At 71.3% G+C, this 112,301-nt stretch carries 112 protein-coding genes and 1 tRNA gene (2 of these 113 running past the window's edge); 77 read left to right on the top strand and 36 right to left on the bottom strand.

What is annotated here, in order from left to right:
• Positions 1-749, bottom strand: partial view of a DNA polymerase III subunit beta gene (gene dnaN / locus QZL85_RS08780; RefSeq protein ID WP_295576125.1) — the 5' portion only. It extends 394 nt beyond the left edge of the window; the window shows 749 of its 1,143 coding nt (coding positions 1-749); its start codon is at positions 747-749; its stop codon lies off the left edge, out of view.
• Positions 750-1,191: 442 nt separating this feature from the next.
• The gene (gene dnaA, locus QZL85_RS08775) at positions 1,192-2,607 is read right to left on the bottom strand and encodes a chromosomal replication initiator protein DnaA (protein ID WP_295576123.1); all 1,416 of its coding nucleotides are present in this window, start codon (positions 2,605-2,607) and stop codon (positions 1,192-1,194) included.
• A gap of 307 nt (positions 2,608-2,914) precedes the next feature.
• Between dnaA and rpmH the strand changes: the two genes are divergently transcribed.
• The 9 genes from rpmH (at position 2,915) to QZL85_RS08730 (ending at position 8,819) form a co-directional block, all read left to right on the top strand.
• Positions 2,915-3,052: a 50S ribosomal protein L34 gene (gene rpmH, locus QZL85_RS08770; RefSeq protein ID WP_295576121.1), complete on the top strand. Its 138-nt coding sequence runs from the start codon at positions 2,915-2,917 to the stop codon at positions 3,050-3,052.
• 9 nt (positions 3,053-3,061) lie between these two features.
• Positions 3,062-3,400 carry a ribonuclease P protein component gene (rnpA, locus tag QZL85_RS08765; RefSeq protein WP_295576120.1) on the top strand — a complete coding sequence of 113 codons (339 nt, stop codon included), beginning with the start codon at positions 3,062-3,064 and terminating at the stop codon, positions 3,398-3,400.
• Complete coding sequence (yidD, locus tag QZL85_RS08760; RefSeq protein ID WP_295576118.1) at positions 3,397-3,753, top strand: membrane protein insertion efficiency factor YidD; 357 nt, start codon at positions 3,397-3,399, stop codon at positions 3,751-3,753. The genes rnpA and yidD overlap by 4 nt, the downstream gene beginning before the upstream one ends.
• A 6-nt stretch (positions 3,754-3,759) precedes the next feature.
• Positions 3,760-4,863 carry a membrane protein insertase YidC gene (gene yidC, locus QZL85_RS08755; RefSeq protein WP_295576366.1) on the top strand — a complete coding sequence of 368 codons (1,104 nt, stop codon included), beginning with the start codon at positions 3,760-3,762 and terminating at the stop codon, positions 4,861-4,863.
• A 19-nt stretch (positions 4,864-4,882) separates the two neighbouring features.
• The gene (locus tag QZL85_RS08750) at positions 4,883-5,386 is read left to right on the top strand and encodes a R3H domain-containing nucleic acid-binding protein (RefSeq protein ID WP_295576116.1); all 504 of its coding nucleotides are present in this window, start codon (positions 4,883-4,885) and stop codon (positions 5,384-5,386) included.
• 19 nt (positions 5,387-5,405) lie between these two features.
• Entirely contained in the window at positions 5,406-6,035 is a 630-nt protein-coding gene (gene rsmG, locus QZL85_RS08745; protein WP_295576365.1) for a 16S rRNA (guanine(527)-N(7))-methyltransferase RsmG, read from the top strand.
• Between the two features lie 510 nt (positions 6,036-6,545).
• Positions 6,546-7,478 carry a ParA family protein gene (locus QZL85_RS08740; protein ID WP_295576113.1) on the top strand — a complete coding sequence of 311 codons (933 nt, stop codon included), beginning with the start codon at positions 6,546-6,548 and terminating at the stop codon, positions 7,476-7,478.
• A complete protein-coding gene (locus QZL85_RS08735; protein WP_295576111.1) occupies positions 7,478-8,443 on the top strand; it encodes a ParB/RepB/Spo0J family partition protein in 966 nt (321 codons plus the stop codon). Before QZL85_RS08740 ends, QZL85_RS08735 begins: the two co-directional genes overlap by 1 nt.
• 34 nt (positions 8,444-8,477) lie before the next feature.
• A complete protein-coding gene (locus QZL85_RS08730) occupies positions 8,478-8,819 on the top strand; it encodes a tryptophan synthase subunit alpha (protein ID WP_295576109.1) in 342 nt (113 codons plus the stop codon).
• A gap of 80 nt (positions 8,820-8,899) precedes the next feature.
• Here QZL85_RS08730 and trxA read toward each other — a convergent pair whose 3' ends face one another.
• From trxA to QZL85_RS08710, 4 genes are all read right to left on the bottom strand, one after another.
• On the bottom strand, positions 8,900-9,223 hold the full coding sequence (gene trxA / locus QZL85_RS08725) for a thioredoxin (RefSeq protein ID WP_295576108.1): 324 nt from the start codon (positions 9,221-9,223) through the stop codon (positions 8,900-8,902).
• Positions 9,224-9,297: 74 nt separating this feature from the next.
• Positions 9,298-10,284 (bottom strand): thioredoxin-disulfide reductase, encoded by a 987-nt coding sequence (gene trxB / locus QZL85_RS08720; RefSeq protein ID WP_295576105.1) that lies wholly within the window; start codon positions 10,282-10,284, stop codon positions 9,298-9,300.
• Positions 10,285-10,380: 96 nt separating this feature from the next.
• Entirely contained in the window at positions 10,381-11,979 is a 1,599-nt protein-coding gene (gene murJ / locus QZL85_RS08715; RefSeq protein WP_295576103.1) for a murein biosynthesis integral membrane protein MurJ, read from the bottom strand.
• Complete coding sequence (locus tag QZL85_RS08710) at positions 11,972-14,116, bottom strand: DUF6049 family protein (RefSeq protein ID WP_295576101.1); 2,145 nt, start codon at positions 14,114-14,116, stop codon at positions 11,972-11,974. The genes murJ and QZL85_RS08710 overlap by 8 nt, the downstream gene beginning before the upstream one ends.
• Before the next feature lie 112 nt (positions 14,117-14,228).
• Between QZL85_RS08710 and QZL85_RS08705 the strand changes: the two genes are divergently transcribed.
• From QZL85_RS08705 to QZL85_RS08635, 15 genes are all read left to right on the top strand, one after another.
• On the top strand, positions 14,229-15,749 hold the full coding sequence (locus tag QZL85_RS08705; RefSeq protein WP_295576099.1) for a methyltransferase: 1,521 nt from the start codon (positions 14,229-14,231) through the stop codon (positions 15,747-15,749).
• A gap of 26 nt (positions 15,750-15,775) precedes the next feature.
• A complete protein-coding gene (locus QZL85_RS08700) occupies positions 15,776-17,203 on the top strand; it encodes a CCA tRNA nucleotidyltransferase (RefSeq protein WP_295576098.1) in 1,428 nt (475 codons plus the stop codon).
• 63 nt (positions 17,204-17,266) lie between these two features.
• On the top strand, positions 17,267-18,574 hold the full coding sequence (locus QZL85_RS08695) for a GAF domain-containing protein (protein WP_295576095.1): 1,308 nt from the start codon (positions 17,267-17,269) through the stop codon (positions 18,572-18,574).
• A 43-nt stretch (positions 18,575-18,617) separates the two neighbouring features.
• Positions 18,618-20,777 (top strand): 4-alpha-glucanotransferase, encoded by a 2,160-nt coding sequence (malQ, locus tag QZL85_RS08690; RefSeq protein WP_295576093.1) that lies wholly within the window; start codon positions 18,618-18,620, stop codon positions 20,775-20,777.
• Between the two features lie 96 nt (positions 20,778-20,873).
• The gene (locus QZL85_RS08685; RefSeq protein WP_295576091.1) at positions 20,874-22,421 is read left to right on the top strand and encodes an aldehyde dehydrogenase family protein; all 1,548 of its coding nucleotides are present in this window, start codon (positions 20,874-20,876) and stop codon (positions 22,419-22,421) included.
• A gap of 17 nt (positions 22,422-22,438) precedes the next feature.
• Entirely contained in the window at positions 22,439-22,834 is a 396-nt protein-coding gene (locus QZL85_RS08680; protein ID WP_295576089.1) for a DUF779 domain-containing protein, read from the top strand.
• 59 nt (positions 22,835-22,893) lie between these two features.
• Positions 22,894-23,871: a glycosyltransferase family 2 protein gene (locus tag QZL85_RS08675; RefSeq protein ID WP_295576087.1), complete on the top strand. Its 978-nt coding sequence runs from the start codon at positions 22,894-22,896 to the stop codon at positions 23,869-23,871.
• Complete coding sequence (locus QZL85_RS08670; RefSeq protein ID WP_295576085.1) at positions 23,868-25,235, top strand: polysialyltransferase family glycosyltransferase; 1,368 nt, start codon at positions 23,868-23,870, stop codon at positions 25,233-25,235. The genes QZL85_RS08675 and QZL85_RS08670 overlap by 4 nt, the downstream gene beginning before the upstream one ends.
• Positions 25,232-26,377 carry an acylneuraminate cytidylyltransferase gene (locus QZL85_RS08665; protein ID WP_295576083.1) on the top strand — a complete coding sequence of 382 codons (1,146 nt, stop codon included), beginning with the start codon at positions 25,232-25,234 and terminating at the stop codon, positions 26,375-26,377. The genes QZL85_RS08670 and QZL85_RS08665 overlap by 4 nt, the downstream gene beginning before the upstream one ends.
• A 95-nt stretch (positions 26,378-26,472) precedes the next feature.
• Positions 26,473-27,345, top strand: a complete 873-nt coding sequence (locus QZL85_RS08660) for an N-acetylneuraminate synthase family protein (protein WP_295576081.1) — start codon at positions 26,473-26,475, stop codon at positions 27,343-27,345.
• On the top strand, positions 27,342-28,685 hold the full coding sequence (locus QZL85_RS08655; RefSeq protein WP_295576080.1) for a DUF6716 putative glycosyltransferase: 1,344 nt from the start codon (positions 27,342-27,344) through the stop codon (positions 28,683-28,685). Before QZL85_RS08660 ends, QZL85_RS08655 begins: the two co-directional genes overlap by 4 nt.
• Positions 28,686-28,853: 168 nt before the next feature.
• Positions 28,854-30,488 (top strand): ABC transporter substrate-binding protein, encoded by a 1,635-nt coding sequence (locus QZL85_RS08650; protein ID WP_295576078.1) that lies wholly within the window; start codon positions 28,854-28,856, stop codon positions 30,486-30,488.
• Between the two features lie 101 nt (positions 30,489-30,589).
• Entirely contained in the window at positions 30,590-31,678 is a 1,089-nt protein-coding gene (locus QZL85_RS08645) for an ABC transporter permease (protein ID WP_295576077.1), read from the top strand.
• 2 nt (positions 31,679-31,680) lie between these two features.
• A complete protein-coding gene (locus tag QZL85_RS08640) occupies positions 31,681-32,679 on the top strand; it encodes an ABC transporter permease (RefSeq protein WP_295576074.1) in 999 nt (332 codons plus the stop codon).
• Positions 32,679-34,337: an ABC transporter ATP-binding protein gene (locus tag QZL85_RS08635; protein WP_295576072.1), complete on the top strand. Its 1,659-nt coding sequence runs from the start codon at positions 32,679-32,681 to the stop codon at positions 34,335-34,337. Before QZL85_RS08640 ends, QZL85_RS08635 begins: the two co-directional genes overlap by 1 nt.
• Positions 34,338-34,352: 15 nt before the next feature.
• Here QZL85_RS08635 and QZL85_RS08630 read toward each other — a convergent pair whose 3' ends face one another.
• Complete coding sequence (locus QZL85_RS08630; protein WP_295576071.1) at positions 34,353-35,555, bottom strand: hypothetical protein; 1,203 nt, start codon at positions 35,553-35,555, stop codon at positions 34,353-34,355.
• The gene (locus QZL85_RS08625) at positions 35,552-36,547 is read right to left on the bottom strand and encodes a hypothetical protein (RefSeq protein WP_295576070.1); all 996 of its coding nucleotides are present in this window, start codon (positions 36,545-36,547) and stop codon (positions 35,552-35,554) included. Before QZL85_RS08625 ends, QZL85_RS08630 begins: the two co-directional genes overlap by 4 nt.
• Positions 36,548-36,753: 206 nt before the next feature.
• On the opposite strand from QZL85_RS08625, the gene rpsF reads away from it, so the two are divergent.
• From rpsF to QZL85_RS08570, 11 genes are all read left to right on the top strand, one after another.
• Positions 36,754-37,092, top strand: coding sequence for a 30S ribosomal protein S6 (gene rpsF, locus QZL85_RS08620; RefSeq protein WP_295576363.1), 339 nt, complete (start codon positions 36,754-36,756; stop codon positions 37,090-37,092).
• A 5-nt stretch (positions 37,093-37,097) separates the two neighbouring features.
• A complete protein-coding gene (locus tag QZL85_RS08615) occupies positions 37,098-37,613 on the top strand; it encodes a single-stranded DNA-binding protein (RefSeq protein ID WP_295576068.1) in 516 nt (171 codons plus the stop codon).
• 50 nt (positions 37,614-37,663) lie between these two features.
• Entirely contained in the window at positions 37,664-37,918 is a 255-nt protein-coding gene (rpsR, locus tag QZL85_RS08610) for a 30S ribosomal protein S18 (RefSeq protein WP_005054609.1), read from the top strand.
• Positions 37,919-37,929: 11 nt separating this feature from the next.
• The gene (rplI, locus tag QZL85_RS08605; protein WP_295576067.1) at positions 37,930-38,382 is read left to right on the top strand and encodes a 50S ribosomal protein L9; all 453 of its coding nucleotides are present in this window, start codon (positions 37,930-37,932) and stop codon (positions 38,380-38,382) included.
• A 375-nt stretch (positions 38,383-38,757) separates the two neighbouring features.
• The gene (gene dnaB / locus QZL85_RS08600; RefSeq protein ID WP_295576066.1) at positions 38,758-40,128 is read left to right on the top strand and encodes a replicative DNA helicase; all 1,371 of its coding nucleotides are present in this window, start codon (positions 38,758-38,760) and stop codon (positions 40,126-40,128) included.
• A gap of 47 nt (positions 40,129-40,175) precedes the next feature.
• Positions 40,176-41,048 (top strand): 3-methyladenine DNA glycosylase, encoded by an 873-nt coding sequence (locus QZL85_RS08595; RefSeq protein WP_295576064.1) that lies wholly within the window; start codon positions 40,176-40,178, stop codon positions 41,046-41,048.
• A 19-nt stretch (positions 41,049-41,067) separates the two neighbouring features.
• Complete coding sequence (locus tag QZL85_RS08590) at positions 41,068-41,472, top strand: hypothetical protein (protein ID WP_295576062.1); 405 nt, start codon at positions 41,068-41,070, stop codon at positions 41,470-41,472.
• 35 nt (positions 41,473-41,507) lie between these two features.
• Positions 41,508-42,230 carry a cation diffusion facilitator family transporter gene (locus QZL85_RS08585; protein ID WP_295576060.1) on the top strand — a complete coding sequence of 241 codons (723 nt, stop codon included), beginning with the start codon at positions 41,508-41,510 and terminating at the stop codon, positions 42,228-42,230.
• Between the two features lie 108 nt (positions 42,231-42,338).
• A complete protein-coding gene (locus QZL85_RS08580) occupies positions 42,339-43,766 on the top strand; it encodes a ferredoxin reductase family protein (RefSeq protein ID WP_295576059.1) in 1,428 nt (475 codons plus the stop codon).
• A gap of 31 nt (positions 43,767-43,797) precedes the next feature.
• On the top strand, positions 43,798-44,313 hold the full coding sequence (locus QZL85_RS08575) for an FMN-binding protein (protein WP_295576057.1): 516 nt from the start codon (positions 43,798-43,800) through the stop codon (positions 44,311-44,313).
• Positions 44,310-45,134, top strand: coding sequence for an FAD:protein FMN transferase (locus QZL85_RS08570; RefSeq protein ID WP_295576055.1), 825 nt, complete (start codon positions 44,310-44,312; stop codon positions 45,132-45,134). Before QZL85_RS08575 ends, QZL85_RS08570 begins: the two co-directional genes overlap by 4 nt.
• Before the next feature lie 22 nt (positions 45,135-45,156).
• Here QZL85_RS08570 and QZL85_RS08565 read toward each other — a convergent pair whose 3' ends face one another.
• Positions 45,157-46,047: a helix-turn-helix transcriptional regulator gene (locus QZL85_RS08565; protein WP_295576054.1), complete on the bottom strand. Its 891-nt coding sequence runs from the start codon at positions 46,045-46,047 to the stop codon at positions 45,157-45,159.
• A gap of 101 nt (positions 46,048-46,148) precedes the next feature.
• Between QZL85_RS08565 and QZL85_RS08560 the strand changes: the two genes are divergently transcribed.
• Positions 46,149-47,393 (top strand): multidrug effflux MFS transporter, encoded by a 1,245-nt coding sequence (locus QZL85_RS08560; RefSeq protein ID WP_295576053.1) that lies wholly within the window; start codon positions 46,149-46,151, stop codon positions 47,391-47,393.
• A 29-nt stretch (positions 47,394-47,422) separates the two neighbouring features.
• Positions 47,423-48,442, top strand: a complete 1,020-nt coding sequence (locus tag QZL85_RS08555) for a zinc-dependent alcohol dehydrogenase family protein (protein ID WP_295576362.1) — start codon at positions 47,423-47,425, stop codon at positions 48,440-48,442.
• A gap of 24 nt (positions 48,443-48,466) precedes the next feature.
• Here the strand turns inward: QZL85_RS08555 and QZL85_RS08550 are convergent, their stop codons facing one another.
• From QZL85_RS08550 to QZL85_RS08540, 3 genes are all read right to left on the bottom strand, one after another.
• On the bottom strand, positions 48,467-49,315 hold the full coding sequence (locus QZL85_RS08550) for an aldo/keto reductase (protein ID WP_295576051.1): 849 nt from the start codon (positions 49,313-49,315) through the stop codon (positions 48,467-48,469).
• Positions 49,316-49,398: 83 nt separating this feature from the next.
• A complete protein-coding gene (locus QZL85_RS08545) occupies positions 49,399-50,280 on the bottom strand; it encodes a helix-turn-helix transcriptional regulator (protein ID WP_295576050.1) in 882 nt (293 codons plus the stop codon).
• A 74-nt stretch (positions 50,281-50,354) separates the two neighbouring features.
• The gene (locus QZL85_RS08540; RefSeq protein WP_295576049.1) at positions 50,355-51,710 is read right to left on the bottom strand and encodes an HNH endonuclease signature motif containing protein; all 1,356 of its coding nucleotides are present in this window, start codon (positions 51,708-51,710) and stop codon (positions 50,355-50,357) included.
• A 222-nt stretch (positions 51,711-51,932) separates the two neighbouring features.
• Between QZL85_RS08540 and QZL85_RS08535 the strand changes: the two genes are divergently transcribed.
• A complete protein-coding gene (locus tag QZL85_RS08535; protein ID WP_295576048.1) occupies positions 51,933-53,462 on the top strand; it encodes an MATE family efflux transporter in 1,530 nt (509 codons plus the stop codon).
• Between the two features lie 21 nt (positions 53,463-53,483).
• On the top strand, positions 53,484-54,287 hold the full coding sequence (locus tag QZL85_RS08530) for an alpha/beta fold hydrolase (protein WP_295576046.1): 804 nt from the start codon (positions 53,484-53,486) through the stop codon (positions 54,285-54,287).
• Positions 54,288-54,315: 28 nt separating this feature from the next.
• Here the strand turns inward: QZL85_RS08530 and QZL85_RS08525 are convergent, their stop codons facing one another.
• The gene (locus QZL85_RS08525) at positions 54,316-54,606 is read right to left on the bottom strand and encodes a DUF4287 domain-containing protein (protein WP_295576044.1); all 291 of its coding nucleotides are present in this window, start codon (positions 54,604-54,606) and stop codon (positions 54,316-54,318) included.
• Positions 54,607-54,668: 62 nt separating this feature from the next.
• Positions 54,669-55,592: an NADP-dependent oxidoreductase gene (locus tag QZL85_RS08520; RefSeq protein ID WP_295576042.1), complete on the bottom strand. Its 924-nt coding sequence runs from the start codon at positions 55,590-55,592 to the stop codon at positions 54,669-54,671.
• A 76-nt stretch (positions 55,593-55,668) separates the two neighbouring features.
• On the opposite strand from QZL85_RS08520, the gene QZL85_RS08515 reads away from it, so the two are divergent.
• From QZL85_RS08515 to QZL85_RS08500, 4 genes are read left to right on the top strand one after another with little or no spacing between them, the layout of a single operon-like run.
• A complete protein-coding gene (locus QZL85_RS08515; RefSeq protein WP_295576040.1) occupies positions 55,669-56,112 on the top strand; it encodes a helix-turn-helix transcriptional regulator in 444 nt (147 codons plus the stop codon).
• A gap of 5 nt (positions 56,113-56,117) precedes the next feature.
• A complete protein-coding gene (locus QZL85_RS08510; protein ID WP_295576038.1) occupies positions 56,118-56,549 on the top strand; it encodes a VOC family protein in 432 nt (143 codons plus the stop codon).
• Positions 56,542-56,988, top strand: a complete 447-nt coding sequence (locus QZL85_RS08505) for a hypothetical protein (protein WP_295576036.1) — start codon at positions 56,542-56,544, stop codon at positions 56,986-56,988. The genes QZL85_RS08510 and QZL85_RS08505 overlap by 8 nt, the downstream gene beginning before the upstream one ends.
• Before the next feature lie 8 nt (positions 56,989-56,996).
• Entirely contained in the window at positions 56,997-57,950 is a 954-nt protein-coding gene (locus QZL85_RS08500) for a Gfo/Idh/MocA family protein (protein WP_295576034.1), read from the top strand.
• Position 57,951: 1 nt separating this feature from the next.
• On the opposite strand, the gene QZL85_RS08495 is transcribed toward QZL85_RS08500, so the two are convergent.
• Entirely contained in the window at positions 57,952-58,905 is a 954-nt protein-coding gene (locus QZL85_RS08495; RefSeq protein WP_295576033.1) for a sorbosone dehydrogenase family protein, read from the bottom strand.
• A gap of 250 nt (positions 58,906-59,155) precedes the next feature.
• Here QZL85_RS08495 and QZL85_RS08490 point away from each other — a divergent pair, with 250 nt between their 5' ends.
• The 3 genes from QZL85_RS08490 (at position 59,156) to QZL85_RS08480 (ending at position 61,103) form a co-directional block, all read left to right on the top strand.
• Positions 59,156-60,040, top strand: coding sequence for a VOC family protein (locus tag QZL85_RS08490; protein WP_295576032.1), 885 nt, complete (start codon positions 59,156-59,158; stop codon positions 60,038-60,040).
• A gap of 104 nt (positions 60,041-60,144) precedes the next feature.
• On the top strand, positions 60,145-60,783 hold the full coding sequence (locus QZL85_RS08485; protein WP_295576030.1) for an acyl-CoA synthetase: 639 nt from the start codon (positions 60,145-60,147) through the stop codon (positions 60,781-60,783).
• Positions 60,780-61,103 (top strand): amino acid transporter, encoded by a 324-nt coding sequence (locus tag QZL85_RS08480; protein WP_295576027.1) that lies wholly within the window; start codon positions 60,780-60,782, stop codon positions 61,101-61,103. Before QZL85_RS08485 ends, QZL85_RS08480 begins: the two co-directional genes overlap by 4 nt.
• 209 nt (positions 61,104-61,312) lie before the next feature.
• On the opposite strand, the gene purB is transcribed toward QZL85_RS08480, so the two are convergent.
• Positions 61,313-62,695 (bottom strand): adenylosuccinate lyase, encoded by a 1,383-nt coding sequence (gene purB / locus QZL85_RS08475; protein ID WP_295576025.1) that lies wholly within the window; start codon positions 62,693-62,695, stop codon positions 61,313-61,315.
• Between the two features lie 27 nt (positions 62,696-62,722).
• The gene (locus QZL85_RS08470; protein WP_295576023.1) at positions 62,723-63,229 is read right to left on the bottom strand and encodes a low molecular weight protein-tyrosine-phosphatase; all 507 of its coding nucleotides are present in this window, start codon (positions 63,227-63,229) and stop codon (positions 62,723-62,725) included.
• A 114-nt stretch (positions 63,230-63,343) separates the two neighbouring features.
• Between QZL85_RS08470 and QZL85_RS08465 the strand changes: the two genes are divergently transcribed.
• Together QZL85_RS08465 and QZL85_RS08460 are read left to right on the top strand one after the other, a co-directional pair.
• Positions 63,344-63,595 (top strand): hypothetical protein, encoded by a 252-nt coding sequence (locus QZL85_RS08465; RefSeq protein ID WP_295576021.1) that lies wholly within the window; start codon positions 63,344-63,346, stop codon positions 63,593-63,595.
• Complete coding sequence (locus QZL85_RS08460) at positions 63,592-64,923, top strand: hypothetical protein (protein WP_295576019.1); 1,332 nt, start codon at positions 63,592-63,594, stop codon at positions 64,921-64,923. Before QZL85_RS08465 ends, QZL85_RS08460 begins: the two co-directional genes overlap by 4 nt.
• Here QZL85_RS08460 and QZL85_RS08455 read toward each other — a convergent pair.
• Positions 64,892-65,287: a phage holin family protein gene (locus QZL85_RS08455; RefSeq protein ID WP_295576017.1), complete on the bottom strand. Its 396-nt coding sequence runs from the start codon at positions 65,285-65,287 to the stop codon at positions 64,892-64,894. The two genes, QZL85_RS08460 and QZL85_RS08455, sit on opposite strands and share 32 nt — an antisense overlap.
• A gap of 72 nt (positions 65,288-65,359) precedes the next feature.
• Here QZL85_RS08455 and QZL85_RS08450 point away from each other — a divergent pair, with 72 nt between their 5' ends.
• The 16 genes from QZL85_RS08450 (at position 65,360) to rpsN (ending at position 79,485) form a co-directional block, all read left to right on the top strand.
• Entirely contained in the window at positions 65,360-66,430 is a 1,071-nt protein-coding gene (locus QZL85_RS08450; protein ID WP_295576014.1) for a histidinol-phosphate transaminase, read from the top strand.
• A 47-nt stretch (positions 66,431-66,477) separates the two neighbouring features.
• Positions 66,478-68,043 (top strand): alpha-amylase family glycosyl hydrolase, encoded by a 1,566-nt coding sequence (locus QZL85_RS08445; protein WP_295576012.1) that lies wholly within the window; start codon positions 66,478-66,480, stop codon positions 68,041-68,043.
• 106 nt (positions 68,044-68,149) lie between these two features.
• Positions 68,150-69,295, top strand: coding sequence for a thiamine pyrophosphate-dependent dehydrogenase E1 component subunit alpha (locus QZL85_RS08440; RefSeq protein ID WP_295576010.1), 1,146 nt, complete (start codon positions 68,150-68,152; stop codon positions 69,293-69,295).
• Positions 69,292-70,275 (top strand): alpha-ketoacid dehydrogenase subunit beta, encoded by a 984-nt coding sequence (locus tag QZL85_RS08435; RefSeq protein ID WP_295576008.1) that lies wholly within the window; start codon positions 69,292-69,294, stop codon positions 70,273-70,275. Before QZL85_RS08440 ends, QZL85_RS08435 begins: the two co-directional genes overlap by 4 nt.
• A gap of 22 nt (positions 70,276-70,297) precedes the next feature.
• Complete coding sequence (locus QZL85_RS08430) at positions 70,298-71,650, top strand: dihydrolipoamide acetyltransferase family protein (RefSeq protein WP_295576006.1); 1,353 nt, start codon at positions 70,298-70,300, stop codon at positions 71,648-71,650.
• A gap of 72 nt (positions 71,651-71,722) precedes the next feature.
• Positions 71,723-72,679 (top strand): metal ABC transporter solute-binding protein, Zn/Mn family, encoded by a 957-nt coding sequence (locus QZL85_RS08425; RefSeq protein WP_295576003.1) that lies wholly within the window; start codon positions 71,723-71,725, stop codon positions 72,677-72,679.
• Complete coding sequence (locus QZL85_RS08420; RefSeq protein ID WP_295576001.1) at positions 72,676-73,506, top strand: metal ABC transporter ATP-binding protein; 831 nt, start codon at positions 72,676-72,678, stop codon at positions 73,504-73,506. Before QZL85_RS08425 ends, QZL85_RS08420 begins: the two co-directional genes overlap by 4 nt.
• Complete coding sequence (locus QZL85_RS08415) at positions 73,503-74,363, top strand: metal ABC transporter permease (protein WP_295575999.1); 861 nt, start codon at positions 73,503-73,505, stop codon at positions 74,361-74,363. The genes QZL85_RS08420 and QZL85_RS08415 overlap by 4 nt, the downstream gene beginning before the upstream one ends.
• Positions 74,364-74,410: 47 nt before the next feature.
• Positions 74,411-74,806: a Fur family transcriptional regulator gene (locus tag QZL85_RS08410; protein WP_295575998.1), complete on the top strand. Its 396-nt coding sequence runs from the start codon at positions 74,411-74,413 to the stop codon at positions 74,804-74,806.
• Entirely contained in the window at positions 74,803-75,807 is a 1,005-nt protein-coding gene (locus tag QZL85_RS08405; protein ID WP_295576361.1) for a permease, read from the top strand. Before QZL85_RS08410 ends, QZL85_RS08405 begins: the two co-directional genes overlap by 4 nt.
• A 25-nt stretch (positions 75,808-75,832) precedes the next feature.
• Positions 75,833-76,552 (top strand): TIGR03943 family putative permease subunit, encoded by a 720-nt coding sequence (locus tag QZL85_RS08400; protein WP_295575996.1) that lies wholly within the window; start codon positions 75,833-75,835, stop codon positions 76,550-76,552.
• Positions 76,542-77,972, top strand: coding sequence for a hypothetical protein (locus tag QZL85_RS08395; protein ID WP_295575994.1), 1,431 nt, complete (start codon positions 76,542-76,544; stop codon positions 77,970-77,972). Before QZL85_RS08400 ends, QZL85_RS08395 begins: the two co-directional genes overlap by 11 nt.
• A complete protein-coding gene (locus QZL85_RS08390; RefSeq protein ID WP_295575992.1) occupies positions 77,948-78,628 on the top strand; it encodes a DNA-3-methyladenine glycosylase in 681 nt (226 codons plus the stop codon). Before QZL85_RS08395 ends, QZL85_RS08390 begins: the two co-directional genes overlap by 25 nt.
• 140 nt (positions 78,629-78,768) lie before the next feature.
• On the top strand, positions 78,769-79,005 hold the full coding sequence (rpmB, locus tag QZL85_RS08385; RefSeq protein ID WP_295575989.1) for a 50S ribosomal protein L28: 237 nt from the start codon (positions 78,769-78,771) through the stop codon (positions 79,003-79,005).
• Positions 79,005-79,175 (top strand): 50S ribosomal protein L33, encoded by a 171-nt coding sequence (gene rpmG / locus QZL85_RS08380; protein ID WP_005051772.1) that lies wholly within the window; start codon positions 79,005-79,007, stop codon positions 79,173-79,175. The genes rpmB and rpmG overlap by 1 nt, the downstream gene beginning before the upstream one ends.
• 4 nt (positions 79,176-79,179) lie before the next feature.
• Positions 79,180-79,485: a 30S ribosomal protein S14 gene (gene rpsN / locus QZL85_RS08375; protein ID WP_028496288.1), complete on the top strand. Its 306-nt coding sequence runs from the start codon at positions 79,180-79,182 to the stop codon at positions 79,483-79,485.
• Between the two features lie 64 nt (positions 79,486-79,549).
• Here rpsN and QZL85_RS08370 read toward each other — a convergent pair whose 3' ends face one another.
• Complete coding sequence (locus QZL85_RS08370; protein ID WP_295575987.1) at positions 79,550-80,374, bottom strand: alpha/beta hydrolase; 825 nt, start codon at positions 80,372-80,374, stop codon at positions 79,550-79,552.
• A gap of 111 nt (positions 80,375-80,485) precedes the next feature.
• Between QZL85_RS08370 and QZL85_RS08365 the strand changes: the two genes are divergently transcribed.
• From QZL85_RS08365 to QZL85_RS08355, 3 genes are all read left to right on the top strand, one after another.
• A complete protein-coding gene (locus QZL85_RS08365) occupies positions 80,486-81,073 on the top strand; it encodes a TetR/AcrR family transcriptional regulator (protein WP_295575985.1) in 588 nt (195 codons plus the stop codon).
• A gap of 222 nt (positions 81,074-81,295) precedes the next feature.
• Positions 81,296-81,574, top strand: coding sequence for an HU family DNA-binding protein (locus tag QZL85_RS08360; RefSeq protein WP_028496289.1), 279 nt, complete (start codon positions 81,296-81,298; stop codon positions 81,572-81,574).
• Between the two features lie 85 nt (positions 81,575-81,659).
• Entirely contained in the window at positions 81,660-83,636 is a 1,977-nt protein-coding gene (locus QZL85_RS08355) for a cytochrome c oxidase assembly protein (RefSeq protein WP_295575983.1), read from the top strand.
• A gap of 6 nt (positions 83,637-83,642) precedes the next feature.
• On the opposite strand, the gene QZL85_RS08350 is transcribed toward QZL85_RS08355, so the two are convergent.
• Entirely contained in the window at positions 83,643-84,791 is a 1,149-nt protein-coding gene (locus tag QZL85_RS08350) for a hypothetical protein (protein WP_366208650.1), read from the bottom strand.
• A gap of 44 nt (positions 84,792-84,835) precedes the next feature.
• Between QZL85_RS08350 and QZL85_RS08345 the strand changes: the two genes are divergently transcribed.
• On the top strand, positions 84,836-86,212 hold the full coding sequence (locus QZL85_RS08345; protein WP_295575981.1) for an ATP-dependent RecD-like DNA helicase: 1,377 nt from the start codon (positions 84,836-84,838) through the stop codon (positions 86,210-86,212).
• Between the two features lie 12 nt (positions 86,213-86,224).
• Here QZL85_RS08345 and QZL85_RS08340 read toward each other — a convergent pair whose 3' ends face one another.
• On the bottom strand, positions 86,225-86,878 hold the full coding sequence (locus QZL85_RS08340) for a heme oxygenase (biliverdin-producing) (protein ID WP_295575977.1): 654 nt from the start codon (positions 86,876-86,878) through the stop codon (positions 86,225-86,227).
• Positions 86,879-86,919: 41 nt separating this feature from the next.
• A complete protein-coding gene (locus QZL85_RS08335; protein WP_295575975.1) occupies positions 86,920-87,231 on the bottom strand; it encodes a DUF2470 domain-containing protein in 312 nt (103 codons plus the stop codon).
• 89 nt (positions 87,232-87,320) lie between these two features.
• Here QZL85_RS08335 and QZL85_RS08330 point away from each other — a divergent pair, with 89 nt between their 5' ends.
• Both QZL85_RS08330 and QZL85_RS08325 read left to right on the top strand, forming a co-directional pair.
• The gene (locus QZL85_RS08330; protein ID WP_295575973.1) at positions 87,321-88,580 is read left to right on the top strand and encodes a serine hydrolase; all 1,260 of its coding nucleotides are present in this window, start codon (positions 87,321-87,323) and stop codon (positions 88,578-88,580) included.
• On the top strand, positions 88,577-89,452 hold the full coding sequence (locus QZL85_RS08325) for a DMT family transporter (protein WP_295575971.1): 876 nt from the start codon (positions 88,577-88,579) through the stop codon (positions 89,450-89,452). The genes QZL85_RS08330 and QZL85_RS08325 overlap by 4 nt, the downstream gene beginning before the upstream one ends.
• A 13-nt stretch (positions 89,453-89,465) precedes the next feature.
• Here QZL85_RS08325 and QZL85_RS08320 read toward each other — a convergent pair whose 3' ends face one another.
• The 4 genes from QZL85_RS08320 to QZL85_RS08305 all read right to left on the bottom strand — a co-directional run bounded on the left by QZL85_RS08320 (position 89,466) and on the right by QZL85_RS08305 (position 96,459).
• Positions 89,466-90,839 (bottom strand): NAD(P)-binding protein, encoded by a 1,374-nt coding sequence (locus tag QZL85_RS08320; protein ID WP_295575970.1) that lies wholly within the window; start codon positions 90,837-90,839, stop codon positions 89,466-89,468.
• A gap of 75 nt (positions 90,840-90,914) precedes the next feature.
• A complete protein-coding gene (locus tag QZL85_RS08315; RefSeq protein WP_295575969.1) occupies positions 90,915-92,633 on the bottom strand; it encodes a long-chain-fatty-acid--CoA ligase in 1,719 nt (572 codons plus the stop codon).
• Positions 92,634-92,665: 32 nt separating this feature from the next.
• Complete coding sequence (leuS, locus tag QZL85_RS08310; protein WP_295575967.1) at positions 92,666-95,554, bottom strand: leucine--tRNA ligase; 2,889 nt, start codon at positions 95,552-95,554, stop codon at positions 92,666-92,668.
• 53 nt (positions 95,555-95,607) lie between these two features.
• A complete protein-coding gene (locus QZL85_RS08305; protein WP_295575966.1) occupies positions 95,608-96,459 on the bottom strand; it encodes a hypothetical protein in 852 nt (283 codons plus the stop codon).
• A 335-nt stretch (positions 96,460-96,794) separates the two neighbouring features.
• Here QZL85_RS08305 and QZL85_RS08300 point away from each other — a divergent pair, with 335 nt between their 5' ends.
• Positions 96,795-99,689, top strand: coding sequence for an esterase-like activity of phytase family protein (locus QZL85_RS08300; protein ID WP_295575965.1), 2,895 nt, complete (start codon positions 96,795-96,797; stop codon positions 99,687-99,689).
• Positions 99,690-99,746: 57 nt separating this feature from the next.
• Here QZL85_RS08300 and QZL85_RS08295 read toward each other — a convergent pair whose 3' ends face one another.
• On the bottom strand, positions 99,747-100,388 hold the full coding sequence (locus tag QZL85_RS08295; RefSeq protein ID WP_295575964.1) for a hypothetical protein: 642 nt from the start codon (positions 100,386-100,388) through the stop codon (positions 99,747-99,749).
• Positions 100,389-100,462: 74 nt separating this feature from the next.
• Here QZL85_RS08295 and QZL85_RS08290 point away from each other — a divergent pair, with 74 nt between their 5' ends.
• Positions 100,463-100,690, top strand: coding sequence for an RNA-binding S4 domain-containing protein (locus QZL85_RS08290; protein ID WP_295575963.1), 228 nt, complete (start codon positions 100,463-100,465; stop codon positions 100,688-100,690).
• Positions 100,691-100,783: 93 nt separating this feature from the next.
• On the opposite strand, the gene QZL85_RS08285 is transcribed toward QZL85_RS08290, so the two are convergent.
• Entirely contained in the window at positions 100,784-102,298 is a 1,515-nt protein-coding gene (locus tag QZL85_RS08285) for a hypothetical protein (protein ID WP_295575961.1), read from the bottom strand.
• 80 nt (positions 102,299-102,378) lie between these two features.
• A tRNA-Gly gene (locus QZL85_RS08280) sits at positions 102,379-102,449 on the bottom strand.
• Between the two features lie 63 nt (positions 102,450-102,512).
• Here QZL85_RS08280 and dcd point away from each other — a divergent pair.
• Positions 102,513-103,118, top strand: coding sequence for a dCTP deaminase (dcd, locus tag QZL85_RS08275; RefSeq protein WP_295575960.1), 606 nt, complete (start codon positions 102,513-102,515; stop codon positions 103,116-103,118).
• Positions 103,119-103,283: 165 nt separating this feature from the next.
• Here the strand turns inward: dcd and QZL85_RS08270 are convergent, their stop codons facing one another.
• The gene (locus tag QZL85_RS08270) at positions 103,284-104,027 is read right to left on the bottom strand and encodes a MarR family winged helix-turn-helix transcriptional regulator (protein ID WP_295575958.1); all 744 of its coding nucleotides are present in this window, start codon (positions 104,025-104,027) and stop codon (positions 103,284-103,286) included.
• Positions 104,028-104,142: 115 nt separating this feature from the next.
• Here QZL85_RS08270 and QZL85_RS08265 point away from each other — a divergent pair, with 115 nt between their 5' ends.
• Genes QZL85_RS08265 through QZL85_RS08255 form a run of 3 tightly spaced genes read left to right on the top strand, consistent with a single transcriptional unit; the run spans position 104,143 to position 106,905 of the window.
• Complete coding sequence (locus QZL85_RS08265) at positions 104,143-104,736, top strand: MarR family winged helix-turn-helix transcriptional regulator (protein WP_295575956.1); 594 nt, start codon at positions 104,143-104,145, stop codon at positions 104,734-104,736.
• A gap of 40 nt (positions 104,737-104,776) precedes the next feature.
• On the top strand, positions 104,777-106,450 hold the full coding sequence (locus tag QZL85_RS08260; protein ID WP_295575954.1) for a BCCT family transporter: 1,674 nt from the start codon (positions 104,777-104,779) through the stop codon (positions 106,448-106,450).
• Positions 106,447-106,905: a GNAT family N-acetyltransferase gene (locus QZL85_RS08255; protein ID WP_295575952.1), complete on the top strand. Its 459-nt coding sequence runs from the start codon at positions 106,447-106,449 to the stop codon at positions 106,903-106,905. Before QZL85_RS08260 ends, QZL85_RS08255 begins: the two co-directional genes overlap by 4 nt.
• Positions 106,906-106,943: 38 nt before the next feature.
• On the opposite strand, the gene QZL85_RS08250 is transcribed toward QZL85_RS08255, so the two are convergent.
• The 6 genes from QZL85_RS08250 to QZL85_RS08225 all read right to left on the bottom strand — a co-directional run bounded on the left by QZL85_RS08250 (position 106,944) and on the right by QZL85_RS08225 (position 111,831).
• Positions 106,944-108,353, bottom strand: coding sequence for an MFS transporter (locus QZL85_RS08250; protein WP_295576359.1), 1,410 nt, complete (start codon positions 108,351-108,353; stop codon positions 106,944-106,946).
• A gap of 63 nt (positions 108,354-108,416) precedes the next feature.
• Positions 108,417-108,980, bottom strand: a complete 564-nt coding sequence (locus QZL85_RS08245) for a GNAT family N-acetyltransferase (protein ID WP_295575949.1) — start codon at positions 108,978-108,980, stop codon at positions 108,417-108,419.
• Between the two features lie 57 nt (positions 108,981-109,037).
• The gene (locus QZL85_RS08240) at positions 109,038-109,703 is read right to left on the bottom strand and encodes a signal peptidase I (RefSeq protein ID WP_295575947.1); all 666 of its coding nucleotides are present in this window, start codon (positions 109,701-109,703) and stop codon (positions 109,038-109,040) included.
• On the bottom strand, positions 109,700-110,614 hold the full coding sequence (locus tag QZL85_RS08235) for a hypothetical protein (RefSeq protein WP_295575946.1): 915 nt from the start codon (positions 110,612-110,614) through the stop codon (positions 109,700-109,702). Before QZL85_RS08235 ends, QZL85_RS08240 begins: the two co-directional genes overlap by 4 nt.
• Positions 110,611-111,192: a hypothetical protein gene (locus tag QZL85_RS08230; RefSeq protein ID WP_295575945.1), complete on the bottom strand. Its 582-nt coding sequence runs from the start codon at positions 111,190-111,192 to the stop codon at positions 110,611-110,613. The genes QZL85_RS08235 and QZL85_RS08230 overlap by 4 nt, the downstream gene beginning before the upstream one ends.
• A gap of 63 nt (positions 111,193-111,255) precedes the next feature.
• On the bottom strand, positions 111,256-111,831 hold the full coding sequence (locus tag QZL85_RS08225) for an alternate-type signal peptide domain-containing protein (RefSeq protein WP_295575943.1): 576 nt from the start codon (positions 111,829-111,831) through the stop codon (positions 111,256-111,258).
• A 415-nt stretch (positions 111,832-112,246) separates the two neighbouring features.
• Between QZL85_RS08225 and dnaK the strand changes: the two genes are divergently transcribed.
• Positions 112,247-112,301, top strand: partial view of a molecular chaperone DnaK gene (gene dnaK, locus QZL85_RS08220; protein ID WP_295575940.1) — the 5' end (the start) only. It continues 1,823 nt past the right edge of the window; 55 of the gene's 1,878 nt are visible here — the first part of the coding sequence; it begins with the start codon at positions 112,247-112,249; the stop codon falls past the right edge of the window.

The following is a 112,301-nucleotide window of genomic DNA, read 5'->3' as shown; positions in this document are numbered from 1 at the left end:
CGCACCGGCGGGAAGTTGCCCTTGATCAGCAGCGACGTGACCGTCTTGTTGCCGGCCGTGAACGCGATGATCTCGCGGTCGCCGGAGCCGGAAAAGGACACCTTGATGTCGCCGGAGTGCGCGAAGGTCTTGCCGACCTCGGTGAGGGTGCGGGCCGGGACGAGCGCGGTCGTGGAGTCGCCGTCGCCGACGGTGCCGCCGTCCCACGGGATCTCGCGCAGTGCGACGCGGTAGCGGTCGGTCGCGACGAGGCTGAGCTGCGTGCCGGCGACCTCGAGCTGGACACCGGTCAGGACCGGGGTGACATCGTCGCGCGAGGCGGCGAAGGCGACCTGGGCGATCGCCGTCGCGAAGTCCTCGGCGGGGACGAGTCCGGAATCGCCGGACACCTCGGGGATCGCGGGGTATTCCTGCACCGGCATCGAGGCGAGGGTGAAGCGTGCGGAGCCGCACGAGAGCACGATGCCGCCGTCCTCTGCCACGGCGATCTCGATCGGCGCGTTCGGCAGCCGGCTCGCGATCTCGGAGAGGAGTCGGCCGTGGACGAGGATCGTGCCCGGCTCGTCGACCGTCGCTTCGATCGTCGTGCGGGCGGACGCCTCGTAGTCGAACGCGGCGAGCGACAGGCCGGCTTCCGATGCCTCGATCAGCACACCGGCGAGGATCGGCTGGGGATTGCGCTGCGGAAGGAGCTTCACAACGAACGACACGGCCTCGCTGAACACATCGCGATTCACGTGGAACTTCACTGGCGCTCCCTTGACGTCGAGTAGGGCTTTCCCATGCTAGTGCCCTTGCTCACGGCGTTGTGTGCCACGACGTCCCCCGACGTCTTCCCGTCGCTTCCCCCCTTGGGGTGATCGGATCGGGATTTGAAGAAGGAGAGAGATGTCATGGTGTTAACCGCTGTGGAAACTGTGGATAACTCGGACGATCCCGCTGAACGAGCCGAAACCACATCCGTGTAACTTGTGGGCTGGGTGCGCATTCCGCTCGTTCAGCGGTGGAGCCGCCGTGCGGCCGCAGCGGGTGCCATCCACAGGGAGACGCGATCCGCTCACAATCATCCGGATTCGACGACGAGTTATCCACAGGCTTTCCACACTGTGCAGAACGTCATGATCAGCATCCGTGCGACGGGTGTCAAGCACGGATGAAGGAATATATCGGCCGGTGACGGGCCGAGGCGGGTCAGCGGCCGACGCGACCGAGCTGCGTCGTGATCTCCGACACCTGGTTGTAGATCGAGCGGCGCTCTTTCATGAGCTCGCTGATCTTCTTGTACGCGTACATGACGGTGGTGTGGTCGCGGTTGCCGAAGAGCTGCCCGATCTTCGGCAGGGACAGGCTCGTGCGCTCACGGCACAGGTACATCGCGATCTGACGGGCCGTGGCGACGGCCTGCGACCGGCTCGACCCGTACAGGTCGTCGACCGAGAGACGGAAGTACTGCGCCGTCGCGGTGATGATGTCGGTCGGGGAGATCACGTTGGCGTCGTCGTGGTCGACGATGTCGCGGAGCACGGTCTGCGCCAGCGAGATGTCGAGCGAGGAGCGGTTGAGGCTCGCGAACGCCGACACCCGGATGAGGGCGCCCTCGAGTTCGCGGATGTTGGAGGACACCTTCGTCGCGATGTACTCGAGCACCTCGTCCGGCACGAGGAGCCGCTCGCTCTGCGCCTTCTTGCGGAGGATCGCGATGCGCGTCTCGAGGTCGGGCGCCTGCACGTCGGTGATGAGGCCCCATTCGAAGCGGCTCCGCATGCGGTCCTCGAAGCCGGTGAGCTGCCGCGGCGGGACATCGCTCGTGATCACGACCTGCTTGTCGTGGTCGTGCAGCGTGTTGAACGTGTGGAAGAACGCCTCCTGCGTCTCCTGACGACCCTGCAGGAACTGGATGTCGTCGATGAGGAGGATGTCGACGTCGCGATAGCGGGCCTGGAAGGCGGAGCCGCGGTTGTTCGCGATCGAGTTGATGAAGTCGTTCGTGAACTCTTCGCTGGAGACGTAGCGGACGCGGATGCCGGTGTAGAGGCTCAGCGCGTAGTCGCCGATGGCGTGCAGGAGGTGGGTCTTGCCGAGGCCGGAGTCGCCGTAGATGAACAGCGGGTTGTACGCCTTCGCCGGCGCTTCGGCCACGGCGACCGCGGCGGCGTGCGCGAACCGGTTGGACTGGCCGATGACGAAGTTGTCGAAGGTGTACTTCGGGTTCAGGCGTGTGTCGTTGCGGGTCGCCGGCGCGGCCTGTTCGGCGTAGTCCTCGGCGGCGGGCCGGGGGATCACCGGCTGTGTCGCGGATTGCACCGGCACGGGGGCCGTCAGATGCGCATCGGCCAGCTCGGGGTTGACCACGACACGGAAGGTGGATGCCGACGGCTCGGCGTGCACGTGGGCCAGCGCCTCCATGATGGGCGCGCGAAGGCGCTTGTTCAGCTGCGCGGCCGTGAGGTCGTTCGGCACATCCAGGTAGAGGGTGCCGCTCATGACGCCCTGCGCGACGGCGAGGTTCAGGAATCCCTGCAGCTGCGGCGTGACGCGGTCGTCATCGGCGAGCACATCCAGCACAGCCGTCCAGACCGGGACGTCCGGAAGATCGTGCGGAGACATGTCCCCCCAAGGGTAGAAGCGCGGGTGACAGGCGATCGGATACGCTGTCCACACCTGTGGATAAGTGCCCGAGCCACGCTAGTCATCGCGTCGTGCGGAGCAAAATCCACTGTAGAACCGCTCCGCGTGTCGTCGCCAGGTTGTCTGGGAGCCCGGTGGATAATGACACGCTTCCGAGGGTCCGGTTTGGGTAATCGGAGATGTCGACGTATTCTTAGTCGGTTGACTTATGCCCTCGCGGGCAGTCCCCTGTACCTGTGTCCCCGGTCTAGAGCGTTCGGGTGACGAGCCGATCCGGAGTGATCTCATGACCAAGCGCACGTTCCAGCCCAACAACCGCCGCCGCGCCAAGAAGCACGGCTTCCGTGCCCGCATGCACACGCGTGCCGGCCGTTCGATCCTCTCGGCTCGTCGCGCCAAGGGGCGCACCGAGCTTTCGGCCTGACCTGACCCGGTGCTGGCGCGCGGGAACCGCATCACCCGCGGGGCGGAGTACAAGGCCGTCGTCCGCAGGGGTGCCCGCTGTGCCGCCGTGCACACCGTGACCTACGTGGCCACCACCTCGGAGCCGCGCTCGGCGCGCTTCGGCTTCATCGTCAGCAAGCAGGTCGGCTCTGCCGTCGTCCGCAACACCGTGCGCCGGCGGCTCAAGGCCGTCTGCGCGGAGGCGCTGGGCGATGTCCGCGCAGGCACCGACGTCGTCATCCGTGCACTTCCCGGTGCGGCGACCGCCGACTACGCCGAGCTGCGCGACGAAGTGAGCCGCTGCCTGAGCCGGAAGGCCGCAGCGTGACATCCGCGACACTGCCGGCATCGGCGACCGGCGACGCGCACCTCTCCGCCGCGGGCATCCTGCCGGCCGTCCCCCTCCTTCCGCGCAACGCGGTCCTCGCGATCCTGCACGCCTATCGCGCGACGGTCTCGCACGCGTACGGCGACGTCTGCAAGTACTACCCCTCCTGCTCCGCCTATGCCGTCGGCGCGGTCCAGCAGCACGGTGCCGTGAAGGGCGCCGCGCTGGCCGCCGCCCGCATCGCGCGCTGCCACCCTTGGGCACAGGGCGGCATCGACGACGTGCGGCCCCGCGAGGGATTCCGACACCACCTGACTCCGCACGGATTCGTCGTGCCCCCCAGAAAGGACTGATCCGTGCTGGATCTTCTCTTCGCCGCCTCGGCCACCCCGACGCCTGCCGCGTCCGCGGGCGGCTTCGACCTGTTCAGTACGATCCTCTGGCCGCTCAAGTGGCTCGTCGAACTGATCCTCGTCGCGTGGCACGCGATCTTCACCTTCTTCGGCCTCGCACCCGATGACGGCATCACCTGGGTGCTGTCGATCGTCGGCCTCGTCCTCGTCGTCCGCTCGGCACTGATCCCGCTGTTCGTCAAGCAGATCAAGAGCCAGCGCAAGATGATGGAAATCGCCCCTGAACTGCGAAAAGTTCAGGACAAGTATCGCGGCAAGAAGGATCAGCTCTCGCGAGAGGCGATGAGCCGCGAGACGATGGCGCTGTACAAGAAGCACGGCACGACCCCCGTTTCGGGGTGTCTCCCCCTGCTCGTGCAGATGCCGATCTTCCTCTCGCTCTTCTACACGCTCAGCGACGTCAAGAAGCACGCGGAGGCCGGACTCGGCGGTGTGGGTCTCCTGAACCCCGAGCTCACACGGGAGTTCTACGACGCGAAGCTCTTCGGCGTCGCCCCGCTGCACACGAGCCTCATGGAAGCCGCCCAGCAGCAGCCCTCCGGCTGGGAGGCGACCGTCACGATCCTCGTGATCCTGGTCGTCCTGATGATCGCGTCGCAGTTCATGACCCAGCTGCAGATCATCTCGAAGAACCTGTCCCCCGAGGCCAAGACCGGCCAGGCGTACCAGATGCAGAAGATCATGCTCTACGTCCTGCCGCTGGCGTTCATCTTCTCCGGTGTCTTCTTCCCGCTCGGCGTCGTCATCTACTGGTTCATCTCGAACCTCTGGACCATGGGCCAGCAGTTCCTCGTCATCCGGAACATGCCGACCCCCGGCTCCGAGGCCGCCAAGGCGCGCGAAGAGCGGCTCGCACGCAAGGGCAAGGCGCTGGACTCCCAGGGACGCATCGTCCCCATGGAGAAGTACGAGGCCGAGCAGCAGCGCCTCTACGAAGAGGCCCAGCGCGCCAAGGAGCAGGCGCCCAAGCGTCAGCAGCCCGTCGGCAAGCAGCGCGCCAAGAAGCAGGGCAACAAGAGCAAGCCGCAGAACCCGCCCGTCGACAACTGACTTCGATCAAGGACCGTCAATGACCACCTCTCCCGAATCGACCGAGCAGCGCCACAGCACGAGCGTCGAACAGCTCGAGCAGGAAGGCGACATCGCCGCCGACTACCTCGAGGCCCTGCTCGACATCGCCGACATCGACGGTGACCTGGCCCTGGACGTCCGCGGCGACCGCGCGTACGTCTCGGTGGAGAACGAGGTCGAGGGCTCACTCGACCTCCTCTCCGACCCCGACACCGTGCAGGCGCTGCAGGAGCTGACCCGGATCGCCGTGCAGACGAAGACGGGGCGCTTCTCGCGCCTCATCCTCGACATCGGAGGCTCGCGCGACACGCGCCAGAAGCAGCTCGAGAAGCTCGTCGACCGTGCCATCGCGCGTCTGGACGACGGTGCCTCGCAGGCGTCGCTGCCCGCCATGTCGAGCTACGAGCGCAAGCTCGTGCACGACATCGTCGCGGACCGCGGCTTCGTGTCGGAGTCCTACGGCGAGTCCGCCGACCGGCACACCGTCATCCGCCGCGCGTGATGTTTCACGTGAAACGGTGATGATCGAGCTCGAGGCGGAACCCGCCGGCGTCGATGCCCTGTTCGGGGCGAGAGCCGATCTGGCGCGCCGTTTCACCGCGGCGCTGGGCGCCCACGGCGAGGAGCGCGGGCTGATCGGGCCTCTGGAGCCTCCCAGACTGTGGTCGCGGCACATCCTCAACAGCGCCGTCGCCGCACCGTTGTTCACGGCCGGTTCGCGTGTCGGTGACATCGGCTCGGGTGCGGGACTACCGGGACTCGTCCTCGCGATCGCGCGCCCGGACGTGCGTTGGGTGCTCATCGAGCCGATGGAGCGCCGTGTGACCTGGCTCGCAGAGCAGGTCGAGGCGCTCGGGCTCGACAACGTGGAGATCGTGCGGGCACGCGGCGAGGACTGGCGCGAGGGTCCTGTGCTCGACGCCGTCACGGCACGGGCCGTCAGCGCGCTCCGGACGCTCATCCCCCTCACGGCTCCCCTCGTCAGGGACGGCGGCGAACTCATCCTCCTCAAGGGCGCCAACGCCGCGAACGAGATCACCGCAGCCGACAAGCAGATCCGCCGGTACAAGCTGTCCGACGTCCGCGTCGAGCCCGTCGGCGAGGGTGTCGTCGACGAGCCGACTCGCGTCATCCGCGCCACCGTGCGCTGAGAGACTCCGTCGTACTGTTTCACGTGAAACATCGCGCTGGTCCTCCGGTCCGGCGGTGACGAGCGCCGCACGAGCACACGTCGGCTTGCCGCAACATGCCCGCCGGCGTCCACATCCGACATGTTTCACGTGAAACCTCTCGGGTCGCGGCAGTTCATGACCCCTCCGCGGCCGTTCGTATCGCCCGGCGACCGTGTGGCGGACGTCGCCTCCCGCGGGATGGCGCGCAGCGCGCTCCTCGAGCCAAGTGAGGCGTTGCGGTTAAGCACCACGAACCGGCGTTTCACGTGAAGCCCCCCGCAATACCCGTTTCACCTGCCCCCGATCTGCCCGGGACGCGGCCAATCGGGTCACGTGAACGAATCCGCGACGCCCGTTTCACGTGAAACATCGCCGCCACCCGCCGGCATCCCGTTTCACGTGAAACATCGACGCGCTGCCGCCCGGCGATGAAGCTGTCCGCGCGCTCGACTACAGTGGGATGAGCCCCCGGTACGACAGGAGTTGCAGGTGCAGGAATCGGAGAACGCGACCTCTCCCGCACCCTTCTCCCTCGGCGACACGCCCCTGGCCCGCGAGATCGCAGATCTCTCGTCTCGGCGCCGGGCGCTGGAGAAGGTCACTCTCGAGTTCGGTGGTCCGACGCGCGTCGTGACGGTCTCGAATCAGAAGGGCGGCGTCGGGAAGACCACGACGACCGTCAACATCGCCTCCGCACTAGCGATGGTGGGCGCTCGCGTCCTGGTCATCGACCTCGATCCGCAGGGGAACGCCTCGACGGCCCTCGGTGTGCCGCACACGGCCGACGTCCCGAGCGTCTACGACGTCCTCATCGACGAGTTCCCGCTGGCGGAGATCGTGCAGACGAGCCCCGAATCCCCGCTGCTGCTCTGCGCGCCGAGCACGATCCACCTTGCGGGGGCCGAGATCGAGCTGGTGTCACAGGTCGCCCGCGAACATCGGCTGCGCACAGCGCTCGAGGACTACCTCGCGGCCGCGCCCGAGCATGTCGACTTCGTGCTGATCGACTGCCCGCCGTCGCTGGGACTTCTCACGATCAACGCCTTCACGGCCGCGAACGAGGTCATGATCCCGATCCAGTGCGAGTACTACGCCCTGGAGGGTCTCAGCCAGCTGCTCGGCAGCGTGCGCATGATCCAGAAGCACCTGAACCCGACCCTGCACCTCTCCACCATCCTCCTGACGATGTACGACGGCCGGACCCGGCTCGCGCAGCAGGTCGCCGAGGAGGTGCGCAGCCATTTCCCCGCGGAAGTGCTCCGCGCCGTGATCCCGCGCTCCGTGCGGGTATCGGAGGCACCGAGCTTCGGCCAGACGGTGATCGCCTACGACGGCCAGTCGGCCGGCGCGATCGCCTACCGGGAGGCTGCGGTGGAGATCGCACGACGAGGACACGCGCACGACGACGAGGAGAACAACTGATGGCGAAGCGAACCGGACTGGGGCGCGGCATCGGCGCGCTCATCCCGACCTCCGAGGCGAATGAGGCCGGAGCCACACGTCCCGTCGACGTCTTCTTCCCGGGTGCCTCGCTCGAGCAGGCCTCGCCGCAGGATGACACCACCGAGCTCCTCGCGATCCCCGGCACGTCGTTCGTCGAGGTCGACCCGCACGACATCGTGCCGAACCCCCGGCAGCCGCGCACGCACTTCGACGCCGACGACCTCGCCGAGCTGGTGCACAGCGTCCGCGAGTTCGGCGTCCTGCAGCCGGTCGTCGTCCGGACGAACGAGGACGGCAAGTACGAGCTGATCATGGGCGAGCGCCGCACCCGCGCCGCACGCGAGGCCGGGCTCACCTCCATCCCGGCGATCGTCCGCGACACGTCGGACGAGCACCTGCTCCGCGACGCGCTCCTGGAGAACCTGCATCGCTCGCAGCTCAACCCGCTCGAAGAAGCATCGGCCTACCAGCAGCTGCTCGAGGACTTCGGGATCACGCAGGAGGAGCTCGCCGGCCGCATCGGGCGCTCACGGCCGCAGATCAGCAACACGATCCGCCTGCTGAAGCTGCCGATCCCGGTCCAGCAGCGGGTTGCGGCGGGCGTGCTGAGCGCCGGTCACGCCCGGGCCATCCTGTCCCTCGAGGACGAGACGGCGATGAGCCGCCTGGCCGACAAGATCGTCAACGAGGACCTCTCCGTCCGCGCCGCGGAGGCGGCCGCGAAGCTTCCGGATGCCGGTTCGACGCGCCGCGTGCCGCCGAAGGCGGGGGCCCGTCGTGCGCACCTCGACGAGGTCGCCGAGCGGCTCGGTGACCGCCTGAACACGAAGGTCAAGATCAACTTGACGTCCAGAAAAGGCCAGGTCATCATAGATTTCGCGACGATTCAGGATCTCAACCGGATTCTGTCCGAGATCGGCGACGACGGATTCGGCGCGCTCTGATCCACCCCCCGGATCGTCGTCGTAGGCTGGATGGGTGACCGATCGCCTCAACCTCCCGCGGCGGGCGAGCCTCGAGGTTCTGCGCGCGGAATCCGCGGACGAGTTGGCGGTTCTCATCGAGGAGCGCGTCCGCGGCGGCGAGGATCCCTGGGACTTCATGGAGGACCTCCCGACGGTCGATGAGCTCGTCGTGCTGACGCTGCGTGCGGAGAACATCGCCGCGGACGGAGGCAACCGTCCGAGCGCTGCGCGCAACTACCGCGTCCTCCGCCAGATCGCGCTGGACTACCCCGCGCTGACGCGCGCGGTCTGGCGCCTCCTCGGCAGCGAGCCGCACCGGACGTGGGATGCGTCGGTGCGCGCCGAGGCGTACTGAACCGCATCCGTGTATAGGAAAACCCCGGTCAGAAGTGATTTCCGACCGGGGGTTCCCGGTGTCTTGCGGCAGATCTCGCGTCAGGCGATGTACGCGGCGAGATCCTGCTCGAGCGCGAACTTCGGCTTGGCGCCGATGATCGTCTTCTCGACCTCACCCTTGCTGAAGACCTTCATCGCGGGGATCGAGGTGATCTGGTACTCCATCGCGAGGTTGGGGTTCTCGTCGACGTTGAGCTTGAGGACGGTGATCTTCTGCGGGTGCTCGGTGGCGATCTCGTCGAGGATCGGGCCGACCATGCGACAGGGTCCGCACCAGGCGGCCCAGAAGTCCACGAGGACCGGGCCCTCGGCGTCGATGACGTCCTGCTGCCAGGTGCTCTCGCTCGTGGCCTTGGCGGTCATATGTCTGTCTCCTTCTGAATAGACACGCGGTGTGTCATGAGGGTGGAACGTGCGGGGCGCGCGCTTTGTTCCGCTCAGGCCACGCCGACGTCCGCGAGGCCGTCGATCTCCGCGACGTCGGAGGCCGGAAGCCCCGCGTCGCCGCGCGCGGCGAGGTAGTGCTCGACGTCGAGAGCGGCGACGGTCCCGCTGCCGGCGGCCGTGACGGCCTGACGGTAGGTCGGGTCGATGACGTCGCCCGCCGCGAAGACGCCGGGGACCGACGTGCGGGACGTGCGGCCGTCCACCCAGACGGTGCCGTGCTCGGTGAGGTCGAGGCTCTTGTGCACGAGGTGCGTGCGGGGGTCGTAGCCGATCGCGACGAAGACACCCTGCAGCGGCAGTTCGCGCGTCGATCCGTCGACGGTGTCCTCCAGGACGACGCCGGTCACGGCATCCTCACCGAGGATGTCGACGACTTCGCTGTTCCAGATGAACTCGATCTTCTCGTTCGCCATCGCGCGGTCCTGCATGATCTTGGAGGCGCGCAGCTCGCCGCGGCGGTGGATGACGTAGACCTTCGAGGCGAACTTCGTGAGGAAGGTCGCCTCCTCCATCGCCGAGTCGCCGCCGCCCACGACCGCGATGACGCGCTCGCGGAAGAAGAAGCCGTCGCACGTGGCGCAGTACGAGACGCCGCGCCCCGACAGGCGCGACTCGCCCTCGATGCCGATCTTGCGCGGCGCGGAGCCGGTCGCGAAGACCAGGGACTCCGCCTCGTGGGTGGCGCCGCTGCCGAGGGTGATCTTCTTGATGTCGCCGGCGATGTCGAGCTCGACGACGTCGTCGTAGAGCACCGTGGCACCGAACCGCTCGGCCTGCTCCTGCATCTTCGCCATGAGGTCGGGACCCATGATGCCCTCGGGGAATCCGGGGAAGTTCTCCACCTCGGTGGTGTTCATGAGTTCCCCGCCGGCCTCGACCGAGCTGGCGATCACGAGCGGCTCGAGGTTCGCGCGCGCCGCGTAGATGGCAGCGGTGTAGCCCGCCGGTCCCGAGCCGATGATGATGACCTGCCGCACGGCGTCGCCCCTCTCAGATGCGGGGCACCAACCGCCCCAGCGCATTCAACCCATGGTAAGCGCGGGACATTCCCGTCGCCGCCACGACAGGCATCCTCAGCGACCCGGGAGGAAGCGTCGGGCCGCGTCGACGGCGGTCCGCAGCTCGGGGGCGCGCAGGAGGCCCAGAGCGGCGAGGTACACGAGCAGGGCGACCGCCGCGATCACGATCGTCGCGAGGACCGCGGGGCCCTTGTCCGAGGTCGCCCAGCCGTCGATCCCGCCCAGCAGGAGGAAGGTGAGCCATCCCGCCGCGGCGGCGGGGACCGCGGCGGCGAGGAAGCGCAGGTACGACACCGCGGCGGGGCGGAGGGCCAGCGGGCCGATCTTCCGCCGCAGCAGCCAGACGGCGAGGCACAGCTGGACGATGTTCGCGATGGATTGGCCGAGCGCGATCCCGAACCCCAGCAGGGGCAGCGGCAGCAGGAGATAGGCCGCGATCGCCGTGAGGATGACGAGGACGGCCTGCACGGCGGTGAACACGAACGGCGTGCGGGTGTCGTGGTGGGCGTAGAACGTGCGCTGGATGCCGAACTGAATCGACAGCGGGAGCAGTGCGACGAGGTAGGCGCCGAGCACGAGTGCGAACTGCACGGCGCCGCTCGGGCCGTCGGTGAAGATGCGCGAGACGGGGAGGATGGCCGCGACGATCGCGGCCAGCGCGCCCACCATGAAGACGCCGATGATGCGGATGGAGGCGTCGAGGTCGGTGCGGATCGCTTCGTGCCGACCGGCCGCGACGTGTTCGCTCAGTCGTGTGAAGTACGGGGTGCCGATCGAGAGCACGATGACCGAGAACGGCAGCATGAACACGAGCCACGCGTACTGCAGCGCCGCGACGGAGGCGCCCTCACCGGACGCGCTGCCGACGAGGTTGGTCTGCACGAGGCCGGCGAGCTGTCCGACCACCACCATGAGGAACGTCCACCCGGCCAGCCGGGCGATGTGCCGGAGGCCGATTCCCCGCCAGGCGAAGTCGGGGCGGACGTGCAGCCCCGCGCGGCGCCAGAACAGCAGGAGGACGAGCGCCTGCGCGACGATCCCGAGGGTCGCCGTGCCGCCCATCAGCGCGACCATCTCGGGCGTCCAGCCCGTCGCGTCGCGGTGCAGCCCGAAGACCCAGATGAACGCGGCGAAGCCGGCGATCGAGACGACGTTGTTGATGATCGGCGACCACGCGAACGGACCGAACACCCGCCGCGCGTTGAGGATCTCGCCGAGGAGCGCGTACAGGCCGTAGAAGAGCAGCTGCGGAAGGCACCAGTAGGCGAATGCGAGGGTGAGTGCCGCGCTCTCCGGACTGAGCCGAGAGCCGTACAGCTGGACGAGGAGGGGCGCCGCCACCACGGCGACGACGGTCGTGGCCGCCAGGGCGACGATGCCGAGCGTCAGCAGCTTGGAGACGAACGCGTTGCCGCCGTCCCTGTGCGCGGCGGCCTTGACGATCTGGGGCACGATCACGCCCGCGAGCAGGCCAGAGGAGATGATCGCGTAGATGTTGTTCGGCAGCTGATTGGCGATCGCGAACGCGTCGGCGGCGCGCGTGCCGATCGTGCCGAGGGCGGCCGCGAGCACGATGTTGCGGAGGAGCCCCGTGATGCGGGAGACGAGCGTGCCGGCCGCGACGGTCGCGCTGGCGCGGGACAGGCTAGACATCGGCGACCTCCGGCGTCTCCTCGCCGGGCGTCACGGCGGGCGACGCGCCGGGGGTCTCGCGCCGTCGCCGCATGCGCCGCACCGTGCGGATGACGCCGAGGACCAGGAGACCCACGACCAGGACGCCCATGACGATGACGCCCACCGACTCCCACTCGGCCTGCACGTTCACGCCGACCGAGACCGGACCGCCGATCGCGACCATCGAGGGGCTCCGCAGCTGCAGATCGATCGTGGACTCGCCCGAGCCCACGCGGGCCTCGACGGGCACCTCGGCGCGGGTGTTCTGCGCGGCTTCGGCTTCGACGGGCGTGGTCCGCTGGACGACGAGTCGCGGGTCGTTCGGCGAGGCGATGAGCACGAGGGAGACGGGCCAGCGCAGGTCGTTGCGGATCGAGAATCGCATCGGCGCGGCCGACCCCAGCAGCGTCTTGTCGCCGGCGGGGACGATCGCGACGGCGCCGAGGGTGGCCCGGCTCTGCGCGCGATGCTCCGCCACGGCGTCGCCCCACTGCTCGAGCTCGCCCCGCCAGCCGTTGCCGAGCAGCTGCAGGACCGCGGCGCGCTCCGAGCCGGTGAGCAGCGTGGCATCCTCGAGGATCGTCGCGAAGGCGGTCAGCTCGGTCTCGTCGTCCTGGAACGCGCGGAGCGCGGCGACGCGCGCGACATCGGGCTCCACCGACCGCAGCTCGACGGCCGCGGGGGCGTCGTCGAGGACCTCGCGCAGGGTGACCGGCGCACGCCCCGGCAGGTCCGTCGCCGTCGTGACGGCGTCGTGCAGGGCGGCGCGCGATCGGTCGACGCCGCGGTCGACCGTCACGAGCAGCGTGGCACCGGGGTTCTCCCGGCCGGCGGTCTGCGCGTAGGCGACCGCGGCGGCCTGCGCGGCGGCGCGCGGGACGGCATCCTCCGCCGCCGCGGCGGTGCGGAGGGCTGCCGAGACGGCCGCGTCGTAGACGAGCAGCTGCGCGTCGCCCGCGGCGGCCCGCGCCGGGACGGCACCCGTCGCCGTCGTCGCATCGGAGGAGACGAGGGTGACCGATGCCGCGTCGTCCACGACCACCTCACCCAGTGCCGCAACGGTCTCCGCGCCCGCCGTGCCGGTCGCGGGCCAGAGGATCGTGCCGGCGGAGGTCCCGAGGTCGGTGAGCTCCTCGAGGTCGGGCAGCGACGGGTCGCCGCCGGGCGTCGGACTCGGCTCGGGGGTCTCGGCGTCGCTCTCGGTGAAGTTCGCGGGATCCAGGTAGGACGTGAGCGGCAGCGGCGAGAGCGGGCGGCTGAGGCCGGCGGCGACCTGGGCTGCGAGGTCGGCGTCGCCGAACTGCAGCGCGAACCGCGGGTTGGGGAAGGCCAGCAGGTCATCGAGCCAGGTGACCGCCGACGGCGGTGCCGACTGGCCGAGGACGCGGATCGCCGCCGGGAGGGCGGGGTCGACCGCGAGGATCGCGGCCGTGCCGGCGACGGCGTCGAGCTGGTCGCGGAGGGTGCCCCCGTCGGCGGTGAGTTCGCTGAGCTGCTCGGCCGTGAGCAGCCCGTCGCTGAGGCCCCCCGCCGTGATCGGGACGACGACGGCGACGTCGGCGGCCGCGGCATCCTCGTCCGGGATCGTGACGACACTCGCGGACGTGAGGTCGCCCTGGGCCGACGAGTACGTCGCCAGCAGGGGGTACACCCCCGGCGCCAGATCATCGATCCCGGAGTCGGCCGGTTCGATGGCGCTCGTCGTCGTGCGCACGCCGTGCGCCGCGAGTGCGTCGATCCTCGTCGTGGCGATCGGGGTGAGCCGGAGCGACGGACGGTCGCCGCCGAGCCACGCGTCCAGCGATGTGCGCGTGCGCAGCGCGTCGCGCCCGATCGCGATCGTGACGTCGCCGGCGGCGACCGTCGAGTCGGTGGGGTTCCCCGCCGTGAGCGAGACGATGAGACTCTGGCCGTCGACCGGGATGCCGTCGCCCCGCGGCGCCATCGCGAAGGTGAGCGGCCGGCTGGGCGGCGGGCCGGCCGCCACGGCCGCCACGGGGGTCAGGACGAGGGCCAAGATCGCCGCCACGGCGGCGGCGAGCCGCACACGCGGTGCGCGCGGCGCACGACGCGGGCGCGCGGCGCGCGGGCCCGGCGAGGGCGATGTCATGGTCATGGCGGGGATTCACTCCTGTGCGATCCATGGCCGCACGATCAGGTGCGATTCTATGGGCCCGCCCCTGAGGGGTCCCCGTGACCGGCCGTGCGGGGCACGATTGAATGGACCGGTGACCTCTGCACCGAATCCCGACCCCACCCTCGCCGCCGCGCTCCGCGCGGACCTGACGGCCGCGGGGTACACGGCCGACGCCGTCCGCGACGCGTGGGGGCCGCTCGCCGACGAGGCGGTCGGCCACGGGCTGCGCGGCCCCGCGCTCGCCGCGCTCGGCGAACGCGGCGACGCGCTCGCGGTGCTGTGCCGCGTGCTGTTCCTCGGCGTCGCGGTCCCGGTCGCCGCCCTCGACGCCGCGCTGCCCGCGCTCGGCGGCGACGGTCTGTGCGCGCTGGGTCTCGCCGCGCGGGACGGCGACGCTGTGCGGGCGACGGCCCTCGTGCGCCCGCAGGACTTCGCCGACGCGAGCGGCAGCGGACAGTGGTGGATCGCGAGCGACCTCGACGAGGCCGCTCTCGGCGGGGCGCTGCCGACCGACCACGTGCTCGGTGTCGGCGGAGCGTCCCTCACGCTCGCGGGTCTGCAGCTGCCCGGCCATGCCGTGGCCGCGCTCGACGTCGGCACGGGCTGCGGCATCCAGGCACTGCGGGCGCGACGCACGGTGGATCGCGTCGTCGCGACGGACGTGTCCGCGCGCGCCCTGTGGTTCGCGGCCCTCAACGCCCTCCTCAACGACGTCGACGGCATCGAGGTGCGCCTCGGCAGCCTCTTCGAGCCGGTCGCCGGCGAGCTGTTCGACCGCGTCGTCTCCAATCCGCCGTTCGTCATCACGCCGCGCGTCGAGGGCGTCCCGGAGTACGAGTACCGCGACGGCGGGATGGCAGGGGACGACCTCGTCGCGGCGTTCGTGAGCGGCGTCGGTTCGGTGCTCGCCCCCGGCGGCACCGCCCAGCTCCTCGGCAACTGGGAGTACCGCGCCGGTGCGGAGGGCCTTGACCGCGTGCGGGAGTGGGTCGCCGCCTCGCCCGTGCCGCTGGATGCCTGGGTCATCGAGCGGGAGCTCCTCGACCCGCTCGCCTACGCCGAGCTGTGGGTGCGGGACGGCGGAACGGCGCCGGGCTCGCCCGCGCACGGACGGCTCGTCGAGGCCTGGCTGCGGGACTTCGCGGGGCGTGAGGTCACGGCCGTCGGGTTCGGCTACCTGCTGCTGCGCCGGGCCGAGGGAGCGCCGACCCTCGCGCGGTACGAGCGGATCACGCAGGGCGTCGGGGATTCCCTCGGCATCCATCTCGGTGCGGCGCTGTCCGCGTGGGACCGGCTGGCCGTCACCGACGACGACGCGCTGCGTCGCGCCGTGCTCACCGTCGCGGACGACGTCACCGAGGCGCGGCATCACCTGCCGGGCGCCGAGGCGCCGAGTGTCATCGAGCTGCGGCAGGGCGGCGGCTTCGCCCGCACCCTCCAGGTCGACCCGGCGCTCGCGGCGCTCGTGGGCGCGTGCGACGGCGACCTGCCGGTCGGTGCGCTGATCTCGGCGATCGCCGACCTCCTCGACGTGGATGCCGGGGAGCTGTCCGCCGATCTGCTGCCGCGTGTGCGGGAGCTCCTGTTCACCAGGTTCCTCGCCTGGGGGTGAGGCCGCCCGCGGGTAGGCTCGAACCCATGCTCAACATGGCCGAGGGAGTCGCGCGCCTGGGCGCCCTCGCCGCTTCGCCGGTCGTGGCGAGCCTCGGTGAGGCCTTCGCGGCGGCGGGATTCGAGCTCTCCGTCGTGGGCGGACCGGTGCGCGACGCGCTGCTCGGCCGCGTGACGAACGACCTCGACTTCACGACGAACGCCCGGCCGGATGACATCCTGCGGATCGTGAAGCCGCTCGCGAGCGCGCACTGGGACATCGGCCGCGCCTTCGGCACCATCGGTGCCCGCGTGCGCGGCGAGCAGGTCGAGATCACGACGTACCGGGCGGACAGCTACGACGGCGTGACCCGCAAGCCCACCGTCGAATTCGGCGACACGCTCGAGGACGACCTGCGGCGCCGGGACTTCACCGTCAACGCGATGGCGCTCCGGGTGCCGGGCCCCGCGCTCGTCGATCCGGCCGGCGGCGTCGAGGACCTCGTCGCGGGGGCGCTGCGGACGCCCGTCGACCCCGCCGTGAGCTTCGGCGACGATCCGCTCCGCATGCTCCGCGCCGCCCGCTTCGCCGCGCAGCTCGGGTTCGACCCGTCGCCGGAGGTGCTGGACGCGATCGAGCGGTTGCGCGAGACGCTCGCGATCGTCAGTCCGGAGCGCATCCAGGGCGAGCTCGTCAAGCTCCTGCAGACCGACGCGCCGGTTCGCGGCATCCGGATCCTCGTCGAGACCGGCCTCATCGAGCAGTTCCTCCCCGAAGTGCCCGCGCTGCGGCTCGAGGTCGACGAGCACCACCACCACAAGGACGTCTACGAGCACTCCCTTACGGTCCTGAGCCAGGCCATCGACCTCGAGCGGGAGCGGCACCCGGATGCCGCCCCGGACGTGACCCTGCGGCTCGCCGCGCTCCTGCACGACATCGGCAAGCCCGCGACGCGGAAGCTCGAACCGGAAGGCGGCGTGAGCTTCCACCATCACGATGTGAAGGGTGCGCGGATGGCGCGCAAGCGCCTGCAGGCTCTCCGCTTCGACGGCGACACGATCTCGTCGGTGGCGCAGCTCATCGAGCAGCACCTGCGGTTCTTCGGCTATGCCGAGGGAGCGTGGACCGACTCGGCGGTCCGGCGGTACGTGCGCGACGCCGGCTCCGAGCTCGAGCGCCTGCACATCCTCACCCGTGCGGACGTCACGACGCGCAATCGCCGGAAGGCCGCACGGCTCAAGTCGGCGTACGACGACATCGAGCGCCGGATCGCGGAGCTCGCCGAGCAGGAGGAGCTCGAGGCCATGCGTCCCGAGCTCGACGGCAACCGCATCCAGGAGGTGCTCGGCATCCGCCCGGGGCCCGAGGTGGGCCAGGCGTACCGGTTCCTGCTCGACCTCCGCCTGGACGAGGGCATCCTGGGGCCGGATGCCGCGGAGCAGCGCCTGCGGCAGTGGTGGGCGGACCGCGCCTGACCGACGGCATCCGCGTCCGCTTACACTGGGCGCACGCTCCTTCACCGTCGATCGGAGTCGCCCGTGCCCTCGTCGTGGTCGCCACGGCGCGAGGTCTCCCCGGAGAACTCCCGCCTGCTGATCGAGCGCGCGCACGAGGAGCTCGTCGGGGGCAACACGGCCGATCCGAGGCTCGGTGACATCCGCCCGCTCGTCCGGGACTCGTGGCGTCGATCGCTCGCGCTGCTCGTCGGCGCGGAGGGGCTCCCGCCGCTCGAGCTGACCGCCGAGGAGCTCGAGGCGTACCGCAGCGCGCATCCGCTGGCCGGGGCCATGGACATGGTGCGCGCCCTGCTGCTGCCGGAGGCCGACTCGGGCGTGGTCGTCGCGGTCGGCGACGCGGCGGGCCGACTGCTGTGGGTCGAGGGCGACCGCGGCGTCCGGACCCTCACCGGCGACATGGGCTTCGTCGCCGGCGCGAACTGGTCGGAGGAGGCGGTCGGCACATCCGCCCCCGGAACGGCGCTCACCCTCGACCGGTCGGTGCAGATCCACGGCGCCGAGCACTACAACCGTCTCGTGCAGTCCTGGTCGTGCACCGCGGCGCCCGTCCACGACCCCGAGACGCGCCGCCTGATCGGCGTGATCGACGTCACGGGCGGCAGCGAGGCCGTCACCCCGCAGGCGCAGCTGCTCGTGGACGCCACGGCCCGCGCCATCGAGGGCGAGCTCCTCGTCGCCCGGCTCCGGGCGCGCGCCGCCCCGACCCGCCGACGCCCCGTCGCGGTCCGAGCCCCCGACACCACGACCCTGCGCGTCCTCGGCCGCGACCGCGCCCTGCTCGAAGTCGCGGGGCCCGACGGCGAGACGGTGACCGAGTTGACGGCGCGGCACGCCGAGATCCTCCTCATGCTCGCGGTGCACCGGCAGGGCCTGTCCGCCGAGCGGCTCGGCGAGCTCGTGTACGGCGACGACGCCGTCGACACGCTGCGCCCCGAGCTCGTCCGGCTGCGTCGCGCGCTGGAGGCCGTCGCCCCGCACCTCGTGCCGGCCTCCCGTCCGTACCGGCTGCCGGTCAAGCTCGAGACCGACGCGCACCACGTCGTGTCGCTGCTCGACCGCGGAGCCCACCGCGTCGCGCTCGCCGCCTACCGCGGCCCCGTGCTCCCCGATTCGGTCGCGCCCGGCGTCGAGGAGTTCCGTGCGACCGTGCGGGGCGCGCTGCGCGAGGCGCTCCTGGCCGAGGCGTCGGTGGACGTGCTCCTCGCGTACGCCGATACGGCCGAGGGGACGGATGACCGCGAGGCGCTGGGTCTCGCGCTGCGGATGCTGCCCGCCCGGTCGCCGAAGCGCGCGGGGCTCGTCGCGCGGATCGCCGCCCTGGAGGGGTGAGGCGCGGGGCACTGGCAGGATGAACGCAGAGGAAGGGACGACGATGAGCGAGATTCCGGCATCCGACGATCGACCCGGCCCCGCCCTCGCGGCGCTCGCCGAGGCGCACGGCGTCGCGACGCACTACTGGTCCTTCTTCGGCGAGGACGTCCACGTCCCCGCCGCGACCCTCCGCGCGGTGCTGCGGGCGATGGGGGTCGACCCGCAGACCGACGCGGATGTCGCCGTCGCACTGGCCGCCGTGCTCGAGGAGCCGTGGCGCGAGTTGCTCCCGCCCTCCGTCGTCCTGCGGCAGCGGCCGGGGAGCCTGTTCGCCCATGTGGCCGACCGCCACGACGTGTCGCTCAGCATCGCCCTCGAGGACGGATCGTGGCGCGACCTCGCGATCCCCGACCAGCGTCCGGAGGCGCGCGAGGTCGACGGCGTCCTCGTCTGGCGGGTGCACGTGCCTCTGCCGGCCGACCTCCCGCTCGGCTGGCACACGCTGCACGCCTGGCAGCGTCCGTACGGCTCGGCCGAGGCCGACCGCACGGCGCAGTCCACGCTCGTGGTCACCCCCGACCGGCTCCCCGAGCCGCCGAGCAGGCCCGGTCGGCACGGCCGCGCCTGGGGTCTCATGGCGCAGCTGTACTCCGTCCGGTCGCAGGACTCGTGGGGCATGGGCGACTTCGCCGACCTCGCCGACCTCGCGACCGTCGCGGGTGCCCGCGGGGCGGACTTCCTCCTCGTGAACCCGATCCACGCCGCCGAGGTGACGGTGCCCATCGAGCCGTCGCCGTACCTCCCCGCGACCCGCCGCTTCCTCGCGCCGCTGTACGTGCGTCCCGAAGACATCCGCGAGGTCGCCTACTTGCCGCCCGCCGAGCGCGCGCTCGTCGAGGAAGCGCGCGCCGTCGTCGCTCCGAGCGACACCGACCCCTCCCGCATCGACCGGGACGCGGTGTGGACCGCCAAGCGCGCGGCTCTCGAGCTCATCCATGCCGCGCCGCGATCCACCGCCCGCCAGGCCGAGCTCGACGCCTTCCTGCAGCGCGAAGGGCAGCCGCTGCAGGACTTCGCGCTGTGGTGCGCTCTCGAAGAGCACTACGCGGATGCCGAGCGGCCCGCCGAGGCCGCCGACATCGCCTCCGCGCTCGTCACCGGGCTCCGCGCCCAGCTCGCCGACCGCGTCGACTTCCACGTGTGGCTGCAGTGGATCGCCGACCAGCAGGTCGAGATCGCCCAGGCGGCGGCGACGGCATCCGGCATGCGCATCGGCGTCATGCACGACCTCGCGGTCGGCGTGCACACGCAGGGCTCGGACGCGTGGTCGCTCCGCGGCATGTACGCGCAGGGGATCACGGTCGGTGCGCCCCCGGACATGTACAACCAGCAGGGCCAGAACTGGAACCAGCCGCCGTGGCTGCCGCGCGCGCTCGCCGAGGCGGGCTACGCGCCGCTGCGCGACATGATCCGCACCCTCCTCCGCCATGCCGGGGCGCTGCGCATCGACCATGTCATCGGCCTGTTCCGGCTGTGGTGGATCCCGACGGGCCTCGGCGCGGGCGCCGGCACCTACGTGCGCTACGACCACGAGGCCATGATCGGGGTGCTCGCCCTCGAGGCGCAGCGCGCCGGCGCCGTGCTGATCGGCGAGGACCTCGGCAACGTCGAGCCCTGGGTGCGCGACTACCTCTCCGGACGCGGCATCCTCGGCACGTCGGTGCTCTGGTTCGAGCAGGAGGAGGACGGTCCGCGCCCGCCGGAGCGCTGGCGCCGGGAGCTGCTCGCGACCGTCAACACGCATGACCTGCCGCCGACGGCCGGCTACCTCGCCGACGAGCACGTCGCACTGCGGGCCCGGCTGGGCCTGCTCGAGCAGTCCGTCGACGAGGCGCTCGCCGACGCGGCGGCCGAGCGCGACGCGATGCTGCGGCTCCTCCGCGACCGCGGCCTCATCGGCGCGCAGGCGACGGAGGAGGAGGTCATCGAGGCGCTCAACGTGCTCATCACGGCGTCGCCGTCGCTGCTGATCGGCCTCGCGCTCGTGGATGCCATCGGCGAGCGGCGCGTGCAGAACCAGCCGGGGACCGACAAGGAGTACCCGAACTGGCAGATCCCGCTCGCGGGCCCCGACGGCGCCGCGGTGCTCGTCGAGGATCTCGCCGGCAACACGCGGTTCCTCTCCCTGACAGCCGCCGTCGACGAGGCGCTGCGCGGCTGAACCTCCCCGGGTGCAACGGGATGCAACGTTGCGCCGTCTAGCTTCGACGACATCCCGAACGCGGCAGCGGAGCCGCGTCCTGTCGAAGGAGACAACATGACCATCGTGGAAGAGGGCGTCTCGAGCGTCTACGCGGCACCCGGCCAGCGCGGCGCGGTCGCCGAGTACCGGGCGCGCTACGGCCACTACATCGGCGGCGAGTTCGTCGACCCCGTCAAGGGCCAGTACTTCGAGAACATCACGCCGGTCACCGGCAAGCCGTTCTGCGAGGTCGGGCGGGGGACGGTCGAGGACATCGACCGCGCCGTCGACGTCGCGTGGAAGGCGTTCGAGTCGTGGAAGCGCACGACCCCGGCCGACCGCGCCAACATCCTCAACAAGATCGCCGACCGCATCGAGGAGAACCTCGAGCGCATCGCCGTCGCCGAGACCTGGGAGAACGGCAAGCCGGTGCGCGAGACACTCGCCGCCGACATCCCGCTCGCCGTCGACCACTTCCGCTACTTCGCCGGCGTCCTGCGCGCGCAGGAGGGCTCGCTCAGCCAGATCGACGAGGACACCGTCGCGTACCACTTCCACGAGCCGCTGGGCGTGGTCGGGCAGATCATCCCGTGGAACTTCCCGATCCTCATGGCGACCTGGAAGCTCGCCCCCGCCCTCGCCGCCGGCAACTGCGTCGTGCTCAAGCCTGCCGAGCAGACGCCCGCGTCGATCCTCTTCCTGTTCGAGATCATCGGCGACCTGCTGCCGGCCGGCGTCGTCAACATCGTCAACGGCTTCGGGATCGAAGCCGGCGCGCCCCTCGCGCAGCACAAGCGCATCCGCAAGGTCGCCTTCACGGGCGAGACCACGACGGGGCGCCTCATCATGCAGTACGCGTCGCAGAACCTCATCCCCGTCACGCTGGAGCTCGGCGGCAAGAGCGCGAACGTCTTCTTCGAGGACGTCGCACGCAATCGCGACGACTACTACGACAAGGCGCTGGAGGGCTTCTCGTTCTTCGCCCTCAACCAGGGCGAGGTGTGCACCTGCCCGTCGCGCGCTCTCATCCAGCGCTCGATCTACGACCAGTTCCTCGGCGACGGACTGGACCGCGTCGGCAAGATCGTGCAGGGCAACCCGCTCGACCCGGCCACCATGATCGGCGCGCAGGCCTCCAACGACCAGCTCGAGAAGATCCTGAGCTACATCGACATCGGCAAGGCCGGCGGCGCGAAGCTGCTCACCGGCGGCGAGCGGGTCGACCTCGGCGGAGAGCTGTCCGGCGGCTACTACGTCGCGCCGACGGTGTTCGAAGGCACGAACGACATGCGGATCTTCCAGGAGGAGATCTTCGGTCCCGTCGTCTCGGTGACGAGCTTCGACGACTTCGACGACGCGATCGGGATCGCCAATGACACCCTCTACGGTCTCGGAGCCGGTGTCTGGAGCCGTTCCGGTGACACCGCGTACCGCGCGGGACGGGCGATCGAGGCCGGACGCGTGTGGACGAACACGTATCACCAGTACCCGGCGCACGCTGCGTTCGGCGGATACAAGCAGTCCGGGATCGGCCGCGAGAACCACCTGAAGATGCTGGACCACTACCAGCAGACGAAGAACCTCCTCGTGTCCTACGCCGAAGGGGCCATGGGGTTCTTCTGAACCGTGACCACGCAGCCATGACGACAGACACGTTCAGCAGGGTCGCCGTGACGGAAGCCGCGGCGGCCCTGCTGCGCACCCTCACCGCGCAGCACGGACCGCTCATGTTCCATCAGTCCGGCGGCTGCTGCGACGGCAGCGCACCGATGTGCTTCCCGATCGGCATGTTCCTCATCGGCCCGAGCGACGAGAAGCTCGGCGACCTCGACGTCGGCCTCGAGCAGAGGATCGAGGTGTTCATGTCGGAGTCGCAGTTCGAATACTGGAAGTACACGCACCTCACGATCGACGTCGTTCCGGGCCGCGGGGCCGGCTTCAGCGTGGAGGGACCGACGGGCATGCGATTCCTCATCCGCTCGCGGATGCTCGATGAGCCGGAGCTCGTGCACTTCGGGCTCGACGGCGGGGGGTAGCCCCCGGGTGTTCACCCGCCCGCCACCACCGCGTCACGGAGGCTTGCGAGCATCACGGCGTGCCGAAGCCTTTCGTGACCGTCATCCTGCCCGCGAAGGACGCCGGGGCGTACATCGGGACGACCCTGACCACCCTCGCCCGGCAGTTCGACGATCCCTCGCTCCTCAAGCTCGTCGCGATCGACGACGGGTCGCGCGATGACACCGGGACGCAGATGCGGCACTTCGCGGAGCGCCTCGAGCACGTCGAGGTCCTGCGCAATCCCGAACCCGTCGGCTTGGCGTCAGCGCGCAACCAGGGTCTCGCGCACCTGGAGGGCGAGTACTTCTGCTTCGTGGACGGCGACGACTGGATGCAGCCGCAGCGGCTGCAGACGCTCGTCGACGCCATGCGCACCCTCGCTTGCGACTTCGTCCGCACCGACCACGTGACCGTCACCGAGGGGCGCCGACAGCTCGTGCGGGCGCCGTTCGCGTGGCGCGGCACGGCGGTGCCGCCGCGGGAGGCGATCCTCCCGGCCGACGAGAACACAATGGTGGACTACCCGTATGCCTGGGCGGGCATGTTCCATCGCCGTGTGCACGACGACGGCCTCGCCGCCTTCCCCGAGGGGCTCTTCACGGCCGAGGACCGTCCCTGGATCTGGGGCCTCCACCTCGACGCGGCGTCGTTCGCCGTCGTCGACGCGCCGACCCTGCTCTACCGGCGGGGCGTCTCGAACTCGCTCACCCAGGTCGTCGACCGGCGCCAGCTCGACTTCATCCCGGCGTTCGGGCAGGCCCTGGCCCGCGTCGAAGCCGACGCCGAGGCGACCCGCTTCCTCCCGAAGATCGTCGCGACGACGCTCGCCGTGTGCGCGCACCACCTCTCCCGCTCGAGGGCCATGTCGCCGTCGACCCGCGCCGACCTACGGGCCGGGGTGCGTGATCTGCTGCGCCCCGTGCCCGCCGACATCCTCGACCGGTCGCTCGCGGGGATGTCGGACCGACGGCGACGGCTGCTGGCCCCGCGCATCCGGGAGGTGCGCGCCTCGTGACGCAGATCTTCGTCCTCAACTCCGCCTACGGACTCATGACGGCGGCCGCGGCCCTCGACGCCGGGCTGCTCCCGGCGCCGACGGGCCCGCGGATCCTCCTCGCGGTCAACGCCGCGCGCGTGCCGGAGACCAGCACGGGGATCGACGAGTCCGCACACCTGCACGGCCTCCTCGGCCGGTTCGACCGCGTCGAGTCGCTCAACGCCCTGGTCGCGCCGGCGCCCCCTGTGCAGTGGAGTCCCGCCGCGGACGATCTGCCCACGCTCGAACGGCTCCTGCGCCGGGCGTGGGGTGCAGGCGACGGGCCCGTCGAGCTCTACCTGCAGAGCCCGCAGGTGCCCCCATCCCGCACGCTCGCGATGCTCTTCCCCGGCGCACCGATCACGATCATCGGCGACGGGCTGATGACCTACTCCCCGATCCGCGATCGGATGCCGGCAGCGCTCACCGGCCGCATCCGCGAGGTGGCGTACGCCGACGTCCTGCCCGGCGTCGAGCCGCTGCTGTTCGCCGAGACCGGCGCACGGCGGCTTCCGGTGCCGCTGGAGCGGTTCCGCTCGATCGTGGAGGAGGTCGCCGCCACGGCGGACGATCCGGAGCTGGACGCCCTCGCCGCGTCCGCGGCGCCGACCGTGCTGATCCTCGGGCAGTACCTCGCCGACCTCGGCCTCGTGTCGAGCGCGGAGGAGAGCGCGATGCAGGAGGAGATGGTCGACCGGGCCCTGGCCTGGTCGCCGCGCCGGATCGTGTTCAAGCCGCATCCCTCCGCGGCGCCCTCGATCGCGGCCGCCGTCGTGGAGCGCGCTCGCCGGCACGGCGTCGAGATCGAGGTCTACGACGGCGACGTCCCCGCGGAGATCGTCGCCGCGCGCCTCCGGACCGTCGGCGTCGTGGCGGGGTTCTCCACCGCACTGCCGACCGTGCACGCGCTCTTCGGCACGCCGATCGCATCGGCCGGCAACGAGCTGCTCCTGCGGAGACTGCGACCGTACGAGAACGGCAACCGCATCCCCGTCACGATCGTCGACGCGCTCACCCGCGACGACACCCCCTACGCCTCGCCCACGCGGCTGCAGCACCTGATCGAGACGGTGGGCTACGCGATGCAGCCGAGGATCGCCGCGCATCTGAGGCCGAGGGCCGAGGCCTTCCTCGCCGACCTCGCTCCGGCCGAGCGTGCGCACTACGTCCCGGAGCGCCGGCTGACCGAGCTGGGGCTGCCGGGCGGCCGCCCGCCCGGCCCCGTCGCACGTCTGCTCGCCCGCGGCGGCGTCGCCGGTCGCCTGGAGGAGCTGCGTCTGACGTTCCGCGGTGCCGGGCGCCGGGCCGCCCGCGCGTGGAGAGCGCTCGAGGGACGACGATGAGCGTCGTGGCCGTCATCCCCGCCCGCGGTGGGTCGAAGGGCGTCCCGCGGAAGAACGTCCGGCGGGTCGGCGGCGTGCCGCTCATCGTCCGCGCCGTCCGCGCCGCGCAGGCCGCGACGCGCGTGGACCTCGTCGTCGTCTCCACCGACGACCCGGAGATCGCGGAGGCCGCTGCCGCCGCGGGCGCGCGGATCGTCGCGCGACCCGTCGAGCTCGCCGGTGACACCGCGTCCTCGGAGAGCGCCGTCCTGCACGCGCTGGACGCCCTGGAGCGGGACGGCATCCGCCCCGGCACCGTCGTCTTCCTGCAGGCCACCTCGCCCTTCATCCCGAGCGACGGGATCGACCGTGCCGTCGACGCCGTGCAGAGCGGCGGGTACGACAGCGCCTTCTCCGCGTACGCCACCTACGGCTTCCTCTGGGAACGCGCGCCGGACGGCGCCGCGCACGGTGTCAACCATGACCCCGCTCACCGCCCGCGCCGGCAGGATCGCACGCCGCACCACCTCGAGACGGGGGCGTTCTACGCCTTCGGCGCCGCCGGCTTCCGCGCCGCACGGCATCGCTTCTTCGGTCGCACGGCGATCATCGAGGTCCCCGAGGCGAGTGCGATCGAGATCGACGACACGGAGCAGCTCGCCGTCGCGGCGGCGATCGCCGCGCTCCTCGATGCGCCGGAGGCCATCGACGTCGATGCCGTCGTCACCGACTTCGACGGCGTGCACACCGACGACACCGCGTGGGTGGATGCCCACGGCGGGGAGCACGTCCGCGTCAGCCGCTCCGACGGAATGGGGGTCGCGCTGCTGCGCCGCGCCGGCATCCCGGTCCTGATCCTGTCGACCGAGACCCACCCGGTCGTGCGCGCCCGCGGCGAGAAGCTCCGCGTGCCGGTGCTGCACGGCGTCGCGGACAAGGCTGCCGCGCTCGCCGCCTGGGCCGCCGAGAATGAGATCGCGCCGGCGCGCATCGCGTACCTCGGCAACGACGTGAACGACCTCGCCGTCATGGCGCTCGTCGGGTGGCCCGTCGCGGTCGCCGACGCGCACCCCGAGGTCCGCGCCGCGGCGCGCCTTGTCCTTCACCGCACCGGCGGACAGGGCGCCGTGCGGGAGCTCGCCGAGCGCCTGTTGCGCGCCTGACAGCCGCCCGCCCGCCGGTCGCCACCCGGGGTTCACACGCCGTTCATGCCCTCCGCGGACGCTGGTCGTGCAGTCACCGACGAGAGGAAACGGACATGACCGTCAGCATCGGATCGCACGTTCTGGGCGGCGGGAACCCCGTCTACGTGATCGCCGAGATCGGCCTGAACCACAACGGCGACGTCGAGCTCGCCAAGCAGCTCATCGACGTCGCCGCGCGGTCCGGCGCGAACGCCGTGAAGTTCCAGAAGCGGACGCCGGACATCGCCACCCCCGAGCACATGCGCGACACGCTGCGCGAGACGCCGTGGGGGACGATGACCTACCTGCAGTACCGGCACCGGGTCGAGTTCGGCGAGGCCGAGTACGTCGAGATCGGCGACTACGCCACGATGTCCGGCCTCGACTGGTTCGCCTCGCCGTGGGACGTGCCGAGCGTCGCCTTCCTCGAGGGACTCAACGTCGTCGCGCACAAGGTGGCCTCCGCGAGCCTCACCGACACGGCCCTCCTCGAGGCGCTGCGCGAGACCGGCAAGCCGGTGATCCTGTCCACCGGGATGTCGACGATCGAGCAGATCGACCGGGCGCTCGGCGTCCTCGGCACCGACCGCGTCGTCCTCATGCACGCCACCTCCACCTATCCGATGGAGCCGGAGGAGGCCAACCTCAAGGTCATCGCGACCCTCCGCGACCGGTACGCGGGCATCCCCATCGGCTACTCCGGCCACGAGCGCGGCCTGCAGATCTCCCTCGCGGCCGTCGCGCTCGGCGCCGTCGCCGTCGAGCGGCACATCACGCTCGACCGCACGATGTGGGGTTCGGACCACGCCGCCTCCTTGGAGCCCGCGGGCCTCGAGCACCTCGTGCGCGACATCCGCGTCATCGAGACGGCGCTCGGCGACGGCGTCAAGCGGATCTACCCCGGCGAGCTCGCCCCGATGGCGAAGCTCCGGCGCGTCCCGGCATGAGCGGCCGCGCCGACCGCCGACCGCGGCTGCGGGTCGTGGCGATCGCCGATGCCGACTCGTTCGTGAAGTGGGCGGCGGCGCTCATCGCTGCCGTCCCGGCGGTCAATCCGCACCTCGTCCTCGTGCGGACGCCGCTCATCGTGAGCGCCGAGCAGGAGCGGGCGGCGCTGGCCGGCACCGACCTGACCGGCGCCGACGTGACCCGGCTCGACCACGACGGCCTGGCACCGTGGCTCGCGTCGGACCGGCCCGATGCGGTCGTCGTGGCCGGGCGCGGACCGTTCGTGCGCCTCGTGCTGCGGCAGGTGGACCGGCTGCCGGTGCGGCCCGTCGTCGTCTCGGGTCTTCCCGGCATGTCGATCCCCGCGCAGCGGGGGGCGGCGCTGTACCGCCGCCACACCGACCTCATGGTCGTGCACTCGCACCGCGAGGTGCGCGCCTTCCGCGACCTGGCGACGCGGCTCGGCGCACCGCTCGAGCTGGGACTGGCGACCCTGCCGTACACGAGAACTGCACCCTCCGACGGCCGCGGCACCGACCTCGTGTTCGCGGCGCAGGCCATCGTGCCGCGGGAGCGCGCCGAGCGCGCGGCCCTCGCCGACATCCTCCGCCGCGCCGCCTCGGCGGACCCGACGCGACGCGTGGTCGTCAAGCTCCGCTCCCGGGCCGAGCTCGGCGAGCACGAGACCCACTTCGAGCGCGCCGCGTACCAGGAGCTGCTGCGCGAGCGTCCGGCCAACCTCGTCTTCTCGCACGAGCCGATGGCCGTCGCGCTGTCCCGTGCGGAAGGCCTCGTCACGGTGAGCTCCACGGCGGCCGTCGAGGCCATCGCGATGGGCGTGCCGGTGATCGCGCTGGACACGTTCGGCGTGTCCAAGCTCCACCTCAACACCGTCTTCGTCGGCAGCGGCCTGTTCGGGGACGCGGATGACGTCGTCGCGCGCCGGTTCCGGCATCCGGACCCCGCCTGGCTGGATGAGAACTATTTCCACGATCCCGCGGCGTCGACCTGGTGGGCGCGCGTCGAGGAACTCGTGACCCAGCGCCGACGCGGCGAGCTGCCGGCCCGCCGCGTCCCGGCGCCGCGCGGCGGCGCGCTGCATGCCGCCTGGCATCGCAAGGCCGTGCTCGGCGCGGAGGACCGCACGGCGTCGGGCGCCGTCGCCCTCGCGCTCGGCACGCCGCTGGTGCGCGCCATCCTCGCGATCCGCCGCCTCCGCGGCCGGCGCGGCGAGGGGACGTGGTTCGACGACACGAGCGACATCACGGTCACGCCCGCCCGGTACCAGGACCCGATCCGCCGCCGCGGTCGGGCGCTCGCGCTCACCGCCGTCGACTGACGCGTCGGCCCGCGAGGCGTGGCGACCGGGGCATCCGGTGTCGCCCGCGCCGGGTTTCAGTCTCGTTACGAATTGCGTGCCGGGGGCGATTCCTCGCCGGGTCGGGTGAAAGATAGCGAGTTGGACCCGTCTGCCGACGGGACCGTCACCGACACAGCAGAGGTACACATGTCACTGCACCACAGCACGCGCGGCCGAGCCGGCCTCGCCATCGGGGCGCTCGGCGTCTCGGCGCTCCTCCTTGCCGGCTGCGCCGGCGGCGGGGCCCAGAACAACGGCGACGACGCTCCGTCGGACGAGCCCATCATCGTCGGCACCACCGACAAGGTCACGACCCTCGACCCGGCCGGTTCGTACGACAACGGCTCGCTGGCCGTGCAGACCCAGGTCTTCCCGTACCTGGTCAACACCGACTACAACAGCACCGAGGTCGTCCCCGACCTCGCCGAATCGGCCGAGTTCACCTCGCCGACCGAGTACACCGTCACGCTGCCGGCCGGTCTGAAGTGGGCCAACGGCAACGACCTCACCTCGGCCGACGTCAAGTTCTCCTTCGACCGCAACATCGCGATCGCCGACCCGAACGGCGCCTCGAGCCTGCTCTACAACCTGGACAGCGTCGAGACCCCGGACGACACCACCGTCGTCTTCAAGCTCAAGACCGAGAACGACCAGGTCTTCCCGTTCATCCTGACGAGCTTCCCGGGCGCCATCGTCGACGACGAGGTCTTCGCGGCCGACGCGCTGACCCCCGACGCCGACATCGTCGATGCCGAGGCCTTCGGCGGTCCGTACACGATCACCTCGTGGGACTTCAACAAGACCGTCGAGTTCACCCCGAACGAGGCGTACCAGGGTCTGCTGGACGAGCCGGTCAACGGCGGCGTCATCCTCACGTACTACACGGAGTCGTCGAACCTGAAGCTCGCCGTGCAGGAGGGCGACATCGACGTGGCGTACCGCAGCCTCTCGGCCACGGACGTCGCCGACCTCAAGGAGCGCGACACCGTCAAGGTCGTCGACGGCCCCGGCGGCGAGATCCGCTACATCGTCTTCAACTTCGACACGCAGCCGTTCGGCGCGACCACGGGTGAGGCCGACGCCGCCAAGGCGCTCGCCGTCCGCCAGGCCGTGGCCGACCTCGTCGACCGCGAGGCGATCTCGGAGCAGGTGTACAAGGGCACCTACACCCCGCTGTACTCGTACGTCCCGGAGGGCTTCGCCGGCGCGACCGACGCGCTGAAGGGCCTGTACGGCGACGGCGAGGGCGGACCGGATGCCGCCAAGGCGAAGGCCACCCTCGAGGCGGCCGGCGTGACCACCCCGGTCAAGCTCAGCCTGCAGTACAGCCCGGACCACTACGGTCCGTCCTCGGGTGACGAGTACGCGCTCGTGAAGTCGCAGCTCGAGGCCGACGGCCTGTTCGAGGTCGACCTGAAGTCGACCGAGTGGGTCCAGTACTCCAAGGACCGCACGGCCGACGTGTACCCGTCGTACCAGCTCGGCTGGTTCCCGGACTACTCGGACGCGGACAACTACCTGGCGCCGTTCTTCCTGAAGGAGAACTTCCTGGGCAACCACTACGACAACCCCGAGGTCAACCAGCTGATCCTCGATCAGGCCGTGGAGCCGGACGTCGACACCCGCACCGGGATGATCGAGCAGATCCAGGAGCTCGTCGCCGGTGACCTGTCCACCGTCCCGCTGCTGCAGGGCGCGCAGGTCGCGGTGACCGGAGCCGACGTCGAGGGTGTCATCCTCGACGCCTCGTTCAAGCTCCGCTTCGCCCCGATCACGAAGTAAGGGATGGAAGCACCGGTGGGGCGGTCCGCACGTCGGGCCGCCCCACCGGCATTCCGTCCCACCCCCGGGCGCCGACCCGGACCCACAGATAGGCTCACCCCATGACGAGCGACCTCGCCGCGGCACCGGTCGACCAACCGCCCGCCGCCCTCGCCGCATCCCGGAAGAGCGGCGGCTCCTTCGGCCGCTACGTGCTGGTGCGGTTCCTCCTGATGATCCCGACGGTGTTCATCCTGGTCACGCTCGTCTTCTTCCTGCTGCGCCTGACCGGCGATCCGATCACGGCGGCCCTCGGCGGACGCCTCCCCGCCGATCAGCTGGCCGAGCGCATCGCCGAGGCCGGCTACGACCGCCCGATCATCGTCCAGTACCTCGAATACCTGGGTCAGATCTTCACCGGCAACTTCGGCACGACGATCACAGACAACCGACCCGTCGCCGAGGTGCTCGTGACCTACGGCACCGCGACGTTCGAGCTCGTCGTGTACGCACTCGTCGTGGCGCTCATCGTCGGCATCCCGCTCGGCATGGTCGCCGCTGCGCTGCGCGACCGCTGGCCGGACGCCGTGCTGCGCGTCGCCGCCATCCTCTTCTACGCGACGCCGGTGTTCTTCTCGGGCCTCGTCGCCAAGCTCGTCTTCTCGGTGTGGCTCGGCTGGCTGCCGGTCAGCGGCCGCGCCGACGCCCGCACCGGCATCGCCCTCAACCGCGGCGACGGCACCGGCATCTACCTCATCGACGCGATCGCCACGGGCAACGGCGCCTACGTGCAGGACGTCATCGAGCACGCCGTCCTCCCGTCGCTCACGCTCGGTCTGCTCACCGCCGGCATCTTCCTGCGCCTCGTCCGCACGAACGTCATCGGCACCTACAACATGCCGTTCGTGGACGCCGCGCGCTCGCGCGGCGTCGGCGAGTTCCGCCTCGTCCGCAAGCACGCCTACAAGCCGGCGCTGATCCCGATCATCACCGTCATCGGCATGCAGGTCGCCCTCCTGCTCGGCGGCGCCGTGCTGACCGAGACGACGTTCGAGTGGAACGGGCTCGGCTCGCAGCTGACCTATTACCTCGCGGCCCGCGACTACGTGGCGGTGCAGGGCATCGTCGCCATGATCGCGATCATCGTGGCCGTCACCAACTTCCTCGTCGACATCGTCGCGGCGTTCATCGACCCGAGGGTGAGGTTCTGACGATGGCCAAGCGCACACTCCTGGACCGCCTCCCGGTGGTCCACCAGCTGCGGCAGAGCGTCGGCCTGCAGCGCGGCATGCTCATCGCGGGGCTCATCATGACCGCCGTGTTCCTCGTCTGCGCCGCACTGGCGCCGTGGATCGCCCCCTACAGCTTCAGTCAGCTCCGTGGAGCCGACGGCGTGAACTTCGGCGCGCAGCAGGCGCCCAGTGCCGACCACCTCCTCGGCACGACGGTCGGCGGCTTCGACGTCTTCTCCCGGGTGATCTGGGGATCGCAGACCGCGCTGCTGGTCGTCGTCGTCGCCGTCATCCTGTCGGTCTTCATCGGGATCATCCTGGGTCTCGTCTCCGGCTACCTCGGCGGCTGGGTCGACCGCGTCCTCGTCGTGGTCGCCGACGCGATCTACGCCTTCCCCACCCTGCTGCTCGCGATCGTCGTCGCAATCGCCATCAGCGGCGGCCAGTCCGACCTGTGGTCGGGCGTCATGGCGGCGGCGGTGTCGATCACGGTCGTGTTCATCCCGCAGTACTTCCGCGTCGTCCGCGCCGAGGTCGTGCGGGTGAAGGCGGAGGCGTTCGTCGAGTCGGCGAAGGTCATCGGCGCCTCGACCGGTCGGATCATGTTCCGCCACGTGCTGCGCAACGCGACACGGACGCTGCCGCTCGTCGTGACGCTGAACGCCTCCGAGGCGATCTCGACCCTGGCCGCCCTCGGCTTCCTCGGGTTCGGCATCGAGCCCACCCAGGCGGCCGAATGGGGCTTCGACCTGAACAAGTCGATCAGCGACGTCGCCGCCGGCATCTGGTGGACCTCGATCCCGCCCGGACTTGCGATCGTGTTCACCGTGCTCGGGGTCACGCTCATCGGCGAGAGCCTCAACGACCTCGCCGACCCGCGGCTGCGGGCACGCCGCCGCGCGGGGAAGACCCTGACCCCGGCCGACGCCGTCGCAGCCACGCAGCCGACGTCTCGTGAAGAGCTCGGGGAGGTGCAGTGATGACCATCGCAGACCCGTCAGACCTCGTCGTGGAGATCCGCGACCTCGACGTGACGTTCTCCACCGACGGCGGCGACGTCTTCGCCGTCCGCGACGTCTCGCTCGAGGTGCGCCGCGGCGAGGTGCTCGCGATCGTCGGCGAGTCCGGCAGCGGCAAGACCGTGACGGCGCGCTCGATCCTGGGGCTCCTGCCGGAGACCGCCACCGCCAGCGGCGCCGTCATCCTCGACGGTGTCGACATCGTCAGCATGGGCCGCGACGAGCTGCGCCAGGTGCGCGGCACCAAGGCGGCCATGATCTTCCAGGAGCCGTCCACCGCGCTAAACCCCGTGTTCACCGTGGGCTGGCAGCTGGCGGAGGGCCTGCGCGCGCACCAGAAGATCTCGAAGAAGGCGGCGCGCGCCCGTGCCGTGGAGATGCTGCGACTGGTCGGCATCCCGGATGCCGAGCACCGCGTCAACCACTATCCGCACCAGTTCTCCGGCGGCCAGAAGCAGCGCATCGTCATCGCGATGGCGCTCGCGCTCGAGCCCGCCGTCATCCTCGCCGACGAGCCCACCACCGCCCTCGATGTCACGGTGCAGGCGGAGATCCTCGAGCTGCTGCGACGCCTCCGCGACGACTTCGGCACCGCCATCGTGCTGATCACGCACAACATGGGCGTCGTCGCCGACCTCGCCGACCGCGTCGCCGTCATGCTCAACGGCGAAGTCGTCGAGAGTGCACCCGCCCGCGAGCTCTTCGCGGCGCCGCAGCACGAGTACACGAAGCGGCTGCTGGCCGCCGTGCCGCGCCTGGAGATCGTCGACCGGACGCCGCCGGCAGGCGTCGCGGACGAGGCGGTCGTGCAGGCCGAGGGACTCATCATCGAGTACCCGGGGCGCCTCGGCACCCCCACCTTCCGCGCCGTCGACGGGGTGAACTTCCGGATCGGGCCCGGTGAGGTGCTGGGCCTCGTGGGTGAGAGCGGATCGGGCAAGACCACGATCGGGCGCGCGATCGCGGGTCTCGCGCCCGTCTCGGGCGGGTCGCTGCGCGTCCTCGGCGCCGAGATGAACGGCGTCAAGGAACGCGAGTTCCGCAAGCTCCGCAAGGACCTCGGGTTCGTGTTCCAGGACCCGGCCACGAGCTTCAACCCGCTCCTCACGGTCGCCGAGTGCGTCGCGGAGCCGCTCGTCGTCCACGGCGCGGCGCGGCGCGCATCCGACGCGCGGGACAAGGTCGACGAGCTCCTCGAGGCCGTGCAGCTGCCGAAGGCGTTCGGCGACCGCTACCCGCACGAGCTGTCCGGCGGGCAGCGGCAGCGCGCGTCGCTCGCGCGCGCGCTCGCCCTCGACCCGAAGCTGCTGATCGCCGACGAGCCGACGAGCGCCCTGGACGTGTCGGTGCAGGCGCGCGTCCTCGACCTGTTCGGAGAGCTGCAGGAGCGCTTCGGGTTCGCGACGCTGTTCATCACGCACGACCTCGCGGTCGTCGACCTGCTCGCGCACCGCGTCGTCGTCCTGCACCGCGGCCGCATCGCGGAGGAGGGCCCGACGGCGCAGGTACTCGGCGACCCCCAGGACGACTACACGAAGCGACTCATCGCCTCGCTGCCGGTGCCCGACCCCGTCGAACAGGCCGCGCGCCGCGCCGCCTCGCACCTCGAGGGCTTCTGAGCCGCCGGCGTCCGGTCAGCGGGAGAACAGCGACGACAGGATGCCGCCGAGCAGCCCCGACTGCATGAGCAGCCAGAACAGGACGAAGCCCGCGAAGACGACGATCGTGCCCCACGGCACACGACGCGTCAGGCGGCGACCCTGCGGCGCGACGCCGGGCGGCGGCCGGAGCGTCGCCGTCGGCGCGGCGAACGGCAGCGCGGCCGCGGCCGCGCCGGCCTCCCCACCGACGGACCCGGCGAGCGGCGCCGCCGCCGCGGCGCCGGCGAGGCGGTCGTCGCGCCAGCGCTCCCACTGGGCGAACTTGTCCAGCAGCGCCGCGACGGCGGCGAAGAGCCACGCCCACGTCGCAGGGTCGAGCGTGGAGAAGTCGCGCTTGGCGTAGAGGAAGAGCCAGTCGTCGACGATCTCGACGTCCAGCGCCGCCGCGTTGTCGATGAAGCGCGCCATGATGTCGGGCGTGAACAGGTACAGCGCATCGCTCTCATAGCCCCGCGGGCAGTACAGCGAGAAGAACCGGTCGAAATCACCCTCGAGGCTGAGGTGCTGCTCTTTGTCGAAGGATGCCGGGAGATTCGAGCCGAAGAGCGCGTTGTTGCCGAGCGCATCCAGGACGATGTGCGGCAGCGGGGTCGAGAGGTGCACCGCGACGTATCCCCACTGGTGCGTGGTCTGGTTCTTCCCCGAGCCCGTCGTGTAGCGGTAGTTCGCGAACTCCACGAAGCGCGGATCGCTCCCGCGCAGCACGTCGCTCGCGCGCCGGCTGTGGCCCAGCCCGAAGATCATGCCGGGCAGGGGCGGCGCGAGCGCCTCGGCGTGCCACGTCATCCCGTTCGCCTGCGCGAACCGGTCGAGCCGGTACCAGCGTTCGCCGCTCCCGCCGCGGAAGAGCCGGATCGCGAGGAACACCACGAAGCCCGCGATCACGGCCACGAAGAGGATCGGGACGAGGGTGAACAGGAAACCGGCCGGTGATCCGCCGATCCCGTTCTGCGAGAGCTGCCAGAACGCGCCGATCACGCCGACGACGACGTTGCCGAACAGGACGAGGAAGATCACGCCGATCACGGTCGCCATCACGGCGATGGCCGCGCCGGAGGTCTTCGGCGCGCGGCCGGTCTCGCGCAGGCGCTGCACATAGGCGCGCACCACGTTCCGGTCGACCGGCTCGACGAGCGGGCGCGCGTCGAACGGCAGGGAGGACAGGGGTGTCGTCATCGGTTCACCTCGTCGGAGTCGTAGGTCAGCACGGTGCCTTCGGCGATCTCCAGCGCTTCCAGGCGGGGATCGGCGCACAGTGCCGCCACGAGGTCCGCGCTCCCGCCGACGATCGTCGAGTCGAAGTCCACCTCGCTGACGAGCACCCACGCCCGGTCCTCCGGCCAGAGGAGGCTCGGGGACTGCGCGCTCGGCGGGAAACCGTGCTCCTCCGACACGCGGTCGCGCCACGGGACGCGGAGCACCCAGTCCGGCTCCGTCAGCTCGGCGAGGCCGCCGCGGAAGAGGACCTGGTCACGTCCGGGCAGGTGCAGGCGCGCACCCTCCGAGACCTCCCGCGACAGGATGCCGTCCTGCCAGGTGGGCCTGCGGAAGACGCTGTTCAAGCGGTCCTTGACGGACCTGCCGAGCATCTCGTCGTGGCGGGCCTGCACGATGCCGTCGTCGCCGTCGATCCAGCCGTAGAAGCCGCGCGACGGCCCCTGACCGAGGAACCCGACGAGTCCGCCGAAACCCTCCCAGAGCGACGCGCACCCGTCATCCGGTGTCGTCGTATGGCCCGCGAGCACGTCCGCGACGGACGCGAGCGTGTCGGCGGGCATCCCGCCCTGCTCGGGGTCGCCGTAGCGCCAGCCGTCCGCGTCGCGCGGACCGTCCTCGTTCTCCACGATCCGCCCCGGCGCCACGAGCGCGCTCCACTGCGCGCGCGGATGCATCGTGGTGCCCATGGCCTTCGCGGTCACAGCCCACGTGACGCGCTCGTCGACGATGTCCGGGTTCCGCTGCTGGAAGGCGTCCCACTCGGCGGAGTACCGGCCGTAGGGCAGCCCCGGCCACGGCTCCCCGACGGGCCGATCGCGCCATGCGGGGTGGAAGATCCGCGCGTACGCCGGGAAGCCACGGGGCACGACGTCGTGCATCGTGTACCGCCACGGATCGTCGATGCGCTCGAGGATCCACGCACCGGCCGCGACGTCCGAGGTCCACTCCATGCCCGCCACGCTACCCGGCGGCCCTCGCCAGCCGGTGATTGGGCCGCTGACCGGGCATCCGCTAGACTGTGGAGGTTGTCCGGCATCGGCCCAGTCCGAAGAAGCCCGTGACACGTGCACACACCCTCCTGCTGCCGGGAAATGCCCGGCAGCCGTTCTAGTCCGAAGGAGGTGGGTTAGTGACGCACACGCATCAGTACGAGCTCATGGTCATCCTCGACCCCGAAATCGATGAGCGTCAGGTTGGCACCAACCTCGACAAGTTCCTCAAGGTCATCACCAACGAGGGCGGCAGCATCGAGAACATCGACATCTGGGGCCGTCGCCGCCTGGCGTACGAGATCCAGAAGAAGAACGAGGGCATCTACGCCGTCGTCAACTTCACCGCCACGAGCGAGGCCACGCAGGAGCTCGACCGTCAGCTGAAGCTGAACGAGCAGATCATGCGCACCAAGGTCCTCCGTGCCGAGGAGGCAATGGCGATGGTCGCTGCCGAGAAGGAGCGCTCCGACGCCAAGGCCGCCCGCAAGGCAGCGAAGGCGTAACGACGATGGCCGGCGAGACCGTCATCACCGTCGTGGGCAACCTCACGGCAGACCCCGAGCTGCGTTACACGCAGAACGGCCTGCCCGTCGCGAACTTCACGATCGCGTCGACGCCGCGCACCTTCGACCGTCAGGCCAACGAGTGGAAGGACGGCGAAGCGCTGTTCCTCCGCGCATCGGTGTGGCGCGAGTTCGCCGAGCACGTGGCCGGATCGCTCACGAAGGGTTCCCGCGTGATCGCCACCGGTCGCCTCAAGCAGCGCTCCTACCAGGACCGCGAAGGCAACAACCGGACGTCGATCGAGCTGGAGGTCGACGAGATCGGCCCCTCGCTGCGGTACGCGACAGCCCAGGTCACCCGCGCCGCCTCCGGCGGCAGCGGCTCCGGCGGTTCCGGCGGTGGCGGCGGCCAGGCGCGTCCCCAGGTCCAGCAGGACGAGCCGTGGTCCACGCCCGGCTCGGCTGCCCCGGACGCGTGGAGCGCCCCCGGCACGTCGTACGGCGACGACACCCCGTTCTGATTCAGACTCCGGATGCCATCGGCATCCGATCACACTCGTAAGGAAAACACATGGCTGGAAAGGCTACCGGCGATCGCCGTAAGCCGCGGAAGGGCGCCAAGAACGCCGCTCCCGCGAAGGCGATCCGCGTCGGCGTCATCGACTACAAGGACGTCGCAACTCTTCGCAAGTTCATCTCGGAGCGTGGGAAGATCCGCGCCCGTCGTATCACCGGTGTCTCGGTTCAGGAGCAGCGTCTGATCGCCAAGGCGATCAAGAACGCGCGCGAAATGGCGCTCCTGCCCTACGCCGGCGCTGGCCGCTAAGGAGCACCGACATGGCAAAGCTGATTCTCACGAACGAGGTTGCCGGGCTCGGAAGCGCCGGCGACGTCATCGAGGTCAAGAACGGGTACGCCCGCAACTACCTCATCCCCCAGGGCTTCGCAGTGGCCTGGAGCCGCGGTGGCGAGAAGCAGGTGGCGTCCATCCGCGCCGCCCGCGAGTCGCGCGCGATCCACGACCACGAAGAGGCTGTGGCGCTCAGGGACGCCCTCGAGGCTGCCACCGTCAAGCTGACCGTCAAGGCCGGCAAGGAAGGCCGCCTGTTCGGCTCGGTGAAGACCGGCGACGTCGCAGACGCCGTCAAGGCTGCCGGCCTCGGTGAGCTCGACAAGCGCAAGATCCACATCACCTCCCCGATCAAGGCCGTGGGCGACCACGAGGCGACCGTTCGCCTCCGTGACGACCTCACCGCAGTGATCAACCTGCAGGTGGTCGCCGCCAAGTAAGGCGTCGACGACGAAGAAGCCCCGGACCACGTGGTCCGGGGCTTCTTCGCGCGTGCGCGGCGGTGTTTTCGCACTTGACAAACGCGGATCCATCCCCAGCTGTCCGCGCCGGAGGCAACCTTCAAGCCAGACTTCAACCACATTCCCCCTCCACAGCCTGTGGAATCAGAAACCCCTGATCAGAGGGTGAAAGAATCTCCGGCTTGTGCCACACCTCGGGCGTTTTGCACAGGCGTTGTGCACAGGCATGGCGGCGTTTCTCGCACATTGTCCACACAGTTATCCACAGGCAGGTTTGCGGGCGTCGGACCCCATGCCTAACGTTGCGTGTGGCCCGCCCCCGAGGGCCCGACAATGCGTGCAGAAAGGTGCCGTATGTCTATTGCGGACATCTCGCAGGAGCGTCTCGGCGCGCCCCGTGAGCACGAGCGGACACCCCCGCACGACCTGCTCGCCGAGCAGAGCGCCCTGGGCGGCATGCTCCTGTCGAAGGATGCCGTCGCCGACGTCATCGAGACCCTCCGCGGCACCGACTTCTACGTCCCCAAGCACGAGCTGATCTTCGAAGCGATCCTCACGCTCTACTCGCACGGCGAGCCCACCGACGTCGTCGCGGTCACCGACGAGCTCATCAAGAGCGGCGAACTGCAGCGCGCCGGCGGCGCGGACTACCTGCACTCCCTGACCTCGATCGTCCCGACGGCGGCGAATGCCGGCTACTACGCGTCGATCGTCAACGAGCGCGCACTGCTGCGCCGCCTCGTCGAGGCCGGCACGCGCATCGTGCAGATGGGCTACAACGGCCAGGGCGAGGCGCTCGACCTCGTCAACAACGCCCAGGCCGAGATCTACTCCGTCACCGGCACCGAGGCCGCCGAAGACTACGTCCCGCTCGAGGTCGCCGTCGGCGCCGCGATCGAGGAGATCGAGGCCGCGCGTGGGCGCGACGGCCAGATGACCGGCATCCCGACGGGCTTCGGCGGTCTCGACCAGCTCACCAACGGTCTGCACCCCGGCCAGATGATCATCATCGCCGCCCGTCCCGCGATGGGTAAGTCGACGCTCGCGCTCGACTTCGCGCGCGCCGCCGCGATCAAGCACAACTACCCGACGATCTTCTTCTCGCTCGAAATGGGCAAGAGCGAGATCGCGATGCGCCTCATGAGCGCCGAGGGCGCCGTGCCGCTGCAGAGCATGCGCAAGGGCACGCTCGACTCGCGCGACTGGACGACGATCGCCGCGACGCGCGGCCGCATCAACGACGCACCCCTCTACATCGACGACAGCCCGAACATGACGCTCGTCGAGATCCGCGCGAAGTGCCGCCGCCTCAAGCAGCGCGTCGGACTGAAGATGGTCGTCATCGACTACCTCCAGCTCATGACGAGCGGCAAGCGCGTCGAGTCGCGCCAGCAGGAGGTCTCGGAGTTCTCGCGTGCCCTCAAGCTCCTCGCGAAGGAGCTGCAGGTCCCGGTCATCGCGCTGTCGCAGCTGAACCGTGGTCCCGAGCAGCGCGCCGACAAGAAGCCGGCGCTGTCCGACCTCCGTGAGTCGGGCTCGATCGAGCAGGACGCCGACATGGTCGTGCTCCTGCACCGCGAGGCGGCCTACGAGCGCGACAGCCCGCGCGCCGGCGAGGCCGACCTCATCGTCGCCAAGCACCGCAACGGCCCGACCGACACGATCACCGTCGCCTTCCAAGGCCACTTCTCGCGGTTCACCGACATGGCCGTCGGGATGGACTGAGGGTCCGCGATCGCTGCGCACGGTGACCGTACGCGTATCCTCGTGGCGTGAATGACGTCGCCACCGCGCTCGCCGCCCCGGAGTGGGCGGCGTCGGCGCGCGAGCACGCAGAGCGCGCCGACGCGCTGACGGCGGGCCGGCGGGCACGGGCGGCCGTGGGCGAGACGCATCCCGTCGACGACTTCCTCTTCACGTACTACAGCTACAAGCCCGCACTGCTGCGACGCTGGCATCCCGGCCTGGGCGTGCTCCTGCAGGATGCCGGCGAGGCGCGTGGCAGCTGGCGCTGGTACCTCGTCGAAGGCCGGGATGCGATCGTCGACCATGAAAGAATCGCCCGGGAGCGGCACCTCCTCCTCACGGGCGTGGGTCGCATCCTGCGGGGCGCCCGCTCACGGCGCGCGCAGTTCGGCTGTTTCGGGCTGCACGAATGGGCCATGGTCTACCGCCAGCCGGAGCACCGCCATCCGGCGCCGCTGCGCCTGGGGCAGACCGACACCGACGCCGTCGTCGACGCGCATCCCTTGGGCTGCACGCACTTTGACGCCTTCCGCTTCTTCACGCCCGACGCCGTGCCGCGGAACCGTCTGGCGCTCACCCGCGAGCAGCAGTCGGCGACGGAGCAGCCGGGCTGCCTGCACGCGAACATGGATCTCTACAAGTGGGCGGTGAAGCTCGGCCCGGTGGTGCCCGGCCGGCTGCTGCTGGACTGCTTCGAGCTGGCACGCGACATCCGCGAACTCGACATGCGCGCCTCGCCCTACGACCTCACCGAGTGGGGATACGCGCCCGTGGCCATCGAATCGGCCGAGGGAAAAGCGGAGTACGTCGGCAGCCAGCGGGCCTTCGCCGAACGCGCCGAGCCGCTCCGCGAAGAGCTGATCGCGGTGACCGACCGCGTGGCCGTCGGGATGGACTGAGGCTCGGTACACTCGCCCCGTGCGGATCCGCCCGATCGATCTGGTCGACGTCCTCGTCTATCTCGTCGTCCTCGGCCTGTTCACCCAGCTGTTCCCGGCCGTCATCTCCGAAACGTTCGTCCTGGCCCTGCTGACCGCGATCCTGCTCAAAGTGGTCCTCGAAGCCGTGCTCTGGATCAAGAAGCGGGTGCTGGCGCGCATCCGAGCGGCCGAGACCCCCGCGGTGCGAATCGTCAACCTCATCGCGCTCCTGCTGATCCTCCCGGGGAGCAAATTCCTCGTGCTCGAACTCGTCGCGTGGGCATTCGGCGACAGCGTGCGGCTCGGGGGCTTCTTCCAGGTCACCCTGCTGATCGTCGTCCTGATGCTCGCCCGCGGCGGCGTGCGTCGCCTCCTCGACGACAGGACGGCTCCCGCAGTCTGAGCCGGTGACACGTCGGCGTGGGTATCGTCGTCGACATGCCGCACATCGGATCGGAGGACCGCGGGAGCGTCGCCGCGCGCGCCGTCCCGCGCGATCGGAGGGCGATCCTCCAGCGCCGGATCCGCTGGATCGTCGCGGCGACGATCACGTACAACATCGTCGAGGCGATCGTCGCGATCACGGCGGGGTCGATCGCGTCCTCGGCCGCGCTGATCGCGTTCGGGCTGGACTCGACCATCGAAGTGCTCTCCGCGGCTGCGGTCGCATGGCAGTTCACCCGTCGCGAGCCGGAGCGGTGGGAGCGCGGCACTCTGCGGGTCATCGCGGTGGCGTTCTTCGCGCTCGCCGCCTACGTGACGGCGAGCTCCGTGATCGCGCTCGTCACGGGCCCCGACATCCAGCCGTCACCGCTCGGCATCGCGATCACGGCGCTCAGCGTCGTCGTCATGCCGTTCCTCTCGTTCGCCGAGCGGCGTGCGGGGCGGGAGCTCGGGTCGGCCACGGCGGTCGCCGACTCGATGCAGACCCTCATCTGCACCTACTTGTCGGCCGCAGTGCTGGTCGGGCTCGTCCTCAACAGCCTCCTCGGCTGGTGGTGGGCGGATTCGCTCGCGGGCCTCGTCATCGCCGGGTTCGCGATCCGCGAGGGCGTCGAGGCATGGCGCGGCGACGCGTGTGCGACCTCGGTCGGCATGCTCCTCGACGCCGACGGTCACGACCATGGCGCTCACGACGAGGACGACCGCCACCCCGCGTGAGGAGCATCACCCGGCCCCGGCAATGAGCCGCCGATGAATCGCCTATGACGCGGCCCGTTCATGCGTCGTTCTGGGTGTCGCCATAGACTCCGCGCCCACCATGGGCGCATGACAGCCACCCTCCTCACGACGACCGGCCCCGCGGCCGTGGCCACGGCGCCCGTGCGCCGGACGCGGCGACGCTCGACCCGGAGGGTCTGGAACGCCGCGGCCGTCACCGTCATCTGGGCGACGAGCCTCGTCGTGGTGGCGCTCTGGGTCTCGGGCGGCGGCGTGCAGTCGGTGCTGGCCGGCGGCGCCGAGACGCTCAACACCCTCGGCCGGATCACCGGTCTCGTATCGGCGAACCTCCTGCTGTACCAGGTGCTGCTCATGGCGCGGGTGCCGCTCTTCGAACGTGGCTTCGGCCGCGACGCGATCACCCGCATGCACCGCGTCGTCGGATTCTGGTCGTTCTGGCTCCTCCTCGTCCACATCGCCCTGCTCGTGGTCGGCTACGCCGTGCAGGCGGGCATCGACCCGCTCACGCAGCTGTGGCAGTTCGTCTGGGACTACCCCGGGATGCTGCTGGCCACGGCCGGCACGCTCCTCCTGGTGCTCGTCGTCGTGACCTCGATCCGCCGCGCGCGGCGCCGGCTCCGCTACGAGAGCTGGCACCTGCTCCACCTCTACGGCTACCTCGGGGTGGGTCTCGCCGTCCCGCACATGCTGTGGACCGGCGCCGACTTCGTGGCATCCCCCCTCGCCACCGTCTACTGGTGGACGCTCTGGGCGGTCACGGCCGCGAGCGTCGTGGTCTTCCGGATCGGCGTGCCGGCGTTCCGGTCGCTGCGGCACGACATGCGCGTCTCATCGGTGGAGCCCGACGGCGACCGCGGCGTCACCGTCCGACTGCGCGGTCGCGCACTCTCGGCACTCCGGGCCCGCCCGGGTCAGTTCTTCGTCTGGCGGTTCCTGGACGGTGCCGGGTGGATGCGGGGACACCCGTTCTCGCTCGCGGCGGCGCCGACCGGCGACGCACTGACCATCTCGGCGCGTATCGTCGGCGACGGCACGCGGCGCCTGACCACTCTGGCGCCCGGCACGCGTGTCGTGTTCGAGGGACCCTACGGCGGCATGACCGGCGAGCTGCGCGGCGGGACCAAGCTCCTGATGATCGGCGCGGGCGCGGGTGTCGCACCCCTCGTCGCGCTGCTCGAGTCCGAGGCGTACGCGCCCGGCGCCGCCACCCTCCTCGTCCGCGACCACGCCGACGGCGATGCGCTCCTGCGCGGACCGATCGCACGCCTCGCCGCAACGCGGGGCGTCGCCCACTACACGCTCCACGGGCCGCGCGCTCAGGGCGGGTCGGCCTGGCTGCCCGCGAGCCACGCGGCCTGGCGGGGCGCCGACCTGCTCCGCCACCTCGCACCCCGCCCCGCGGAGTACGACGTGTTCCTGTGCGGACCGGGCCCCTGGATGGACGCGCTCCGCGCCGACCTCCATGCCGCGGGGTTCGCCCCCGACCGCATCCACGCGGAAGCGTTCACCGTCTAGTCGCCCCGGCGACCCGTCCTTCGGAGGAATCGTGAAGAAGATCGTCTACGGCGTCCTCGCCACCCTGAGCGGCCTCGTGCTGCTGTTCAGCTACCGCACCTCGCTCGGTGAGGAGATCACCCCGGCCGCGGCGGATGAGGCCGCATCCGTCAGCGACACGACCTCCACGACGACCGTCCCGCAGGTCGCGACCCCCACCCAGACCCCGACTCCGACGACGACCGAGGAGGATGCCGCGGCCGGCACCGCGACGACCGCGTCAGGGCTCGTGGACGGCACGTACACCGGGCAGTCCGCGAGCACGCGCTTCGGGCCGGTCCAGGTCGCCCTGACGGCATCGGGGGGCCAGATCACGGCTGTCGACGTCGTGGACTACCCGGATTCGAACTCCCGCGACCGCCAGATCAACGAGCGGGCGATTCCGCAGCTCGTCTCGGAGACGCTCGAGGCGCAGAGCGCGGACATCGACATGGTGTCGGGAGCGACGTACACGAGCGACGGGTACCTGCAGTCGCTGCAGAGCGCGATCGACCAGGCGCAGTCATGAGCCACGTCGGCCGCACGCACCGCCGGATCTGGACGGAGCAGATCATGGGCACCGTCGTCAGCATCCATGTCATCACCCGCGCCGGTGCTCCGTCCTGGGGCGAGGCCGAGGCCGAGGCGTCCTTCGCCGCGCTGCGCGACCTGGACCGGGTCTTCTCGACCTACCGCGACGACTCCGACATCTCGCGCCTCCGGCGGGGAGACGGAAGGACCCCGGCGCTCGACCCGCGCGTCGCCGCGGTGGCCGATGCGTGCGCCCACTGGGAAGCCGCGACCGGAGGACGGTTCAGCGCGGACTGGCGCGGCTGGTTCGACCCCACCGGGTACGTGAAGGGGTGGGCGGTCGAGACCGCCGCGCGCGCGCACCTCGCACCCCTTCTCGAGCGCGACGAGGTGATCGCGGCGGGGATCAACGCCGGCGGCGACCTCCAGCTGTTCACGGCACCGGGCGCGGACTGGTCCTGGCGCATCGGCATCGCCGACCCCGCCCACCCGGGCGCCGTGATCGCGACCATCGACGTCGTGAACGGCGCCGTCGCCACCTCGGGGCTCGCCGAGCGGGGCGCGCACATCATCGATCCGCGGTCGGGGTCTCCGGCGCGGGGCGTCGCCAGCGCCACCGTGATCGCGGACGGTCTGGCCGCCGCCGACGTGTGGGCGACCTCCGCCGTGGTCGCCGGCATGGACGACCTGTCCTGGATCGCGGACGCCGGAACCCGCACCGGCATCCTGGTCGGCGACGACGGTCGGGTGCGACGCTGGATCCGCTCGACCGAGGTCTCGGTCGCGGCGCCCTCTCCCGCGCTCCCGCAGGTCGCGTGATCGAGCGGACCTCAGCGGACGGTCACTCGGTGGCGAGCGGGGTGGGCGAGGTGCGGTGCTGCTCGGCACCCCACGACGCGAGGAGACGCAGTCGCTCCGCAGAAGGCGACCCGGGTTCGGCGGTGTAGACGAGCATGACGGTTCCGGGGTCGGCGGTGAGCGCGAACTCCTCGTACGCGAGCGTCACCTCCCCGACCACGGGATGCCGGAAGCGCTTGACCCCGGCGCCGTGGGTGCGCACATCGTGTGCGGCCCACAGTCGCCGGAAGACGTCGCTGCGCGTCGACAGCTCGCCGACCAGGTCCTGCAGCGCCTTGTCGTGCGGGTCGCGGCCGGCCTCCGCCCGCATGATCGCGACGCACATCTCCGCGAAGAGATCCCAGTCGGGGTAGAAGTCGCGTGCCGCGGGGTCGAGGAACTGGAAGCGCGCGAGGTTCGGCATCCGCCCGCCGTCGCCGATCACCGGCGAGTAGAACGCCCTGCCCAGTTCGTTGACCGCGAGAAGGTTCTGGTGCGTGTCGCGCACGAAGGCGATGCCGTCGGTGATCGAGGAGAGAGCCCACTGCAGGCTCGGCCGCAGCACGGCGGTCTTGCCGGCGGCGCGTCGGCGGGGACGCCCCGAGGTGGGGATCCCATCGGCCGCGCGGGCGAGGTCGAAGAGGTGGGCGCGCTCCGCGTCGTCGAGCTGCAGAGCCCGGGAGACGGCCTCGAGGACCGCGGCGGACGCGCCCGAGATCGCGCCGCGCTCGAGCTTGGCGTAGTACTCGACGCTCACGCCGGCGAGGCTCGCGACTTCGCTGCGCCGCAGGCCCGCGACGCGACGGTTCGCTCCCGCGGTGAGCCCCGCCGCCTCCGGCGTCACGCGCGCGCGGCGCGTCATGAGGAACTCGCGCACCTCGGTCCGGTTGTCCATACCGGCCAGGCTACGTCCGCGGCGCCCGCGGAGGGGTGCCCTGTCAGTACGCGTCACACCAGGAACTCCCGCGCGGATCAGAGGGTGGCGAGACTCGACGCATGCCCTTCTCCGACGCCCCGATCGTGCGCCGGCTGCTGCCTGTGCTCCTCCTGCTGCTGACCGTGTTCGGGCCGATCTCGATGGACCTCTACCTGCCGGCCCTTCCCGCCCTCACCGCCGAGTTCGCCGCGGCGACCTCGGTCGCACAGCTCACGATCACCGCGTGCCTCGTGGGGCTCGCCCTCGGGCAGCTCATCGCGGGGCCCCTGTCCGACCGGTTCGGCCGACGCGGCATCCTGATCGTCGGGATCACGGCGTACGTCGTGACCTCGGTGCTCTGCGCCGTCAGCCCGTCCGTCGAGCTGCTCATCGGCGCGCGACTCGTGCAGGGGCTCGCCGGGGGCGTCGGCATCGTCATCGCGCAGGCCGCCGGGCGCGATGTGTACAGCGGCGTCGCGCTCATCCGCTTCTACGGCCGGCTCACCGTCGTCGGGGGTTTCGCCGCGATCGTCGGGCCGCTCCTGGGAGGCGTGCTCAACACGGTCACGGACTGGCGCGGGCTCTTCCTCTTCCTCGCCGCCGTCGGCGCCGTCCTGCTCCTCGTCGTCGCTCTGGCGCTGCCCGAGACGCTGCCCCACGATCGCCGGACGCGCGGCGGGATCAGCCAGACCGCCCGTGACCTCCGCACGCTCGTGGCGGATCGGGTGTTCGTCGGCGCCGTCCTGAATCAGGGGTTCCTGTACGCCGCGCTCTTCGCCTACCTCGCCGGTGCAACCTACGTCCTGCAGGACATCTACGGCCTCTCGCCGCTCGGGTACGCGCTCGCGTTCGGTCTCAACTCCGCCGGCTTCATGACGTGCGGCTTCCTGTCCGGCCGTGCGGCCGCGCGCTGGAGCATCCGCGGCACCCTCGTCGTCGGCATCCTCGTCGCCGGGGTCGGCGCGGCGGGACTTCTCGTCGCCGGCCTGACGCCCCAGCCCCTCGGGGTCGTCGTCGTGGCGCTGCTCCTGCTGGCGAGCGGCGTCGCGATCACCTCCCCGCCCGCCACCACCCTCGCGCTGGCCGAGTACCCGCAGATGGCGGGGACGGCATCCTCGCTGCTCGGGATGCTGCGCTTCGGGTTCGGCGGGGTCGCGGCGCCCCTCGTCGGCGTCGCCGGCGCGACCAGCATCCTGCCGCTCGGCGTGGTGACCCTCTCCGGCGTGATCCTCGCCGCCGGCGCCGCGCTGCTGCTGCGCCGCCCCACCGTTTCCCGTCCCCCGACCACGATGCCGCCCGTGCCCGCGGACGCCGTCCACCTGTGAACACCTCACCGAAGGAGAACCCCACCATCATGCGCGGAGTCATCATGCACGCCCCCGGCGACGTCCGGGTCGAAGATCGCGAGAACCCGACCATCGTCGAGCCGACCGACGCCATCATCCGGCTGTCCGCGTCCTGCATCTGCGGATCCGACCTGTGGCCCTACCGCGGCGCCGAGGACGTCGACCACCAGGCCATGGGTCATGAGTACGTCGGCGTCGTCACCGAGATCGGCGACGACGTGAAGACCGTGAAGGTGGGCGACTTCGTCGTCGGCTCGTTCTTCGCCTCCGACAACACGTGCGAGATCTGCCTGGCCGGCTACCAGACGCACTGCGTCCACCGTCAGCCCGGCGCCCCGACCGGCGCCCAGTCGGAGTACGCCCGGATCCCCCTCGCCGACGGGACCCTCGTCGCGACGCCCGGGCAGCCCGACGCCGACCTCATCCCCTCCCTGCTCGCGGCATCCGACGTCCTCGGCACCGGCTGGTTCGCCGCCGTCGCCGCCGAGGCCGGTCCGGGCAAGACGGTCGCGGTCGTCGGTGACGGCGCCGTGGGCCTCCTCGGCATCCTCGCCGCCCACCGGCTCGGTGCCGAGCGCATCATCGCCATGTCGCGGCACGCCGACCGGCAGGCCCTCGCCCGCGAGTTCGGCGCGACCGACATCGTCGAGGAGCGCGGCGACGCGGGCGTCGAGCGGATCAAGGAGCTCACCGGCGGGCTCGGTGCGCACAGCGTGATCGAGGCCGTCGGCACGCAGGAGTCGATGATGCAGGCGATCCGCGCGACCCGCGCCGGCGGCCACGTCGGCTACGTCGGCGTCTCGCACGGCGTCGCGCTGGACGGCGTCGAGCTGTTCTTCTCCGGCGTCCACCTGCACGGCGGACCCGCGCCCGTGCGCCGCTTCCTGCCGGAGCTCATCCAGCTGATCTGGGATCGCGAGATCGACCCGGGCAAGGTCTTCGACCTCACGCTGCCGCTCGAGCAGGCCGCCGAGGGCTACCGGGCCATGGACGAGCGCCGCGCCATCAAGGTGCTGCTGACGACGTGACCCCGGCGGGGGCCCGACGGGCGCTCAGTCCAGGCGCCGCGCGCTGAGCCAGCGCACCATCTCCGGGTCGCGGTGGTCGAAGAACTGGGACGAGCCCTCGTCGAGCGACCCGATCGTGGTCATCTCGGCATCCGTCAGGGCGAAGTCGAACACGTCGAGGTTCTGCGCCATGCGCTCCGCGCTGACGGTCTTGGGGATGGCCACGACGCCGCGCTGGACGAGCCAGCGGAGCACGACCTGCGCGACCGACTTCCCGTGGGCGCCGCCGATCTCGGACAGCGCCGGATTCGTGAACAGTCCGTTGCGACCTTCCGCGAACGGACCCCACGACTCGATCTGGACCCCTTCCGCCTTCAGCACCTCGTGGGCCGCGGTCTGCTGGTGGAACGGGTTCGTCTCGATCTGGTTGACGGCAGGGACGATCTCGTTGTTGAGGACGAGATCGAGCAGCCGGTCGGGGGCGAAGTTCGACACCCCGATGGCGCGGGCGCGGCCCTCCCGGTGGATCTTCTCCATCGCGCGCCACTGACCGTAATAGTCGCCGAACGGCTGGTGGATGAGGTACAGGTCGAGGTAGTCCAGACCGAGCTTGCGGACCGAGTCATCGAACGCACGCGCCGTGTTCTCCTCGGCGGGTGCGTCCTGGATCCACAGCTTGGTCGTGATGAACAGCTCGTCCCGCGGAACGCCGGATGCGGCGATCGCCGCGCCGACGGCTTCCTCGTTGCGGTAGGCGGCCGCCGTGTCGATGAGGCGATAGCCGGCGGCGATGGCCGCCGCGACGGCAGCCTCGGTCTCGTCGGGTCCGACCTGGTAGACGCCGAATCCGAGGATCGGCATCTCCACGCCGTTGTTGAGGGTCACGGTCTCCATGATGAGAGCCTTTCGTGAGGGGTGGGTCGTCGTAGGGGCTGGTGGACAGCGTTCGCCTCATGCGCCGATGCGGCGGCGGGCGCTCAGGATTCGGCCGGCACGTCGGTGCGCGCGGTCGGAGTGTCGGTGGTGGCGGACCAGCTGGAGAGCAGCTTGAGCGCGTCCTCGGACGCCGAGCCGGGTTCGGCGGTGTAGGTCGACAGGGTCAGTCCCGGGTCGGCCGGCAGCTCGAACGCTTCGTAGACGAGTTCGATCTCGCCGATGACCGGATGGCGGAGCCGCTTGACGCCGGTGCGGTGATAGCGCACGTTGTGCGCCGCCCACAGCGTGCGGAACCGCTCCGACCGCGTCGACAGCTCGCCGACCAGGTCGCTCAGGCGCTTGTCGTACGGGTTGCGCCCGGCTTCGCCGCGCATCGTGGCGACGAGCTCCTGGGTGTTCTTCTCCCAATCGACGTAGAACTCCGGCGCCGCCGGGTCGAGGAAGGCGAAGCGGGCGCTGTTCGGTGCCGGGGAGGCGAACAGCGGGGCGTAGAGGGCGCGGCCGAGCCGGTTCGCGCCGAGATAGTCGAAGTAGTTGTCGCGGACGAGCGCCGGGACCTCCGTCAGCCCGTCCACGACGCGCTGGATGCTCGGACGGATCCCGGTGGTCCGCTTGCGGGGCTTGCGGGCGACGGGGGACGCATTGGCCACCCGGGCCAGGTCGAACAGGTGCGCCGTCTCGGCGTCGTCGAGCTGCAGCGCGCGGGCCAGGGCGTCGAGGACACCCTCGGACGCCCCCGAGAGGTCTCCCCGTTCGAGACGCGTGTAGTAATCGACGCTCACGCCGGCGAGCATCGCGACCTCCTCGCGGCGGAGACCCGGGACCCGTCTGTTGCCGCCGTAAGCGGGGAGGCCTGCCTGGTCGGGGGTCAGGCGGTCCCGACGCGTCGACAGGAACTGTCGAACTTCGCTGCGGTGATCCATGCGGTCGACGCTACGCCCCGCCGACGTGGGCTGGGAGGCCTTGCCAGTACCTGGAACGACGGGCACCCCGCCGATCAGAACGGTGCGTCGCGGGACCCGAGCGGATCGTGGACGGGCAGGAGCCAGGGTTCCCGCAGCCGCGTCCGCACACTGAGCACCTCGGCCTCCGGGACGAAGCGCACCGTCGGTTCCGGTCGATCGGTATGGCGGCGGCCGCTGGGACTCGTCCAGACGAGCACACCCGGCGACGTCTGTTCGACGGTCCAGGCGCTCGCGTGTTTGAGGGTGTGGTGCCGTCGGCACAGATGGGCGAGGTTCTCGGGACGGGTGGTGCCGCCGCGTGCGGCATCGTGCGTGTGGTCGACGTCGCAGCGCCACACCGGCTTCCGGCATCCCGGGAAGCGGCAGTGCTCGTCGCGCGCCCGGAGGAAGCGCTGCAGTCCCGCCGTCACCCGGTACCGGTCGACGGCGAGGACGTCCCCGGTGAGGGGCGACGTCATCACGCGCTCCCAGCCGGTGGCGCCCGCGGCGAGGGCCCGCGCGGTGTCGCCGTCGATGGGTCCATAGCCGGCGAGCAGCGCCGGCTCGTCGCTGCGCCCGGTCATCGTGAGGACCGGGACCGTGACCTGCACGATGGCGCGGATCGCGCCGAGACCCTCCCCGCCGAGGCACGCGTCGGGCGCGCCGGTGAGCAGGAGGTCGGTGAAGACGTCGGCGCGCACCTGGTCGATCGTGCGTCCGTCGCCGTCGCCGTCGCCGTCGCCGCCGTCGCCGTCGCCTCGTGCCTCCACGACGGATCGGGCCTGCCGACTGAGACGGTCGTGGATGCCGTGCGCGAGAGTCGCGGGGAGCGTCGCGACGAGCTCGGCCATCCCGTCGGGAAGATCGCACAGCTCGACGCGGCGGCACGCATGTGCGTCCCGGGCGCGCTCGTCGAGGGTGCGGTCCAGGAACCGCTCCGCGTGGGTGCGCACGAGCGGCGCGAGGCGCCCGGGCGACGTCGTGCGCGCCCGCTCGAGGGCGAACGCCAGGTATGCCGCGCGGTCCGCGTCATCGTGGATCGCGGCCCCGGCCTCCTGGATCACGACGAGATGCCGCCGTGTGATCTCGCCGCGCTCGAGCGCCGCGACGCCGACCCCGAACCGCTCGCAGAGATCGGCGCACTGCCCCATCTGCCGGGACACCGACCACTCGCTCCTCCGCGTCGCGATGGCGAGTTCGGCGACGAGCGACCGCTGCGCGATCTCCCGCCGCGATCCCCGCTCACCGGCGTCCTTCACGAGGGCGGCCGCGCGGGCGAGGGTGCGGATCTCCTCGGCGTCGAGTGCGGCCTGCCGGCGCTGGACGTCGGCGAACGCGTCGACCACCTGATCCGTGCGGCGCAGGATCGCCACGGGCGACTCGTCGGCCGCCGGGATGACAGAGGACATGAGGGCTCACTCGGGACGGGGGCACCTGTATGTTCGAATCTGTGATGCGATTCTACCACCCAGCCTCCGACATCTCTACACTTTCCCGCGAGTAACCCCGCGCTTCTTCGGTGAAACCGTCGCGGACGGCATCCATCATGCGGGACAATGGATGCACGCCATCCGAATCGATTCGAGATCGGCGGCCCCGCTTCCACCTCTTCACCTCGAGAGCCTTCCCGCATGTCCACTTCCCTGACGACCGGCAGCCCCTGGCGCGTCATCCTCCTCTTCTCGGTCCCGCTGCTCCTCGGCAACGTCGTCCAGCAGCTCTACCAGTTCGCGGATGCCATCGTCGTCGGGCGGCATCTCGGCGTCGGCGCCCTGGCTGCCGTGGGAGCGACCGGAGGCCTCTTCTTCTTCCTCCTGGGGTTCGTCTGGGGTCTGACGACCGGCTTCGCGATCCCGACGGCGCAGGCCTTCGGCGCAAGCGACAGGGCTGCCGTGCGCCGATCGGTCGCCGCCGGGACGCTGCTCACCGCCGTCGCGACCGTGCTGCTCACCGGGGCCGGCGCGGTCTTCGCCGAGCCGCTGCTGCTCCTGCTGCGGACACCGTCCGAGCTCATGGCCGACGCGACCGTGTTCGCGCAGATCAGCTTCCTCGGCTCGGGGACGATGCTGTTCTTCAACTACCTGTCCGCGATCATCCGCGCGATCGGCGACTCGCGCACGCCGCTCGTCTTCCTCACGGTGGCGTGCGGGCTCAACGTCGTCCTGGTCATCCTCATGGTGGGACCGCTGGGGTGGGGGGTCGGCGGCGCCGCGCTGGCGACCGTGGCGTCGCAGGGAGTGTCGGTCCTGCTGTGCGTGGAGTACGTGCGCCGCCGCGTCCCCGTCCTGCGCCTCCGCCGCGCGGACTGGCGTGTGGCGCGCGCCGACCTCGTGCAGCACCTCCGCATCGGCCTGCCGATGGGCTTCCAGGCATCGATCATCGCGATCGGGGCGCTCGCGGTGCAGGTGCGCCTCAACGAGCTGGGTCCCGACGCCGTCGCCGCCTATACGACGGCCTCCCGTGTCGACAGCCTCGCGGTCGCGCTGCTGCAGTCCCTGGGGCTCGCCGTGTCGATGTTCGTCGCGCAGAACTTCGGCGGCGGTCGGCCCGACCGCATCCGCCGCGGTGTCGTGCAGGCGACGTGGATGGCGCTCGGCGGCGCCGTGATCGTCGGTGTCGTGCTCGTCGCCTTCGGCAGCCACATGGTGCGCCTCTTCGTCGGCGAGGGAGCGGACGGCGTCGTCGACCTCGCCGCGCTCATGCTCGTCATCAACGGCGCGAGCTACAGCGCCCTCGCCGTGCTGTTCGTCCTCCGCGGCGCCCTTCAGGGTCTCGGCCACACGCTGATCCCGACCGTCACGGGCGTCATCGAGCTCTTCATGCGGGTGGGCGCCGCCGTCGTCCTCGGGGGCATCGTCGGCTTCGTCGGCGTGGTCTGGAGCAATCCCCTCGCGTGGATCGGCGCCGTCGTCCTGCTGGCACCGGCCTATCTCCGCGCCCATCGCGAGCTCGCCGGGATGCCGATCGCGACCGGTGACCACATCTCCCCGGCCACGACGCCGATCGCCGTCGTGGGCCCGACCGACGGCTCGATGAGCGTCGATGCGGTCGTCACGCGACCGGTGCCGCTGCCCGAGTTCACCTCCGACGGTCGGTCTCGCCGGCGCCTCACGCGCCTCCGCCGACGACGCGCCGAGCGGACGGCGGAGCGGGCCGACTGATCGGAGGAGGACAATCGGGGGGTGACCACCGCGCTCCCCGACCTCACCCAGATGCCCGACCCGCAGTTCGTGATGGTCGGCGACGGCTACCGGATCGCGACGTACTCCTGGGGCGAGGACACCGCGCCGACCGTCGTCGTCGTGCACGGATTCGCCTCCAGTACGCGGGACAACTGGGTCAGCACCGGCTGGGTGCGTGATCTGCAGCGCGCCGGCTACCGCGTGCTGGGTCTCGACCAGCGCGGGCACGGGGCCAGCGACAAGCCGCACCTCCCCGGCGACTACGACCTCCGCACGCTGGCGGGCGACGTGGAGGCCGTGCTCGACACCTACCTCGTCGGGACGGCGTTCTACATCGGCTACTCGCTCGGCGCGCGCGTCGGGTGGGAGGTCGCGCAGGACCTCCCCGACCGCATCGAGCGCGTCGTGCTGGGCGGCGTCCCCGACGGCATCCCGCTCGGCCGCCTCGACATCGACCAGGCGACCGCGTACGTCGAGAACGGGACGCCGGTCGAAGATCGCGTCACCCAGAACTACATCGCCCTCACCGAGCGCGTCCCCGGCAACGATCTGCGCGCGCTCCTCGCGATCGCCGGCGGCATGCGCCGATCGGGGACGGTCGACCCGGATCCGACGCACGCGCCGACGCAGCCCATCCTGTTCGCGACGGGTTCGCAGGATGCCATCATCGAAGGCTCGAAGGCGCTCGCGGCCGCGTGCCCGCAGGGGCACTTCGTCGAGATCCCCGACCGGCACCACTTCAACGCGCCCGGCTCGCGGGTGTTCCGCGCCGCCGCGCTCGAGTTCCTCACCGCGACGGACTGAGCGCGGTCGGCGGACTCAGCCGGCGGACTCAGCCCGCCGGGTTGGTCGCCTTGCCGTCGAGCCAGAGCGTGTCCGTGGGGTCGGAGTGCACGCCGCCGCTGTCGACGTGCGTGGCGCTGATCTTCGGACCCTTCGTGATGACGTGGACGAGCGCCATCGCGTGGCCGCGGCCGAGACCGTAGTCCTCCGCCAGCCACTGCACGATGGGCGTCGCCTTCGTCGAGGAGTCGAAGCCGCGCTCGCGCGCGAGGTCGATGAACTGCCGGGGCGTCAGCCCCGTCTTCTCCTCGATGTTGTCGAGATAGGCCTGGAACGACATGCTCTCCTCCAGCGGTGGGTGCGGATGCGCCCTCATCCTGCCACGGAGCCCCTGCACCTGCTTTACACCGTGACGACGATCTTCCCCCGCACGTGCCCGGTCTCCAGCTCGCGGTACGCCTCGACCGCGTCGGCCAGCGGGTAGGTCGCCGCGCGCTCGACGCGCAGCGACCCGTCGGCGGCCAGCTGGGCGAGCGCGGCGAGCTGCGCGGCATCCGGTCGCACCCACGCGTACACCCCGCCGAACTCGTCGCGAGCACGCGGGTCGGCGATCGAGACGACGAAGCCGCCGTCGCGCAGCAGCTGCGACGTCGAGTCCAGCGCATCGCCCCCGGCGTAGTCCAGGACCACATCGATGCCGTCCGGCGCCAGGGCGCGCACCTGGTCGACGAGCGGGGCGCCGTACTCGACGGGCTCCGCGCCGAGCGAGCGGACGAAATCGTGCTTGCCGGCCGATGCCGTCCCGATCACGCGGGCTCCGCGGTGCCGCGCGAGCTGCACGGCGAACGAGCCGACGCCCCCCGCGGCGTTGTGCACGAGGACGGTGTCGCCCTCGGTGAGTCCGGAGCGCTCCACGCTCTGGAGGGCCGAGAGACCCGCGAGCGGCAGCGCCGCGGCATCCTCGAACGACAGCCCTTCGGGCAGCGGCGCGGCCGTCCGGACGGGCACGGGCATGAGCTCGGCGAGCGATCCGTGCTGCACGACATCGGCGCGCGCGTAGGCCAGGATGCGGTCGCCGACGGCGAACTCGGGGGTGTCCAGGCCGACCTTCTCCACGACCCCCGCGACGTCCCAGCCCGGCACCACGGGGAACTGCGTGTCGATGAGCCCCCGCAGGTAGCCCTCGCGGACCTTGTAGTCGACCGGGTTCAGGCCCGCCGCGACCACGCGGACGACGAGCGTGTCGGGGCCGATGTGCGGCTCCGCCACCTCCGCGAGCTCGAACCGGTCGGCGCCGCCGAATTCCTTGTACACGAGTGCCTTCATGCAGGTAGCCAACACCACAGCCGCCGGGGCATTCCACTCCCTGGCAGGGCAGGGGCCCGCGTGGCATCATCGGCAGGTGACCGATCGGCAGCCCCAGGACCTGCAGACGCTGATCCTGCTGCGCCGCGTGCGGGATCGGATGGACCGGGAGTACGCCAAGCCGCTCGACGTCGAATCGCTCGCGCGCGATGTGCACATCTCCGCCGGACACCTCAGCCGTCAGTTCAAGCGGGCCTACGGCGAGTCGCCGTACTCGTACCTGATGACGCGCCGCATCGAGCGGGCCATGACACTGCTCCGCCGAGGCGATCTGACCGTCACGGAGGTCTGCTTCGCCGTCGGCTCGTCCTCGCTCGGCACCTTCAGCACGCGGTTCACCGAGCTGGTGGGGGTGCCGCCGAGCGTCTATCGGGAGCGGGGCGCGGATTATGTGCCCGGCATGCTGCCCTGCATCGCGAAGCAGATCACGAAACCGGTCAGGAATCGAGAAGCGCCGGGGTCCCGGGTCCTCGTACCGTGAGAGCCATGGACATCACGATTCATTCGAGCTTCCTGCCGCACACCGATCCCGACGCATCCCTCGCGTTCTACCGCGACGTCCTCGGCTTCGAGGTCCGGCTGGACGTCGGCTACGCGAATATGCGCTGGATCACCGTGGGCCCGCCCGATCAGCCGGACACGGCGATCGTGCTGCACCCGCCGGGGGTCGGCAACGACATCTCCGACGAGGAGCGTGAGACGCTTCTCGAGCTCATCGCGAAGGGCAGCTACTTCGGGGTGAACCTCGCCACGGACGACCTCGACGGCACCTTCGCGAAGCTCGAGGGTGCCGGCGCGGACATCGTCCAGGAGCCCATCGAACAGGACTACGGGGTGCGGGACGCGGCGTTCCGCGATCCCGCGGGAAACCTCATCCGCATCCAGGAGGAGAACAAAGGGAGCAGGAACCATGGCTGACCAGCGGAGCACGGCAGACGGCTTCAGCGCGGAGGAGCGCGCTGCGATGAAACAGCGCGCCGACGAACTGCGCGCATCCAAGGGGCTGAAGGGCGCCGCGAAGCTCGCGAAGGAGCTCGAGGCCTGCGTCGCCGCGATCGACGGCCTGGACGGCGTCGACCGGCAGGTGGCCACCCTCCTCCACGGCATCGTGACCGATGAGGCGCCCGATCTCGACCCGAAGACCTTCTACGGCTTCCCCGCCTACGCGCGGGACGGGAAGGTCGTCGTCTTCTACCAGCCCGCCTCGAAGTTCAAGACGCGGTACGGGACGGTCTCCTTCGACGACCCGGCGAACCTCGACGACGGTCCCATGTGGGCGGTGTCCTACGCGGTGGTCGAGGTGACGGAAGCCGTGGAGAAGAAGGTCCGCGAACTCGTCAAGAAGGCCGCGAGCTGATCCCCCCGATGAGCGTCATCCGCATCGCCACCATCGGCACGAGCATGATCACCGGCCGCTTCCTGGATGCCGTCCGTCAGACCGACGGCATCCAGGCGACGGTCGTCTACTCCCGCGACGACGAGCGGGCCGCCGCGTACGCCGACGAGCAGGGGATCGGCGCGACCTCGTCGGACCTCGACGAGCTGCTGGCCTCGGGCGATGTCGACGCCGTGTACGTCGGCTCACCCAACGGGCGGCACGTCGCGCAGGCGCGCGCCGCCCTGCGCGCCGGGCGGCACGTGTTCGTCGAGAAGCCGGCCGCCCCCACGGCGGCCGAGTTCGAGGCCCTCGTCGAGGAGGCCCAGGAGGCCGGCGTGATCGTGTTCGAGGGGATGCGCAACGCCTACGATCCGGGCATGGACGAGATCCGCGCGCTCCTGCCGCGGCTCGGGACGATCCGGCGTGCCGCGTTCACCTACTGCCAGCGCTCCGCGCGGTACGACCGCGTGCTCGCGGGCGAGCGCGTGAACATCTTCGACCCGGCTCTCGCCGGTGGCGCCCTGCTCGACCTTGGCGTCTACTGCGTGAGCCCGATGGTCGACCTGTTCGGCGAGCCGGAGGCGGTGCGCGCCGTCTCGGTCACGATCGCGGGCGGCGCCGACGGCACCGGCTCGGCGCTGCTGACCTATCCCGGCTTCGTGGGCGAGGTGGCCTACTCGAAGATCACGGTGAGCGCGCGCCCGAGCGAGATCCAGGGGGAGCTCGCGACGCTCGAGATCGACCGGATCGCCGAGCCCTCCGTCCTGCGACTGCACGGCATCGACGGGTCCATCGAGGAGATCGAGCTGAACCCGCCGGAGAACAACATGCTCTTCGAGGTGCAGCGATTCGTCGATCTCGTCCGCGGAGGCGACCCCGCCCCGGACAACGCCCGGACGCTCGGCACCCTCCGCGTCGTCGAGGCGATCGTCGCCGGCTAGCTCAGTCGAGCAGGGCCGGCGGGATGGCGATGATCCGGTCGTCGCCGTCCCGTGGGTCGCCCCGGCCGTCGGTGTTGTTCGTCAGGACCCACACCGACCCGCCGGGGCCGGCGAACACGTCGCGGAGACGTCCGAACGCGCCGGCGTAGAAATCCTCCGACGAGCCGAGGTCGGCGAGCGGGACGGCGCGCAGCACCTCGCCGCGCAGGTTCGCGATCAGGATGCGGTCGCCGATCACCGCGATCCCGCTCGGGCTCGCGTCCCCCGTCGCCCACGCCTGCAGGGGATCGACGAACCCCTCGTCCTCTCCGCCCTCTCCCTCCACGACGGGCCAGCCGTAGTTGCCGCCGGGCATGATCTCGTTGAGCTCGTCCCACGTGTCCTGCCCGAACTCGCTCGCGAACAGCCGCCCATCCTCCGCCCACGCGAGACCCTGCACATTGCGGTGGCCCAGGCTGTACACCGGCGACCCCGGCGTGGGGTTGTCGGCGGGGACCGCGCCGTCCGGCTCGAGGCGCAGGATCTTGCCGTTCAGCGCGGACGGGTCCTGCGCCGCGTCCCGGTCGCCGGCATCCCCGACCGGGATGTACAGCAGGCCGTCGGGACCGAACGCGATCCTCCCGGCGTTGTGGTTGCCGGCGCGGGGCAGCGCGTCGACGATGATCCGCGGATCGGTGAGCCGGAGAGCGCCGGGCGCGCCCTCCAGGGCGTAGCGCTCCACACGGTTGCCGTCCGCCGCCGTCGAGTAGACGTAGAGGCCGTCGTCCCCGTCGAACGCGAGCCCGAGCAGGCCGCCCTCGCCGCCGTGCGCGATGCCCTCGACGGTGACGACGTCACGCAGGGCGCCGCCGGCCGTCAGCTCGCGGATGCGGCCCGTGTCGCGCTCGCTGATCAGCACCGACGTGGCGACCTGGACGAGCGACCACGGCGCCTCGAGGTCGGCGACGACGGTCACCGGCTCCCCCGGCGGGCGGGTGGCGGACGGGGACGCGGCGGGCGGCGGGGGCGGTGGCGATGGCTCCGGGCCGGCGAAGGCGCACGCAGTGAACAGGGCCACGGCCGCGAGAGCGACCGCCGCGGCGGCCGTGCGCCGCGACCCCGATCCTGCGGGCCGTCCCCGGGGCGACATGCTCACACGGTACCCGGACGCCGGTGATCGCGCCGCCCCCCTTGCGAGCTTCCCGGGTGCGGCGCATCCTGACCCCATGCAGAAGATCGTGCCCAACCTGTGGTTCGCCGATGCCGCCGCGGGCGGCCAGTTCTATGCCGAGGCCTTCCCGGGCTCCCGCGTGAGGACCTCCTCCTTCTATCCGGAGGAGGGGCTGCTCGACTTCCAGAAGGACTATGCCGGGAAGCCGCTCACCGTCGACGTCGAGATCGAGGGCTACCGGCTGATGCTCATCAACGCGGGCGACATGTTCCGGCCGAACCCGTCCATCTCGTTCACCCTCAGCTTCGCGGCAGCCGACACCGACCGCCTCGACGCGCTCTGGACCGCCCTCGCCGATGGCGGGCGCGTGCTCATGCCCCTTCAGGAATATCCGTACAGCGAACGGTACGGCTGGGTGGAGGACCGCTTCGGGGTCAGCTGGCAGCTGACCGTCGCGGGGGACCAGCAGCGGCCGCCGGTCATGCCGACCCTCCTGTTCAGCGGCCCGGCGCAGAACCGCGCCCGCGCGGCGATCGAGGAGTACACGGCGCTCTTCCCCGACGCCGACCTCGGCGCGATGGTGGAGTACCCGGAGCAGACCGGGCCGGCGGATGCCGGTGCCGTCATGTACGCCGACTTCACGCTCGCGGGTCAGTGGTTCACCGCGATGGACTCGGCCGCTGAGGAGTCGCATCCGTTCACGGAAGGGGTCTCGCTCCAGGTGGAGTGCGCGGACCAGGCCGAGATCGACCGCTACTGGGCGGTGCTGTCACACGTGCCGGATGCCGAGCAGTGCGGCTGGTGCAAGGACCGGTTCGGCGTCAGCTGGCAGATCGTCCCGGGCGGCATGGACGACCTCATCACGTCGCCGGCCGCCTACGCGGCGATGATGGAGATGCACAAGATCGACATCGCGGCGCTGCGGGCCGCCGCATCCTGACCCGGCGGGTCCCTGCGCACCGCGGCATCCCTACCGGCGGGTCCTCCGGCGGCGGCGACCTAGACTGGAGGGGTCCGATCCCGCCCACCCGGAGGAGTTCCGCCGTGTCCGAGTCCGCCGCCACCCGCACCTTCGAGGTGCGGCATGTGCAGCTCGCGCGCGCGCTCTTCGCGGCCCTCGCGGCGGTCATGATCACCTTCACGCCGGATCACTCGGCGTCCGTCGGACTCTCGGTGTTCAGTGGCTTCGCGATGGCGACCGGCCTCGTCCTGCTGCTCGCCGCCTGGCTCGTGCACCCGGGCGGACGGCGCGCGCCGTCGGTCGTGCTCGGGGTGCTGACCATCCTCGCCGGCATGGTCGGGGGCCTCGGCGGGCTCCGCACCGTCACCCTCTTCTTCGTCCTGGTGATCGCCTGGGCGCTCCTCGCGGGCGTCGTCGAGCTCGTCGTCGGGCTCCGCGCCCGTCACCGCGGGGACGCGGCGGCGCGCGACGCGATCTTCGTCGGTGCGCTCACGATCCTCCTCGCCGTCGGGCTGCTGCTGGTCAACCCCGCCTACAGCCTCGAGTACTTCATCAAGGAGGCCGGGGCCACGTTCGAGCTGACCGGCATCAGCATCGGCGTGGGCGTCTTCGGCGTCTACGCCGCGATCGTCGCCGTCTTCCTCGGGATCGCCGGCTTCAGCCCGCGCCCCGCGGGCGCGACCGCAGACGACCTGACTGCCTCGGCAGGAGAGAGCGCATGACCGACCCACAGCCCACCCGCCGCGACCTGCTCAAGCCGGTGCAGCTGCTCGGCCTCGCCTTCGCCGCAGCCGCCTTCGCGGGCGTCATCACCCTCGTCACGATGGGCTTCTTCCAGTCGCTGGACGGCGACCAGCGCGCGCACGTCATCGTCGTCTCGCTCATCGTCGCGGGCATCGCGTTCATCGTGACCCTGGTCGGCATCGCGCTGCTCATCCTCGCCGTCGATCCGGCCGAGATGACCAAGCCCGTCGACCGCCCCGTGCTGATGCCCGAGGACGACGCACCCGCCGACCCCGAGCCCGGCGCGCCCCGCCCCTGACCCGACGCGCACTCCGGCCCGTCCGAACCCGCGCCCTGCGGCCCGTCCGAACCCGCGCCCTGCGGCCCGGTCTCGCAGCAATCTGCAGGACCGGGTGTGACGCGTGTGGCGGGTGAGGCTCACGGGCCACCGGGGCCACAGGTCATCCTGCGGTTTGCCGCGCGCCGCGCGCCGGGCGCCGGGCGACGGGCGCCAGGCACGAGCCGGGGTCAGCCCAGTTCGTCGACGAGCGCGTCGGCGAGGCCGACGTAGCCCGCGGGCGTCAGCGCCACGAGGCGCGCCTTCGCGGCGTCGCCGATGTCGAGGCCCCGCACGAACTCCGCGAGCTCGGGTCCGCCGACGCGGCGGCCTCGGGTGAGGTCCTTGAGCAGCGCGTACGGGTCGGTGACCTGCGAGCGCCCGGCGACGATCTCCGCGCGGACGACCGTCTGGATGGCCTCGGCGAGGACCTCCCAGTTCGCGTCGAGGTCGGCCAGCAACACGTGTCGCGACAGCGAGATCTCGGTGAGGCCGCGCTGCAGGTTGTCCAGCGCCAGCAGCGAGTGCCCGAACGCGACGCCGATGTTGCGCTGCGTCGTGGAGTCGGTGAGGTCGCGCTGCATGCGGCTGGTCACGAGCGTCGAGGCGAGCGTCGCGAAGAGGCCGCCGGAGATCTCCAGGTTCGCCTCGGCGTTCTCGAAGCGGATCGGGTTGATCTTGTGCGGCATCGTGGACGAACCGGTCGCGCCGGCGACGGGGATCTGGGCGAAGAAGCCCATCGAGATGTAGGTCCAGATGTCGGTGGCGAGGTTGTGCAGGATGCCGCCGGCGTGCCGGACGCGGTCGTAGAGCTCGACCTGCCAGTCGTGCGACTCGATCTGCGTCGTCAGCACGTTGAATCCGATCCCGAGGCCCTCGATGAAGCCGCGGGACAGCTCCGGCCAGTCGACGTCCGGGGCGGCCGCGAGGTGCGCCGACCATGTGCCGGTCGCGCCGGAGAACTTCGCGAGGTAGTCGCCGCCCTCGATCTGCGCCGCGACCCGGTCGAGGCGCCACGCGAAGACCGCGAGCTCCTTGCCCATCGTCGACGGGGTCGCCGGCTGCCCGTGCGTGCGGGAGAGCATCGCGGCATCCCGGTGCTCGCGTGCCAGGTCGGCCAGCGCCGTGGACACGGCGCGCAGCTTCGGGAGCCAGACGCTCTCGACCGCGCGCTTGACCGTCAGGGCGTACGAGGCCGAGTTGACGTCTTCGCTCGTGCACGCGAAGTGCGTCAGCTCCGCGACGGCATCCAGTCCCAGCGTCGAGAGCCGATCGCGGACGAGGTATTCGACGGCCTTGACGTCATGCCGCGTGACGGCTTCCTTCTCGGCGAGCCAGTCGATCTCGTTCTGCCCGAAGTCGGTGTACAGCGCGCGCAGCGCGGCCTTGTCGGCCTCGGACAGGGGCGACGAGTCGAACAGCGACCGGTCGGTCAGGGCGATGATCCACTCGACCTCCACCTCGACGCGCGCGCGGTTCAGGCCCGCTTCGGAGAGGTAGTCGGCGAGGCCCGTGACCGCGGAGCGGTAGCGGCCGTCGAGCGGGCTGAGGGGCTGGGGAGGCAGAGAGGTCACGAGGCTCCGATCGGTGAAAACGGGCGCTCAGGACGTCGGACGGATGGCGGGTTCGAGCTGCCGGAAGAGCGCCCGGCTCGCACTCTCGATCATACCGAGCACCTCATCGAACATGACGGGCCCCGCGTAGTAGGGGTCGGGCACATCGAGGATGCCGTCCGGCCGCGGGTCGAAGGTGAGGAGGAGGGAGAGCTTGTCGGTGTCGGCCGGGGTCGGGGCCCAGCTGGCGAGGATCCGCTCGTGGGAGCGATCCAGGGCGACCACGAGGTCACTGCGATGGAAGTCCTCGAGCGTGAACTGACGCGCGCGATGCTTCGAACCGTCGTACCCGCGACGCTGCAGGGCGTCGAGCGTGCGCACGTCGGCGCGCTCACCGACGTGCCAGTCCCCCGTGCCCGCGCTGCTGGAGTGGATCCGGTCCCCGAGCCCCGCCTGCTCCGCGAACCACCGGAACACGACCTCCGCCATCGGCGACCGGCAGATGTTCCCGGTGCACACGAAGAGCACGCGGAAGGGCTCGGACGCAGGGGGCACGCTCCATATTGTGTCCAACTCCGCGCCTTCTGCACAGGATGCGGTTTCCCGCCGCGCCGCACGACGGCCACGTGACGGCTCCTCGGCATCCCGCTCGGGGGTCAGGATCGGGCCATGGACGTGCACCCTGCGGCGGCTCTCGCGTTCGCCCGCGACCGCCTCTCGCACGCCGCGGCGGACGTCGACGACATCCGCGCGCGTGCCCGCGCGCTCACCGCCGCGACGGCGTGGGACGCACGCGCGGCCGACGCGTACCGCGCCGCGCTCGAGGAGTGGGCCGAGCGGCTCGACGGGCTCGCGGTCGACATCGGCCTGTGCGACGGCGAGCTCGCGGGCGCGCAGGCGCGGACGGCGGACGCGGGGTGAGTGGCGGGCTGGAGATCCGCAGCGGCGGCGTGATCGCCGTCGACACGGCCGAGCTGCGCCACGCGGCGGCGCGGCTGACGTCGCTGGCGGCAGACGGCGACCGGGTGCACGCGTCCCTCATCGGCGTGGCGCACCTCCTAGAACTGCACGGGATCGTCGCCTCCGTGCCGTGCGTCCTCGCGGCGGAGACCGCGGGCCGGTCCGCGGCGCTCGCCGCCGACCTGCGCGCGCTCGCCCTCGTGTACGAGATGGTGGAGCTGGAGGCAGAGCGCGCCGCGGCGGAGGCCGGCGGCGACCCGGCGCGCGCGGCGCGACTGGGCCGCGCTCTCGCGGTGCTGCAGGCGGAGGCCGGCGACGCGGGCACCGAGGCCAGGCGGCTCCTGGACGACCGGCGCGGCGATGCGCACGCCGAGCTGGAGCGCCAGATCGCGCAGGCACTGCAGCCCTTCGGACCGCCGGGCTGGGGCGCGGCCATCGCGCTGCCGCTGCTCCTCGCCCGCGTGCGCACCCTCGGCCGCGGGCTCGTGCCGCGGAACGCGCGCCTGCGAGGCGATCCGCAGCCGGTGACCGTGCCGGTCCTCCGCCGCGGATCCACGGCGGCACCGCGCGCGCTGGCGGACATCGCCGGACGGATGCCGGGCCACGGCGACAGCCGGATCCGCGTGGAGCGGTACGTCATGCCGGACGGGTCGCGGGAGTTCGCGGCCTACATCGCGGGCACGCAGAGCGCCCTGTCGGTGTCGGAGCCCTTCGACATGTCCTCGAACCTCGCCCTGTACGACGGGGTCCGTGCCGCCTCGTACGACGCCGCCGTCGCGGCGTTGCGCGCGTCCGGTGCGCGGGACGGCGATGTCGTGCACCTGGCGGGGCACTCGCAGGGCGGGATGATCGCCGAGCGACTCGCCCTCGACGCGCAGTTCCGCGTCGCGACGGTCGTCTCCTTCGGCTCCCCCGTGCAGGCCGACGTCCGCGCCGATACCCTGCAGATCACACTCCGGCACACCGATGACCCGGTCGCGGCACTCGCGGCCGGCGGCGCCCCGCAGGGAGCGGGCGCTCCCGGCAGCTTCGTCGCCGAGCGCATCGTCCACCTCACCGGATCGGTGTCCGACCTCGCCTTCGGCGCTCACCAGCTGGATGCCTATGCCGAAACCGCACGGCTCGTGGACGCGTCGGCCGATCCGCGCGTGGATGCCGTGCGCGAGCACCTCGCGCAGCTCGGCACCGCGACATCGGTGGCGGTCACGGTCTACGGCGCGGAACGCGGCTGGGTGCGGGCGCCCGGCCGCGCCGACGTCACTTCTTCTTCAGCTGCGGACGCAGGATGATCCCGAGGATCCAGTTGATCAGCGAGATCACGATCGCGGCGACGACGCCGAGCCAGAACTCCTCGACGCGCAGACCCCAGCCCCACCACAGCGTCAGCCAGGCGGTGAGCCACAGGAGGAAGCCGTTGATGAGGACCGAGATGAGCCCGAGCGTCAGGATGTACAGCGGGAACGCGACGATCTTGATCACGGTCCCGATGACCGTGTTGACGATCGCGAACACCGCGGCCACGGCGAGGAGCGTCAGCACGAGCTGCAGGGTCTCGCCGGGCGCGAACGGCAGGACGTCGACCTTGAGCGGATCGATGAGGGTGACGACCCAGATCGCGAAGGCGTTGATGACGACGCGGATGACGAAGCGCATAGTGCGCTCAGTCTGGCACGCCGCGGGTCCCGAGGGCACGGGTCGCGACGCCCGCGTCAATAGACTCGTCGCGTGACCGACATCCCCGTCCGCATCCGTCCCGAGATCGCCGCCCTCCCGCCGTACCGGCAGGGCAAGCAGGCCGGCGAGGGCGCCTTCAAGCTGTCCAGCAACGAGAACCCGTTCGGGCCGCTGCCGGGGGTCGTCGCGGCCGTCGCCCGCGCCCAGGCGTTCAACCGGTATCCGGATGCCTCGTCGCCGCGCCTGCGCGCACGCATCGCCGACCGGTACGGGGTCGCCCCCGAGTCGGTGCACATCGGCGCCGGCTCGGTGTCGATCCTCTTCCAGCTCGCCCAGGCCACCTCCGGCCCCGCCGAGGACATCGTCTTCTCCTGGCGCTCGTTCGAGGCCTACCCGAGCCTCGCGACGGTCGCCGGCGCCACGGCCACCACCGTGCCGAACACGCCGGACGGGCGCCACGACCTCTTCGCAATGGCCGCCGCCGTCACCGAGCGCACCGGCATGGTGCTCGTGTGCAGCCCCAACAACCCGACCGGCCCGATCGTGACGCAGGACGAGTTCGACACGTTCCTGGCCGCGGTCCCGGCCACCGTCCTGGTCGTCCTCGACGAGGCGTACGCCGAGTTCGTCACCGACCCCGCCGCCGTCGACGGCCGCCGCGTCCTGGCCGCCGGTCACGAGAACGTCGTGGTCCTCCGGACCTTCTCCAAGGCGTACGGCCTCGCGGGCCTGCGCGTCGGCTACGCCGTCGGCCACCCCCGCATCCTCGACGCCGCCCGCTCCACCGGCATCCCGCTCTCGGTCACGGCCGCGGCGGAGGAGGCCGCCCTCGCGAGCCTGGACGCCGAGGACGAGCTGATGGAGCGCGTCCGCGTGATCGCCGACCGCCGCGACCGCCTCGTGGCGCGCCTCCGCGACGCCGGGTGGGACGTTCCCGCCGCGCAGGGCAACTTCGTGTGGCTGCCCGCGGGAGACCGGGCGCTGGAGGTCGCCGCGGTGTTCGAAGCCGCCGACCTCATCGTCCGGCCGTTCGCCGGCGACGGGGTGCGGATCACGGTCGGCGAGGAGGAGTCGCTGGACCGCGTTGTCGACGCGGCCCGACGCACCGTCACGTCGGAGTGAACCCCGGGCGCCACCGCGCGCCCTCGTCGAAGTCATCGGGAGCGTCGATGAAGAACCGCACACCCCTCGCCGATCGGCTCGACCGCATCGTCCTGTACCAGGCCTATCCGCAGAGCTTCGCGGACGGCGACGGTGACGGGATGGGCGACCTCGACGGCCTCGCCGAGCGCCTCGAGCACCTCGCCTGGCTCGGCGTGGACGCCGTGTGGATCAACCCGTGCTTCGTCTCCCCGTTCCGCGACGCCGGGTACGACGTCGCGGACTTCCTGCACATCGCGCCCCGCTACGGCGGCGATGCCGCGATGGAGCGCCTCGTCGCGGAGGCCGACCGGCGCGGGATCGCGCTCGTGCTCGACCTCGTCGCAGGGCACACCTCCGACGTGCACCCGTGGTTCCAGAGCGCCGTCGACGACCCGGAGGACCACCGGTACGTCTGGAGCCCCGAGCCCGCGCCGGGCTTCGTCCCGGGTCCCGGTGCGCGCGGCCAGTACTACCGCCCGAACTTCTTCGAGTTCCAGCCGGCCCTGAACTTCGGCTACGCCCGGCCCGATGAGACCGAGCCGTGGCGCCAGGGCGTCGACGCCCCCGGCCCGCGACGCAACCGCGACGCGCTCGTCGAGATCATCGAGCACTGGTACGACCGCGGTGTCCAGGGATTCCGCGTCGACATGGCGGCATCGCTCGTGAAGGACGACCCCGGGCACGCCTTGACGCGCCGCCTGTGGGCCGAGGTGCGCGGACGCCTCGACCGCCGGCATCCGGGCAACATCCTCATCTCCGAGTGGGGCGACCCCGCCCGCGCCGTGCCGGCGGGCTTCCACGCCGACTTCTTCCTCCAGTTCGGCGGCGACTTCGACGGGCGTCCGCTGAAGTCGCTCTTCAACAACGGGTCCGGCACCGTGCACGAGGCGTGGGCCCCAGAGACGGTGTGGGCGGATGCCGCCGGCACGGGAGACGCCGACGTCTTCGTCGCCGCGTGGCGCGAGGCCGCCGACGCGATCGCCGAATCGGGGAGCCTCGGCGTCGTCGGACTGCCGACCGCCAACCACGACTTCACGCGCCTCGTCAGCGGTGCGCGCGACGCCGAGCAGGCGCGGAGCGCCCTGCTACTGGTGCTCACCTGGCCCGCGCTCCCCTCGATCTACTACGGCGACGAGATCGGCATGCGCTACATCCCGCGCCTGCCCCCGCTCGAGGGGTCCTCGCTCGGCCCCGCCTACGAGCGCGCCGGCTCGCGCACCCCCATGCAGTGGGGCGACGGGCACGGCGAGTCGCGCTACCTCCCGCAGGACCCGGATCCGGACCGGCCCACCGTGGCCGCCCAGCGGGACGACCCGTCCTCGCTGCTGTGCTTCGTCCGGTCGGCCATCGCCCTGCGCCGGAGCGACCCGCGTCTGTCCGCCCGCGCGAGCGTCGAGGTCGAGAGCACCGGGTATCCCTTCGTCTACCGTCGCGGCACCCTCCTGGTGGCCCTGAATCCGTCCGGCGCGGCCCGCGAGGTCGCGCTGCCGGACACGGGACCCCTGCTCCTCGGTCACCGCGCCGTCGTCGGGGGCCGAGTCCTCCGGCTGGAGGCCTTCGGGTGCGCCGTCGTGGACCTCGCCGCCTCCTGATCCACCTGGCACCTGCCGGGCACCTGTCGACTCGGCACCGTGATTCCCGGCATCCGTTGTCGATGTCCTGCAGAAGGCGCACCGGGGGGCACGTTAGCGTAGGACCGTGACCCCCTCTTTCGAGGCCCAGGCCGATGACCCCGCCCTCGTCCGCGTCCTCGCGGCCGACGGCACGTTCGCGCCCACCCCGGAGGCCGAGCGCCTCCTCCCGCTCATCGACGCGCTGAGCGACGACGACCTCCGCGGGCTGTACCGCGACATGGTCGTGGTGCGTGCGTTCGACCGGCAGGCGACGAACCTGCAGCGTCAGGGCCAGCTGGCGCTGTGGCCGCCGTCGTTCGGGCAGGAGGCCGCGCAAGTGGGTTCCGCGCGCGCCGCCCGTCCGCAGGACCACCTCTTCCCGTCGTACCGCGAGCACGTCGTGTCCACGATCCGCGGCGTCGACCCCATCGACATCGTCCGGCTCATGCGCGGCCTCACGCACGGCGGATGGGACCCGACAGACCCGAAGAACGGCAACACGCACATCTACACGCTCGTCCTCGGTGCGCAGACCCTGCACGCGACGGGCCTCGGCATGGGGATGGTCTTCGACGGACGGTGCGGCACGGGCGACCCCGAGAAGGACGCCGCCGTCATGGTCTACTACGGCGACGGCGCTTCCAGCCAGGGCGACGTGCACGAGGCCATGGTCTTCGCGAACACGTACCGCACTCCGCAGGTGTTCTTCCTGCAGAACAACCACTGGGCGATCTCGGTGCCCGTCTCCACGCAGGCCCGCGCCCCGCTGTACCGGCGCGGTGAAGGCTACGGGATGCCGTCCCTGCGCGTGGACGGCAACGACGTGCTCGCCAGCTACGCCGTCACGAAGCTCGCGCTCGACGAAGCGCGCGCCGGCGAGGGTCCGCGCGCGATCGAGGCGCTCACGTACCGCATGGGCGCCCACACGACGAGCGACGACCCCACGAAGTACCGCACCTCCGACGAGGAGGCGTCGTGGGCCCGCCGCGACCCCATCGAGCGGATGCGCGCGTACCTCGAGGGCCGCGGTGCCGCGTCGTCGCTCTTCACCGAGGTGGATGCCGAAGCGCAGGCCTACGCGGACGACGTCCGGGTGCGCACGAACGCGCTGGGCGACATCGAGGCCGCCTCGATGTTCGCGCACGTGTACAGCGACCCGCATCCGCTCATCGACGCGCAGCGCGCGTGGCTCGCCGACTACGAGTCCGCGTTCGGGGAGGCCCAGGCATGAGCGACGTCCAGAACCTCCCGTTCGCGAAGGCCCTCAACGCGGGTCTGCGCGCAGCGATGGCCGCCGACGACCACGTCCTCCTCATGGGCGAGGACATCGGCCGCCTCGGCGGCGTCTTCCGCGTCACCGAGGGCCTGCAGGCCGAGTTCGGCGACCGCCGCGTCCTCGACACCCCGCTGGCCGAGTCCGGCATCGTCGGCACGGCCATCGGCCTGGCGATGGCGGGCTTCCGGCCCGTCTGCGAGATCCAGTTCGACGGCTTCGTCTTCCCCGCCTTCGATCAGATCACCTCGCAGCTCGCGAAGATCACCAACCGGCACGAGGGCGCCTACCGGATGCCGGTCGTCATCCGCATCCCGTACGGCGGGCACATCGGCGCCGTCGAGCATCACCAGGAGAGCCCCGAGGCCTACTTCGCGCACACGCCGGGCCTGCGGGTGGTGTCGCCCTCGACGCCCAACGACGCGTACTGGATGATCCAGGACGCCATCACCTCGCCCGATCCCGTGGTCTTCCTCGAGCCGAAGGCGAAGTACTGGGTCAAGGGCGAGGTCGACACCGCCGACAGGGCCCTGCCGCTGCACGCATCACGGGTCGTCCGCCGCGGCACCGACATCACGCTCGTCGGTCACGGCGCGATGGTCACGACGCTCCTGCAGGCCGCGGCGCTCGCCGAGTCCGAGGGCACGAGCTGCGAGGTCATCGACCTGCGCTCCCTCTCGCCCGTCGACTACGGCCCGATCCTGGACTCGGTGCGCCGCACCGGCCGCATGGTCTACGCGCAGGAGGCGCCCGGCTTCACGTCGGTCGGGTCGGAGGTCGCCGCGACCGTCATGGAGCGGGCCTTCTTCGCGCTGGAGTCCCCTGTCCTGCGCGTCTCCGGGTTCGACGTGCCCTTCCCGCCCGCGAAGCTCGAGGGCACCTACCTGCCCGACCCCGACCGCATCCTCGAAGCCGTCGACCGCGCGCTGGCCTACTGACGCAGACTGATTTGGAGCACCGATGAGCACGCAGACCTTCCATCTGCCGGATGTCGGCGAAGGCCTCACAGAGGCCGAGATCGTGCAGTGGCGCGTCGGCCCCGGCGACGCCGTCGCCGTCAACGACGTCCTGGTCGAGATCGAGACCGCGAAGTCGCTCGTGGAGCTGCCGTCGCCGTTCTCCGGGACGGTCGGCGACCTGCTGGCAGCGGAGGGCGACACCGTGACGGTCGGCGCCGCGATCATCACCATCACGGGCGGCGCTGCCGAGCCGGACGCGTCCGCCGGCCTGTCCGAGCACGGCGAGAAGGCCACCGAGCCCGAGGACGGCGGCGCGGTCCTCGTCGGCTACGGCACCGGCGGCCAGGTGCAGTCGCGGCGCCGCAAGCCCGCCGAACGCCCCGTCCAGGCATCCGTCGGCGTCGTCGCGAAACCCCCCATCCGCAAGCTCGCCCGCGACCTCGACGTCGACCTGACCCAGGTCGTGCCGTCCGGGCCCGCCGGGGAGGTCACCCGCGACGACGTCGTGAAGCACGCCTCGCAGGCCTCGGTGTTCCGCAACATCGCGACACCCGGGGTGCCCGAAGTGCGGGAGCAGTCGATCCCCGTCGCCGCGCAGGCCGCGTCCCGCCCCGCTCCGACGCTCGCGCCGCCGCCGGCGGCGGACCCGGAGCGCGAAGAGGCCATCCCCGTCAAGGGCGTCCGCAAGGCCATCGCGAGCGGGATGGTGCGCTCCGCCTACACGGCGCCGCACGTCTCGGTCTGGACCGACGTCGACGCCACGCGCACGATGGAGCTCGTCAAGCGGCTGAAGACCTCGCCGGACTTCGCGGACATCAAGGTCTCGCCCCTCCTGATCATGGCGCGCGCCGTCATCTGGGCGGTGCGTCGCACCCCCATGGTCAACGCCGCCTGGATCGACAACGAGGACGGCTCCGCGGAGATCCGCGTCCGCAATTACGTCAACCTCGGCATCGCGGCCGCCACTCCTCGCGGCCTGCTGGTCCCGAACATCAAGGACGCGCAGGACCTCAACATGCGCGAGCTCGCCCGTGCGCTCGAGAAGCTCACGCTCACGGCGCGCGAAGGCAAGTCCACCCCCGCAGACCAGCAGGGCGGCACGATCACGATCACCAACATCGGCGTCTTCGGGATGGATGCCGGCACGCCGATCATCAACCCCGGCGAGTCCGGCATCATCGCGATGGGCACCATCCGGCAGAAGCCGTGGGTCGTCGACGGCGAGGTGCGTCCCCGCTTCGTCACGACGGTGTCGGGGTCGTTCGACCACCGCGTCATCGACGGCGACGGCGTGAGCCGGTTCGTGGCCGATATCGCGTCGATCCTCGAGGAGCCCGCGCTGCTGCTGGACTGAGCCGCACACCGCTCGATCTGCGCGATCCCGCTCGATTTGAGAATGGTTATCAATAAGACGTAGGCTGGTGTCATGCACCGCACCCTCTCCGCGCTCTCGCTCGCCACCGTCGCCGGGCTGCTCCTCGCCGGCTGCTCCTCCGCAGGGGCCGATGGCGACGGGATCCGGGTCGTCGCGTCGACGAACGTGTACGGGCAGATCGCCGAGGCGATCGGCGGCGACCTGGTCGAGGTGACCTCGCTCATCTCCTCGGTCGCCCAGGATCCGCACGCCTACGAGGCATCGGCGCGCGACCAGCTGACGATCTCCCGCGCCGATCTCATCGTGCGCAACGGCGGCGGCTACGACGCCTTCGTCGACGGGCTCATCGAGGCCAGCGACGCGGATGCCGTCGTGCTGACGGCCGTCGAGTTCTCGCACGCGTACCCCGGCAACGAGGGCCACGCGACCGAGACCGAGGCCGACCACGACCACGACAGCGACGCCCCCCACGACCACATCGAGGGCTTCAACGAGCACGTCTGGTACGACCCGCACACCGTCGCGCACGTCGCCGAGGACATCGCCCACGAGCTGAGCGAGATCGACGCGGCGCACGCCGCCGACTTCGCGGACAACCTCGCCGACTTCCAGGCCGGCATCGAGGAGCTCGAGGGCGACCTCGCCGCCGTCGCGGCCGCGCACGCCGGCGACCGTGTGTTCGTCACCGAGCCCGTCCCGGTGTACCTGCTCGAGGCGGCCGGCCTCGTGGACGCCGCCCCCGCGGCCTTCAGCGAAGCCGTCGAAGAGGGGCAGGACGTCCCTCCGTCGACCCTGCTCGAGGCGCGCGACATCCTCGGCGCCGGCGACGTGCGCGCCGTGCTGTCCAACGCGCAGACCGGCGGAGCCGAGACGGGCGAGGTCCTGCGCTGGGCCGCCGCCGACGGCATCCCGGTCCTGGAGTTCACCGAGCTCGTCCCCGAGGGCGAGACCTACCTCGGCTGGATGCGGGCGAACGTCGCCGATCTCGCCGGTACGCTGACCCGGTGACCTCGCCCGCCGCCCCGCAGACGCCGCCGCAGCTCCCCCTGCGGATCCGCGGCGCCGCGCTCCGTCGCGGCGACCGGGAGCTGTGGAGCGGGCTCGACCTCGACGTCGCGCCCGGCGAGCTCATCGCCGTGCTCGGGCCCAGCGGGTCGGGCAAGACCACGCTGCTGCGCGCCATCCTCGGTCTCGAACCCCTCAGCGAGGGCACGATCGAGGCGCTCGGCGAACCGGTGAGCCGGCGGGGGAACCGCCGCATCGGCTACCTGCCGCAGGCGCGGCCGCTGCCGCGTGAGACCTCCATCCGGGGGCGCGAGCTCGTCGCCCTGGGCGTCGACGGGCACCGCTTCGGCCTCCCGCTGCGCCGCCGCGGCGACCGGGCCCGCGTCGACGCGCTCATCGACGCCGTGGGCGCGACCGAGTTCGCCGACGAGCCGGTGGGCGTGCTCTCCGGCGGCGAGCAGCAGCGCCTGCGCGTCGGGCAGGCGCTCGCCGACGACCCCCGGCTGCTGCTGTGCGACGAGCCGCTCACGAGCCTCGACCTCGCGAACCAGCAGGCCGTGGTCCGGCTCATCGACGCGCACCGCAAGACCGGCGCCGGCGTGCTGCTGGTCACCCACGACATCAATCCGGTCCTCGGCAAGGTCGACCGCATCCTCTACCTCGCGAACGGCCGCTTCACGCTCGGCAAGCCGAAGGACGTCCTGACCTCGCCGGTCCTCTCCGACCTCTACGGGGCGCCGGTCTTCGTGCTGCGCGCGGGCGACCGGCTCGTCGTGGTGGGGGCGCCCGACGCGGAGGAGTCGCACCACCACCACGAGGGCCACGAGTGAACGCGGCGGACGTCTGGGAGGCCATGTTCGGCGGCCTCGCCGACTACGGCGACATCCTCGCGCTCGTGTCGAACTCGGTGTGGGCGGGGGCGATCCTGGGGCTCGTCGGCGGCCTCATGGGCGTCTTCGTCATCCAGCGCGACATGGCCTTCGCGGTGCACGGCATCAGCGAGCTCTCGTTCGCCGGCGCCGCGGCGGCCCTCCTGATCGGGGCGGACGTCGTGACGGGCTCGATCATCGGCTCGCTCGTGGCGGCGGGCCTGATCGGATGGCTCGGCGCGCGGGCGCGGGAGCGCAACTCCATCGTCGGCGTCCTGATGTCGTTCGGCCTGGGCCTCGGCATCCTGTTCCTCTCGCTCTACGACGGGCGCAGCGCCAACCGGTTCAGCCTGCTCACGGGGCAGATCGTGTCGGTGCAGTCCGCCCAGCTCGGCTGGCTCATCGGGATCTCCGCGTTCGTGCTGATCGCGCTGCTGCTCATCTGGAGGCCGCTGCGGTTCGACTCCCTCGATCCGCAGTCCGCCGCCGCGCGGGGCGTGCCGACGGTCGCCGTGTCGCTCGGCTTCATGCTGCTGCTGGGCCTCGCCGTCGCCGTCGCGGTGCACATCATCGGCGCGCTCCTCGTGATGGCGCTCGTCGTCACGCCGGCGGCGGCCGCCGTGCGGGTGGCCTCCGGAGCCATCGCGGTGCCTGTGCTGTCCGCCCTCTTCGGCATCGTCGCGGCCGTCGGCGGGATCCTGCTCGCCGTCATGGGGACGCTGCCGGTCAGCCCCTACATCACCACGATCTCCTTCGTGATCTACCTCGTCTGCCGCGTCGTCGGCGCGCGGCGCGGGCGGGTCACGGCGGCCCGGTGAGCGCCCGCACACCGGGTGCTCAGAAGGCCCGCGGGTAGACTCCGGCCATGGTCCAGCGCAACACCTGGCAGCGCGATCGCGTGCGCGCGGCGCTCGGCGACGCCCGCGGATTCGTGTCCGCGCAGGACCTGCACGCCTCCCTGCGCGACGACAACACCGGCATCGGCCTCGCGACGGTGTACCGCACGCTCGCCTCCCTCGCCGCCAGCGGCGAGGCCGATCAGCTGCAGAGCCCGGAGGGCGAGGCGATCTACCGGGCCTGCTCGAGCGAAGGCCACCATCACCATCTGATCTGCCGCGGCTGCGGGACGACCGTGGAGATCCAGGCGACCGACGTGGAGACGTGGGCGCAGCGGACCGCCGCGGCGCACGGCTTCACCCGCGCGGAGCACGTCGTGGACATCTTCGGCCTGTGCGCATCCTGCTCGGAAGCGGCTCGGTGACGAGCACGCGCACGCGCACCTCGCACGCGCGCCTCTCGCCGTGGGTCGCGCTCGTCGGAGGTGTCGCCGTCATCGGCGGGCTGGTCGCCCTCGCGCTGATCTCGCCCGCGCCGCTGCTCCCGACCCGCGCGCAGGACGCCCTGACCCTGTCCCTCAGCGTGCTCATCGAGTCGCTGCCGTTCGTCCTGCTCGGCGTCATCCTCTCGATCGTCGTGCAGGTGTGGGTGCCGCCGGATGTCATCGAACGATGGATGCCGCGGCGGGCATGGGCCCGTCGCGCCGTGCTGTCGCTCCTCGGCATGCTCATCCCGGTCTGCGAGTGCGGCAACGTCCCGTTCGCGCGGGGACTCATGATGCGCGGATTCTCGGTCCCCGAGACGCTGACCTTCCTCATCGCGGCGCCGATCGTCAATCCCATCGTGATCATCACGACCCACCAGGCGTTCGGGTTCGACGACGGCATCCTCATCGCGCGGCTGCTCGGCGGCTACGCCGTAGCGAACCTCATCGGCTGGCTGTACAGCCGGCATCCCGATCCCGACGGGCTCGTCACCGACCGCTTCCGTGCGACGTGCGAGATCGTCGAGACCGAGTCCGGCGGTCGTGGGCGGCGGAGCCTCGCACAGTTCGTCGTCGAGCTGCGCGCCGTCATGCCGGCGCTCGTCATCGGCTCGGCGCTCGCCGGTGCCGTGCAGGTGCTCGTCCCGCGCGACATGCTCCTCGCGATCGGGTCCAATCCGGCGCTGTCGATCCTCGCCATGATCGCCCTCGCGATGGTGGTGTCGATCTGCTCGAACGTCGACGCGTTCTTCGCGCTGTCGTTCGCCTCGACGTTCACCCCGGGCTCGATCGTCGCCTTCCTGCTGGTCGGGCCGCTCGTGGACGTCAAGATGCTCGCGCTCCTGCGGACGACATTCCGCACCCGGGTGCTCGCGGGTCTCGTCGTCGTCGTCGTGCTGAGCGCCATCGCGCTCGGCGGGGTGGTGAACCTCCTTGCCTAGGCATCTCGGGACCCGACTGCTCGGCGTGGGGCTCACCGCCGCTCTGGCCGCCGTGACGCTCACGCTCGCGCTCACCGACCGGCTCGGGCTCTACATCAACCCGGACTCGACGTGGTTCGCGGTCGCGATGGCCGTCCTCGCGCTCGCCGGCGCCGTGCTGAGCTTCTCCCTCCCGCTCGGCGAGGAGGCCGACCACGGGCACAACCATGACCACGGGCACGACGAGGACCATGGGCACGCGTCGGGCGGCGTCACCGCGGGCGGGGTCGCCGCGCTCACCGGCGGCATCCTCGCGACCGGCATCGTCGGCGCCATCGTGCTCATCCCCCCCGCGACGCTCTCGGCCGAGCTCGCGATGTCCCGCGACACCGGCACGGCGCCGCTCTTCCAGGGGGCCGACAACGTCGCCCTCGCGGCGACCGGGGACACGGCGGCGTTCGGCGTCGGGGAGTGGGCGAGCGTCTTCGCGACCGCCACCAACCCGGACGCCTTCGACGGCGACGAGATCACCCTCACGGGCTTCGTCACGCCGGGCGACGACGGCTTCGACCTCACGCGCCTCGTCATCACGCACTGCGTCATCGACGCGCAGCCGGCCCGCGTCCCGATCAGCGCGCCGGACGCGCCGGACACCGGGGAGTGGGTCACCGTGACCGGCACCATCCGGGATGTCGACGGGCGCCTGCAGGTGCAGGCCACCTCGGTCGACGTCATCGCGGAGCCCGAGGACCCGTATGAGTACTGACCGACCGACGCGGCGCACGCACGCGCGGCGGCGGCGCGGACGCGCGTTCGCGACGAGCTTCGCCATCGTCGTCGGCGTGCTCGCCGCCGTCGGTCTCGGCGGTGCCGCGCTCACCACCGCGCAGGGTCCGCGGGTCACGGACGTCCAGATCGACACGGCCGCCGCCGTCGCGGCATCCGGCTCCCGCGTGCTGTTCACGACCACGCAGTCGCTCGCGGAGGTGTCGCCGGAGCAGGTCACCGTCTCGCCGGCCGCCGACTTCACGGTCGACACCGTCGGGCGCACCGTCGGGGTGCGCTTCGCCCTGCCGCTGTGGGATGCCACGGATTACACGGTCACGATCTCCGGGGTCACGGGCATCGGCGGCGGGCAGTCCGCGACGATCACGGAGGACTTCACCACTCCGGCGCTGGAGGTGTACCTCCTCCAGCGCGGCGAGGGGAAGGACACCGTCTTCCGCACCGAGCTGGCCGGCGACGCCGCCGTCCCGGTGTTCACCGCGCCGCACATCGAGGACTTCCGCGCCACGTCCGGGCACCTCGTCGTCGCGACGCGCGACGATGCCGACCTCTCCGAGCTCATCGTGACGGAGCGGGACGGCTCGGACCCGCGCACGCTGCCGCTGCCCGGCGACGGCATGGTCACGAACCTGCAGAGCGCCGACCGCGGCGACCTCATCGGGTACACGTTCACGGATGCCGACATCGGCCCCGCGGGCGGCCGCGAGAGCGTGCTGCACACGGCATCCCTCGGTGCCGGCCGGGTGGACGACGAGCCGACGCCGATCACGATCGACGGCGGCGACTCCCGCGTCGAGGACTGGCGGTTCGTGCCCGGCACCGACAGCGTGCTCCTCCTCACTTTCGACGGCGCGCTCACCCTCGCCTCCGCGGCAGGGGGCGAGCCGGTCGCCCTCGGCAACGCCGTCGGCATCCACGGGATCGCGCGCGGATCGACCGAGGCGGTGGTGGAGCGGGTCGACGGTCTCGCGCGGATCGACCTCGCGACCGCCGACGAGGAGAAGCTGCCCGGCACCGCGCCAGGACTCGGGCAGCCGGGGGCCGTGACGCCCCTGCCCGGCTCGACCGGCGCGACGCTGCGCGTGCTCGCCCACCTCGAGGGCTTCACGCTGCTCTCCACCGACGTCGCGGTGGTGGATGCCGAGGGCGCCGCCCGCACCGTGTTCACCGTCGCGCCGGAGGACACGCTGCTGCAGTCCTGCATCTCGCCGAGCGGGCGGTACGCCGCGCTGCTGCTGGCCCCCGACACGGTGGACAACCCCTACGACGGCTACGCGCTGCCGCTGCCGACGCGGCTCGAGACCCACGTCATCGCCCTGGACGGCGAGGTCCCGGACAACGAGGTCGTGGCACTCGCCGGCTTCGACATCTCGTGGTGCCAGAACGCGACGCGCGGATGATCCCGGCCACCCGCGACGCCCTGGCGGCACTTCCGCTCGAGGTGGCGCCACGGCTTCTCGGCGGCATCCTGCGCGTCACGGTGGACGACGTCCCGGTCGCCGTGCGGCTGACCGAGGTCGAGGCGTATCACGGCCTCGGCACCGGGGAGGTGGCCGACCCGGGCTCCCACGCCCGCAGCGGCCCCACCGCACGGAACGCGACGATGTGGGGCGAGCCCGGGCATCTCTACGTCTACCTCAGCCACGGCATCCACTCCTGCGTCAACGTCGTGTGCGGACCGGCGGGGCAGGCGGGCGGAATCCTGCTGCGCGGCGGCGAGGTGATCGAGGGGGTGGATGCCGCGTTCGCGCGGCGCCCGGCGGCGCGCACGGCGCGTGACCTCGCGCGCGGCCCGGGCCGGCTCGGCGACGCGATCGGCCTCCGGCATCCGCGTCACGACGGCATCGACGCCGTCACGGCCACCCCGCTGGCGGGCGCGACCGCGCACCTGCTCCTGCCCGAGGAGACCGCACCGGCGATCGAGACCGGTCCTCGCGTCGGGGTGGCGGGCGTCGCCGGCACGGCGGCGTTCCCCTGGCGGTTCTGGCTGCCCGGCGAGCCGACGGTCTCGTCGTTCCGGTGGGGTCGGGGCGCCGGTCCCATCGTGCTAGACTGACTCTTTGTCTGCGCGCACTCCAGCACGCAGTTTCGTATCCCCCTCCTGAACCCGGCCACCCGGCCGTGCGCGGGCGTGGGGTGCAGACAAGGGATCTTGGGTGGCACCGTCCGGTGTCACGGTACTAAGGAGAAATCACTATGGCAGCAGTGTGCCAGGTGACCGGAGCAGTTCCCGGCTTCGGTCACGCCATCTCGCACTCGCACCGCCGGACGAAGCGTCGCTTCGACCCGAACGTGCAGAAGAAGACCTACTTCGTCCCCTCGCTCGGTCGCAAGATCACGATCAACGTGTCGGCTAAGGGTATGAAGGTCATCGACGTCCGCGGCATCGAGTCCGTCGTCAAGGACATGCTCGCGAAGGGTGTGAAGCTCTAATGGCGAAGAAGGCCCAGGACGTCCGTCCGATCATCAAGCTGCGGTCGACCGCCGGCACGGGGTACACCTACGTGACGCGCAAGAACCGCCGCAACAACCCCGACCGCATCGTGCTGAAGAAGTACGACCCGGTGATCCGCAAGCACGTCGAATTCCGAGAGGAGCGCTGATCTCATGGCCAAGAAGAGCAAGATCGCGCGCAACCACCAGCGCGAAGAGGTCGTCGCCCGCTACGCCGAGAAGCGTGCCGAGCTGAAGAAGACCCTCGTGGACCCGAACGCGACCGACGAGGCCCGCGAGGCCGCCCGCGTCGGCCTGCAGAAGCTGCCGCGCAACGCGTCGCCCGTGCGTCTGCGCAACCGCGACGCCATCGACGGCCGCCCGCGCGGCCACCTGTCGAAGTTCGGCATCTCGCGTGTCCGCTTCCGCGACATGGCGCACCGTGGCGAGCTGCCCGGCGTGACCAAGTCGAGCTGGTAAGCACCCATCGCACCGAAGGCCCGGATCCCCGCAGGGGGTCCGGGCCTTCTGCTGTGCTCGGGGGTCAGGCGTCGACGCGGGCGTGCGAGGTCGCCCACGCGAGGGCGTATTCGGCCACGTCCTCCCAGCCGTCCTGGCTGACGATGCGGTGCGTGCGGCCCGGCCACTCCTTGTAGTCCACGACCGCCGGGCTGCCGGTCGCGCGGTACTTCTTCACGATGGCGCGGCCGATGGCCGGGGGCACCACATGGTCGATCTCGCCGGTCATGATCAGCAGCGGCGCGCGATCGGTGCGGCCGTAGTCGACGTGCGAGGCCCCGCCCTTCTCGTTGAAGGCCGCCGCGACACCCTCGAAGAAGACCCGGTTGTACGAGTTGACGGCCTGCTCCTCCCAGATGCGGTCGGACTCGGCGCGGGTCAGGTCGTTGCCGAAGGTGAAGTGGAAGTGGCGCTTGCTCAGCGGCTTGGCGCCGTTGCGGCCGAACGGGTTGGACAGGATCGGTGTCCCGGTCCACAGGGTCGCGAGGGGGAGTGTCGAGATGCCCGCGGGCTGGCCGGGCGTGACGCCCACGTAGGCGACGCCGAGCCCGCGGTCGGCGAGCATCTGCGTGAAGAGGCCGCCGAAGGAGTGCCCCATGATGATCGGCTTGGTCGGCAGCGCGCGGATGATGCGGTCGTAGTGGTCGACGATCTGGCGGATGCCGATCCCCTTCAGTGCCTCGGGGTTCGAGCGGATGTCGGCGACGGAGCGGTCGTCGATGCCGGGCCAGCCCGGCACGATGACCTCGTGGCCGGCGGCGCGGAAGCGCTCCGCCCAGGTGTCCCAGCTCTTCGGGGTCATCCACAGTCCGTGGACGAGGACGATGGGGCTCTTCTCGGTGGTGGTCATGTCGATCTCCTGTGGGTTCGGTGTGGCGGTGGTGTCGGTGGGAATGCTCGAATAGTAGACCGAACGTTCTATCTATGCAAGACTATTCCCGAGAGAGAAGAGAATGTGAGCATGAGCACCACCGCCCCGCCGATCGTCGGTTCCGCCCTGTCCGCCCGCGACCGGCTGCTGGCCGCCGCGCAGCTGCTGTTCTACGGCGAGGGCATCCACTCCGTCGGGGTCGATCGCATCATCCAGACCGCGGGGGTCACGCGCGCGACGATGTACAAGCAGTTCGACGGGAAGGAAGGCCTCGTCCTCGCCTACCTCGAGGGGGAGGACGCCCAGCTGCGCGCGCTGTTCGCGGCCGCCGCGGCGGCATCCGATGACCCGCAGGTGCTCCTCGACCTCGTCGTCGAGGGGATCGCGGCCGACATCCGCGAGCGGCACACCCGCGGCTGCCCGTTCATCAACGCCGCCGCCGAGTATCCGGATGCCGGCCCCGTGCGGGACCTCATCGCCGCGCACCGCGAGTGGTTCCGCGGGATGCTCGTGCAGATCGCGTCCGCAGCGCACCTGACCGAGCCCGAGGAGGTCGCCGCGGCCCTCGTCCTGCTCCGCGACGCCGCGCTCGTCGGCGGCTACCTGGACGGCCAGGAGCGCGTCGCGCCGGCGTTCGCGCGCACGGCGCGCGGTGTGATCGCCGCGCACCGCGCCTGACCTGCCGGCACGGCGCGGGTCCACGCCCTCGACGCCTCATCCGCCCCATTCGTCCCATCCGTCACGCGACACGCCGGTGAAACCGCCCGGAGAGCGCCGGAAATCCGCGGAATGTCGCGGTTCGTGGGTATATTCGGGACCGGTCCATCCGACCAACCCGGGCGCGAGCCGTCCGGTCCGTAGTAATCAAGGCGGCATCGCCGCCTTCTGGAGGACAACCCCATGGCCATCACCAAGACCGAGCTCGTTGCCAGCATTGCCAGCGCGACGGGCCAGAGCCAGTCCGCTGTCTCGGGCGTGCTCGACGCTCTGTTCTCGACCGTCTCCGACGCCGTCGCCAAGGGCGACAAGGTCACGATCCCCGGCTGGATCGCCTTCGAGCGCGTCGACACCGCCGCCCGCACGGGCCGCAACCCCCAGACGGGCGAGGAGATCAAGATCGCCGCGGGCAAGCGCGTCAAGGTCACCGCGGGCTCGAAGCTCAAGGCTGCCGTCAAGTAAGACGGTCGTCTGACGAAGGGGGATGCCGAACGGCATCCCCCTTCTGCGTGTCCGGGGCCCGGAGGCCCGCGCGTAGGCTGGGACGGTGAACTCCCGCGCGCTCCGCTACGCCGGGCCGGCGATCCTTGCGGGGTCCGCGCTCGTGGCGCTCGTCGCCGGACTCACTTTCGGCGGCGGCGCAGCCCCGCTGCTCCTCGCCGACCCGGGGCCCGTCGTGCGCTGGGGGCTCCCCATCGCGACGCTCGTCGTGAACCTCTCCGCCGCCGGGGTGGTCGGCTCGCTCGTCCTCGCGCTCTTCGCTCTGCGGTCGGGCGACCGCCCCTTCGACACGGCGCTCGACGTCGCATCCGTCGCGTCGGCCGGCTTCACCGTCGCCGCCGGTGTCACCGCCTTCTTCACCTTCCTCAGCATCTTCAACGCGACCCCGGCCGCGGACGCGCAGTTCGGCGCGCAGCTCGGCCGCTTCCTCGTCGACACCGAGACCGGCCGCGCGTGGTCGCTGACGACCCTCGGCGGCGCCGTGCTGACGGTGCTCACCTTCGCGGTCCGCGGCTGGACGTCCACGGCTCTCGTCACCCTCCTCGCCGTCGCGACGCTCGTCCCCATGGCCACGCAGGGGCACTCCGGCGACGAGGCCAACCACAACACCGCGGTCGTCGCGCTCGCGCTGCACATCATCGGGGCCGCGGTCTGGCTCGGCGGGCTCGTGCTCCTCGTGATCCTCCGCCCGCGGATGCCGCGCGCGAGCCTCACCGACGTGCTGGCGCGCTACTCGAGCATCGCCCTCGCCGCGTTCGTCGTCGTCGCGCTGTCGGGCACCGCGCGGGCCGTGGCGGGCCTGGGGGCCTGGGACGACCTGATCTCCGCCTACGGGGCGCTTCTGGCCGTCAAGGTCGTCGCGCTGGTGGCGATCGGCGTGCTCGGCGCCTGGTATCGGCGGCGCCTCATCGTCCGCGTCGGGACGGATGCCGGATCCCGGCGCTTCTGGAGCCTCATCGCCCTCGAGCTGGCGTTCATGGGCATCGCGAGCGGAGCGGCCGTCGCCCTCGCCCGCACAGCGCCGCCGGGCGGGGTGTCCCTGCCGGACTCGCCCACGCCCGCCGAAGTGCTGACCGGTGCGCCCCTGCCGCCGGAGCTCACGATCGACCGGTGGTTCACCGCGTGGGACGTCGACGTGCTCTGGGCCTTCGCCGTCGGGTTCGGCGTGTTCTTCTACCTCGCGGGCGTCCGCCGGCTCCGTGCCCGCGGCGACGCCTGGCCGGTCTACCGCACGGTGCTGTGGCTCCTCGGGATGCTGCTGCTCCTCTGGGTCACGAGCGGTCCGATCAACGCGTACCAGGACTACCTGTTCAGCATCCACATGGTCGGGCACATGCTGCTGACCATGGCCATCCCGCTGTGCCTCGTGCCGGGTGCCCCGGTGACGCTCGCGGCCCGAGCCATCCGCAAGCGGGAGGACGGCACCCGCGGCGGCCGGGAGTGGATCCTCTGGGCCGTCCACACGCCGCTCTCCGCGGTCCTGACGCATCCGCTCGTGGCTGCCGCGGTCTTCATCGGCTCGCTCTGGATCTTCTACTACACCGACCTGTTCCGCTGGTCGCTGTACGACCACATCGGCCACGAGTGGATGGTCGCGCACTTCCTCATCTCCGGCTACCTCTTCGTGCTCTCCCTCATCGGCATCGACCCGGTCCCGCTGCGGCTCCCGCATCCGTTCCGCCTCGTCACGCTCATCGGCGTCATGGCGATGCACGCCTTCTTCGGCATCGCGATCATGATGTCCTCGGGCCTGTTCGTCGCGGAGTGGTTCGGCTCGATGGGACGCACGTGGGGCGACACCCCGCTCCAGGACCAGTACACCGGCGGCGGCGTCGCGTGGTCGATCGGCGAGATCCCCACCCTCATCCTCGCGATCGTCGTCGCGATCCAGTGGAGCCGGTCCGACGAGCGCGCGCAGCGCCGGTCCGACCGGCACGCCGACCGCACGGGCGATGAGGAGTTGGTCGCGTACAACGCGCATCTGCAGGAGCTCGCGGACCGCGAGGCCCGCACCCCGCGCTGAGCGGGATCAGTCGGCCGACGAGACCTCGATCGAGGCGGTGCCGTCGGGCAGGATCGTCACCGTGCCGTCGATGAAGAAGGGCACTTCCTCCGAGAGCGGCCAGGTCGAGCCGTCCTCGATGCGCTGGATGACGACATCCACCTGTGCGACGGCCTGCGTCCGCCGGATGAGCCAGTTCGCACCGTCCGGGGCGAGGGCGACCGTCGGCTGCTGCGCGATCGCCCAGGCGGGGAGGTCGACGATGCGGTTCTTCACGTCGATCCCGAACGGGCATCCGGTCGGCTGCAGCACCCGCTGGTCCGCGCACGCGGTGAGGAACCCTTCGACCTTCTCCTGCACGACGTCCACGAACTCGGGCGTCGGCTCGGTCTGCAGATCGACCGGCACCTGGGCCTGGGGCGTGTCGGAGAAGACGGCGACGCCTTTGCTCTCCGAGATCGGGGTGTCGACCGAGAGCGCGTAGAGCCCCGGGGAGAAGACCAGGAGCGGGACGGAGGCGAGCGGGTCGGCATCCACCCCCTCGGGGGACACCTGCCGCTTGTCGACCTCGAAGCCGTTGACGCGGAACTGCATCGCGCCGCGCACCGTCAGGTCGATGACGGCGAGGGGGCTCTGCGCGAAGCGCCACGACGGCGCGACGCCGATCCAGCCGTTCTGTTCGACCTGGAACGTCGAGGTGCCCTCGAACGGACCGGACGAGTAGGACACGGTGACGGCCGTGACGCCGTCCTCCACCTCGACCTTCTCGGCCGTGATGTCGTTCAGCGGCGCGAGGGCGTCGCGGCGCAGGAGCGCCTCGGACGCGGTCTCCGGAAGGCGCGCGGCGGTCAGGTCGGCGGAATCGATCGGGACCCCGGGGACGGCGAGGGCGTCGGCCGCGCGGCCCTGGCTGAGCAGGTCGAGGTAGCCGAGGACGAAGGCGGTGGGGCTGTAGAGCTGCTGGTAGAGGTAGGCGCCGGTCCCGGTCAGCGCGGCGACCAGGAGCACGCCCACGACCCCGAGGGCGGTCAGGTCGGCCGCGAGCCGGCGTCGACGCCGGCGGTGGACGGATGCCGTGCGGGCCGGCGGGGCGGCAGCCTCGGGTGCGCGTTCGACGACGTCGTCCGCCGCGGGCGCGACGGCATCCGTCGTCGTCACATCCCGCGCACCGTCCACGGACCCAGTCTAGGAAGGCCTGGCTGATAGCTAGCATGGTTCCGGTGAGCACGCCGACCCTGTCACCCGAGCAGGACGCGCTGTTCCGTCTCATCGAGGACACCCGCGAGCACGTCTTCGTGACGGGTCGCGCCGGCACCGGCAAGTCGACGCTGCTGCAGCACCTCGCTTGGAACACCCACAAGCAGATCGCCGTGTGCGCACCGACCGGTGTCGCGGCGCTCAACGTCGAGGGTCAGACGATCCACTCGCTCTTCCGGCTCCCGATCGGCCTCATCGCCGACAGCGAGATCGAGCAGTCCGAGCCTGCGCGCAAGATCATGAACGCGATCGACACGCTCGTCATCGACGAGATCTCGATGGTCAACGCCGACCTCATGGATGCCATCGACCGATCCCTGCGGCAGGCCCGCCGGCGCCGGGCCGAGCCCTTCGGCGGCGTCCAGGTCATCATGTTCGGCGACCCGTACCAGCTGTCGCCGGTGCCGCCGCGCGGCGACGAGCTGCGCTACATCCAGGATCACTATCGGTCGTTCTGGTTCTTCGACGCGCAGGTGTGGGCGGGACCCCGCGCCGACGGCGGCGCGATCCGCTCCGACGGGCTCCTCGACCTCGGACGCGTCGGCGCCCCCCTGCACATCCGGGAGCTGCGCGACATCCACCGGCAGTCCGACCCGGCGTTCAAGGCGATGCTCAACGCCGTCCGGCACGGGGTCGTGACAGCGGAGATCGCCGATGCGCTCAACACGATGGGGGCGCGCACTCCGCCCGAGCCCGTCGACGGCGAGCCGCCGATCATCACGCTCGCGACCCGCAACGACATCGTGAACCGCATCAACCAGCGGCACCTGGACGCGTTGACCGGACCGGTGCAGACGGCGCGCGCCGAGATCAGCGGCGACTTCGGCCGTGGCGACACGTATCCCGCCGAGCCGGAGCTGCAGCTCAAGGTCGGCGCCCAGGTGATGTTCCTGCGCAACGACATCGCCGGATACAGCGGCGACGGGCCCCGCTGGGTGAACGGCTCGATCGGCACCGTCACGCGCATCGCCGGCGGCTCGGTACGGGTCGAACTGGACGGTGAGGAGCACGACGTCGAGCCGACCGTGTGGGAGAGGTTCCGGTACGCCTACGACCCCGGCTCCCGCAAGCTCACCCGCGACATCGTCGCCGAGTTCACCCAGTTCCCGCTCCGGCTGGCGTGGGCCGTGACGATCCACAAGTCGCAGGGCAAGACGTACGACCGCGCCATCGTCGACCTCGGGTCGGGCGCGTTCGCCCCCGGCCAGACCTACGTCGCGCTCTCCCGGCTCACCTCGCTCGAGGGCCTGTACCTGTCGCGTCCGCTCCGCCCGAGCGACATCCTGGTCGACCGCGACGTGCGGCGGTTCATGGCCGCCGTCCGCGCGGCGGCGGAGTGAGCGCCGCGGGCATCAGGTGACGCGTGCCGCCCGGTCCGCGAGCAGGTCGTCGAACAGCTCGGTGTTGAAGCGGTACGCCCGCAGCACCTCCTCGACGATGCGCTCCTGCTCCTCGGGGTCCCACGGGGCGCGGTCCAGCAGCTCGCGGTAGCCCTCCTTGAACGCGCGGGTGTCGGCGATCTCCTCGAAGCGGTAGAAGCGCACGCCGTCCTCGGCGAAGCCGAACTGCCGCGCGAGGATCCGCCTGATGAACTGGCCGCCGGAGAGGTCGCCGAGGTAGCGGGTGTAGTGGTGGGCGACCAGCCCGCCCGGCCAGGTCGCGGCGACCTCGCGGATCCGCTCGACGTAGCGGACGGTCGTCGGGAGCGGGACGACGCTGCCGCGCCACGCGGGTCCGAGGAGGTGGTCGAGGTCCGCCTCGATCGAGGGCACGCGGTCCAGCGCCGCGCTGAGGAACGGCGCGACGGCCGCATTCGCCCGAAGGCGCCCGGCCGCGTCCTCCAGGGCGTCGTAGATGAACCAGTGCTGCACGACGAGGGCGGCGTAGTCGTCGAGGCTGCCGCGGCCGGCCATGAGATCCGTCATGAAGCCCGCGCCTTCGCTGCCCGAATGTGCCGCGTGGGAGCGATCGCGGACGACGGCGGAGAACACGGCGGGCTCGGTCATGCCGACAGCGTACCGGAGTTAGGCTCAGCTAACCTGAAGCTTCAGTCGTGCGGGCGCGGCGTGACCCCGAGGCGTCGGCACGCCTCGTCGTAGAGCGCGACGATCTCGCGGCGCACGTCGCGGCGTTCGGAGATCGGGCCGGACGGCCACGGCACGCGCACGACCTCCTCCGCGCCCTCCGCCGAGGTGACGTGCCACTGGCCGGCCTCCGAATCGAACGCCACCATCGTGGCGGAGATGGGGTCGGCCAGGGGTGAGAATGCGCGCGCGATCAGCAGATTGTCCGCGGAGTGGTCGCGGTTCATGTGTCCGAGGACGCCGGCGAGGGCGTCGTCGTCGAAGGTGTCGGGCATGCACCGACCCTATGCACCGACAGTGCGCGCCGACGGGACCGCCGCGTCCGGTGTGATCTAATCGAAGGGTGAACTCCGGGGGTGGACGAATGCTGCGCACGCACCGCTCTGGGCGTCTCACGGCACTCGTCGGTGCCGCCGCGCTCGCACTGTCACTCGTCGCCTGCGCTCCGGACGCCGAACCCGCGGTGACACTCCCGCAGCAGGTGGATGCCGCTCTCCCCGACGCCACCCAGACCGAGCTGCAGGCGGCCGTCGAGTATGCCATGGCGGCGACGGGCTCGCCGGGGGCGATCGTGGGCGTCTGGGTGCCCTGGGCGGGGAGCTGGGTGAGCGGCCTCGGCACGACCACGGTCGACGGCGCGAAGGTCACGCCCGAGATGACGTTCAAGGCCGGGCCCGTCACGCGGGCGATGACCTGCGACGTGCTGTACGCGCTCGCCGCCGACGGCACCGTCGCGCTCACCGACCCGGTCACGGACTGGGTCTCCGGCCTGCCCGATCTCGGCGAGGTCACGCTCGAGCAGCTCTGCGACAGCACGAGCGGTCTCAGCAGCTACGACGGCCGTGTCATGAGGCGATGGATCGCCAACCCCGAGCGGGTCTGGAGCCCACGGGAGCTGCTCGCCTACGGGATGTCGGCCGGCCTCGCCTTCGATCCGGGAACGGCCTTCCGCGACTCCGACACCGGGTACCTCCTCCTCGGCCTCGCCCTCGAGCGCGCGTCCGGGAAGTCGTCCGCCCAGCTGCTCCAGGAGTACGTCTTCCATCCGGCCGGGATGGATGCCAGCTCCCTTCCCGGCGGATCGGCCGTCGACCCGGCCCGGCTGGCCGGGCACCGTTCCGGGAACGTGGACGGGAAGGTCGATTGCGCGGCCCCGACGGATCTCACGAGCCTGTCCTCGTCGGCCGGCTTCACCGCGGCCGGTGTCGTCACCGACGTCACCGACCTGGGTCGCTACGTCCAGTCGCTGGCCACCGGTGCGCGCTCGTACGACGTCGACACGCGGTTCGACGAGCCTCGCGCGGTCACGTCCGACACGCCCTCCTGGTTCACCGTGGCGGGCGGCACCTACCAGGCAGGCTCGCTCGTCGGCCAGTACGGGTCGTTCCCGGGCTATCTCACGGCTGCCTTCGCCGACCGGCAGACGGGTATGGCCGTCGTCGTCGTCCTCAACAACTCGCGCGCAACGGCGGCCGTCGCACGCGCGACGGCCTGGCAGCTCGCGGCCATCGCCTCCAAGGTGCCCGCCGCCACCGGTGAGACGGCTCCCGAGGCGGGCCTGCCGTGGACGGCGGAGAGCGTCGTCGCCGAGATCGACAAGGCCGCCGTCTGCCCCGCGTCGTGACCGCCCGCGCGGGCACGGCTCCGGCCGTCGCGCTCGTGGTCGCGGGTCTCGCCTGTCAGGAGGTCGGCGCGTCCCTCGCGTACCTGCTCTTCCCGCAGGTCGGTCCCCTCGGCATGGTCATGCTGCGCCTCGTGTTCTCGGCGCTCGTGCTGCTCGCCATCGCCCGCCCGCGACTGCGCGGACACGCCCGCGGCGACTGGTTCGGCGTGCTCTGGTTCGGTGTCGTGCTGGCCGTCATGAACGGCCTGTTCTACCTCGCGCTCGAACGCCTGACCCTGGGCGTCACCGTCACGATCGAGGTGCTCGGCCCGCTCGTCCTCTCGATCATCGCGAGCCGGCGCGCGTCGGCATGGCTCTGGGCCGCACTCGCGTTCGTGGGCGTCGTGGCACTGGGCGGCGGAGGGTGGGACCGGCTCGACCCGTGGGGCGTGGTCTTCGCGCTCGGCGCGGCGGCCAGCTGGGCCCTGTACATCCTCGCGTCGGCCCGTGTCGGCGCCGCGTTCCCCAAGCTCGACGGCCTCGCCCTCGCGATGACGGCGGGTGCTGTCATCGCGCTGCCGTTCGGCCTCGTCGACGCCGGCGCCGCGCTGCTGCGTCCGGAGCTGCTCGCGCTCGGCGCCGCCGTCGCGGTGCTCTCCTCGACGATCCCGTACGCGTTCGAGCTGATCGCGCTGCGGCGCCTCCCGGCATCCGCGTTCGCGATCCTCATGAGCCTCGCGCCGGCGACGGCCTGTCTCGCCGGGTTCGTGCTCCTCGGCCAGCGGCTCACGCCGCTCGAGCTCGCGGGCATCGCGCTCGTGATCGCCGCCTCGATCGGCGCGGTCCGCGCCGCCGGCCGGCACGCGCGGCAGGCCGTCGAGCCCGTCGGCTGATCGGCGTCCGCGGTCACGCCATCCCGGCGAAAGCGGCGAGGCGGGCGCGACCGGCACCGATGTGCTCCTGCAGGCGCGATGTCGCCGCGAGCACCGCAGGATCGGCGGCGCGGTCGGCGGGGATGCGCGCGGGGTTGAGCGAGGTGCTGTTCGACCACGCGCGCAGATCATCCTCCCGCGACGCCGCTCGCGACGCGTCGCCGCCGATCGCCTGCATGGCCGCCCAGTCGCTCGGCGTGTTCGCATACGGTGTCGGGCGGCAGACCCGGTTCTTCTCGGCGTCGTCGTCGCGGGTGGCTTCGACGTGGCCGGCGAGGGCCGCGCCGAAGCACGGGAACCCCACGCGGACCGGCTGCGGCGTGATGGCCTCCGGGGTCCAGATGGGCCGCAGCCCTGGGTATTTGAGCCCCGCCGCGGCGCAGTGCACGATGAGCGCGTCGTGCGGGATGCGCACGTCGCCGTCTGCGAAGGTGAGACGGCCGGGGGCGGCGGCGAGCAGATGCCCGCGCCGGATGACGTCGTCGATCGTGCGGACGAGCTCGAGCTCCCACGTCGCGAGCGTCGGCGTCTTCGCCATCGTCGGCGTCACGGCGGGGTCGATCCGCATCATGATCCCGGCGGCCTCCATGCGGACGAAGGCGTCGTCCATGTCGGCCGCGTCCTCGATCGCGATCATGGTGTCGGCGGCCATCCCGAGGAAGACGGCGGGGTCGGGCTGCACGAGGGCGCGGTTGAGGAACCATGGATCACGGGGCCGCACCCAGGTGATCGCATCCGATGCGACGCCGTTCTGCAGCAGCCACACGCAGGTGTCGGTCGCGGTCTTCCCCGCCCCGACGACGACGTAGCGTCCCGGTGCCCCGTCGATGCGCACGAGCTCGTGCACCGGGACGACCTGAGCGCCGTCGGCCACGGCGAACGGCGGCGGAGTGCGGGCGGGGATGTCCGGCGACAGGTACCGCGCGTCCACGACGCGGGCGCGCGGGGCGTGGAAGCGGGTTCCGCTCAGCAGCGACACGAACCGGCCGTCGCCGAGGTACTCGGAGCGGCCGTGGAAGGCGACCTGGCCGCCGGCCGTCACGCGCGCCAGCACGCGGGCGTAGTAGTCGCACACCTCCGCGACACCGGCCCGTTCGTGCAGACCTCGTTCAGGACCTGCGGCCTGCACCCGGCCGCGACCGAGCGGTGTCGAGGCGACTCCGTAGAACGCGGACGCCTGGTGCAGGCGCACGAAACCGTACGCATCGAGCCAGTGACCGCCCGCACCGTGCCGGCGGTCGACGATCGCCACCGACACGTCGGCGGCCGCGGTCAGCGCGTCGACGAAGGCCATCCCCATCGCGCCGGCCCCGACGACCAGATAGTCGACGTCCACGTCCACGTCCACGTCCGAACCCCTTGCCCCGAGCGTCCTCGTCCTGCCGGGTGCTGTCAACGGGTCCCGCGGCGGCGCGCCGCCGGGTCAGTCCTCGGTGTCCGCCGCGCGCACGGCGCCGCGGTCGGCGATGAGCGTGTCCCGCACGCGCCGTCGCAGGACCTTCCCGATGAGCGACTTCGGCAGCTCCTCCCACACGCGGTACGACGTCGGCCGCTTGTACTCGGCCAGCTGCGTGCGGGCGACCTCCCGTGCGGCATCCTCGTCGAAGGTCGTGCCCGGCTCCAGCACGACGACCGCCGTCACGATCTCCGCCCCGCCGCCGCGCGGAATGCCGACGACCGCGGCCTCGGCGACGCCGGGCACCCCGGTCAGCACCTTCTCGACCTCGGTCGGCGCGACGTTGAAGCCGCCCGTGATGATGATCTCCTTCTTGCGGTCGACGACCGTGACGAACCCGTCCGCATCCTGCATGACGAGGTCGCCGGTGCGGAGCCACCCGCCCTCGAGCAGCGTCTGCGCCGTCTCCTCGGGACGGTTCCAGTAGCCCTGGAAGACCTGGGGACCCTTGATGAGCAGCTCGCCGGTCTCGCCGAGCGCGACCTCGCGCGTCGGCTGGTCGGGATCGACGACGCGGATGTCGGTGGAGGGGAACGGGATGCCGATGGCACCGATCTTGCGGGTGTCGGTGAACGGGTTGGCGAGGGCCACCGGGCTCGTCTCCGTCAGGCCGTAGCCCTCGTTCAGCATGCTGCCCGCCTGGTCCTCCCAGCGCTTCACGATCGCGGGGGTGAGCGTCATCGCGCCGGAGATGGAGTACACGACGTCGCTGAGGTCGAGCCTGCCCTCCTTCGCGACGCGCGCGAGGCGGTCGAACATGGGCGGGACGGCCGGGATGAACGTCGGGGGCAGCGTGGTGGCCGCCTTCGCCACGAGCTCGGGGTCGAACGTGGGGAAGAGCACGGCGTTCGAGCCGGTCTCGACGGCGTAGATGACCGACAGCAGCAGCCCGAACGAGTGGAACATCGGCAGCAGGCCGTAGATGCGTCCCTCGCCATGGCGGAACTGCGGCATCCACGCGGCCCCCTGGCGGGCGTTCGCCCACAGATTGCCGTGCGTGATCATGGCGCCCTTGGGCGTGCCGGTCGTACCCGACGTGTACTGCAGGCACGCCACATCCGACACCGTCGGCCGCGGGAAGGCGGCATCCAGCGGAGCGGTCTTCTCGAGCCGCGCGAACGGCACGGTGCCCGAGGCGCGCGCCGTGAGCTTGGCGCGCGCCTCGCGGGCCTTCGCGATCGGCAGGCTCAGGGCCAGGCGGGTCGTGAACGGCATCGCGCGCGTGATGTCGACGGCGACGACCTGTCGGATGCCGAGGTCCTTCGGCAGGCTCCGGATGACGGGCGCGATCTTGTCCCACGCGATGACGTACTGCGCGCCGTGGTCGCGGAACTGCACCTCGAGTTCGTCCGGCGTGTACAGCGGGTTGTGCTCCACGACGATGGCGCCCAGGCGCAGCACCGCGTAGAACGCGATGAGGTGCTGCGGCGCGTTGGGCATCACGAGGGCGACGCGGGCACCGGGACGGACACCCAGGTCGTGGAGGCCCCGCGCGACACGCGCGACGCGGTCGGCCACCTCCCGGTAGGTCAGGCTCGCGCCGAAGAAGGTCACCGCGGGGCGCTCGCCGTACTGCGCGACGCGCTCGTCGAGGAGATCGGACAGCGAGCCGACCGCGGGCTCGATATCGAGAGGCGTGCCGTCGGCGTAGAAGCGGTTCCAGGCGCGCGTCTCGTTCAGGTGCATGGCTCCAGATTACGGCCGGCGGATGGGCGCCCTCAGGCGCCCGGCCGCCGCACGACGAGGTTCACGAGCGAGGGTGGGCGGATGATCGTCCGCTCGATGTCGCGGCCCGCGACGAGCCCCGCGATCCGCTCGTTCGCGAGGGCGAGCGCGCCGAGCTCGGTCTCCGTCACCGCGGGATCCACCGTGATGACGGCGCGCACCTTGCCGTTGATCTGCACGACGCACGGCACGGCGGTGGCGACCTCCGCGTCGGGTGCGACCGCGGGGAAGGGCTCGTGTGCGAGCGAGGTGTCGTGCCCCAGGCGCCGCCACAGCTCCTCGCCGATGTGGGGAGCCAGCGGCGCGAGCATCAGCACGAGCGCCTCCGCCACGCTCCGCGCCACCGGAGCGGCCGACTTCGTCAGATGATTGTTCAGCTCGGTGATCTTCGCGATCGCGGTGTTGAACCGCAGGCCCTGCATCTGGGCGGTGACCTCCGCGACCGTGCGATCGAGAAGCCGCCGGGTCTCCGCATCCGGCTCCGCCTCCGACACGGTGAGCGCACCGGTGTCCTCGTCCACGACGTTCCGCCAGATCCGCTGGAGCAGCCGGAACTGCCCGACGACCGCCCGGGTGTCCCACGGGCGGGCGAGGTCGAGCGGACCCATGGCCATCTCGTAGAGGCGCAGGGTGTCGGCACCGTACCGGGTGAAGATCGCGTCCGGGGCGACGGCGTTCTTCAGCGACTTGCCCATCTTCCCGAGCGTCCGCGTCACGGGCAGGTCGTCGTGGGTGAACCCGTCGGCGCCCTCCACGACCTCGTCTGCCGGCACGGCGATGCCCCGCTCGTCCCGGTACACGAACGCCTGGATCATGCCCTGGTTGTACAGCCGGTGGAACGGCTCGGCCGCCGAGACGTGACCCAGGTCGAAAAGCACCTTCGACCAGAACCGCGCGTAGAGCAGATGCAGCACCGCGTGCTCGGCGCCGCCGACGTAGAGGTCGACGCCGCCGAGGGGGGTGCCCGCGCGGGGACCCATCCAGTACCGCTCGATGCGCGGGTCGACGAGCGCGTCGGCGTTCGCCGGGTCGAGGTAGCGCATCTCGTACCAGCAGGAGCCCGCCCAGTTGGGCATCGTGTTCGTCTCCCGCCGGTAGCGGCGCGGCCCGTCGCCGAGATCGAGGGTCACGGCGACCCAGTCGTCGTGCCGGGAGAGCGGGGCCTCGGGGACGGTGTCGGCGTCGTCGGGGTCGAACGTGCGCGGCGAGTAGTCCTGCACATCGGGCAGTTCCAGCGGGAGCATCGACGCGGGCAGGGGATGGATGCCGCCGGCCTCGTCGTAGACGATCGGGATCGGCTCCCCCCAGTACCGCTGCCGGCTGAACAGCCAGTCCCGCAGCCGGTAGGTGACGGCCGGCTCGCCCGCCCCGGTCGCCTTCAGCCACGCGATGATGCGTCCCCGCGCCGTGCCCAGATCGAGGCCGTCGAGCGACACGGCGTCGTTGGCCGAGTGCATGAGCGTCGCGGCCGCCGGCACCGATGCGCCGTCCCACGCCGCGGTGTCGGGCGACGGCGGGGCATCGTCCGGCGCGAGGACCGCGACGATGGGCAGCCGCATCCGTCGCGCGAATGCGAAGTCGCGCTGATCGTGGGCAGGCACTGCCATGACCGCGCCGGTGCCGTACCCGGTCAGCACGTGGTCGGCGAGGAAGATCGGCACGAGCGCGCCGGTCGCGGGGTTCATCGCGAAGGCCCCGGTGAAAACTCCGGAGGGCTCTCGGGTGTCGGCCTGGCGATCGCGGTCGGACCGGGCAGCCGCCAGCGCCCGGTACGCCGCGACCGCATCCCGTGGAGCGGGCATGCCGCCCGTCCACGCGGCATCCGTGCCGTCCGGCCAGGCGCCCGCGGTCACGGCGTCGACGAGCGGATGCTCGGGCGCCAGGACGACGGAGGTGACGCCGAACAGCGTCTCCGGCCGGGTCGTGTAGACCTCGATCCGCTCCGCGCCCACCGGGAACACGATGCGTGCACCCTCCGACCGGCCGATCCAGTTCCGCTGCTGCTGCGTGATCGACTCCGGCCAGGCGAGCTGGTCGAGGTCGGCGAGCAGCCGGTCGGCGTACGCGGTGATCCGCAGGTTCCACTGCCGCAGCTTCGCCTTGAAGACCGGGTAGTTGCCCCGCTCCGAGCGGCCGTCGGCGGTGACCTCCTCGTTGGCCAGCACGGTGCCGAGGCCCGGGCTCCAGTTCACGGGTGCATCCGACACATAGGCGAGCCGGAACGCATTGAGCACCTCATCGCGCTCCGGCGCGGCGAGGTCGTCCCACGTCCGATCACCCCCCGGGATCGCCCGGCGTCCGGAGGAGAACTCGGCGATCAGCTCGTCGATCGGGCGGGCGCGGTCGCTCGTCTCGTCGTACCAGGACCCGAACATCTGGAGGAAGATCCACTGCGTCCACCGGTAGAAACCCGGGTCGATCGTGGACACCGACCGCCGCCCGTCGTGCCCGAGACCCAGTCGGCGGAGCTGCCCGCGCATCGTGGCGATCGCCGCGAGGGTCGTCTGGCGCGGGTGGGTGCCGGTCGCGATGGCGTACTGCTCGGCGGGCAGGCCGAACGCATCGAACCCGAACGCGTGCAGGACGTTGCAGCCGCTCATGCGCAGGTAGCGGGCGTAGACGTCGGTCGCGATGTAGCCCAGCGGATGCCCGACGTGCAGGCCCGCGCCCGACGGGTAGGGGAACATGTCGAGGATGTAGCGCGTGGGCCGCTCGAGGATCTCGGCGTCGCCCGCGAGGTCGCCGACCGGGTTCGGCGCGTGGAAGGTGCCGTCGGCATCCCACACGTCCTGCCAGTGCGCCTCGATCTCGGCCGCACGGCGCGCCGTATAGGCGAAGGGGCGGGGTTCGCGCGGTTCGCCCGGTGCGCCGCTGGCCGGCATGGGGATCATTCTGGCCAGCCGCGTGCGCGAAGACCAGGGGCGGGTCGTCCCGATCAGCGTACGAAGACGATCTGCCGCTGCGTGGGCAGGCCGTGGACGATCACGGTGTCGGTGAAGACGCCGCCGCCGTCCAGCCGCGCCGCGAGCGTGTCGGCGGTGCGGAGGATCACATAGCGCCCCCTGGTCGTCGGGATGAATCTCATCTGCCCGAAGAACTGGGTGTGCAGGTCGATGAACGACCCGTCGGCGAGGACGCGACCGGTGATCAGGAGCCCGTCCGCGCTGTTGTGGAGCAGCACGGTCCCGTCTCCCGTGGAGAGGAGTGTCGTCCATGGGTCGAACTGGTAGCTGTGCCCGAGGTCGACGAAAGCGCCCTGTGCCGTGACGCGTCCGGTCGCGGCACTGCGGGAGTCGGAGTTGTAGAAGAGCACGAAGCCGCCGCCGACATGGACGATGTGCGTCCAGAAGTCGAGGAGGTACTGCTCACTGACGACCTCGTGGCGACCGTCGGGGAAGACCCGGCCGATCACGGCGACGAGGCGGTACTGCCCGTTCTCCTGCACGCTGCGCGTCCACATCACCAGGCCCGCGTGCAGCACGAGCATCCGATGGAAGCCGTCGCCGCCGAGGGAACTGGTGACCAGGTCGGTGAAGACCCCGGCCGGGCTGAAGACACCGGCGCTCACCTGCGAGCCGGTCCCGCTGGCCCAGAAGAGCGTGATCCCGTTCATGACGGGTTGGATCGAATGCCAGCCGCGGTCGAGCGTGAAGTGCGCGAAGTCGGTCGCGGTGCCGTCGGGAGCCAGTCGGCCCGTGGTCGCGGCGCCCGTCGTGCCGTCGTAGGCGAGCCAGATCTCGTCCGTGCTCTCGATCTGCTCCGTCGGGATGCCTGTCGGTACGCGCATCGGGGGCCTCCTTCGAGCCGTCGCGCCGCGCGGCGCGTTGTGGAAGAGGAGGCACGGCGGGCCGGAGAGATACCGCCTCCGCCGCGGGAGGTTCATCCGCGGCATCCTGCGGGTGTCCGGCGAAGACACCCGCCATTCGGCGCGGATGAATCGTCATGCTCCCGTTCACCCGCGCCGGATGGTGGGTGGGACGGTGCGGCACCCGCATTTCGGCGCGGATGAACCCGGGGGCGACGCCGGCGCGGGAGCCCGGCCAGGGATTGTTGGACCGGGCGTCACGGGTTGTTCATGCGCCGGTCGGCCGTGGTTCCGCCGCCGCCGATGGTGTGAGGGTCATGTCCCGAACTCCTCGCGTGATCGCCTGCGTGGCGGCCGCCGCCGTCTTCGCCGCCGCGCTCCCCGCCACCGTCCCCTCCCTCGCCGCCACGGCATCCGCCGCCGAAAACAAGTCCTTCCAGCGGGTGGCCACCTACCCGGTGTACAAGAACGTCCCCGCCGGGGTGTCCGCCTCGGCGCCGACCGTCGCGGAGATCTCCGCGGTCTCCGAGGACGGCAAGACCCTGATCTACACCGACGCCCTCGGCAAGCGCATCGGCTTCCTCGACATCAGCGACCCGGCCGATCCGGTCGGCGCCGGCACCCTCTCCCTCGCGACTCTCGGCAACATCGACGATCAGCCGACATCCGTGGCCGTCGTCGGCAGATACGTGCTCGTCGTCGTCGACACGTCGAAGTCGTTCACCGACCCGAGCGGCCGGCTCGACGTCGTGCGGATCAGCGACGCCAAGCGCGTGCGCAGCATCGACCTGGGCGGTCAGCCCGACTCGATCGCGCTGAGCGCGGACAAGGGCGTCGCCGCGATCGCGATCGAGAACCAGCGCGACGAGGACTTCACACCCGCCGATGCGGCGAAGGGTGACCTGCCGCAGGCCCCCGCCGGCTTCCTCCAGCTGCTCTCGCTCGAAGGCGCCCCGGCCGACTGGTCGCTGCGGCGCGTCGACCTGACCGCGGACGACGGGTCCGCGCTGCCCTCCTTCACCGCCGCGGGCATCGTCGAGCCGACCGATCCCGAACCGGAGTACGTGAGCATCAACGGCGACGGCCTCGTCGCCCTCACGCTGCAGGAGAACAACGGCATCGTGCTCGTCGACTCCGAGACGGCCGCCATCACCGACGTCTTCAGTGCCGGGTCGGTCGATCTGACCGGCATCGACGCGAAGAAGGACGGCATCATCCGCCCGACCGACTCCCTCGCCGGCGTGCGCCGCGAGCCCGACTCGGTGGTCTGGATCGACGACGAGCACCTGGCCACGGCGAATGAGGGCGACTGGAAGGGCGGATCGCGCGGCTGGACCGTCTTCGACAAGGCCGGCACGGTCGTGTGGGATGCCGGGAACTCGTTCGAGCGGCTCGCCATCCGGCACGGCGTGTACAACGACGACCGTGCCGCGAAGAAGGGTGCCGAGCCCGAGGGGCTCGCCGTCGCGGAGTACGACGGCACGACGTACGCGTTCGTCGGGTCGGAGCGCAGCAACGTCGTGGCCGTCTATGACATGACCGACCCGGCCGCGCCGGCATTCACCCAGCTGCTCCCGGCGACGAACGGACCCGAGGGCCTGCTCCCGATCCCCTCGCGCGGGCTCTTCGCGGTCTCCAGCGAGACGGATGACGCGGCGGTCAACGTCCGCGCCACCGTCGGCATCTACGAGTGGAAGCCCGGTCGGGCGACGTACCCGACGATCGTCTCCGACGACGACGCCAGCGGCGCTCCGATCGGCTGGCAGGCGCTCGGCGCGCTGTCGGGCGACCCGACCGATGCGTCGACGCTGTGGAGCGCGGCGGACACGGTCATCAAGAGCGGCACGCTGTTCCAGATCGACGTGTCGAAGACCCCCGCGCGCGTCACCCGCTCCGTTCCGATCACCGACGGCGGCTCAGCCGTCGCCCTCGATGTCGAAGGCGTGTTCGCGCGCCCGCAGGGCGGGTTCTGGCTCGCCTCGGAGGGTGCGACCGGCGACAAGAACGTGTTGGTCCGCGCGGACGACGCCGGGGCGGTGCAGGAGCGGATCGCGCTGCCGGCCGACGTCTCGTCGAAGATCAAGAACTGGGGGCTCGAGGGCGTCACCGCGACGACCGACGCCGGCGGCGAGCACGTCTGGTTCGTCATCCAGCGGCCGCTCTGGTCCGACCTCGCGACGCTCGAGGACTTCGAGGGCGATGACGTGGTGCGGATCGGCCGCTACGACGTGAGCGACGCGTCGTTCCACTGGTACGGCTACCGCCTGCAGTCGCCCCTCCGCGGCAGCGGTGACTGGGTGGGCCTGTCGGAGATCACCGCGGTCGACGACCACACCTTCGCGGTGATCGAGCGCGACAAGCTGAACGGACCGGCCGCCCGCACCAAGCGGATCTACACCGTGACGGTGCCGTACCAGGACGGACGGGTATCCGACCCGACCACCGCGCCGCTGCCGATCCTGGAGAAGAGGCTCGCGATCGATGTGCTCCCCGCGCTCCGCGCCACCGACGGGTGGACGCAGGAGAAGCTCGAGGGCTTCACCATCGCGGCCGACGGTCGGCTCTACGGCGTCACCGACAACGACGGGCTGAAGGATGCCACCGGCGAGACGGTCTTCCTGAAGCTCGGGAAGGCCACGGATGCCTTCGCCGACGCGCTGGCCACGACGACGTCCCTCCGCCTCGACAGGGCCACGGCGCCCTACGGGGCGAAGGTCGCGGCGAAGATCACGGTCTCCGGCGCACAGAACGGCGCCGTCGAGATCCGCGAGGGCGCGAAGGTGATCGCGAAGGGCGCCGCCAAGAACGGCGTCGCGACGGTCACGCTTCCGGCGCTGAGCGTCGGGAAGCACCAGCTGGTCGCGCAGTTCGCGGGAGGCCCGCGCGCCGGTGCCTCCCGCAGCGTCGCGACGTCCCTCACGGTCACGAAGGCCGCGAGCCGCACGACGGTGAAGGCCGCGAAGACGTCCGTGAAGCGGAACGCCGCGGTCGCTCTGACCGTCACGGTGACCGGTGCGAACCACACGCCGACCGGCTCGGTCCGGTTCGTCGCGGGAGGCAAGGTCATCGCGACCGCCGTGCTGAAGAACGGCAAGGCCACGGCCCCGGTGACGTTCTCCCGCACGGGCGTGACCTCGGTCACGGCCGTCTACAGCGGCTCGGCGCAGACGACCGGCTCGACCTCGGGCAGCGTGCGCATCACCGTGCGCTGACCCGCCCCGCACAGCCGCCGGCCGCCGAGCACGTCTCGGGGTCGGCGGCTCGCGTCGTCATCCGGCGAGGAGCCGGACGTTCTCCACGGCATCCGCGATGATCCTGTCCGCCGGATCGGCGAAGACCGGTGCGTGGAGGGCGAGCCAGACATCGCCGACGAACGCGTACCGGACCTGCATCCGGAACATCTCGTTGGAGACCTGGGCGCTGAACGAGGGCTCCCCGCCCACGACGCTCTCGACGTACTCGGGCGTCGACTTCCGCAACCCTGCGATCAGCGCCTCCTTCGCCGCGGGGTCCAGCCGGAACGCGGACAGCGGCATGTTGCCGTCTTGCGCGACCACCGGCCACCAGTTGCAGTCCAGGACCGCCACGGCCGCTGCGGCCGTGTCCCTGGCGAGCGGACCGGGGAGCGGCGGGACGACGTCGTCGTCCGACCTCCTCCACTCGAACTCCGTCGCGGTGTTCAGCTGCTCGATGGTGAGCAGCTCCTCGCAGGTCTCCGGGAACCCGGCCGTCGTCGGCGACGGCGTCGCGGATGGTGTCTCCGTCGGCGTCGGGGTGACGCTCGGCGACTCCGCTGCCGGCGGCGCGGACGTCTCCGGGGGATCGCCGGCCGCCGGGGGCACGCAGGCGGTGAGCAGGGCGAGGGTCACGGCGCTCAGAGCGCCGACACCGAGGCGGTGCATGGGGGTCATGCCGTGATTCTTGCAGGTCTGTCGCGCGGGCCTGCGCAGGCTGCTGACGGGTCGCATTCGGTTAGCATTCGGGGATGACGAACCCGACTCCCATCGACGATGTCTCTATCGGCAGCGAGACCATTCGCCTCGGGCAGTTCATGAAGTTCGCGGGACTCCTCGACTCCGGCGGGAACGTGAAGGAGGCCGTCATCGACGGCTACGTGACCGTCAACGGCGAGGTCGACCGCCGTCGCGGACGTCAGCTGCAGGTCGGCGACGTCATCGACTTCGAGGGGCGCCGCGTCCGCGTCTGCCCTTAGGCACCTCGGGAGCCGACAAGAGGCCGCCCGCATTGGAGGAACGAGGAAGCAGCCCGCACCTCATCGGCGCGGGCTGCTTCCTCGAGTGCCGTGTTACGTCGTCGAGAGGACCTTGTACCGGTAGTCGATCGTGAAGGTGCCGATCCCCACGAAGCTGTACTCTCCCAGCCCCAGGAACACCTCGAGCTTCTTCGTGGTCGCCGGCAGCGAGAGCCAACCCGGCGTGCTGTTACCCGTCGCCGCGACGAGCGTCGACTTGGACGTCTCGGCCCCCTGGCGCGCATAACCCCACGCGACGTCGCCGTACACGTGCGAGACCTTCGCGGTGATGCGGACCTTCGCGCCACCGTACTTCTGGGCGTCCACCACGGCGGTGGGCACGCTGCGCGTGCTCATCGCGAACAGCGAGAGACCGTCGATCGAGTCGTTGCCGTTGCAGAAGATGTCACCGGCCGCGAAGTAGTCCTCGTAGCAGACGTTGTAGTCCAGGTCGCCGAGATCGACGTATTCGGTGAGGACGGTGTCTGCCTTGACGGTCGTCTTCACCGACCGCTCGACGAGCTTGCCCTTCTTGACGGTGATGGTCGTCGAGGCGGCCAGGGTGGAGCCCTCGGGTCCCTTGATCGCGGCCTTGACGGTGTAGGTGCCGTAGACCGCCGTCGTGCCGACCTTGCCGTTCCAGGTGCCTGACCACGGCTTGGTCGTCGAGAGTCCCCACGACTTGACGGTCTTGCCCTTGGAGTTGATGATCTTGACCACGCCGGTCACGGGAATGGCGCTTCCGGTCGTGGACTTCCATGACACCGAGATCTTGGAGCTGTCCTTGTAGCCGTCCTTGGTCGGGTACACGACGGACTCCGAGCGGGCGATCTTGACGGACGCGACGGCGGTCTTGCGGACGAGGAGTGAGACGCTGTCCGACGTTGCCGTCTTGCCGTTGCCGGTGACCGTCGCAGAGACCGTGCCCGAGCCTGCCTTGAGCTTCGACGCGGAGATCGTGGCCTTCGCCGCCGCCCCGAGGGGCGAGGTCACCGAGGCGACGTGCTTCACCGTTCCGACGACCGCGGTGACGGTGCCCGTGAAGGGGATCGCGAGGTCGGTCTCGTCGACGGCCGCGACGGTCGCGACGGTCGAGCGCACCGAGCTTCCGCTCCACGTGTCGATCGTCTTCGGGCTGAGCGCCAGCGTGACCATCGTCGGGTTGCCCGATCCGACGCGCAGCGGCGACGACACGGGTTCGCCCGCCGCGTCGCCGGACCACGGGGTCGCGCGCAGCGTCAGGATGCCGGACGGGAGCCCGGCGACGTCGACCGTGAGGGGAGCCGACAGCGCTTCGGTCGTCAGATCGATCGGGTCGAGTGTCTTGACGACGGTCGTGTCGTCGAGACCGATCACGTCGAGGACGACCGTCGCGGCGACATCGGACGTCACGGTGAACGTGGCTGTGTCGCGGACACCGTCCCCCGCCGGCAGCGTCAGCACGCCACTCGCGTCACTGATTCCGAGCACCGGAATCGGGTCGCCTTCGTCGGCCATCGCCGGCGCTGCGGTGCCCGCGAGCAGCACGGACATCCCGAGCGCCGCGATGCGCATCGTCGTTCGTTTCATGGTTCTCCCAGTCAGGTTTATGAGAAGACTCTCATAAACCGACGACATCGGGGAGACGCAGATCCGGCGGAGACAAGGGGAGGGGCTGACGGGAATCGAACCCGCGCTATCTGCTTGGGAAGCAGAAGTTCTGCCATTGAACTACAGCCCCATGCGCCGGTGGACCGGTGCTCGGCAAGCCTAGCAAACCCTCCAGCCGCACTACGCTGGGCACGTGCTGCTCAGTGATCGAGACATCCGCGCCGAGATCGACGGAGGCCGTGTCGGCCTCGCCCCGTGGGATCCCGAGATGGTCCAGCCGTCCAGCGTCGACGTGCGCCTGGACCGGTACTTCCGGCTCTTCGACAACCACAAGTACCCGTTCATCGATCCCGCCGAGGACCAGCCCGACCTGACGCACCTCATCGAGGTCGCCCCCGACGAGCCGTTCATCCTGCACCCCGGCGAGTTCGTGCTGGGCTCGACCTTCGAGCAGGTGACGCTCCCCGACGACGTCGCGGCGCGCCTCGAAGGCAAGTCCTCGCTCGGCCGCCTGGGACTCCTGACCCATTCGACGGCGGGGTTCATCGACCCCGGATTCTCCGGGCACGTCACGCTCGAGCTCTCGAACGTCGCGACCCTGCCGATCAAGCTCTGGCCGGGCATGAAGATCGGGCAGCTCTGCTTCTTCCGCCTGTCGTCCGCGACCGAGTCGCCCTACGGCTCCGGCCCCTATGGCAACCGCTATCAGGGACAGCGCGGGCCGACGGCATCCCGGTCGTTCCAGAACTTCCACCGCACCGATGTCGGCTCGACCGATGCGGGAGCCTCCGGCCGCTGAGCCGGCCACCGAACGGCGGATCCGCCGGCGATCCGTCGGGCGTGGCGCATGGATGCCGCGCGCCGGCCATGATCTCCGCCGCACGGTCGCGCCGCCTGCTGCCGTCGACGACGAGACGCCCGCCTCCGCAGGGAGACGGGCGTCGGTCGGATGGATGCCGGGAGCTCAGGCGTCGCGACGGCCTTCGCCGCGCGTGAAGCCGGCCTGGAAGCCGCGCTCGTAGGCGTCCTCGGCCGTGCGGTGGCCCGCGTGGCGGGCGCCGTGACGGTGTCCGTGGCCGCACTCGCCGTGGCCGGGGTCGACACCGTGGCCGCGGTGGCCATGCCGCGGGCCGAAGCCGTCGACGCCGTGCTCGGGCCCGAAGCCGTGCCCGGCGCCGAATCCATGCCGGGGCCCGAAGCCGTGCCCGGGTCCGAACCCGTGGCCGTGTCCGAGCCCGCGTCCGACCCCGCGTCCGAACCGGCGGCCCCGCGGCATCCGTTCCGAGCCGTCCCAGCCGAGCCCGCGTGCGATGGCCTCGAGGGACGCCAGGGTCGTCGCGTAGTCGTCCTCCGAGACGGCACCCGTGACCTTCGAGCGGATCCCGGCGACGATCGCGCCGAGGCGCTCCTTCGCCGCGCGTCCCTCGTCGGTCAGGGTCCAGCCCTCGTCGGTGCGCGTGACCCAGCCGCGGTCCTCGAGCGGGCGCAGCTTCTTGCCGCGCAGGCGCTCGACGAGCCCGGGCGCGTCGACGTCGCCGTCGATCAGGTTGAGGATGCGCCAGTCGCGGCGCGTCACGCCCTCGTCGGCGAACGCCGCGTCGAACGCGCGCTCGAGAAGGCGGTCCACCGCGCGCAGCCAGAAGCCGAGCGGGCGTGAGGGGAGGGCAGCGCCCTCGCCGATGTTGTCGTTGTCCATGTCGTTGCCCATGGGAGGTCCTTTCACTGGCGGCGGTCCACCCGCCGCGATTCATATGTCATGTTGCATGCATATGTAGGATGACATGGAGTGACGTCGCATGTCAAGGTGCATGTAAATTCGAGGGATGAGCGAATCCGACCCCGCCGACCTCGACGCGATCATGGCCGCCCTCGTGCAGCTGCGGGGGCGGGGTCGCGGGCCCGGCGGCTTCGGGCCCGGGGGCCCCGGAGGCTTCGGCCCGACCGGCCCGGACGGCCCCGGATCATCGGGCGGCCGCGGTGGCCCGTTCGCCCAGGGAGGTGCGCGCGGACGCGGCCCGTGGAGTCACGGCGGCCCGCACGGCGCGCAGCACGAGTGGCTCGCGGGCGGCCCGCGCTTGGGCGGACCGGCCCGGATGCGGCTCCTCGACGCGCTCTCCGCGGCATCCCACCCGCTCTCGGTCAGCGAAGTGGGGGAGGCCATCGGGGTGGATCAGCCGCGTGCGTCGCGGCTCATCCAGCAGGCGGTCGATCTCGGTCTCGTCCGCCGCGAGGCCGACCCCGACGACGCGCGACGCACACGCGTCGCGCTCACCGACGAGGGCACTCGGCTCGCGCGTGGGTTCCGTGGACAGCGCCGGGAGCACCTCGCGCAGGCGCTCGACGGCTTCTCGTCCGACGAGCGCGCCGAGCTGGCACGGCTCCTCACGAAGCTCGCCGCCGCCTGGCCGCATCACTGATCGTGCCGGCAGGGCTCCGGAGGCTGGTTAGCCTGGAAGGATGAGCGACGCCGCGACGACCCCCGCGACCACCGCCCCTCCGGCCCCCCGTTCCGGGCCGCACTGGTGGGTGCTCGGCCCCGCGGCGGTCGTCGCCGTCGCCTTCAGCGCGTTCGCCATCGCGGCGCCGCAGGCGGCGGAGACGTTCTTCGGCGCGATCCAGAGCGCGATCGTCGATTCGTTCAGCTGGTACTACGTGCTCATCACCGCGTTCTTCGTCGCGTTCGCCCTGTTTGTCGGCTTCAGCCGGTTCGGCGACATCAAGCTCGGCCGCGACGAGGACGAGCCGGAGTTCTCCACCCCCGCGTGGTTCTCGCTGCTGTTCGCGGCCGGCATGGGCATCGGCCTCGTGTTCTACGGCGTGAGCGAACCGCTCAGCCACTACGTCACCCCGCGCCCCGGCGTGGAGGGCACTTCCGCACAGCTCGCGCAGTCCGCCCTCACGCAGACCTACCTCCACTGGGGCGTGCAGGCGTGGGCGATCTACGTCGTCGTCGGGCTCGCCCTCGCGTACGCCATCCACCGCCGGCGGCGGCCGCTGTCGATCCGGTGGGCCCTCGAGCCGATCCTGGGACCCCGCGTGCGCGGCGGCTGGGGCAACGCGATCGATGCCATCGCGCTCGTCGGCACGCTGTTCGGTGTCGCGACCTCGCTGGGCCTCGGCGTCATGCAGATCAGCGCCGGGCTCGATGCCGCCGGCATCCTGTCGGATCCGGGTCTCCTCGAGCAGATCGTCATCATCGCCGTCATCACCCTCGCGGTGCTCTTCTCGGTGCTCTCCGGCGTCGCCAAGGGCATGAAGTGGCTGTCGACGTTCAACCTCGCGCTGGCCGCCGCCCTGCTGCTGTTCGTCCTGTTCACCGGCGACACCGCCTACCTGCTGCGCGAATGGGTGCAGTCGATCGGCGCGTACCTGCAGAACTACATCGGGCTCAGCTTCACGGTCAGCGCCTTCCAGGGCGCCGCGGGGCAGGAGTGGCAGGCCGCGTGGACGTCGTTCTACTGGGGCTGGTGGATCTCCTGGGCGCCGTTCGTGGGCATCTTCATCGCCCGCGTCAGCCGTGGCCGCACCGTCCGCCAGTTCGTCATGGGCGTCCTGATCGTTCCCACGCTGCTCGGCATCCTGTGGTTCGCGGTGCTCGGCGGATCCGCGCTGCAGCGCGAGGTGGCCGAGCCCGGATCGATGACCCTCCCGGACGGGACGGTGGACATCGAAGGCGCCCTGTTCACGCTCCTGAACCATCTCCCGGCACCGATGGTCCTGACGATCGGCGCCATCGTGCTGATCGGCATCTTCTTCGTCACGTCGGCCGACTCCGGCGCGCTCGTGATGGGCATGCTCGCGACGGGCGGCGACCCCGAGCCGTCCAAGCCGGTGCGCGCGCTCTTCACCTTCGTGACGGCGCTCCTCGCCATCGCGCTGCTCGTCGCCGGAGGACTCGTCGCGCTGCAGACGGCGGCGATCATCATCGCCCTCCCGTTCAGCATCGTGATGCTGCTCATCTGCTGGTCGACCGTCCTGGCGTTCCGTCGCGAGCGACGCGTCTACGATCGCGCGCAGCGGACGCAGCTCGTCGAGCTGATCGGCGAGCACTACGGGCTCGAGGTCGAGTCCGAGAACGAGCGCGGCATCCGCCTCCCCTGGAGCGCTCTCGGACGGAGGCCCCGCGGATGAGCACCCCCGTCCTGCGCCACTCCCCGGTGCGCGAGATCCCGTCCGAGACGCTGTACCGGCTCCTCTGGCTGCGCGTGTCGGTGTTCGTCGTCGAGCAGGATGCCGCATACCCCGAGCTGGACGGCCGTGACCTCGAGCCGGATGCCGTGCTGCACTGGGCCGAGCTCGACGGCATCCCCGTCGCGACCCTCCGCGTGCTGCGCGAGCCGGACGCGGTGCGGATCGGCCGGGTCGCCACCGCGCCCGCCGCCCGTGGGCAGGGGCTCGCGGCGTCGCTCATGCGCCGGGCGATCGCCGAGGCGGGGGAGCGGAGCACGTTCGTGCTCGACGCGCAGGAGCAGCTCGGCGACTGGTACGCCCGGTTCGGCTTCGTGGTCGACGGGCCGGCGTTCGTGGAGGACGGGATCCCGCACATTCCGATGCGCCGGCCGGGAGGCGACCCGGACGTGCCCTGACTCCGCCCGAGGCGACCGACCCCTCGGCCCTGTCGGACCTACAGGCGGACGTGGCGCGGCAGCTTCACGAACAGCAGCATCACGAGGCCGACGGCCAGCACGATCGCGATGCCGAGGATGCCCCAGTAGGTGGCGCCGAACCACACGATGAAGAGCGTCCAGAGGAGCGGCGAGATGAAGCTCGCGACGCGGCCCGTCGTCGCGTACAGGCCGAAGATCTCGCCCTGCATCCCCGGCGGGGTCACGCGAGCCAGGAGCGAGCGCGACGCGGCCTGCGCGGGGCCGACGAAGGCGCAGAGGATGAGGCCGCCGACCCAGAACGGGAGCTTCCCGGCGTCGTGCAGCAGGAACACCGCGACGGCGATCACGACGAGGCCGGTCAGCGACGTGATGATCACGGCGCGCGCCCCGAAGCGGTCGTCGAAGCGACCGGCGATGATCGTGGACACGCCGGCGACGAGGTTCGCGATGATGCCGAAGATCATCACCTCGTTGGCCGAGAAGCCGAATGCCACGGCGGCGAGCACGCCGCCGAAGGCGAACACCCCGGCGAGGCCGTCGCGGTACACCGCGCTCGCGGCGAGGAACCAGAACGTCGGGCGGTGGTCGCGGAAGAGCGACACGATGTTGCGGACGAGCTCCACGTAGGCGCGGAAGAAGCCGACCGGCTCCGCGCCCTCGCGCGCCGGCGGCTCGGGCACGTTGCGGAACAGCGGGATCGCGAACACGATCGTCCACACGGCGCAGCCGACCGCGATGACGCGGTACGCCATCCCGTTGGAGGTGTCCATGCCGAACCAGTCGGCGAAGGTCAGCGCCACGACGATCCCGAGCGCCAGGATCCCGCCGATGTAGCCCAGACCCCAGCCGAGCCCGCTGACCCGGCCGACGGTGCGCGGGGTGGAGACGCTGACGAGGAGCGCGTTGTAGTTGACGCCGGCGATCTCCGACACGACGGCGCCGAGGGAGACGAGTACCGCGCCGAACCAGAAGTACGCGGGGTCGGCGAAGACGAAGAACAGACTGAACTGCACGAGGGCGAGGATCACGGTGGCCACGAGCAGCCACCGCTTCTTCCGGCCGGCCCGGTCGGCCGTCTGGCCGAGGACGGGTGCGATGAGGAGGATGACGATCCCGGCGAGGAACGAGACGAGCCCGTAGCCGCTGCTGAGGTCGGCGAGCGCCCGCTCCTTGACCGGGTCGGAGGCATCCAGCGCGGCGATGTCGGCCGGCAGGAAGTCGTCCGAGACGAGGTACAGCGACACGAACACGAATGTGAGGATGACGGAGTTGAACGGCTGCGCCGCCCAGTCCCACATCGCCCAGGACCTCACCTGCCGCGCCGGGACGACACGGTCGGGGGCGGAGTCCTGGAACACCTCGCCGATCGCGCCGAGCGCACGAGTATCGGCGGGGGAGGGTGGGGTCTGCGCGGAGCGCGAGCTCATGTCCGTCACGGGTGGGCCCTTCATTGGAGCGACCGGTGCGCGGAGAGTGCACCCGCGCTCAGGCTATCGGCGCGCCGCCCATTCGCGTTCCAGGATCGCGTGATGGCCCGTGTCGGTCCATTCGCCCTTGAGCCACATCTGCTCGCGGAAGCGCCCCTCCTCCCGCATCCCCAGCCGGGTGCACAGAGCGACGGATGCCGCGTTGCGCGGGTCGAGTTCCGCGTAGACGCGGTGCAGCCCCAGCTCGCCGAAGCAGAGGTCCAGGAGCAGGGCGGCCGCCTCGGACGCGTAGCCCTGGCCCTGGCTGCCGGGCAGCAGGATCCACCCGATCTCGGCGGTCCGGTCCTCGACGCTGTGCAACTCGAGGTACATCGTGCCGAGGAACCGTCCGTCGTGGCCCCGGATCGCGGGCTGCAGGTAGTCGCCGGGCTTCTCGAGGCGGAGCGCGCCGGCATCCCGGGCGAGCACCTCGACGACCTTCTCGTGCGACCGCGGCTCGTACAGCAGGTACCGGCAGACCTCCGGATCGGACTGCATCTCGTACAGCGGCTCGAGGTCGTCGGGGCGCAGCGCCGTCAGACGCACGCGCTCGCCGTCGATCGGGTGGAAGTCCCAGGGCAGCGTCACGGCATCCATCATCCCGGTGCGAGCGCTCGCGGGATAGCCGTCCGCGTCGGCGAGCGGCTACGGCGCGGATGACGCCGCCACCGCGGCGGCTGCCGCGCGGCGACCGATGTGCTGACGCGCGGCCATGACCGCCTCGGTGAGGGCGTAGAGGAAGAGTCCGCCTGCCGCGACGGCGATCACGACCGCGCGGTTCGCGCCGGTGAGGAGGCTGTTGACCCAGCCGAGCAGCGGGAAGCTGTACCAGACCGTGCCGCGGATCTGCACGGCGCGGACGGGCTCCGGGTCGGGGTCGGTGTTGTTGTCGCCCTGCGTGATGAAGGTGAGCTCGCCGTCCGCGTAGGTCTTGGAGATGACGCGGTGGCTCACGACGGCGGCCTCGCCCGAGCGGATCTGGTAGGTCACCACGTCGCCGACGGCGATCTCGTCGGCCGGCGTCGGCTTGACGACGACGAGGGTCCCCGGGGGGAGCGTGGGCTCCATCGACTGTGTGAGCACCGTCATGGCGCTGCCGCCCACGAGCGCCGGGAGGGCGACGACGGCGACCGCGACCGCGAGGAGGAGGACGAGCAGGCCGCTGCTGAGACCGACGCCCACGGAGTGCAGCAGGCCGTGCTCGCCCTCCGTGCGGACGCGTGCCTCATCGCGGTGCGCGCGACGGGATGCCGTCGTGGTCGTGGTCGTGGTGGTGATGGCGGTCGGCACGGATGCGGTCGCGGCGGTCATCGGCACTCCACCGTCGCGTTGGCGCCCTGCCCGATGCGTTCGATCGTGAGGGTCTGGCTGGGCTCGGCCGTCGTCCCGTAGCCGGACTCCCGCGCCTCCACCGCGAACCGGTAGACGCCCCGCTGGTTGAAGTCGCGCGCGTTGATCGTGACGGAGGTCGTCGTGAACGTCCCCAGGTCGCGGTTCGCGTCGACGTCGTACACGCGGTACGAGATCGTCTGGCCGGGCGCCGCGTTGGCCGGAGCGTTCCATCGGAGGGTGACGGACGTCCGGGAGGGCGAGTCCGTGCAGGTCCCCGCACCGACCCCGTTGAGCCGGTACACGCTCTGCGTCAGGGCGGCAGCGGTGGCCGTGGTCTTCCAGTTCGCGCCGACGGCACCGGTGGCGCTGAACGTCGCCGTGACGGCCTGGCCCTGCAGGGCCGCGTTGGAGGTCGTCCCGTCGCTGCCGGTGACGCGCGTCGCGACGCAGACGGTGACCGTCGTGCCGGCGGTCAGGCTCTGCGCCGCGGCGGGAAGCGACGGCGCGGGGTCGGCGAGGCTCGTGGTCACGACGCCGGACGTCGGGATCGTCGTGCCGCAGGTGCCGGTCCAGAGCGCGAGCGTCGTCTTCTGCGCGAGCGTGCTGCTGCTGCCGGCGGCGAGCTGGGTCGCCAACGTGTACGCGAGCGGGGTCGTGCCGGTGTTCGCGAGGACGAGCGTTCCGGCGACGACGTTCGACGAGGTGCCGGTGTACTGGTACGTCGTGGTCAGGGCGCCCGCCTGGGTGAGCGTCGTCGTCGCGGTGGCCGACGAGACGGCCGTCGAGACGGACGCCGCGGCGGTCCACGTCGCGACCGCGGCGCCGGCGCCGCCGAGCACCGCGAGGGTGACCAGCGCGGCGACGGGGCCGAGGAGGCGGCGACGGATCATGGCTGGACCTGCGTTCCGGAGACGGTGAGGGTGAGGGGGGATGCGGCGGCGCCGGCCGCCGCGGCGGGCGCGTTGCCGGGGAGGCCGAGGCCGATGCACACGAGGCTCGTCGCGGCGGGAGCCAGGGTGACGGCGAGGCTGCGGGTGGTGCCGATCGTCGCCGTGGCGGGGGCCGTGACGCGTCCGGCCGTGCAGTCCGCGGCCGAGGCGGCGGTGCCCACCGTGACGACGATCGCCGAGGTGAAGGCGGTCGCGGTGGCGGTGGGCGTGATGCTGAGCGCGAGCCGCGTCGTCCCGGTGTTGCGGACCGTCGTGGCGGCATAGACCGTGCGGCCCGGGTAGAGGCCGGCGGCGGACGGCTGCGGATCCGTCACCGTGAGGCTCGCCGACCCGGCGCGGAGCGTGGCCGCGCTCGACGCCGGGGCGGCGACCGACCAGGCGGCGTACGTCGCGCCGCCGGCCATGATCCCCAGCACGATCGTGGCCGCGGTCCCCATCACAGCCAGGAGGATCCGGCGAGGGGCCGCCGCGCGCCGCGCTGTGCGCTGTGCGGCGCGGCGGTCGGTGCGACGGGACATCGGGATCCTCGTTTCGAAGCGGGGGGTGGAGGGGTCCGCCGTTCGGGCGGCGGACCCCGAGGATCACGCGGTCTTCTGCGTGAGGGAGACGGTGAGCGTGCTGAGGTTCACGGCGCCGGTCATCGCGCCGTTGTTCGAGCCGTCGGTGCCCTTCGGGAAGGTGATGGTGACGGTGATCGTGACGTTCTGGTCGATGTTGCCGGCGCCGGGGGTCACGGTGAAGGTCTCACCGGTCTGGACGATGCCGGTGCCCGTGGCCGTGAGCTTCGCGCTCGAGGTCAGGAACCCGGCGAGCGCCTGGTCGTTGGCCTTGGCCGGGTCGGCCGCCGCGATGGAACCGCCGGCGAGGGCGAGGGTCGCCTGCAGGCTGTCGCCCTCGGCCTTGATCTTCATGGTCTTGGTGTAGGTCAGCACGTCGCCGGGGACGATCGCGTAGTCGGCGATCGCGATGGGCGTGGTCGAGCCGTTCGCGGTCCAGACGCCGGCGGTGCCGGAGTCGGCGACCACGAGGTTGCCCGCGACGATGGACGCGCCGGCCGTGTCGGCGGCGGCGTTCCAGGTGGCGAACGTGCCGGCCCCGCCGAGGAGGAGGGCGACGCCCGCTGCGGTGGCGATGGAGGCCTTGGCGATCTTGTTCATGAGGGGGGTCCTTCCGCGGCCGGGGCCGCCATTTCGGGGGGATGGAGGGTGCGGGGCCGCGCTGCCTGCGATTCAGATCCGAGGCGGCTCGTCGAGCACACGATGAGTCTCCAGAACCGACCTCAAGAAGCGCCCCCGGTCGACGCGAGCACCTCCGCAAGATCACCCGAACGTCGTGTGAGGCGGAACCGGATCCCACAAGGAACCCTCAGCGTTTTCACAAGGAAACCCCCGAGGCCCGCCATTCTGCGGATGTGTGGCGCGTCACCGGCATCCACACCTCAGCGACGATCGTGAAGTTGATACATGTGGACTCAAGTTCACTTGACCCTCCTCCGAGGCCTGGATATCCTTGAGTCATCGCGGCTCAGGTTGGGCCGCCCCAGACTTTCCATTGATAGAAGGAGCAGCACACATGGCACGTGCAGTGGGTATCGACCTCGGGACGACGAACTCCGTCGTCTCTGTCC

The organism is uncultured Microbacterium sp. (genome assembly GCF_900078385.1).
Taxonomy (GTDB): domain Bacteria; phylum Actinomycetota; class Actinomycetes; order Actinomycetales; family Microbacteriaceae; genus Microbacterium.
Note: the sequence above shows the minus strand (reverse complement) of the source record. Positions and strands in the feature narration are given on the sequence as shown.

Excerpts from the sequence above, each read along its gene's own strand:
- dnaA (WP_295576123.1), bottom strand. The coding sequence starts at position 2,607 with ATGTCTCCGCACGATCTTCCGGACGTCCCGGTCTGGACGGCTGTGCTG.
- rpmH (WP_295576121.1), top strand. The coding sequence starts at position 2,915 with ATGACCAAGCGCACGTTCCAGCCCAACAACCGCCGCCGCGCCAAGAAG.
- QZL85_RS08750 (WP_295576116.1), top strand. The coding sequence starts at position 4,883 with ATGACCACCTCTCCCGAATCGACCGAGCAGCGCCACAGCACGAGCGTC.
- rsmG (WP_295576365.1), top strand. The coding sequence starts at position 5,406 with ATGATCGAGCTCGAGGCGGAACCCGCCGGCGTCGATGCCCTGTTCGGG.
- QZL85_RS08735 (WP_295576111.1), top strand. The coding sequence starts at position 7,478 with ATGGCGAAGCGAACCGGACTGGGGCGCGGCATCGGCGCGCTCATCCCG.
- trxA (WP_295576108.1), bottom strand. The coding sequence starts at position 9,223 with ATGACCGCCAAGGCCACGAGCGAGAGCACCTGGCAGCAGGACGTCATC.
- murJ (WP_295576103.1), bottom strand. The coding sequence starts at position 11,979 with ATGTCTAGCCTGTCCCGCGCCAGCGCGACCGTCGCGGCCGGCACGCTC.
- QZL85_RS08710 (WP_295576101.1), bottom strand. The coding sequence starts at position 14,116 with ATGACCATGACATCGCCCTCGCCGGGCCCGCGCGCCGCGCGCCCGCGT.
- QZL85_RS08700 (WP_295576098.1), top strand. The coding sequence starts at position 15,776 with ATGCTCAACATGGCCGAGGGAGTCGCGCGCCTGGGCGCCCTCGCCGCT.
- malQ (WP_295576093.1), top strand. The coding sequence starts at position 18,618 with ATGAGCGAGATTCCGGCATCCGACGATCGACCCGGCCCCGCCCTCGCG.
- QZL85_RS08685 (WP_295576091.1), top strand. The coding sequence starts at position 20,874 with ATGACCATCGTGGAAGAGGGCGTCTCGAGCGTCTACGCGGCACCCGGC.
- QZL85_RS08680 (WP_295576089.1), top strand. The coding sequence starts at position 22,439 with ATGACGACAGACACGTTCAGCAGGGTCGCCGTGACGGAAGCCGCGGCG.
- QZL85_RS08665 (WP_295576083.1), top strand. The coding sequence starts at position 25,232 with ATGAGCGTCGTGGCCGTCATCCCCGCCCGCGGTGGGTCGAAGGGCGTC.
- QZL85_RS08660 (WP_295576081.1), top strand. The coding sequence starts at position 26,473 with ATGACCGTCAGCATCGGATCGCACGTTCTGGGCGGCGGGAACCCCGTC.
- QZL85_RS08655 (WP_295576080.1), top strand. The coding sequence starts at position 27,342 with ATGAGCGGCCGCGCCGACCGCCGACCGCGGCTGCGGGTCGTGGCGATC.
- QZL85_RS08650 (WP_295576078.1), top strand. The coding sequence starts at position 28,854 with ATGTCACTGCACCACAGCACGCGCGGCCGAGCCGGCCTCGCCATCGGG.
- QZL85_RS08645 (WP_295576077.1), top strand. The coding sequence starts at position 30,590 with ATGACGAGCGACCTCGCCGCGGCACCGGTCGACCAACCGCCCGCCGCC.
- QZL85_RS08640 (WP_295576074.1), top strand. The coding sequence starts at position 31,681 with ATGGCCAAGCGCACACTCCTGGACCGCCTCCCGGTGGTCCACCAGCTG.
- QZL85_RS08635 (WP_295576072.1), top strand. The coding sequence starts at position 32,679 with ATGACCATCGCAGACCCGTCAGACCTCGTCGTGGAGATCCGCGACCTC.
- QZL85_RS08630 (WP_295576071.1), bottom strand. The coding sequence starts at position 35,555 with ATGACGACACCCCTGTCCTCCCTGCCGTTCGACGCGCGCCCGCTCGTC.
- QZL85_RS08625 (WP_295576070.1), bottom strand. The coding sequence starts at position 36,547 with ATGGAGTGGACCTCGGACGTCGCGGCCGGTGCGTGGATCCTCGAGCGC.
- rpsF (WP_295576363.1), top strand. The coding sequence starts at position 36,754 with ATGGTCATCCTCGACCCCGAAATCGATGAGCGTCAGGTTGGCACCAAC.
- QZL85_RS08615 (WP_295576068.1), top strand. The coding sequence starts at position 37,098 with ATGGCCGGCGAGACCGTCATCACCGTCGTGGGCAACCTCACGGCAGAC.
- rpsR (WP_005054609.1), top strand. The coding sequence starts at position 37,664 with ATGGCTGGAAAGGCTACCGGCGATCGCCGTAAGCCGCGGAAGGGCGCC.
- rplI (WP_295576067.1), top strand. The coding sequence starts at position 37,930 with ATGGCAAAGCTGATTCTCACGAACGAGGTTGCCGGGCTCGGAAGCGCC.
- dnaB (WP_295576066.1), top strand. The coding sequence starts at position 38,758 with ATGTCTATTGCGGACATCTCGCAGGAGCGTCTCGGCGCGCCCCGTGAG.
- QZL85_RS08585 (WP_295576060.1), top strand. The coding sequence starts at position 41,508 with ATGCCGCACATCGGATCGGAGGACCGCGGGAGCGTCGCCGCGCGCGCC.
- QZL85_RS08580 (WP_295576059.1), top strand. The coding sequence starts at position 42,339 with ATGACAGCCACCCTCCTCACGACGACCGGCCCCGCGGCCGTGGCCACG.
- QZL85_RS08570 (WP_295576055.1), top strand. The coding sequence starts at position 44,310 with ATGAGCCACGTCGGCCGCACGCACCGCCGGATCTGGACGGAGCAGATC.
- QZL85_RS08565 (WP_295576054.1), bottom strand. The coding sequence starts at position 46,047 with ATGGACAACCGGACCGAGGTGCGCGAGTTCCTCATGACGCGCCGCGCG.
- QZL85_RS08560 (WP_295576053.1), top strand. The coding sequence starts at position 46,149 with ATGCCCTTCTCCGACGCCCCGATCGTGCGCCGGCTGCTGCCTGTGCTC.
- QZL85_RS08555 (WP_295576362.1), top strand. The coding sequence starts at position 47,423 with ATGCGCGGAGTCATCATGCACGCCCCCGGCGACGTCCGGGTCGAAGAT.
- QZL85_RS08550 (WP_295576051.1), bottom strand. The coding sequence starts at position 49,315 with ATGGAGACCGTGACCCTCAACAACGGCGTGGAGATGCCGATCCTCGGA.
- QZL85_RS08545 (WP_295576050.1), bottom strand. The coding sequence starts at position 50,280 with ATGGATCACCGCAGCGAAGTTCGACAGTTCCTGTCGACGCGTCGGGAC.
- QZL85_RS08540 (WP_295576049.1), bottom strand. The coding sequence starts at position 51,710 with ATGTCCTCTGTCATCCCGGCGGCCGACGAGTCGCCCGTGGCGATCCTG.
- QZL85_RS08535 (WP_295576048.1), top strand. The coding sequence starts at position 51,933 with ATGTCCACTTCCCTGACGACCGGCAGCCCCTGGCGCGTCATCCTCCTC.
- QZL85_RS08525 (WP_295576044.1), bottom strand. The coding sequence starts at position 54,606 with ATGTCGTTCCAGGCCTATCTCGACAACATCGAGGAGAAGACGGGGCTG.
- QZL85_RS08520 (WP_295576042.1), bottom strand. The coding sequence starts at position 55,592 with ATGAAGGCACTCGTGTACAAGGAATTCGGCGGCGCCGACCGGTTCGAG.
- QZL85_RS08510 (WP_295576038.1), top strand. The coding sequence starts at position 56,118 with ATGGACATCACGATTCATTCGAGCTTCCTGCCGCACACCGATCCCGAC.
- QZL85_RS08505 (WP_295576036.1), top strand. The coding sequence starts at position 56,542 with ATGGCTGACCAGCGGAGCACGGCAGACGGCTTCAGCGCGGAGGAGCGC.
- QZL85_RS08500 (WP_295576034.1), top strand. The coding sequence starts at position 56,997 with ATGAGCGTCATCCGCATCGCCACCATCGGCACGAGCATGATCACCGGC.
- QZL85_RS08490 (WP_295576032.1), top strand. The coding sequence starts at position 59,156 with ATGCAGAAGATCGTGCCCAACCTGTGGTTCGCCGATGCCGCCGCGGGC.
- QZL85_RS08480 (WP_295576027.1), top strand. The coding sequence starts at position 60,780 with ATGACCGACCCACAGCCCACCCGCCGCGACCTGCTCAAGCCGGTGCAG.
- QZL85_RS08465 (WP_295576021.1), top strand. The coding sequence starts at position 63,344 with ATGGACGTGCACCCTGCGGCGGCTCTCGCGTTCGCCCGCGACCGCCTC.
- QZL85_RS08455 (WP_295576017.1), bottom strand. The coding sequence starts at position 65,287 with ATGCGCTTCGTCATCCGCGTCGTCATCAACGCCTTCGCGATCTGGGTC.
- QZL85_RS08445 (WP_295576012.1), top strand. The coding sequence starts at position 66,478 with ATGAAGAACCGCACACCCCTCGCCGATCGGCTCGACCGCATCGTCCTG.
- QZL85_RS08435 (WP_295576008.1), top strand. The coding sequence starts at position 69,292 with ATGAGCGACGTCCAGAACCTCCCGTTCGCGAAGGCCCTCAACGCGGGT.
- QZL85_RS08430 (WP_295576006.1), top strand. The coding sequence starts at position 70,298 with ATGAGCACGCAGACCTTCCATCTGCCGGATGTCGGCGAAGGCCTCACA.
- QZL85_RS08425 (WP_295576003.1), top strand. The coding sequence starts at position 71,723 with ATGCACCGCACCCTCTCCGCGCTCTCGCTCGCCACCGTCGCCGGGCTG.
- QZL85_RS08410 (WP_295575998.1), top strand. The coding sequence starts at position 74,411 with ATGGTCCAGCGCAACACCTGGCAGCGCGATCGCGTGCGCGCGGCGCTC.
- QZL85_RS08395 (WP_295575994.1), top strand. The coding sequence starts at position 76,542 with ATGAGTACTGACCGACCGACGCGGCGCACGCACGCGCGGCGGCGGCGC.
- rpmB (WP_295575989.1), top strand. The coding sequence starts at position 78,769 with ATGGCAGCAGTGTGCCAGGTGACCGGAGCAGTTCCCGGCTTCGGTCAC.
- rpmG (WP_005051772.1), top strand. The coding sequence starts at position 79,005 with ATGGCGAAGAAGGCCCAGGACGTCCGTCCGATCATCAAGCTGCGGTCG.
- rpsN (WP_028496288.1), top strand. The coding sequence starts at position 79,180 with ATGGCCAAGAAGAGCAAGATCGCGCGCAACCACCAGCGCGAAGAGGTC.
- QZL85_RS08370 (WP_295575987.1), bottom strand. The coding sequence starts at position 80,374 with ATGACCACCACCGAGAAGAGCCCCATCGTCCTCGTCCACGGACTGTGG.
- QZL85_RS08365 (WP_295575985.1), top strand. The coding sequence starts at position 80,486 with ATGAGCACCACCGCCCCGCCGATCGTCGGTTCCGCCCTGTCCGCCCGC.
- QZL85_RS08360 (WP_028496289.1), top strand. The coding sequence starts at position 81,296 with ATGGCCATCACCAAGACCGAGCTCGTTGCCAGCATTGCCAGCGCGACG.
- QZL85_RS08340 (WP_295575977.1), bottom strand. The coding sequence starts at position 86,878 with ATGACCGAGCCCGCCGTGTTCTCCGCCGTCGTCCGCGATCGCTCCCAC.
- QZL85_RS08335 (WP_295575975.1), bottom strand. The coding sequence starts at position 87,231 with ATGCCCGACACCTTCGACGACGACGCCCTCGCCGGCGTCCTCGGACAC.
- QZL85_RS08330 (WP_295575973.1), top strand. The coding sequence starts at position 87,321 with ATGCTGCGCACGCACCGCTCTGGGCGTCTCACGGCACTCGTCGGTGCC.
- QZL85_RS08315 (WP_295575969.1), bottom strand. The coding sequence starts at position 92,633 with ATGCACCTGAACGAGACGCGCGCCTGGAACCGCTTCTACGCCGACGGC.
- leuS (WP_295575967.1), bottom strand. The coding sequence starts at position 95,554 with ATGCCGGCCAGCGGCGCACCGGGCGAACCGCGCGAACCCCGCCCCTTC.
- QZL85_RS08305 (WP_295575966.1), bottom strand. The coding sequence starts at position 96,459 with ATGCGCGTACCGACAGGCATCCCGACGGAGCAGATCGAGAGCACGGAC.
- QZL85_RS08300 (WP_295575965.1), top strand. The coding sequence starts at position 96,795 with ATGTCCCGAACTCCTCGCGTGATCGCCTGCGTGGCGGCCGCCGCCGTC.
- QZL85_RS08295 (WP_295575964.1), bottom strand. The coding sequence starts at position 100,388 with ATGACCCCCATGCACCGCCTCGGTGTCGGCGCTCTGAGCGCCGTGACC.
- QZL85_RS08290 (WP_295575963.1), top strand. The coding sequence starts at position 100,463 with ATGACGAACCCGACTCCCATCGACGATGTCTCTATCGGCAGCGAGACC.
- QZL85_RS08285 (WP_295575961.1), bottom strand. The coding sequence starts at position 102,298 with ATGAAACGAACGACGATGCGCATCGCGGCGCTCGGGATGTCCGTGCTG.
- QZL85_RS08270 (WP_295575958.1), bottom strand. The coding sequence starts at position 104,027 with ATGGGCAACGACATGGACAACGACAACATCGGCGAGGGCGCTGCCCTC.
- QZL85_RS08265 (WP_295575956.1), top strand. The coding sequence starts at position 104,143 with ATGAGCGAATCCGACCCCGCCGACCTCGACGCGATCATGGCCGCCCTC.
- QZL85_RS08260 (WP_295575954.1), top strand. The coding sequence starts at position 104,777 with ATGAGCGACGCCGCGACGACCCCCGCGACCACCGCCCCTCCGGCCCCC.
- QZL85_RS08255 (WP_295575952.1), top strand. The coding sequence starts at position 106,447 with ATGAGCACCCCCGTCCTGCGCCACTCCCCGGTGCGCGAGATCCCGTCC.
- QZL85_RS08250 (WP_295576359.1), bottom strand. The coding sequence starts at position 108,353 with ATGAGCTCGCGCTCCGCGCAGACCCCACCCTCCCCCGCCGATACTCGT.
- QZL85_RS08240 (WP_295575947.1), bottom strand. The coding sequence starts at position 109,703 with ATGACCGCCGCGACCGCATCCGTGCCGACCGCCATCACCACCACGACC.
- QZL85_RS08235 (WP_295575946.1), bottom strand. The coding sequence starts at position 110,614 with ATGATCCGTCGCCGCCTCCTCGGCCCCGTCGCCGCGCTGGTCACCCTC.
- QZL85_RS08230 (WP_295575945.1), bottom strand. The coding sequence starts at position 111,192 with ATGTCCCGTCGCACCGACCGCCGCGCCGCACAGCGCACAGCGCGGCGC.
- QZL85_RS08225 (WP_295575943.1), bottom strand. The coding sequence starts at position 111,831 with ATGAACAAGATCGCCAAGGCCTCCATCGCCACCGCAGCGGGCGTCGCC.